Source organism: Rhodococcus sp. NPDC127527 (assembly GCF_042672245.1).
Lineage (GTDB): Bacteria > Actinomycetota > Actinomycetes > Mycobacteriales > Mycobacteriaceae > Rhodococcus_G.
Map to the genome: position 1 here is coordinate 1 of NZ_JBHXVP010000011.1, position 115089 is coordinate 115089.

104 protein-coding genes and 1 riboswitch (1 of these 105 only partly in view) are annotated in these 115089 nt (G+C 70.2%); of the genes, 52 read left to right on the plus strand and 52 right to left on the minus strand.

The window, feature by feature from the left end; all coding sequences use genetic code 11:
* A partial coding sequence (locus tag ACFVH2_RS18085) for a DUF222 domain-containing protein (protein ID WP_378475715.1) occupies positions 1–1305 on the plus strand: 1305 nt, incomplete at its 5' end.
* 112 nt (positions 1306–1417) lie between these two features.
* Here the strand turns inward: ACFVH2_RS18085 and ACFVH2_RS18090 are convergent.
* The 3 genes from ACFVH2_RS18090 to ACFVH2_RS18100 are packed head-to-tail and all read right to left on the minus strand — an operon-like array spanning position 1418 to position 8467.
* Complete coding sequence (locus tag ACFVH2_RS18090; protein WP_378425415.1) at positions 1418–5593, minus strand: TIGR02680 family protein; 4176 nt, start codon at positions 5591–5593, stop codon at positions 1418–1420.
* A 19-nt stretch (positions 5594–5612) separates the two neighbouring features.
* Positions 5613–6959 carry a DUF2398 family protein gene (locus tag ACFVH2_RS18095; protein WP_378425413.1) on the minus strand — a complete coding sequence of 449 codons (1347 nt, stop codon included), beginning with the start codon at positions 6957–6959 and terminating at the stop codon, positions 5613–5615.
* On the minus strand, positions 6956–8467 hold the full coding sequence (locus ACFVH2_RS18100; RefSeq protein WP_378425411.1) for a TIGR02677 family protein: 1512 nt from the start codon (positions 8465–8467) through the stop codon (positions 6956–6958). Before ACFVH2_RS18100 ends, ACFVH2_RS18095 begins: the two co-directional genes overlap by 4 nt.
* 156 nt (positions 8468–8623) lie before the next feature.
* On the opposite strand from ACFVH2_RS18100, the gene ACFVH2_RS18105 reads away from it, so the two are divergent.
* On the plus strand, positions 8624–10459 hold the full coding sequence (locus tag ACFVH2_RS18105) for an acyl-CoA dehydrogenase (RefSeq protein ID WP_378425409.1): 1836 nt from the start codon (positions 8624–8626) through the stop codon (positions 10457–10459).
* A gap of 32 nt (positions 10460–10491) precedes the next feature.
* Here ACFVH2_RS18105 and ACFVH2_RS18110 read toward each other — a convergent pair whose 3' ends face one another.
* The 8 genes from ACFVH2_RS18110 to nirB form a co-directional block, all read right to left on the minus strand.
* On the minus strand, positions 10492–11199 hold the full coding sequence (locus tag ACFVH2_RS18110; RefSeq protein WP_378425407.1) for an MspA family porin: 708 nt from the start codon (positions 11197–11199) through the stop codon (positions 10492–10494).
* A gap of 100 nt (positions 11200–11299) precedes the next feature.
* Positions 11300–12007, minus strand: coding sequence for an MspA family porin (locus tag ACFVH2_RS18115; protein WP_378425405.1), 708 nt, complete (start codon positions 12005–12007; stop codon positions 11300–11302).
* Positions 12008–12138: 131 nt separating this feature from the next.
* On the minus strand, positions 12139–12873 hold the full coding sequence (gene narI / locus ACFVH2_RS18120) for a respiratory nitrate reductase subunit gamma (protein WP_378425403.1): 735 nt from the start codon (positions 12871–12873) through the stop codon (positions 12139–12141).
* Positions 12870–13583 (minus strand): nitrate reductase molybdenum cofactor assembly chaperone, encoded by a 714-nt coding sequence (narJ, locus tag ACFVH2_RS18125; protein WP_378425490.1) that lies wholly within the window; start codon positions 13581–13583, stop codon positions 12870–12872. Before narJ ends, narI begins: the two co-directional genes overlap by 4 nt.
* Positions 13583–15217, minus strand: coding sequence for a nitrate reductase subunit beta (gene narH, locus ACFVH2_RS18130; protein WP_378425488.1), 1635 nt, complete (start codon positions 15215–15217; stop codon positions 13583–13585). Before narH ends, narJ begins: the two co-directional genes overlap by 1 nt.
* An 8-nt stretch (positions 15218–15225) precedes the next feature.
* The gene (locus tag ACFVH2_RS18135; RefSeq protein ID WP_378425401.1) at positions 15226–18909 is read right to left on the minus strand and encodes a nitrate reductase subunit alpha; all 3684 of its coding nucleotides are present in this window, start codon (positions 18907–18909) and stop codon (positions 15226–15228) included.
* Between the two features lie 49 nt (positions 18910–18958).
* Positions 18959–19279 carry a Rieske (2Fe-2S) protein gene (locus tag ACFVH2_RS18140; RefSeq protein ID WP_378425398.1) on the minus strand — a complete coding sequence of 107 codons (321 nt, stop codon included), beginning with the start codon at positions 19277–19279 and terminating at the stop codon, positions 18959–18961.
* The gene (gene nirB / locus ACFVH2_RS18145) at positions 19276–21774 is read right to left on the minus strand and encodes a nitrite reductase large subunit NirB (protein WP_378425397.1); all 2499 of its coding nucleotides are present in this window, start codon (positions 21772–21774) and stop codon (positions 19276–19278) included. The genes ACFVH2_RS18140 and nirB overlap by 4 nt, the downstream gene beginning before the upstream one ends.
* Before the next feature lie 207 nt (positions 21775–21981).
* On the opposite strand from nirB, the gene ACFVH2_RS18150 reads away from it, so the two are divergent.
* From ACFVH2_RS18150 to ACFVH2_RS18205, 12 genes are all read left to right on the plus strand, one after another.
* Complete coding sequence (locus ACFVH2_RS18150; RefSeq protein WP_378425395.1) at positions 21982–22986, plus strand: 3-oxoacyl-ACP synthase III family protein; 1005 nt, start codon at positions 21982–21984, stop codon at positions 22984–22986.
* A 143-nt stretch (positions 22987–23129) separates the two neighbouring features.
* The gene (locus tag ACFVH2_RS18155) at positions 23130–23720 is read left to right on the plus strand and encodes an SDR family oxidoreductase (protein ID WP_378425393.1); all 591 of its coding nucleotides are present in this window, start codon (positions 23130–23132) and stop codon (positions 23718–23720) included.
* Positions 23717–24790: a phosphotransferase family protein gene (locus ACFVH2_RS18160; RefSeq protein ID WP_378425391.1), complete on the plus strand. Its 1074-nt coding sequence runs from the start codon at positions 23717–23719 to the stop codon at positions 24788–24790. Before ACFVH2_RS18155 ends, ACFVH2_RS18160 begins: the two co-directional genes overlap by 4 nt.
* A 7-nt stretch (positions 24791–24797) precedes the next feature.
* Complete coding sequence (locus ACFVH2_RS18165) at positions 24798–25961, plus strand: CaiB/BaiF CoA transferase family protein (RefSeq protein ID WP_378425389.1); 1164 nt, start codon at positions 24798–24800, stop codon at positions 25959–25961.
* 75 nt (positions 25962–26036) lie between these two features.
* On the plus strand, positions 26037–27695 hold the full coding sequence (locus ACFVH2_RS18170) for an FAD-dependent oxidoreductase (protein ID WP_378425387.1): 1659 nt from the start codon (positions 26037–26039) through the stop codon (positions 27693–27695).
* Positions 27692–29122 carry an ATP-binding protein gene (locus tag ACFVH2_RS18175; RefSeq protein WP_378425385.1) on the plus strand — a complete coding sequence of 477 codons (1431 nt, stop codon included), beginning with the start codon at positions 27692–27694 and terminating at the stop codon, positions 29120–29122. Before ACFVH2_RS18170 ends, ACFVH2_RS18175 begins: the two co-directional genes overlap by 4 nt.
* Positions 29115–29462 carry a UBP-type zinc finger domain-containing protein gene (locus ACFVH2_RS18180; RefSeq protein WP_378425383.1) on the plus strand — a complete coding sequence of 116 codons (348 nt, stop codon included), beginning with the start codon at positions 29115–29117 and terminating at the stop codon, positions 29460–29462. The genes ACFVH2_RS18175 and ACFVH2_RS18180 overlap by 8 nt, the downstream gene beginning before the upstream one ends.
* A 57-nt stretch (positions 29463–29519) precedes the next feature.
* Positions 29520–29771, plus strand: coding sequence for a hypothetical protein (locus ACFVH2_RS18185; RefSeq protein WP_378425381.1), 252 nt, complete (start codon positions 29520–29522; stop codon positions 29769–29771).
* A 216-nt stretch (positions 29772–29987) separates the two neighbouring features.
* Entirely contained in the window at positions 29988–30317 is a 330-nt protein-coding gene (locus ACFVH2_RS18190) for an ArsR/SmtB family transcription factor (protein WP_378425379.1), read from the plus strand.
* 2 nt (positions 30318–30319) lie between these two features.
* Complete coding sequence (locus tag ACFVH2_RS18195) at positions 30320–30775, plus strand: SRPBCC domain-containing protein (RefSeq protein WP_378425377.1); 456 nt, start codon at positions 30320–30322, stop codon at positions 30773–30775.
* Positions 30776–30777: 2 nt separating this feature from the next.
* Positions 30778–31134 (plus strand): VOC family protein, encoded by a 357-nt coding sequence (locus tag ACFVH2_RS18200; RefSeq protein ID WP_378425375.1) that lies wholly within the window; start codon positions 30778–30780, stop codon positions 31132–31134.
* 189 nt (positions 31135–31323) lie between these two features.
* The gene (locus ACFVH2_RS18205; RefSeq protein ID WP_378425373.1) at positions 31324–32253 is read left to right on the plus strand and encodes a S1C family serine protease; all 930 of its coding nucleotides are present in this window, start codon (positions 31324–31326) and stop codon (positions 32251–32253) included.
* 36 nt (positions 32254–32289) lie between these two features.
* On the opposite strand, the gene ACFVH2_RS18210 is transcribed toward ACFVH2_RS18205, so the two are convergent.
* From ACFVH2_RS18210 to ACFVH2_RS18220, 3 genes are all read right to left on the minus strand, one after another.
* Positions 32290–33267 carry an NAD(P)H-quinone oxidoreductase gene (locus ACFVH2_RS18210; protein WP_378425371.1) on the minus strand — a complete coding sequence of 326 codons (978 nt, stop codon included), beginning with the start codon at positions 33265–33267 and terminating at the stop codon, positions 32290–32292.
* A gap of 70 nt (positions 33268–33337) precedes the next feature.
* The gene (locus ACFVH2_RS18215; RefSeq protein ID WP_378425369.1) at positions 33338–33640 is read right to left on the minus strand and encodes a three-helix bundle dimerization domain-containing protein; all 303 of its coding nucleotides are present in this window, start codon (positions 33638–33640) and stop codon (positions 33338–33340) included.
* 30 nt (positions 33641–33670) lie between these two features.
* Entirely contained in the window at positions 33671–34648 is a 978-nt protein-coding gene (locus ACFVH2_RS18220; protein WP_378475716.1) for a zinc-binding alcohol dehydrogenase family protein, read from the minus strand.
* Positions 34649–34732: 84 nt separating this feature from the next.
* Between ACFVH2_RS18220 and ACFVH2_RS18225 the strand changes: the two genes are divergently transcribed.
* Entirely contained in the window at positions 34733–35308 is a 576-nt protein-coding gene (locus ACFVH2_RS18225) for a TetR/AcrR family transcriptional regulator (protein WP_378425365.1), read from the plus strand.
* Between the two features lie 24 nt (positions 35309–35332).
* Here ACFVH2_RS18225 and ACFVH2_RS18230 read toward each other — a convergent pair whose 3' ends face one another.
* Entirely contained in the window at positions 35333–36346 is a 1014-nt protein-coding gene (locus ACFVH2_RS18230; protein WP_378425363.1) for an alcohol dehydrogenase catalytic domain-containing protein, read from the minus strand.
* 341 nt (positions 36347–36687) lie between these two features.
* Between ACFVH2_RS18230 and ACFVH2_RS18235 the strand changes: the two genes are divergently transcribed.
* Positions 36688–37971 carry a sensor histidine kinase gene (locus tag ACFVH2_RS18235; RefSeq protein ID WP_378425361.1) on the plus strand — a complete coding sequence of 428 codons (1284 nt, stop codon included), beginning with the start codon at positions 36688–36690 and terminating at the stop codon, positions 37969–37971.
* 19 nt (positions 37972–37990) lie between these two features.
* On the opposite strand, the gene ACFVH2_RS18240 is transcribed toward ACFVH2_RS18235, so the two are convergent.
* Together ACFVH2_RS18240 and ACFVH2_RS18245 are read right to left on the minus strand one after the other, a co-directional pair.
* A complete protein-coding gene (locus ACFVH2_RS18240; RefSeq protein ID WP_378425359.1) occupies positions 37991–39136 on the minus strand; it encodes an MFS transporter in 1146 nt (381 codons plus the stop codon).
* Positions 39133–40029: a PAC2 family protein gene (locus tag ACFVH2_RS18245; protein ID WP_378425357.1), complete on the minus strand. Its 897-nt coding sequence runs from the start codon at positions 40027–40029 to the stop codon at positions 39133–39135. Before ACFVH2_RS18245 ends, ACFVH2_RS18240 begins: the two co-directional genes overlap by 4 nt.
* Positions 40030–40080: 51 nt before the next feature.
* Here ACFVH2_RS18245 and metH point away from each other — a divergent pair, with 51 nt between their 5' ends.
* Genes metH through hisG form a run of 8 tightly spaced genes read left to right on the plus strand, consistent with a single transcriptional unit; the run spans position 40081 to position 50480 of the window.
* On the plus strand, positions 40081–43650 hold the full coding sequence (gene metH, locus ACFVH2_RS18250; RefSeq protein ID WP_378425355.1) for a methionine synthase: 3570 nt from the start codon (positions 40081–40083) through the stop codon (positions 43648–43650).
* Positions 43643–44344: an HAD family hydrolase gene (locus tag ACFVH2_RS18255; RefSeq protein WP_378425353.1), complete on the plus strand. Its 702-nt coding sequence runs from the start codon at positions 43643–43645 to the stop codon at positions 44342–44344. Before metH ends, ACFVH2_RS18255 begins: the two co-directional genes overlap by 8 nt.
* A 26-nt stretch (positions 44345–44370) precedes the next feature.
* Positions 44371–45861, plus strand: a complete 1491-nt coding sequence (locus ACFVH2_RS18260) for an ABC transporter substrate-binding protein (RefSeq protein WP_378425351.1) — start codon at positions 44371–44373, stop codon at positions 45859–45861.
* 5 nt (positions 45862–45866) lie between these two features.
* Entirely contained in the window at positions 45867–46814 is a 948-nt protein-coding gene (locus tag ACFVH2_RS18265) for an ABC transporter permease (RefSeq protein ID WP_378425349.1), read from the plus strand.
* On the plus strand, positions 46811–47641 hold the full coding sequence (locus ACFVH2_RS18270) for an ABC transporter permease (RefSeq protein WP_378425347.1): 831 nt from the start codon (positions 46811–46813) through the stop codon (positions 47639–47641). Before ACFVH2_RS18265 ends, ACFVH2_RS18270 begins: the two co-directional genes overlap by 4 nt.
* 11 nt (positions 47642–47652) lie before the next feature.
* Complete coding sequence (locus ACFVH2_RS18275) at positions 47653–49266, plus strand: dipeptide ABC transporter ATP-binding protein (protein WP_378425486.1); 1614 nt, start codon at positions 47653–47655, stop codon at positions 49264–49266.
* A 45-nt stretch (positions 49267–49311) separates the two neighbouring features.
* Positions 49312–49575: a phosphoribosyl-ATP diphosphatase gene (locus ACFVH2_RS18280; RefSeq protein WP_378425345.1), complete on the plus strand. Its 264-nt coding sequence runs from the start codon at positions 49312–49314 to the stop codon at positions 49573–49575.
* 53 nt (positions 49576–49628) lie between these two features.
* Complete coding sequence (gene hisG, locus ACFVH2_RS18285; RefSeq protein ID WP_378425343.1) at positions 49629–50480, plus strand: ATP phosphoribosyltransferase; 852 nt, start codon at positions 49629–49631, stop codon at positions 50478–50480.
* Positions 50481–50558: 78 nt separating this feature from the next.
* Here hisG and ACFVH2_RS18290 read toward each other — a convergent pair whose 3' ends face one another.
* The 5 genes from ACFVH2_RS18290 to ACFVH2_RS18310 form a co-directional block, all read right to left on the minus strand.
* On the minus strand, positions 50559–51677 hold the full coding sequence (locus tag ACFVH2_RS18290) for an NADH:flavin oxidoreductase (protein WP_378425342.1): 1119 nt from the start codon (positions 51675–51677) through the stop codon (positions 50559–50561).
* Positions 51674–52186 (minus strand): nuclear transport factor 2 family protein, encoded by a 513-nt coding sequence (locus ACFVH2_RS18295; RefSeq protein WP_378425340.1) that lies wholly within the window; start codon positions 52184–52186, stop codon positions 51674–51676. The genes ACFVH2_RS18290 and ACFVH2_RS18295 overlap by 4 nt, the downstream gene beginning before the upstream one ends.
* A 67-nt stretch (positions 52187–52253) precedes the next feature.
* Positions 52254–52967: an IclR family transcriptional regulator gene (locus ACFVH2_RS18300; protein ID WP_378425338.1), complete on the minus strand. Its 714-nt coding sequence runs from the start codon at positions 52965–52967 to the stop codon at positions 52254–52256.
* 103 nt (positions 52968–53070) lie between these two features.
* Complete coding sequence (locus ACFVH2_RS18305) at positions 53071–53880, minus strand: thioesterase family protein (RefSeq protein ID WP_378425336.1); 810 nt, start codon at positions 53878–53880, stop codon at positions 53071–53073.
* Positions 53881–54693, minus strand: coding sequence for a RecB family exonuclease (locus ACFVH2_RS18310; RefSeq protein ID WP_378425484.1), 813 nt, complete (start codon positions 54691–54693; stop codon positions 53881–53883).
* Positions 54694–54864: 171 nt separating this feature from the next.
* On the opposite strand from ACFVH2_RS18310, the gene ACFVH2_RS18315 reads away from it, so the two are divergent.
* Positions 54865–55719 carry a tRNA (adenine-N1)-methyltransferase gene (locus tag ACFVH2_RS18315; protein WP_378425334.1) on the plus strand — a complete coding sequence of 285 codons (855 nt, stop codon included), beginning with the start codon at positions 54865–54867 and terminating at the stop codon, positions 55717–55719.
* A gap of 68 nt (positions 55720–55787) precedes the next feature.
* On the opposite strand, the gene ACFVH2_RS18320 is transcribed toward ACFVH2_RS18315, so the two are convergent.
* The gene (locus ACFVH2_RS18320; RefSeq protein WP_378425332.1) at positions 55788–56258 is read right to left on the minus strand and encodes a nuclear transport factor 2 family protein; all 471 of its coding nucleotides are present in this window, start codon (positions 56256–56258) and stop codon (positions 55788–55790) included.
* Between the two features lie 174 nt (positions 56259–56432).
* Between ACFVH2_RS18320 and arc the strand changes: the two genes are divergently transcribed.
* The gene (gene arc, locus ACFVH2_RS18325) at positions 56433–58208 is read left to right on the plus strand and encodes a proteasome ATPase (protein ID WP_378425330.1); all 1776 of its coding nucleotides are present in this window, start codon (positions 56433–56435) and stop codon (positions 58206–58208) included.
* 91 nt (positions 58209–58299) lie between these two features.
* Here the strand turns inward: arc and ACFVH2_RS18330 are convergent, their stop codons facing one another.
* Both ACFVH2_RS18330 and ACFVH2_RS18335 read right to left on the minus strand, forming a co-directional pair.
* A complete protein-coding gene (locus ACFVH2_RS18330) occupies positions 58300–58995 on the minus strand; it encodes a TetR/AcrR family transcriptional regulator (RefSeq protein ID WP_378425328.1) in 696 nt (231 codons plus the stop codon).
* Positions 58996–59035: 40 nt separating this feature from the next.
* Complete coding sequence (locus ACFVH2_RS18335; protein ID WP_378425326.1) at positions 59036–59560, minus strand: NUDIX domain-containing protein; 525 nt, start codon at positions 59558–59560, stop codon at positions 59036–59038.
* A 35-nt stretch (positions 59561–59595) separates the two neighbouring features.
* Between ACFVH2_RS18335 and ACFVH2_RS18340 the strand changes: the two genes are divergently transcribed.
* From ACFVH2_RS18340 to prcA, 6 genes are all read left to right on the plus strand, one after another.
* On the plus strand, positions 59596–59982 hold the full coding sequence (locus ACFVH2_RS18340; protein ID WP_378425324.1) for a nitroreductase family deazaflavin-dependent oxidoreductase: 387 nt from the start codon (positions 59596–59598) through the stop codon (positions 59980–59982).
* A 106-nt stretch (positions 59983–60088) separates the two neighbouring features.
* Positions 60089–61357 carry a hypothetical protein gene (locus ACFVH2_RS18345; protein ID WP_378425322.1) on the plus strand — a complete coding sequence of 423 codons (1269 nt, stop codon included), beginning with the start codon at positions 60089–60091 and terminating at the stop codon, positions 61355–61357.
* 194 nt (positions 61358–61551) lie between these two features.
* Entirely contained in the window at positions 61552–63051 is a 1500-nt protein-coding gene (gene dop / locus ACFVH2_RS18350; RefSeq protein WP_378425320.1) for a depupylase/deamidase Dop, read from the plus strand.
* Positions 63052–63178: 127 nt separating this feature from the next.
* On the plus strand, positions 63179–63373 hold the full coding sequence (locus ACFVH2_RS18355) for a ubiquitin-like protein Pup (protein WP_077041654.1): 195 nt from the start codon (positions 63179–63181) through the stop codon (positions 63371–63373).
* Positions 63370–64254 (plus strand): proteasome subunit beta, encoded by an 885-nt coding sequence (gene prcB / locus ACFVH2_RS18360; protein ID WP_378425317.1) that lies wholly within the window; start codon positions 63370–63372, stop codon positions 64252–64254. The genes ACFVH2_RS18355 and prcB overlap by 4 nt, the downstream gene beginning before the upstream one ends.
* Entirely contained in the window at positions 64251–65060 is an 810-nt protein-coding gene (prcA, locus tag ACFVH2_RS18365; RefSeq protein ID WP_378425315.1) for a proteasome subunit alpha, read from the plus strand. The genes prcB and prcA overlap by 4 nt, the downstream gene beginning before the upstream one ends.
* On the opposite strand, the gene ACFVH2_RS18370 is transcribed toward prcA, so the two are convergent.
* Positions 65057–66475 (minus strand): bifunctional phosphatase PAP2/diacylglycerol kinase family protein, encoded by a 1419-nt coding sequence (locus tag ACFVH2_RS18370; RefSeq protein ID WP_378425483.1) that lies wholly within the window; start codon positions 66473–66475, stop codon positions 65057–65059. The two genes, prcA and ACFVH2_RS18370, sit on opposite strands and share 4 nt — an antisense overlap.
* A gap of 117 nt (positions 66476–66592) precedes the next feature.
* On the opposite strand from ACFVH2_RS18370, the gene pafA reads away from it, so the two are divergent.
* The 7 genes from pafA (at position 66593) to ACFVH2_RS18405 (ending at position 75055) form a co-directional block, all read left to right on the plus strand.
* On the plus strand, positions 66593–67951 hold the full coding sequence (gene pafA, locus ACFVH2_RS18375; RefSeq protein WP_378425313.1) for a Pup--protein ligase: 1359 nt from the start codon (positions 66593–66595) through the stop codon (positions 67949–67951).
* A gap of 58 nt (positions 67952–68009) precedes the next feature.
* Complete coding sequence (locus ACFVH2_RS18380; RefSeq protein ID WP_378425311.1) at positions 68010–69005, plus strand: helix-turn-helix transcriptional regulator; 996 nt, start codon at positions 68010–68012, stop codon at positions 69003–69005.
* A complete protein-coding gene (locus tag ACFVH2_RS18385; protein WP_378425309.1) occupies positions 69002–70009 on the plus strand; it encodes a helix-turn-helix transcriptional regulator in 1008 nt (335 codons plus the stop codon). Before ACFVH2_RS18380 ends, ACFVH2_RS18385 begins: the two co-directional genes overlap by 4 nt.
* A 72-nt stretch (positions 70010–70081) precedes the next feature.
* On the plus strand, positions 70082–70348 hold the full coding sequence (gene tatA, locus ACFVH2_RS18390; RefSeq protein WP_378425307.1) for a Sec-independent protein translocase subunit TatA: 267 nt from the start codon (positions 70082–70084) through the stop codon (positions 70346–70348).
* 71 nt (positions 70349–70419) lie between these two features.
* The gene (gene tatC / locus ACFVH2_RS18395) at positions 70420–71343 is read left to right on the plus strand and encodes a twin-arginine translocase subunit TatC (protein ID WP_378425305.1); all 924 of its coding nucleotides are present in this window, start codon (positions 70420–70422) and stop codon (positions 71341–71343) included.
* Between the two features lie 96 nt (positions 71344–71439).
* Positions 71440–74157: a DEAD/DEAH box helicase gene (locus ACFVH2_RS18400; RefSeq protein ID WP_378425303.1), complete on the plus strand. Its 2718-nt coding sequence runs from the start codon at positions 71440–71442 to the stop codon at positions 74155–74157.
* Positions 74158–74269: 112 nt separating this feature from the next.
* Positions 74270–75055, plus strand: coding sequence for a DUF4333 domain-containing protein (locus ACFVH2_RS18405; RefSeq protein WP_378425301.1), 786 nt, complete (start codon positions 74270–74272; stop codon positions 75053–75055).
* Between the two features lie 9 nt (positions 75056–75064).
* Here the strand turns inward: ACFVH2_RS18405 and ACFVH2_RS18410 are convergent, their stop codons facing one another.
* The gene (locus tag ACFVH2_RS18410; RefSeq protein ID WP_378475717.1) at positions 75065–76027 is read right to left on the minus strand and encodes a 5'-3' exonuclease H3TH domain-containing protein; all 963 of its coding nucleotides are present in this window, start codon (positions 76025–76027) and stop codon (positions 75065–75067) included.
* A 37-nt stretch (positions 76028–76064) separates the two neighbouring features.
* Between ACFVH2_RS18410 and ACFVH2_RS18415 the strand changes: the two genes are divergently transcribed.
* Together ACFVH2_RS18415 and ACFVH2_RS18420 are read left to right on the plus strand one after the other, a co-directional pair.
* A complete protein-coding gene (locus ACFVH2_RS18415; protein ID WP_378426136.1) occupies positions 76065–77204 on the plus strand; it encodes a M24 family metallopeptidase in 1140 nt (379 codons plus the stop codon).
* 85 nt (positions 77205–77289) lie between these two features.
* Complete coding sequence (locus tag ACFVH2_RS18420) at positions 77290–78249, plus strand: R2-like ligand-binding oxidase (protein ID WP_378426134.1); 960 nt, start codon at positions 77290–77292, stop codon at positions 78247–78249.
* Between the two features lie 20 nt (positions 78250–78269).
* On the opposite strand, the gene ACFVH2_RS18425 is transcribed toward ACFVH2_RS18420, so the two are convergent.
* From ACFVH2_RS18425 to ACFVH2_RS18435, 3 genes are all read right to left on the minus strand, one after another.
* On the minus strand, positions 78270–79676 hold the full coding sequence (locus ACFVH2_RS18425; protein WP_378426132.1) for a selenium-binding protein SBP56-related protein: 1407 nt from the start codon (positions 79674–79676) through the stop codon (positions 78270–78272).
* A gap of 54 nt (positions 79677–79730) precedes the next feature.
* Positions 79731–80183: a hypothetical protein gene (locus ACFVH2_RS18430; protein ID WP_378426131.1), complete on the minus strand. Its 453-nt coding sequence runs from the start codon at positions 80181–80183 to the stop codon at positions 79731–79733.
* 93 nt (positions 80184–80276) lie between these two features.
* The gene (locus ACFVH2_RS18435) at positions 80277–80690 is read right to left on the minus strand and encodes a pyridoxamine 5'-phosphate oxidase family protein (protein ID WP_378426129.1); all 414 of its coding nucleotides are present in this window, start codon (positions 80688–80690) and stop codon (positions 80277–80279) included.
* 30 nt (positions 80691–80720) lie between these two features.
* Here ACFVH2_RS18435 and ACFVH2_RS18440 point away from each other — a divergent pair, with 30 nt between their 5' ends.
* The 4 genes from ACFVH2_RS18440 to ACFVH2_RS18455 are packed head-to-tail and all read left to right on the plus strand — an operon-like array spanning position 80721 to position 84179.
* Entirely contained in the window at positions 80721–81458 is a 738-nt protein-coding gene (locus ACFVH2_RS18440; RefSeq protein WP_378426127.1) for an SDR family NAD(P)-dependent oxidoreductase, read from the plus strand.
* Positions 81455–82669, plus strand: a complete 1215-nt coding sequence (gene cbiE, locus ACFVH2_RS18445) for a precorrin-6y C5,15-methyltransferase (decarboxylating) subunit CbiE (protein ID WP_378426125.1) — start codon at positions 81455–81457, stop codon at positions 82667–82669. The genes ACFVH2_RS18440 and cbiE overlap by 4 nt, the downstream gene beginning before the upstream one ends.
* The gene (gene cobM, locus ACFVH2_RS18450) at positions 82666–83415 is read left to right on the plus strand and encodes a precorrin-4 C(11)-methyltransferase (RefSeq protein WP_378426123.1); all 750 of its coding nucleotides are present in this window, start codon (positions 82666–82668) and stop codon (positions 83413–83415) included. Before cbiE ends, cobM begins: the two co-directional genes overlap by 4 nt.
* A complete protein-coding gene (locus ACFVH2_RS18455) occupies positions 83415–84179 on the plus strand; it encodes a cobalt-precorrin-6A reductase (protein WP_378426121.1) in 765 nt (254 codons plus the stop codon). Before cobM ends, ACFVH2_RS18455 begins: the two co-directional genes overlap by 1 nt.
* 13 nt (positions 84180–84192) lie before the next feature.
* Here the strand turns inward: ACFVH2_RS18455 and ACFVH2_RS18460 are convergent, their stop codons facing one another.
* Both ACFVH2_RS18460 and ACFVH2_RS18465 read right to left on the minus strand, forming a co-directional pair.
* Complete coding sequence (locus ACFVH2_RS18460) at positions 84193–85452, minus strand: RNA polymerase sigma factor (protein WP_378426119.1); 1260 nt, start codon at positions 85450–85452, stop codon at positions 84193–84195.
* 210 nt (positions 85453–85662) lie between these two features.
* On the minus strand, positions 85663–86019 hold the full coding sequence (locus ACFVH2_RS18465) for a YciI family protein (protein ID WP_378426117.1): 357 nt from the start codon (positions 86017–86019) through the stop codon (positions 85663–85665).
* Positions 86020–86214: 195 nt separating this feature from the next.
* Between ACFVH2_RS18465 and ACFVH2_RS18470 the strand changes: the two genes are divergently transcribed.
* Positions 86215–86514, plus strand: coding sequence for a hypothetical protein (locus tag ACFVH2_RS18470; protein ID WP_378426115.1), 300 nt, complete (start codon positions 86215–86217; stop codon positions 86512–86514).
* A gap of 35 nt (positions 86515–86549) precedes the next feature.
* On the opposite strand, the gene cobJ is transcribed toward ACFVH2_RS18470, so the two are convergent.
* The 3 genes from cobJ to cobG are packed head-to-tail and all read right to left on the minus strand — an operon-like array spanning position 86550 to position 89906.
* The gene (gene cobJ, locus ACFVH2_RS18475; protein ID WP_378426113.1) at positions 86550–88106 is read right to left on the minus strand and encodes a precorrin-3B C(17)-methyltransferase; all 1557 of its coding nucleotides are present in this window, start codon (positions 88104–88106) and stop codon (positions 86550–86552) included.
* Positions 88106–88732, minus strand: a complete 627-nt coding sequence (locus ACFVH2_RS18480) for a precorrin-8X methylmutase (RefSeq protein WP_378426111.1) — start codon at positions 88730–88732, stop codon at positions 88106–88108. The genes cobJ and ACFVH2_RS18480 overlap by 1 nt, the downstream gene beginning before the upstream one ends.
* Before the next feature lie 19 nt (positions 88733–88751).
* Positions 88752–89906, minus strand: a complete 1155-nt coding sequence (cobG, locus tag ACFVH2_RS18485; RefSeq protein WP_378426109.1) for a precorrin-3B synthase — start codon at positions 89904–89906, stop codon at positions 88752–88754.
* Between the two features lie 58 nt (positions 89907–89964).
* A riboswitch (cobalamin riboswitch) is annotated at positions 89965–90041 on the plus strand.
* A 57-nt stretch (positions 90042–90098) separates the two neighbouring features.
* Between cobG and cobN the strand changes: the two genes are divergently transcribed.
* Genes cobN through ACFVH2_RS18500 form a run of 3 tightly spaced genes read left to right on the plus strand, consistent with a single transcriptional unit; the run spans position 90099 to position 94720 of the window.
* Complete coding sequence (gene cobN, locus ACFVH2_RS18490) at positions 90099–93704, plus strand: cobaltochelatase subunit CobN (protein ID WP_378426107.1); 3606 nt, start codon at positions 90099–90101, stop codon at positions 93702–93704.
* Between the two features lie 29 nt (positions 93705–93733).
* Complete coding sequence (locus tag ACFVH2_RS18495; protein ID WP_378426105.1) at positions 93734–94111, plus strand: PPOX class F420-dependent oxidoreductase; 378 nt, start codon at positions 93734–93736, stop codon at positions 94109–94111.
* A gap of 54 nt (positions 94112–94165) precedes the next feature.
* Entirely contained in the window at positions 94166–94720 is a 555-nt protein-coding gene (locus ACFVH2_RS18500; protein WP_378426103.1) for a hypothetical protein, read from the plus strand.
* A 117-nt stretch (positions 94721–94837) separates the two neighbouring features.
* On the opposite strand, the gene ACFVH2_RS18505 is transcribed toward ACFVH2_RS18500, so the two are convergent.
* The 10 genes from ACFVH2_RS18505 to ACFVH2_RS18550 all read right to left on the minus strand — a co-directional run bounded on the left by ACFVH2_RS18505 (position 94838) and on the right by ACFVH2_RS18550 (position 104574).
* Entirely contained in the window at positions 94838–95623 is a 786-nt protein-coding gene (locus tag ACFVH2_RS18505; RefSeq protein WP_378426102.1) for a hypothetical protein, read from the minus strand.
* Positions 95624–95829: 206 nt separating this feature from the next.
* Positions 95830–96708, minus strand: a complete 879-nt coding sequence (locus ACFVH2_RS18510; RefSeq protein ID WP_378426100.1) for a hypothetical protein — start codon at positions 96706–96708, stop codon at positions 95830–95832.
* Between the two features lie 122 nt (positions 96709–96830).
* A complete protein-coding gene (locus ACFVH2_RS18515; RefSeq protein ID WP_378426098.1) occupies positions 96831–97217 on the minus strand; it encodes an RNA-binding S4 domain-containing protein in 387 nt (128 codons plus the stop codon).
* Positions 97218–97243: 26 nt separating this feature from the next.
* Entirely contained in the window at positions 97244–98680 is a 1437-nt protein-coding gene (locus ACFVH2_RS18520; RefSeq protein ID WP_378426096.1) for a lipase maturation factor family protein, read from the minus strand.
* Positions 98681–98767: 87 nt separating this feature from the next.
* On the minus strand, positions 98768–100102 hold the full coding sequence (locus ACFVH2_RS18525; RefSeq protein ID WP_378426095.1) for a sensor histidine kinase: 1335 nt from the start codon (positions 100100–100102) through the stop codon (positions 98768–98770).
* Positions 100099–100794, minus strand: coding sequence for a response regulator transcription factor (locus ACFVH2_RS18530; protein ID WP_378426093.1), 696 nt, complete (start codon positions 100792–100794; stop codon positions 100099–100101). The genes ACFVH2_RS18525 and ACFVH2_RS18530 overlap by 4 nt, the downstream gene beginning before the upstream one ends.
* 47 nt (positions 100795–100841) lie before the next feature.
* On the minus strand, positions 100842–101135 hold the full coding sequence (locus tag ACFVH2_RS18535; RefSeq protein ID WP_378426091.1) for a hypothetical protein: 294 nt from the start codon (positions 101133–101135) through the stop codon (positions 100842–100844).
* Positions 101136–101270: 135 nt separating this feature from the next.
* On the minus strand, positions 101271–101654 hold the full coding sequence (locus ACFVH2_RS18540; protein ID WP_378426142.1) for a YchJ family protein: 384 nt from the start codon (positions 101652–101654) through the stop codon (positions 101271–101273).
* Between the two features lie 11 nt (positions 101655–101665).
* On the minus strand, positions 101666–103030 hold the full coding sequence (locus tag ACFVH2_RS18545; protein WP_378426089.1) for a metallopeptidase TldD-related protein: 1365 nt from the start codon (positions 103028–103030) through the stop codon (positions 101666–101668).
* Positions 103027–104574: a TldD/PmbA family protein gene (locus tag ACFVH2_RS18550; RefSeq protein ID WP_378426087.1), complete on the minus strand. Its 1548-nt coding sequence runs from the start codon at positions 104572–104574 to the stop codon at positions 103027–103029. Before ACFVH2_RS18550 ends, ACFVH2_RS18545 begins: the two co-directional genes overlap by 4 nt.
* Positions 104575–104611: 37 nt before the next feature.
* On the opposite strand from ACFVH2_RS18550, the gene ACFVH2_RS18555 reads away from it, so the two are divergent.
* Positions 104612–105769 (plus strand): sensor histidine kinase, encoded by a 1158-nt coding sequence (locus ACFVH2_RS18555; RefSeq protein ID WP_378426085.1) that lies wholly within the window; start codon positions 104612–104614, stop codon positions 105767–105769.
* 25 nt (positions 105770–105794) lie between these two features.
* On the opposite strand, the gene ACFVH2_RS18560 is transcribed toward ACFVH2_RS18555, so the two are convergent.
* The 5 genes from ACFVH2_RS18560 to ACFVH2_RS18580 form a co-directional block, all read right to left on the minus strand.
* Positions 105795–106940, minus strand: a complete 1146-nt coding sequence (locus ACFVH2_RS18560; protein ID WP_378426083.1) for an integrase — start codon at positions 106938–106940, stop codon at positions 105795–105797.
* A 150-nt stretch (positions 106941–107090) separates the two neighbouring features.
* Positions 107091–107705: a DUF3887 domain-containing protein gene (locus tag ACFVH2_RS18565; RefSeq protein WP_378426081.1), complete on the minus strand. Its 615-nt coding sequence runs from the start codon at positions 107703–107705 to the stop codon at positions 107091–107093.
* Positions 107706–107850: 145 nt separating this feature from the next.
* Complete coding sequence (locus tag ACFVH2_RS18570) at positions 107851–108177, minus strand: hypothetical protein (protein WP_378426080.1); 327 nt, start codon at positions 108175–108177, stop codon at positions 107851–107853.
* 48 nt (positions 108178–108225) lie between these two features.
* The gene (locus tag ACFVH2_RS18575) at positions 108226–108408 is read right to left on the minus strand and encodes a hypothetical protein (protein ID WP_378426078.1); all 183 of its coding nucleotides are present in this window, start codon (positions 108406–108408) and stop codon (positions 108226–108228) included.
* Positions 108409–108790: 382 nt separating this feature from the next.
* Positions 108791–109189 (minus strand): hypothetical protein, encoded by a 399-nt coding sequence (locus ACFVH2_RS18580; RefSeq protein ID WP_378426076.1) that lies wholly within the window; start codon positions 109187–109189, stop codon positions 108791–108793.
* A 593-nt stretch (positions 109190–109782) separates the two neighbouring features.
* On the opposite strand from ACFVH2_RS18580, the gene ACFVH2_RS18585 reads away from it, so the two are divergent.
* Entirely contained in the window at positions 109783–110349 is a 567-nt protein-coding gene (locus ACFVH2_RS18585; protein WP_378426074.1) for a pentapeptide repeat-containing protein, read from the plus strand.
* A gap of 201 nt (positions 110350–110550) precedes the next feature.
* On the opposite strand, the gene ACFVH2_RS18590 is transcribed toward ACFVH2_RS18585, so the two are convergent.
* On the minus strand, positions 110551–113919 hold the full coding sequence (locus ACFVH2_RS18590; RefSeq protein WP_378426073.1) for a DUF4132 domain-containing protein: 3369 nt from the start codon (positions 113917–113919) through the stop codon (positions 110551–110553).
* Between the two features lie 161 nt (positions 113920–114080).
* Here ACFVH2_RS18590 and ACFVH2_RS18595 point away from each other — a divergent pair, with 161 nt between their 5' ends.
* On the plus strand, positions 114081–114572 hold the full coding sequence (locus ACFVH2_RS18595; RefSeq protein ID WP_378426071.1) for a hypothetical protein: 492 nt from the start codon (positions 114081–114083) through the stop codon (positions 114570–114572).
* Between the two features lie 54 nt (positions 114573–114626).
* Here ACFVH2_RS18595 and ACFVH2_RS18600 read toward each other — a convergent pair whose 3' ends face one another.
* Positions 114627–115089, minus strand: partial view of an SRPBCC family protein gene (locus ACFVH2_RS18600; RefSeq protein ID WP_378426069.1) — the 3' portion only. The gene runs 101 nt beyond the window's last position; only the last 463 of its 564 coding nucleotides appear in the window; its start codon lies beyond the right edge, outside the window; it ends in the stop codon at positions 114627–114629.

Here is a 115089-nt window from a genome sequence, read left to right on the forward strand (position 1 = left end):
AAGACCGGCACCTGGCACAACGCCGGCGGCGACGAACTACCACCCGACCTACCCGCCACCGCCGCCGCGCAACGCGACGGGGCCATCGGCGGCGATCACGTTCACGAGATCCGGGGCGTCCTCCGCAAGATCCCTCACGGCGTCGATCCCGCCGAAGCGGACGTGGCCGAACAGATTCTGGCGGAGTTGGCCCGGTCGTCGACGCCGAGGGCGGTCGCCGACGCCGGCCAGCAGCTGTTGGCGTACCTGAATCCCGACGGCAGTCTCACCGACGACCGGGACCGCGCCCGGCAACGCTGCTTCCGGATGGGGAGACAAGATTCGGACCTCATGACACCCGTCTCGGGCCTGATCGACCCCGAGACCCGGGCCCTGCTCGAACCACTGTTGGCGAAGTTGGCGCGGCCCGGGATGAACAATCCCGACGACCCCAGCTCGCCGAGCGGCGACGCCGACTCACCGAGCCTCGATCGCGATCAGCTGGCGAAGGCCGCGGCCCGCGACACCCGCAGCGCCGGACAGCGCAACCACGACGCCCTGAAGACCGGGCTGCGGCAGGTGCTCGGATCCGGCGTCCTGGGGAGCCATCGCGGGCTACCCGTGACCGCGATCGTCACCTTCGGGCTCGACCAACTCGAATCCGAGACCGGCGTCGCCACCACCGCGTCCGGCGGCATCGTCCCGATCCGCGACGCCCTCGCGATGTTCGAGGGCGCACACCCCGTCCTCGTTCTCTTCGATCACCACGGCCGACCGCTGCACCTGGGGCGCTCCAAACGCCTAGCGAGTGCGGATCAGCGACTCGCGTTGATCGCGGCCTCGCGGGGCTGCACCCGACCCGGATGTGACGCCCCCGCCACCATGGCCGCCGTCCATCACCTCACAGAGTGGACCAAGGGCGGTCGCACCGACATCACCGACCTCGACCTCGCCTGCGATCCCTGCCACGCCCTCGTCCACGACGGACCCGGAGGCTGGCAGACCCGCACCGCGCCGCACGACAGCGAGAACGCGGGCCGCACCGAATGGACCCCACCCGTGCACATCGAACCCGAACGACAACCCCGGATCAATCACCGCCACCACCTCGACGAGTTGCTCGCCGACGCTCTCCGACGCGCCAAAGCCCGCAAGGACACCGAACTCCGGCGTCACCGCGCCCGCTGGTCTCGCGGCACCGGAATCGGGAGCGGCGACCGGACCGCAGACGAGCACACCAGCAAGGGCAACCGCAGCAACTACCGAGCCGACCGCGATCGAGGCGACGGCACGGGCCCCGAGGGGAACAGCGACGACGTCCCGTGATCCGCCGCGCGGCAACGCCCGCAACCCCACGCGGCACCACCGGCAACCGTCGAACGACGCTGTCGCCAATCGGGTTCCGGCGGACCTCCGCCGCGTCGGTGGCGGTCCACGTTCACACCTCCGCGAAGTCCAGTCCACCCTCCGCCGGCTCGAACACCCGGCGTCGCAGCGGCGACCCGAGAGCCTTGGCGAGGTCGGACCCGTCGTGCTCCTGCAGCAGGATCCCGTTCTCCCACACCATCAGCGCCGCGCTCACGGACTGTTCGGCGGTCGAATGTGACAGGTCGTAGTGCGCGCACCCCGGCACGCCCGCGTAGGTGACCCACAGGTCGTAGCCGGTCATGAACAGGTCCAGGTCGAACTGCACGCTCAGCCCCAGCAGTTCGCTGCGGCCGTTGTCGTCGACGCCCGCGAACGCCTCGTCCAGGCCGAGCAGGCGCGGCGCGTGCGGGTCCGCCGAGGACAGCATCACGTGCGCGGCCGCGAACAGCGGAAGATGCAGCGAGACCGACTGTTCGCCGCCTGAAAGCGCGCCGTGCCGGGCGACGGTGAGCCGGTCCTCGCTGCCGTCGCCGCCGATCAGGGTGAACGAGAACACCCGCCAGCGGCGGTAGTCCAGTGCCGCGGACAGGATCTCCGGGTACGCCCGCTCGGGATGGGCCGCCCGCGCCGCCCTGATCTGCGCCGCGAAATGCGCCCGCATGGTGGACAACTCGTCGGACCCGAGGCCCGAGGCGTCGCGGTCGAGCAGCTTGGACACCGCACGCGTGCCCTCGTCGAGGTTGTCCGCCAGCACCCAGTGCACACCGATCGTGCTGCCCGAGGACATGCGTCGTTCGCGCATCTCGGCACCCATCTGCGCGATCAGGTCGCGCGCGTCCACCGTGCGCTCGTGGATCTGCTGGGCCAGCCCGGTCAGCAGCGCGTCCTCGAGGATCCGGCGCTCCGACTCGGTGAGCAGCAGCTCCTGGTCCCCGCGGGCGGCACCGACCCGGGCCGCGAACTCGCCGATCGAGGAGAACCCGGTGTCGTCCTGGACCCGGACCGTGGTCAGCCCGTCCGGCGCATCCCAGTGCAGCCGGTAGTCCTGGCCCGCCGCCGCGAGCTGCGCATCGAAGTCCTGCAGCGCCGACGTCAGCGCGGTCCGCGTCGACTTGCCGGCGCTCTCGCTGGTCTTGACGGCCTCGGTGGCCGCGGACAGGGCGCGGTGGAGCGCATCCACCTCGGCCGGGAGCACCGGGGTGCGGTCCTGCGACGCCTCGTCGCGGATCCGGTACACGAGCTGGTCCGGGCTCAGCCAGGCAGCCGTGCTCGCCGGCCACGAGTGCGCCTCGGCCACCCCGAGCAGTTCGAGCAGGTCCTTCTGGGCGTACGGCGCCAACCGGTCGGCGTCGGAGCGTGCCTCGGTCAACGCGCTGCGCAGGGCCTCGACCGCCGCGTTGCAGGCGCCCTCGGCCTTGCCGATCTGCTCGACGGCGGCGTCGTACGCCTTGCGTGCTGCACGTTGCTCGGCCGTGGCGGCCTCGATCTTCGCCCGAACCCGGTCGAGGTCCGCGTCGATCTGGTCGGCGCCCGCACCGAGGGCCTCCCGCAGGGTGTCGAGCCGCTGGAGCTGCTGCGCCAGCTTCTCCTGCGCAAGCGCGACCTCCTCCGCGAACTCCTCGGCGACGGCCCGCGCCTCGCTGTGGCGGTCGTCGGCCTCGCGGCGGTGCTCGAGCTCCTTGTCCTGATCCCGCAGGCACCGCAGTACCAGGTCGCCCTGCTTGTCGAAATGCCGGATCGCGGCGGCGAGCGAGTCGAGTTCCCTGGCCTGGTGCGGCGCGCGGTGGGTGACCGCGGTGGTGCGGAGCTTGCGCTCCTTGGCGCCGTGATCGGCGACGGCCTGGTCGAGCTCGCGCTGGGTGGCTGCGGCGGCCTCGGACCGGGTGCGCAACGCGCCCGCCGACTCGGCGACCGCCCGCAGCGCGGCGAGGACCGCGGTGGCGCGGGGCACGGCCTTCGCCGCCGCCGCGAGCGCGCTCAGCAGTTCGCCCGCGTCTCGCTGCGCGGCCTCGGCGGAGGCGGCGGTGGCGTGCGCCTCGGCGATGGCCTCGTCGAGTTCGGCGATCCGCTGCTCCCGCCGCCGGGCGCGGGCGGTGGCGCCGATGTACTCGGCATCGGGCTTGGTGTGACGGCCGTGCTGGACACCCTGCCAGAACCGGCCATCGACGGAGACGCCGACGCCGGGCCCGTCGGGGGTCGAATCCCGGTGCAGCGCAATCGAGGACAGCAGTGCGGACACTCGGCCCTCGGGGACACCGGCATCGGTCTCGGCGACCAGGACGTCGGCCAGCGTCGGACCGGACGGGCGGGCGCCGGCGGGCATCGCCGTGAGGAACTGCTCGGACTCCGACTCGGGGACAGCGCCCGCGCCGCCGAAGACCCAGCCGTCCAACAGGTTCGCCGCCTGCAGCGCGGACTCGACGCCGGCGGCCTCTGCCGCGGACACCCCGTCCGCGAACCGGACCAGGCGCCACAGCGGGGCCCCGTCGAGGCCCTCTCGCGAGCCGGTGCGGGCCGCGAAGGCAGGCGGGGCGTCGTCGCGTTCGGCGGCGATCGCGGCCCGCGCGGCGGTCAGCTCGACGGCGGCCGCGGCGGCCCGTTCGGCCTCGGTCGCGGCCTCGCGGCGGCGGGCGCGCACCCGGTCGGTCCCGTCCTCGGTGTGCTGCGCCAGCAGCGCGGCGAAGCCGGGATGCTCGTCGTCGCCGATCTCGGCCACCGACTCGTGCAGCGCGACGAACAGGTCGCTGCGCACCCCGATCGACGAGTACATCGCGGAATGCTTGGTCCACCAGGTGCGCACCGCGCTCGCGCAGTCCTTGCGGGCGAGCGCGGCCTCCGCCTCCGACTCCTTCAGTGCTGCGGTCGCGGCGTCGAGCAGTTCCCGGCCGCGGTCCGCGGCGCGCTCGGCGCGGACCCGTTCGGTGGCCGCCTTCTCGACCGTCGCCAACGCGGCCCGGACGATGCGCACGTCCCCGTCGCGTTCCTCGGCGTGCCCGCGCACCGCGGTGGTGATCTGGTCGCCTCGCGCGCCGTCCGGCAGCGGCGTCCACACGATCCCGGCATCCTCGGCCGCGGACTGCAGTTCGTCCTCGGCGCGGGCCAGCGCCTCCACCGACCGGGTCACCTCGGCGGCCGACTGCGCGGCCTCCTCGGCGCGCTGCGCCAGGCTCGCATGGGCCTTGCGCGACTTGTCGGCCAGCTGCTCGGTCGACTGCTCCTGCCCCGCGACCGCCCCGGCGAGGTCGTCGAGCTGCTGTTTGCCCTCGTAGGCACTCGATCGCTGGAGGGCGTCCTCCTCCGCCTTGGACAGTTCGACGGCGCGCTCGGCGCTCTCGTACCGTTCCTGCGCCGAACCGCGCTCGCTCTGCGCGCTCGCCTGCAGCTCGGACGCCTCGGTCAGGGCGGTGACGGCGCCGGTGACGGCCTCGAGCCGCCGCGCGACCTGCTCGACGTCGGTGCGCGCCTGCTGCCGGAGGTACTTGGTGTAGACGCCGACGAAGCTCTGCGCGGCCTGGTCTGCCGCGGCCAGGCCCTCGAGCGCCCGGCCGACCTCTTCCATGTCGCTGAACGACCGGGCCGCCTCGAGCACCAACTGCTCGTCGAGCGGACGCAGGCCGTCGGTGAGCGCCTGCGAGAGGCCCTTCGGGTCGAGGTTCTTCGCCAGCTGCGGCCGCCGCAGCGTGAGGATGAGGTTGATCAGCTGGTCGTACCGCTGGGCGCCGAGACCGAACAGCCGGGCGTCGATCGCGGCGCGGTAGTCCACGGCGCGGTCGGTGATCGCGTCGCCGCCGATCTGCTCGGCGAGCTGACGCTTGGTCAGCGGCTGGTCACCGGAACCGAGCAGTGAGAAGTCCACACCGACCCGGCCGTCCGCGACGAAGTGCCAGCGGGTGACCTTGTCGTTCTGCCGGGTCGCGCGCATCCCGATGCCCACGGTGACGGCCTCCGGGTCCTCCTGCGAGCCGCGCGCGAACTCCATCCAGATGTAGGAGTGTGCGCTGTCGTCGCCCCGGTAGAGCAGGTTGGACTTCATCGTCCGTTCCTCGCCCGCGAACGGATTGAGCCGGCGCGGCTCGATACGCCCGTCGAGGACGAACGGGAAGAGCACCTCGAGCGCCTTCGTCTTGCCCGAGCCGTTGGGGCCGCGCAGCACCAACCTCCCGTCGGCGAAGGAGAACTCCTGGTCGCGGTAGTCCCAGAGGTTGATGATCCCGGCCCGGGTGGGACGAAAGCGCGCGCTAGCCATGCGATCTGCCTCTACTTCTCTAGTCGTCGCTCGGGACGGGCTCGGTGAACAGTTCGGGTTGCGGGGTGCGGTCGCGGACGGTGACGACGACGTCCCGGTACCGGGCCAGTGCGGGCAGCACCAGCACCCCGCCGACAGTTCCGCGCACCAACCGCAGCTGGTCGAGCAGTGCGACCGCCCGGGTACGCAGACCGGCGTGATCGGCCTGCCACTGCGCGGCGAAGGTCTTGCCGAACCGGCGGACGAGATCGGCCACCGCATCGTCGAGCCAGCTGTCCTCGACGAGGGGGAACGTCGCGTCGGGGCCGGGATCCGGTCCGGACGTGGGAACGTCAGGCTGCTCGGCGAGATCGCCGAAGATGCCGGCCTCGGGCAGCGCCGCGTCGAGGTCCGCGACGAGCTCGGTGTCGCGGTAGCCGGGCAGGGGCAGCCGAATCAGGTCGGGGGCGTCGGGATCGAGCACCCGGTCGGCGATCTCGCCGGCCAGCAGCAGCGCCACCTGGGCGATCGTTCCGGTGCTCGGGAAGCGCACGTCCGACATCCGTCCCGACACGTCGATCATGGCGACTCCCTCGGCACGCCGCTCGGCGACGAGTCCGGTGAGCAGTTCGACGTCGGCGGTCGTGCGGGGGAGGGCGAGCTGCAGTCGTTCCGCATCGTCGAGTTCGTCGGCGTACACGACCGGACGCTCCACCAGGGCACGCCGGATACGGCGCCCGGTCTCGCGCAGGTCCGGCTCGCCGTCCCGGACGGCCATCAGGCCACGCACGGACGTCAGGTGCTGCAGCGCCCGCGGCGGCCGGAACAGCGCCACCACGACGGACCGGTCGATGTCGTACAGCGCCTCGCCCGCTTCGGGATTGGTCGCCCAGCTGCCGGCGTCGCCGTCGGCCAGGCTGATCGCGCCACGGGCCGCGAGCCAGCCGACCGCGTCGACGAAGGCGTCCCGGTCGGCTGCACGGTCGGTGGACAGGTCGACGCCACCGACCTGCCCGGCCTCGGCCGAGACGTGGTCGGCCAGCTCGGAGAGCGTGATCTGCTTGCCCGCCCGGCCGAGGGCCGCCAGGGCGAGCGCGAGGTAGGCGTAGCGGTGGCGGTCGAAGGGCCGGTCGGAGCCGGTGCGCGCGGGTGCGGTCGGGTCCAGCCGGTCGACGACGGTGAACAGACGCGCCGTCGTCTCGGTGACCTCGAGCCGATAGCCGAACAGCTCGAGCAGGTCCTCGCGCAGCTCGGTGGCCCAACGGCGCAGCAGCGGCAGCGCCGCCTGGTCCGGATACGACACGGTGACAAGGTGATTGGACAGGATCACCCGGGCGGCACGCTGGTAGGAGTCGAGCGCCAGCGGCGCGATCTCGCGGGCCCTCACCGCACACTCAGCTTGAGTCGGTCCAGATGCAGGCGACCACGGGCGGTCTGCACGGTGGTGGACGTCTCGTGCTGGGACAGGGTCAGCCGGACCCCGTTCTCGGCCCCGGTCGAACTGCGGACGCTGCCGCTGACCGTGACCCGTGCGGTGAGCGCCGCGTTGAGCAGGCTGAGCAGCACCTCCGTCTCCTCCTCGTCCAGGGTTCGGTCGTACGCACCGCCTGCGGCCAGCGAGGACGCGGCGGCGGCGCGGGCTCGCTGCGCGGCGAGCTGGCGCTCGCGCAGCCGTCGGATGCTGGCGTCGTTGCGCTGGACCCGCCCGGGTTGCCCGGGGGAGGCGGTGCGGCCGGTCTCGGCGAGGGTCCGGGAGATCTCCACCGGCGGCGCCTCCCACCACGACCTCGAGTCCGGGATCAGGTCCGCGTCCGGGTGCGTCGTGGACAGGTGCCGCGGCCGCCCCAGGTCGAAGACCGACTGGAACAGGGCATGGGCGGCGTCCTCGGTCGGGGCGGCGGCGAACCAGCCCGCCAGGTGCCGCAGCTGGCTCTCCCGGCTCACCCCGCCACGCCGCGTCTCGGTCACCCGACGCAACAGGGTCAGCACGGCGGCGATGGCGCTCATGGTGCCCTCGCGCAGCCGATCGGACTCGCTGACCTCCGACTCCACGGCGGTGAACCACTGGGTGAGGCCGGCCCAGCGCGCCGCCCAGTCCCGTTCCCGCTCGTCGACCGGGAGCAGCACCCGCTCGTCACTCGCCGCGGCCCGCGCGATCAACCGATCGACACCCGTCGCCTCGACACCCGCGATGGCCTCGGCCAGCTTCGGTGCGTAGCGGGCCAGGTCGGAGCTGAACTCGCGCATGTGCGTGAGCAGCGCGTCCTTGTGCGAGAGGAACGACTCGGGGGTGATCTCGGTGGTGCGCACCAGCTCGCCGAGCGTCAGATAGAACTGCGCGGCCCGCGACGCCATGTCGGAGAGCGTGTCGTCCAGCCGGCGCAGCTTGCGGTAGATGAGGTCGCCGTCCGCCGCCCGGTTCGCCGCAGCCAGTTCGGTCAGGTCGGCGAGCAGGTCGGGCAACGCCAACCGCGACAGCGAGGCCTCCTCGAGGCGTGCGCCGAGCACGTCCTCGACGGCGCGGAAAGCCTGGTAGCCGACCTGGCTGAACTGGTACACGAAGTGCCGGTTCCGGTACTCGGCGAGCGTCGCCACCCGGCTGCCGTCGTAGCTGCGCTCGAGCACACCCCACAGGTGCAGTTGTTCGAGCAACGGGGTGATCTCGTGCGGGGCGAGGCCGCCTGCCGGCTGGTCCGGCGCGAGTCGGCCGAGGGTCTCGGCGACCTCGCCTGCGCGCAGCAGCACCACGTAGCTGGCGCGCGCGTGGTCGAACGCCCGCAGCACCCACAGGTAGTCGGCGCGCTTCTCGGCGGTCGCGAACGCGAAGAGCCGGAGCCGGTCGTCGCGTGCGAACGCGTCGCGGGCAGCGTCGTGGTCGGGACCGGAATCACTCACCGTGACAGGGTAGGGGAGCGAAACCGGTCCCGGACCGAGCGGGCAGGTCGGCGTGTTCGGTGGGGCCGGTCGACGGCGTCGCTACCTACGGTTGCGTACGCATTCCCGGGTCGGGCAGGCTCCCAATCGGCATCGTCCACCAGCGGAGGTAGCGGCATGGGTCACTACAAGAGCAACGTGCGCGACATCGAGTTCAACATGTTCGAGGTGCTCGGAATCGGGGACCTCCTGGACAGTGGGGCATACGGCGACCTCGACACCGAGACCGTGCGCGAGATCCTCGCCGAGGTCGCGAGGCTGGCAGAGGGACCAGTGGCGGACTCGTTCGTGGATGCCGACCGCAATCCCGTCGAGTTCGATGCCGTGAACCACGCCGTCGTCGTCCCCGACGCGCTGCGCAGGACGGTGGAGGCGGTGAACGCGGCCGGATGGTCCCGGCTCGGACTGCCCGAGGGGATGGGCGGCGTCCCGGCTCCCGCGCCGCTGGTCTGGGCGATCGGCGAGATGCTGGTCGCCGCGAACGGATCCGCGAGCTTCTTCAACATGGGGCCGCTGATGGCCAGCGTGTTGTACACCGTGGGCACCGACCAGCAGCAGCGCTGGGCGAAGGCCGGATTCGAGCGCGGCTGGGCGGGCACGATGGTGTTGACCGAACCGGACGCGGGTTCCGATGTGGGCGCCGGCCGCACCCGTGCCGTGGCGCAGTCCGACGGCACCTGGCACATCGAGGGAGTCAAGAGGTTCATCTCGGGCGGCGACGTCGGCGACACCGCGGAGAACCTCTTCCACCTGGTGCTGGCCCGGCCCGAGGGCGCCGGTCCCGGTACCAAGGGACTGAGCCTGTTCTACGTGCCGAAGTACCTGTTCGATCCCGAGACCCTCGAGCTCGGCGCGCGGAACGGGGTCTACGTGACCGGCGTCGAGCACAAGATGGGCATCAAGTCGTCGCCGACGTGCGAGCTCACCTTCGGTGCCACCGACGTGCCCGCGGTCGGCTGGCTGGTCGGGGACGTCCACGACGGCATCGCCCAGATGTTCCAGGTGATCGAGAACGCCCGAATGATGGTGGGCACCAAGGCCACCGGAACCCTGTCCACGGGATATCTGAACGCGCTGTCGTACGCCAAGGAACGAGTGCAGGGCGCCGACCTGACCGCGATGGCCGACAAGGCCGCACCGCGCGTCACCATCACCCACCATCCTGACGTACGGCGCAGCCTGGTGCGGCAGAAGGCGTACGCGGAGGGGCTGCGGGCGGTCTACTTGTACACCGCCGCACACCAGAACCCGGACCTGGCTGCGTCGGTGTCCGGTGCCGATCCGGAGATGGCCGCCCGGGTCAACGACCTGCTGCTGCCGGTCGTCAAGGGTGTCGGTTCCGAGCGGGCCTACGAGTTGCTCGCCGAGTCCCTGCAGACCTTGGGCGGCTCGGGGTACCTGCAGGACTATCCGATCGAGCAGTACCTCCGGGACGCGAAGATCGACACGCTGTACGAGGGCACCACGGCAATTCAGGCGCAGGACTTCTTCTTTCGGAAGATCGCCCGTGATCGAGGGGTTGCGCTCGCGCACCTGGCGGGACAGATCCAGACTTTCGTCGATGCATCCGCCGGCAACGGGCGACTCAAGTCCGAGCGGGCCCTGCTCGGGTCCGCGCTCGCGGAGGTGCAGGCGATGGCCGCGACGCTCACCGGATACCTCGTCGCTGCCCAGCAACGACCCACCGAGTTGTACAAGGTGGGCCTGGGGTCGGTCCGCTTCCTCTACGCGGTGGGAGACCTGCTGATCGGCTGGCGACTGCTGGTCCAGGCGGAGATCGCGCAGGCGGCACTGGACGCAGGCGTGCCGGCCGAGGACGAGCCGTTCTATCGGGGCAAACTCATGGCCGCGTCCTTCTTCGCCAAGAACGTGCTGCCGCTGCTCACCTCGGTGCGAGTGGTCCTCGAATCCATCGACGTCGACCTGATGGACTTCGACGAAGCGGCGTTCTGACCGATCCGCCGACGTCCCGAAGCGGACTCGGCCTAGAGCGGTACGGGGGCGCCGTAGGTCATGACGATGTCGCCTGCCTCGGTTTCGGCCCGTGCGTACGGCCGGATGGTCACCTGGCCGATCGCGCCGGACACACTGCCGTGCACGCCCGCGACACGGATCCGGGTCCCCGGCCCGTCGAACGACTTGTCCTTGACGACGGGCACGTCGGTGATGCCGCCGGGTTGCAGGTCGAGGGTGAAGTTCTGCTGGGGGATGAAGTCGCCGAGCAGTTCGGCGCGGTTGTTGGCGTTGAGGACAAGTGTGGGAGGGGTGGCGCCGCCGAAGCCGACGAGGGCGTTGTCGCTGTGTTCGAGTTCGAAGCCCAGGCCTGGGGTGTTGAGCTGGATGGTCGCGCCGGTGAGGGCGATCGGGTACCCGAGTTGGTAGCCGAAGGTGAGTTTGGTGCCCTTGGCCTCGGCGGCGTGGGGCCCGGTGATCTGGACCTCGGCGTAGCCGTTGTGGAAGAACTCGCGGCTGAGCGGCGAGCTGTCGAGCGGCGGTACCGCATTGACGGCGGTGTCGCCCTGGGAGACCTCGACTCGGTCGCCGCTGGAGTCGACGAGACTGTTGGCGTTGTCCACGCCCGCCGCGGCCGTTCCGGTGCCGAACACCAGCCCCACCACCGAGACGCCTGCCACGGCGAGGGCGCGCTTCGAGTTGGCAATGCGAATACGACGCTGCCTGCGAATCTCCGTCATGAAGGTACTGATCCGTTCCGTCGGTTTCCACGAGCGTGGCGCGGGCGGACCGGAATCGTCCAGCGATGCGGGAGCGATTCCGGTCCGGATGGGACGCGATCTACAGCGGAACGGGTGCGCCGTAGGTCATCACGATGTCGCCTGCCTCGGTTTCGGCCCGTGCGTACGGCCGGATCGTCACCTGGCCGATCGCGCCGGACACACTGCCGTGCACGCCCGCGATACGAAGCCGCGCACCCGGCCCGTCGAAGGACTTGTCCTTGACGACGGGCACGTCGGTGATGCCACCGGGCTGCAGGTCGAAGGTGAAGTTCTGCTGGGGGATGATGTCGCCGAGGAGCTCTCCGCGGTTGTTGGCGTTGAGGGCCAAGGACGGGGCGACGCCGCCGCCGAAGCCGACGAGGGCGTTGTTGCTGTGCTCGAGCTCGAATCCGAGCCTCGGGGTGTTGAGCTGGATGGTCGCGCCAGTGAGGGCGATCGGGTAGCCGAGTTGGTAGCCGAAGGTCAGCTTGGTGCCCTTGGCGGCCGCCGCATTCGGGCCGGTGATCTGGACCTCGGCATAGCCGTTGTGGAAGAACTCGCGGCTGAGCGGCGAACTGTCCAGCGGAGGCACCGCATTGATCTGGGTGTCACCCTGGGACACCTCGACGCGATCGCCACTGAAGTCGACGAGGCTGTTGGCGTTGTCCACGCCAGCCGCGGCCGTTCCGGTGCCGAACACCAACCCCACCGCGACGACCCCCGCGACCGCGACCGCGCGCTTCGAGTTGATCGTGCGAAAACGACGTTGCCTGCGAATCTCCGTCATGAAAATCCTCATCCGTTCGGTCGATTTCCCGAGCGCGCTAACGCGCCAGGTCACGAATTCAACGATGGACCCCGATTCCATTGAGACGCTAGTTCATCGGCTGCGACTGCGCGCGGCTTTCTGCGTCGTGTTCAGGCCCTGTTACCGTTCGCGGTTTCCCAGGCCCGGCCGTACCGGTTTCCCCCAGGTCGGCGGGGGTCCTTGCTGCGGTACACGACGTACGGCCGGCCGAGATAGCCGACCGGGGCGCTGAATACGTGCACCAGGCGTGTGTAGGGCCAGATCGCCAACAACGCCATGACGGTCAGACCGTGCAATTGGAAGCTCCACGGCACCCCGACCATCAGTTCCGGCTGCGGACTCAGTGAGAAAAGGCTGCGAAACCACGGCGACACGGTGGACCGGTAATCGTACTTGCCGAGGATCAGGTTCTCGCCCATCGTGTTGAACATGCCGCTGGCGATCACCACGACGAACAGTGCGTACATGATCCGGTCGCTCGTGCTGCTCGCCTGGCGGACGGTGACCACGGTGATCCTGCGGTACAGCAGGATCACCAGGCCGACGACGGTCGCGATACCGGCGGGCACGCCGAGGCCGACCGCCATCAGGTGGTAGGAGTGGTCGGAGAGGCCGACTGCCTCGGTCCACGCGGCCGGGATCAGGACGCCGCCGACGTGCCCGGCGAGCACTGCCAGGATCCCGAAGTGGAACAGCGGGCTGCCCAGCCGCAGCAGTCGGCTCTCGTACATCTGCGAGGACCGCGTCGTCCAGCCGAATTGGTCCTTGCGGTAACGCCAGATGTGTCCCACCACGAAGGACGTGAGGGCGATGTACGGCAGGGTCAGCCACAGCAGCGTGGTCACCGTCGTTCTCCGATCTCGGGGTGATGATCGACGTGGGGATGCAGGGCGGGATCGAGCGCGTACGTGTCGAGGCCGACCGCCTCCTCCGGCGGGCCCTCTGCGGCGAGTTTCGCCACCTGCTGCCGGTCGTCGGTGTCGAGCCCTGGCAGAGTCGCGCACACCGCGTCGAGCACCCCGGCGAAGGGGGACTCGCTGTCGTGCAGGGACAACCGCAGCACCTCGACGACGGCGCGGTGCGTCACCAACAGCCGGTACCCGCGTGCGGCGTCGGTGGTGGCGGCGAACTCGAGCACCACCGGCAGGAAGTCCGGCAGCTCGTGCTCGCCGAGAGTGACGCCGGCGTTCCGGTAGGCGTTCTTGAAGCGCAGCAACGCCATTCCTCGGTTGCGGGTGTCGCCGTAGGCGTAGTAGGACAGGTGCAGGCTGCTGCGGCGCCGCAAGTCGAACGTCTCGACGTACAACGCGGACAGTTCGATCCGCGGTGACGCCTGCATGACGGCGATGCATCCGAGCAGGTGCTCGCCGGCCTGCCCCGGCAGCGCGGCGGCGGCGTCACCGAGATCGCCGAGCATGCCGAGCGTCTGCTCCGTCGGATAGTCCAACAGCAGGGCGGCGATCCGCCACACCAGCCGCTGGTCCCGTTCGGACAGTGCGTCGACGGTGGGACGCAGCCTGCCCGCGGCCCGGCGGCGCAAGCCGAGCGCGCCCATCATGCGTCCTCGCGGCCGGGGGCGTCGGCTCCCACCCCGGTGGGGACGAGTCCCTCGGTGCTCCGGCCGTCCCAGTCGAGCAGGTTGATCCGCCCCGTCTTGTTCTCGGGTGCCGCAGTCGGATTCGTGTCCTGCGCCTGGTCGGTCAGGTGGAACTTGTCCGCCATCACGTCGAAGGCCGTCATGCCGGGCCCGCCGTCCTCGTCGAGGCTGCAGCCGGTGGCGAGCGCGTCGAGACGGTGCGCGTCCGAGCCGGCGCCGGTCGGGATCACGTAACGGTCCTCGTACTTGGCCAGCGCGAGCAACCGGTACATCGCGGCCAGGTCCTCGGGCGACAGGCGAACCGCCTCGGCGACCTCCGGCCGCGTCGGCTCGCCCAGGTTCACCCGGCGCATGTGCGCGCGCATCGCCGCGAGCCGCTGCAGCGACGCCCGCACCGGACCGACCTCGCCCGCGGTGAACAGTGCCGCCAGGTACTCGACCGGGATCCGCAACGCGTCGATGGCGCCGAACAGATTGTCGGCCTCCTCGCCGTCGTGGCCGGTGTCCGAGAGTGCCTCGACCATCGGTGAGAGCGGCGGGATGTACCAGACCATCGGCATCGTGCGGTACTCCGGGTGCAGCGGCAGCGCCACCTGGTAGTCGACGATCAGCTTGTACACCGGGGAGTTCTGCGCGGCCTCGATGAACTCGGCGGAGATGCCCGCACGTTCGGCCTCGGCGACGACCCGCGGGTCGTGCGGGTTGAGGAACACCCCGAGCTGCGACGGGTAGAGATCCTTGTCGTCGGTGACCGATGCCGCCTCGAGAACGGCGTCGGCGTCGTAGAGCATCACGCCGATGTACCGCAGTCGGCCGACGCAGGTCTCCGAGCAGATGGTCGGGATGCCGACCTCGATCCGCGGGTAGCAGAACGTGCACTTCTCGGCCTTGCCGGTCTTGTGGTTGAAGTAGATCTTCTTGTACGGGCACCCGGTGACGCACTGCCGCCAGCCGCGGCACTTGTCCTGGTCGACGAGAACGATGCCGTCCTCGGTGCGCTTGTAGATCGCTCCCGAGGGGCAGGACGCCGCGCAGGCCGGGTTCAGGCAGTGTTCGCAGATGCGTGGCAGGTAGAACATGAAGGTCTGCTCGAACTCGAGCTTGACCTTGTCGGACACCTTGGCCAGCAACGGATCCTTGCCGACCTGCTCCGGTCCGCTGCCCAGGTCGTCGTCCCAGTTGGCGCCCCAGGTGACCTTGGTGTCCTCGCCGGTGAGCAGCGACTTCGGCTTCGCCACCGGGACGGTGTCGATCGCCGGCGAGGCCAGCAGGTTGTCGTAGTCGTAGGTCCACGGCTCGTAGTAGTCGGACACGGTCGGCAGCTCGGGGTTGGCGAAGATGTTGAGCAGCCGCCTGGCCCGAGAGCCGCTCTTCAGTGTCAGCCTGCCGCGCCGGTTGAGCGTCCAGCCGCCCTTCCACCTCTCCTGGTCCTGGTACTGCCGCGGATAGCCCTGTCCCGGGCGGGTTTCCACGTTGTTGAACCAGGCGTACTCGACGCCGTCGCGGTTGGTCCAGGCCTGCTTGCAGGTGACGCTGCAGGTGTGGCAGCCGATGCACTTGTCCAGGTTCATCACCATGGCCATCTGCGCCATAACTCTCATCAGTACGTCACTTCCTGGTCGCGGCGGCGGATCGTCGTGACCTCGTCGCGCTGATTGCCGGTCGGGCCGTGGTAGTTCATGGCGAAGGACTGCTGGGCGTAGCCGCCGATCAGGTGCGAGGGCTTGATCATCAGCCGGGTCAACGCGTTGTGGATGCCGCCGCGCTTGCCGGTCCGCTCGGTCCTGGGCACCCCCACCGCCCGGTCCTGGGCGTGGTACATGAACACCGTGCCCTCGGGCATCCGGTGACTGACGATCGCGCGGGCGACCACGATGCCGTTGCGGTTGGTCGCCTCGATCCAGTCGTTGTCGGCCACACCGATCTTGGCGGCGTCCACGTCGGACATCCAGATCGACTGACCGCCGCGCGACAGCGTGAGCATGTGCAGGTTGTCCTGGTACGCCGAGTGGATGGACCACTTGCTGTGCGGCGTCAGATATCGGACGGTGACGGCGCCGCCCACGCCGTTACCGTGAGCTTCCCCGACCGCGGGCTCGTCGAACAGCGCGGTCATGTCCAGCGGCGGACGATAGATCGGCAGTTGCTCGCCGAGTTCCGACATCCAGTCGTGGTCGAGGTAGAAGTGCTGCCGTCCGGTGAGGGTGTGCCAGGGCTTGAGCCGTTCGGTGTTGATGGTGAACGGCGAGTACCGCCTGCCGCCGGTCTCGGTACCCGACCACTCCGGTGAGGTGATCACCGGGACCGGCCGGGCCTGGGTGTCCGCGAACCGGATTCGGGTGCCCTCGTTCTCGGCGGCCAGGTCCACCAGTGGTGTGCCGGTCCGCTCCTGCAGGTGCTCGAAGCCCTGGGTGGCGAGGCGGCCGTTGGTAGTGCCGGAGAGCGCGAGGATCGCCTCGCACGCGTTTTTGTCCTTGGCCAGCGATGGCCTGCCTGCCGCCACGCCGCTCGCGACGGTGCCGTTGACCCCGCGCAGGTACTCGACCTCCTCGGTCGGGTGGATGGTCACGCCCTTGGTGGTGAGCCCGAGTTCCTCGACGAGAGGTCCGAGCGCGCCGAGCTTCTCCGCGATCGCCGAGTAGTCGCGCTCGACGACCACCAGCTTCGGCATAGTCTTGCCCGGGATCGGCTTGCACTCACCGCGTTTCCAGTCCAGCACCCGCCCACCGGGTTGGGCGGTGGCATCCGCGGTGTCGTGGGTGAGCGGCACCGCGACGATGTCGCGGCGGGTACCGAGGTGTTTCTCGGCGAGCCAGCTGAACCCGCGGGCGATGCGGTGGAACGCCTCGAAGTCGGTCTTGGTCTCCCACGGCGGGGAGATCGCGGGGGAGAATGCGTGCACGAACGGGTGCATGTCGGTGCTGGAGAGGTCGTGCTTCTCGTACCACGTGGCGGCGGGCAGCACGACGTCGGAGAACAGCGTGGTGCTCGTCATCCGGAAGTCCAGCGTGGTGAGCAGGTCGAGTTTGCCCGCCGGTGCCTCGTCCCGCCAGATCAGCTCCTCGGGCCGGATGCCCTCGGAGTCACGGGCATTGAGGTTCGAATCGGCGCCGAGCAGGTGCTTCAGGAAGTATTCGTTGCCCTTCGCGGACGAGCCGAGCAGGTTCGAGCGCCACACCGTCAGACAGCGCGGGAAGTTCTCCGGCGCGTCCGGGTCCTCGACCGCGAACTGGAGATGGCCGGTCTCGAGCCCCTCGACGACGTGCGTGGCGGCGTCCTTGCCCAGCCGGTCGGCCTCGTCCGCGAGGTCCAGCGGATTGCGGTTGAACGTCGGGTAACTCGGCATCCAGCCGAGGCGGGTGGCCAGCGCGACGTTGTCGGCGGCGGTGCGGCCGGAGAACTTTCCGTCCGCGAGTGGCGAGGCCATCACCTCCGCGGTGAACGGGTCGTAGCGCCACTGGTCGGTGGCCAGGTACCAGAAGATGGTGCCCTGCATCTGGCGGGCGGGCCGCGACCAGTCCGAGCCGAATGCCAGTGTCGCCCAGCCGGTCACCGGACGGCACTTCTCCTGGCCGACGTAGTGCGCCCAGCCGCCGCCGTTGACGCCCTGGCAGCCGGTGAGCAGGGTCAGGGTCAGGAACGACCGGTAGATCTGGTCCGAGTGGAACCAGTGGTTGGTGCCCGCGCCCATCAGGATCATCGACCGCCCGCCGGAACGGTCGGCGTTGTCGGCGAACTCGCGCGCGACGCGGGCCGCCGAGGCGGCCGGGACGCCGGTGATGGCCTCCTGCCAGGCCGGGGTGTACGGCTCCTCGGTGTCGTCGTAGCCGGTGGGCCAGGTGCCGGGCAGGCCGGGGCGTCCGACGCCGTACTGGGCGAGCATCAGGTCGAAGACGGTGGTGACCAGCCGGCCCGCCACGGTTCGCGCGGGCACGCCGCGCCGCAGCACGCCGGGAGTGGACGTGTCGTAACGAGGAAGGTCGACCGCGACGGAGTTCGTCGCCGGGCCGGTGTCGTACATGGTCATCAGCGGGTCGACGCCGCGCAGGTCGAGATTCCAGTGGCCCTTGCCGGATTCGGTGAAGCGATGTCCCAGGGAGCCGCCGGGCACCACCGTCTCGCCGGTGACCGCGTTCAGCAGGACCGTCTTGTGCTCGGCACCCTCGGCGGTGTCGCCGAGATCGGCCGCGGTGAGGAACTTTCCGGGCACGTACCCGCCGTCTCGCCGGTCCAGCGTGATCAGGTACGGGAGATCGGTGTACTTCTTGACGTAGTCGGTGAACCGGTCGGTGTTCTTCTCGACGAAGAACTCCTTGAGAATCACGTGACCCATCGCCATCGCGAGGGCGCCGTCGGTGCCGGGGCGCGCGGGCAGCCACTGGTCCGCGAACTTGGTGTTGTCGGCGTAGTCGGGCGAGACGACGACGACCTTCTGGCCGCGGTAGCGGGCCTCGGTCATGTAGTGCGCGTCCGGGGTTCGGGTGACCGGGACGTTCGAGCCCCACATGATCAGGTAGCCGGCGTCGAACCAGTCGGCCGACTCGGGCACGTCGGTCTGGTCACCGAACACCTGCGGCGAGGCCTCGGGCAGGTCGGCGTACCAGTCGTAGAAGGACAGCATCGCGCCGCCGATCAACGAGATGAACCGGGTGCCGACCGCGTGACTGACCATCGACATGGCGGGAATCGGGGAGAACCCGGCGACGCGGTCCGGGCCGTACTTCTTGATGGTGTGTACGTGCGCGGCCGCCACGATCTCGGCCGCCTCCCACCACTCGGCCCGGACGAATCCGCCCTTGCCGCGGGCGGACCTGTAGCGCTTGGACTTCTCGGGGTCGGATGCGATGTCCTCCCACGCGAGCACGGGATCCTTGAGGCGTTCCTTGGCGTCCCGGTACATCTCGAGCAGCACGCCGCGCACGTACGGGTAGCGGACCCGCGCGGGCGAGTAGGTGTACCAGGAGAACGAGGCGCCGCGGGGGCAGCCGCGCGGCTCGTACTCGGGTTTGTCCGGGCCGATCGAGGGGTAGTCGGTCTGCTGGGCCTCCCAGGTGATGATCCCGTCCTTGACGTAGATCTTCCAGGAGCAGGAACCGGTGCAGTTCACGCCGTGGGTGGAGCGCACCACCTTGTCGTACGACATCCGGTCCCGGTAGAAGTCGTCGGAGGTGCGGCCGCCGATCTGGTGCAGGGTGCGCAGATCGGCGGACGCCTCGCCGCGCTGGAAGTGCTTGCCGAACCGGAGCAGCGCGTCGGCGTCCAGCTTGCCGGTGGTCTGGGACATGAAGAGCCTCTCGAAGGGTGAGTGCGACAGTGCAAGTGGTGGTCGGCCGTCAGATCCGGACGACCACCGCCCCGTCGTGCACGTCGGCCGGATACACCCGGACCGGTGCCACGGCCTCGGTGGTGCATGCCCCGGTGTCGAACCGGAACGCGAACTGGTGCAGCGGGCAGGTCACCACCGCGCCGTCGATCTGACCGTCGGCGAGCGGTCCCGCCTTGTGCGGGCACACCGCGTCCATCGCGCGAACCGTGCCGTCCGCCAGCAGGAACACCGCGATCTGCCTGCCGGCGACGACGTAGGTGCGACCCTCGCCGGGCGTCAGGTCGGTGACGGGCCCGACCGTCACCTGCCGGTCCACCACCGCGGTCATCGGACCGGCACCTGGGGGAGCGGGAGCAGCGGCAGCGCGGGCGCGAACTGCGCCGGCGACTTCGGTGCACTCCGCTCGCGCCACGGGTCGCGGTATCCGGCCGCCGCGGTCGCCATCCGTTCGTCCAGTCCGGCCACGATGCCCTCCTCGTCTCGAACCAGCAACGCCTGCAGTCGTTCCAGGCCGATTCGCGGTACCCAGTCGTAGGTGCGCTCGAGCCACTTGGCGTCCTCGCGGTAGTACTGGACGAACCGGCCCGCCAGCTCGATCACGGCGGCAGCCGAGTCGACGGTGGCGAGCAGGTCGCCCTTGCGGATGTGGGCGCCGGCGGCGCCGCCGACGTAGACGTCCCAGCGGCCGTCGCCGACGGCGACGACACCGAGGTCCTTGCACAGCGCCTCCGAGCAGTTGCGGGGGCAGCCTGCGACCGCGAGCTTGAGCTTCGCCGGGGTCTCGAGGCCCTGGAACCGCTCCTCGAGCGCGATACCGAGGCTCGTCGAGTCGCCGAGCCCGTAGCGGCAGAAGTCGCTGCCGACACACGTTTTCACGGTCCGCATGCTCTTGCCGTAGGCGTACCCGGACGGCATGTCCAGATCGCCCCACACCTTCGGCAGGTCCTCCTTCCTGATGCCGAGCAGGTCGATGCGCTGGCCTCCGGTGACCTTGACCAGAGGCACCGCGTACTTGTCGGCGACGTCGGCGATGCGACGCAACTGGTCCGGTGTGGTGACGCCGCCCTTCATCTGCGGGACCACCGAGAACGTGCCGTCCCGTTGGATGTTGGCGTGCACGCGGTCGTTGATGAACAGCGCGCCGCGCTCGTCCACCCAGTCCGGACCCCAGATCACCCGCAGGAGGGAGGCCAGCGGCATCTTCGCGGTCGACTCCTCGCGGCCGCCCTCGGCGAGTTCGGCGAACACCTGGGACACCGCGCGCAGGTCCCGCTCGCGGATGGCGGCGATCAACTCCGCCTTGGTCATCGGGATGCACGGCACGTACCAGTCGGCTGCCGGATCGGCGGCGAGCGCCCCACCAGCCGCGCCCGCCACGATGTCCGCGACGAGTCCCTTGCACGAGCCACAACCCTTGCCGGCGCGGGTCTTCGCGCAGACCTCGGTCAGTGTCTGCGCCCCGGAGTGCACGCAGGCGACCAGGTCGGCCTTGGTGACGCCGTTGCAGTTGCACACCTGCGTCTCGTCGGGCAGATCCGCGGCGGACGCGGCCTCGCCGGCCCCGGCGAGATCGAACAGCAGCGACAGGCGGTCCTCCGGCAGGTCGACCTTCCCGTCGAACACCTGAGTCAGCAGGCCCGCCTTGCCGGTTTCGCCCATCAGCGTCGCGCCGACGAGTCTGCCGTCGCGGACCACCACGTTCTTGTAGACGCCGGTGCGTGAGTCGTAGAACTGGACGAACTCGTCGCCGTCGAGTTCGGGCCCCTTCACGCCCATCGCGGCCACGTCGAGGCCGGCGACCTTCAGTTTCGTGGTGGAGCTCGAGCCCTGGTACGCCGCTGCGGGATTCACGCCGGTGAGGTGCTCGGCGAGGACGACGGCCTGCTCCCACACCGGCGCGACGAGACCGTAGAGCTCGCCGCGGTGCTGGGCGCACTCGCCGACCGCGTACACCGAACCCTCGTCCTCGCAGCGCATCTGGTCGTCGACGACGATGCCTCTCTCGACGACCAGACCGCCGGCGCGGGCCAGCTCGGTGTTCGGCCTGATGCCCGCGGTGACGACCACCATGTCGGCGGGCAGGATGCTGCCGTCGGTGAACCCGACCCCGGTCACCGCGCCGAACGGGTCGCGCAGCACGGCGGTCGTCCGCATCGCGGTGTGCACGCCGACGCCGAGCGCCTCGATCTTCGCGCGCAGGACCTCGCCGCCGCGTTCGTCGAGCTGCTGGTTCATCAGGTGACCCGGGGAGTGCACGACGTCGACGGCCAGGCCCTGGGTGCGCAGCCCGTACGCGGCCTCCAGTCCGAGCAGCCCACCGCCGATGACGACCGCGGTGACCTTGTCCCGGGACTGCGCCAGCTGCAGCATCCCGTTGGTGTCGGCGATCGTGCGGAACCCGAACACCCCGCGCCCGAGACGTCCGTCCGGCTCGCGCAGGCCGTCCATGTTCGGAAAGAAGGTGTTGGAGCCGGTCGCGACGATCAGGACGTCGTACTCGACAACGCGGTCGCTCTCGCAGGTGACGGCCTTGGCGAACCGGTCCAGCCGCACCGCGCGGTCCCCGACGTACAGGGTGACGCCGTTCTCCCGGTACCAGCTCATCGGGTTGAGGATCATGTCCTCGTCGTCCGCGGCCGTCTCGCCGGAGAGGACATGGGAGAGCATGATGCGGTTGTAATTGCCGTACGGCTCGTCACCGATCATCGTGATGTCGAACTGGTCGCGGCCGCCCCGGGCGAGGATCTCCTCGACCGTGCGCGCGCCCGCCATGCCGTTGCCGATCACCAGCAGCCGCCTCTTCACCTCACCTGTGGTCGCCATGCGCCCAGGGTGCGGCGCCGCGGTGACGCGGTCGCTGCCGGCAGGTTACGCGGCAATCAGGAAGTGCTCACCTCCGTCGGGGTCGTGCTGTCAGGGTTTCGTCACACGTCATCTCGGTGGATGCGGCGAAACACCCGCGCCGGAAGGAACGATCCAGTAAACAGGCGGTCAACAGCCATCGATGAGCACTCAGCGAGGAGATCGGCGATGCGGTCGGGCACACACGGCACGGATCGGCCTGGCTACGGCGTGCTCGGAATGGGCATGTACGTCCCGCAGCAGGTGGTCACCAGCGCGGAGGTCGCCGCGGCCGCGGGTGTCACCGAGGAGTGGGTCGTGGCGAAGACCGGTGTCCGGCAACGTCGTCGTGCCGCGGTCGACGAGTCCACTGCGGATCTCGGCGCCGAGGCGGGCCGCCGCGCACTGAAACACGCGCGCGACCTCGCCTTGACCGCCGAGGCCGCCGACGATCCGGGAATGCTCCTGGTCGCGACGTCGACACCCGATCGGCAGGTGCCGGCGCCGGTGTCGGACGTGCACGCGCGGATCGGGTTGCCGCCGTTGCCCACGCTGAGTATCGACGGCGGCTGCGCCGGGTTCGCCCAGGCGATGGTGACCGCCGCGGCCTATCACGAGATCGGGGTGGCACGAACCGCACTCGTGGTCGGAGCGCACCGGATTCGGAACTTTCTGGTCCCGTCGGACGCTCGGACGGCGCCGCTGTTCGGTGACGGTGCCGGCGCGTACCTGATGGGTCCGGTGCCGCCGGGGTACGGGATGCTGGCGTACCGGATGATGTCCGACAGTTCCCACGTCGACGCGTTGCGGACCCCGTACCGGACACCGGATTTCACCGGTCCAGATCGACTGTTCATGGACGGCCACGGCCTCGTCGAGGTGTTCGTCCGCGAACTGCCCGAGCTGCTGAGCCAGTGTCTCGACGAGGCCGGCGCGACCGTGGACGAGATCGACCACCTGTTCGTCCACCAGGCCAACGTCCAGATGGTGCGCGCTCTCGGCGGGCTGCTCGGCCTGTCGGCCGAGAAGGTCCCGACATCGGGTGAGTGGGTGGCGAACACCGCGTCGGCATCGCTGGCGATCGGCACGGTGATGGCGGCGCGAGCGCGGCCGATCCGGCGCGGCGACCTCGTCGTGATGATCACCGCCGGCGCGGGTGCCAACGGCGTCGTGATCGTGACGAGGTGGTTCTGACATGACGGGAGGTGGTGACGTGGCGTCGGCGTCGTTGCCGGGCGGGCGGCGGTCCGCGGTGGTCACCGGGGGTTCGGGAGGGATCGGCTCGGTGATCTGTGCACGCCTGGCCGCCGACGGGTTCGACGTGGTGGTTGGCTACTGTGCCAACGAATCCGGTGCAGGCCGACCTGTCCGAGCCGGACGAGGTGCGACGCCTGATGGGGGCCGCGGAGGACCGCTACGGCCGGGTCGACGCCTATGTTCACAACGCAGCGACCGCGGTGTTCGGTTCGATGCGCAAGCTCGCGGCCGGTGAACACGACCGATACCTGCGCGCATTCGCGCTCAACACCCACTCCCTGCTGGTCGCCGCCGCCGAATGCGCGGAGCGGATGAACGACGGCGGCCGGATCGTCAACATCTCCTCCGTATCCGCGGTCCAGGGGCTGTTCGGGGGCGGCGCCTACGCCGCCAGCAAGGCCGCCGCCGAGGCCCTCACCCGCACCGCGGCGACAGAGCTCGGCGGTCGCGGAATCACCTGCAACACAGTCCAACTGGGACTGGTCAACACGCCCACTGCGCGGGAGGTGACGAACGAGGACGTCGCGAGTTTCTATGCCGTGCAGGCGCCGACCCGCCGGGTGGGAACCCCGGCCGACGTCGCCTCGCTCGTCAGTCACCTGCTGCACCCCGATTCCGGGTGGCTGACCGGCCAGACGATCGGCCTCAACGGAGGTTTCCGATACTCGTGACGGGAATCCACGACAACACCGAGACCAGGGCGGGCCGAGTGCTCGACGACACCGAGGCGGCGGAACTGACGCGCTGGCTGGCCGGACGGCTGCCCGGCGCCGGCGAGGTGGGGATCGTGCCGCTGGCGCAGGCCGCCGGGCACAGCCACGAGATCCACCTCGTGACCCGCGGTGACCGGCGCTGGGTGCTGCGGGTGGCCCCGGACCATCCCGAGGCCGCGGTCGGCGGCGCATTCGACCTGAGCCGGGAGGCGCGCATCCTCGCGGCGCTGTCCGGGACCGGGATCGCGCACCCCGCCGTCGTCCTTGCCCGCGACGACACCACACCTCTCCGCCGCGACCTGCTGGTCACCGAGTTCGTCGACGGCATCACCCTCGACCGGGCCCTGCCCCCGCAGTTCGCGAACGCCCGCGACGGCCGGGCGATCACCGAGTCGATCGTGGACACCCTCGCCCGCATCAACACTCTCGACTGGGCGGCCACCGGCCTGGCCGCGCTCACGCGGCCCGACGGCTACCTTGGCCGCCAGTTCGACAAGGCCCGCGTGATGCTCGAGCAGTTCCGCACCCGGGACACCCCGGCGCTCGACACCCTGCTCGGCCGGCTCGAGGCCCGGCAGCCGCGCGAGTACCGCCTCGGCCTGATCCACGGTGACTACAGCGCGATGAACCTCATGGTCGACCGCGCGGAGCCGGCGGTGTGTGCGGTCCTGGACTGGGAGACCGCCACCGTCGGGGACGCGATGGTCGACATCGGCTACCTGACCGCGCGGTGGGTGCGCCCGGACGAGAACCCGATGGTTGCCGCTTTCGCACTCGGGGGCACCGATCCGAGGGCCCACGACCTGGTTCCGGGTCGGCGACACCTGGTGGACCGGTTCGCCGAACGCACCGGGTGGTCGGTGGACCTGCTGCCGTTCTACCAGGGGCTGGCGATGGCGCGGCTGGCCGTCGTCCTGGAGGGCCGGGTGGCGACGAGCAAGCGGCGCCGGCGAGACGATGCGGCGACGATGTTCACGGCGCTGGCCGACGGGTGCGCCGACCACGGTCTGCGACTCGCCGATGGGTGAGTCGCCGGTGGCCGCACCGCTTCTGTACGGAATCCGGGTGGTCGAGTCGGCGAGCCTGTTGACCGGGGCGACCGTCGGCATGCTGCTGGCCGACCTCGGTGCCGATGTGGTGAAGGTCGAGCCCCCGCACGGAGACCTGATCCGGTGGGCGCTCGGTCAGATCGAACCGGGATACAGCCCGGCGCACCTGCAGTTGAACCGCAACAAGCGCGCGGTCACCGCGGACCTGCGCACCGCCGACGGGGTGCGCCGGTTCCGCCGACTGATCGAGGACGCCGACGTCCTCGTCGACGGCAACGCGCCCGGCGTCCTGGCCGGGTTGGGACTCACCGAAGCAGTTCTGGCGGAATTGAATCCGGTTCTGGTGCACTGCTCGGTCAGCGGCTACGGAGCCAGTGGCCCCTACGCGCGAATCCCGACCCACGGGCTGATGATGAGCGCGCTCGTCGGTGGCAACCCGACGGCAGTGACGTCCGACGGGCACCTCGTACCCACCGAGACCGAAGGCGCCTCGATCAGCGGCCGCGGCGGGGACGCGGCCGCGGCGGCGGGAACGGCTGCGGCGCTGCAGATCTGCGCCGCGCTGGTCCGGCGGATGCGCGCCGGCGCCGGCTGCCGGATCGACGTGTCCGGTGCGGACGCACTGTTCGCGCAGTCGATGATCCCGGTCGTCTACCACGCGAACCGGGACCGGATCCGGGACGACAGCACGCTTCCGCTGCTCAGCGACGGTCAGGCCGGGCCCCGGTACGGGCTGTACGCGACCGCGGATCGGCGAGCGGTCGCGTTCACCGCGCTGGAACCGAAGTTCTGGAAGCGCTTCTGTCGCGTGGTCGAGCGCCCCGACCTGGCCGACGCGGGGTTCGACTCGGCGGACCTCACGGCGTCGCTCGTGACGGTCTTCGCCGGGCGGACACAGCGGGAGTGGATCGACGTCGCGCGCGACTGCGGACTGGCGATCGGTCCGGTGCACAGCACGATCGGCGACATCGCCGCCGACCCGCACCTGGCCGAACGCGCAGTGCTGGTGGAGTCGGAGCACCCCGTCGCCGGCCCCTTCACCCATGTCGGACTGCCGGGCCTGATCGACGGCGAACCGCTGACCGTTCGGCTGCCGGCACCCGCATTGGGGGAGCACGATCACGAGTTTGCCGACGGCTGGCCTGGGTGACGGCGAACAGCACAGAACCGGCCGATCGAGGCATACTCGAACGGGAGGCTCAGCGGCGCTCCGGATGGGAGAGGGATGGCACTGCCCGCGATTCTCAGCGTCGACGACGATCCGACCGTCTCCCGTGCGATCGTCAGGGATCTGCGCCGACGGTACGGCGAGAAGTACCGGATCATCCGGGCACAGTCCGGCGACGAGGCCCTGTCCGCGCTCAAGGAGATGAAGTTGCGCGGTGACCCGGTCGCGGTGCTGCTCGCGGACTACCGGATGCCGGGGATGAGCGGCATCGAGTTCCTCGAGCTGGGCATGGACCTGTATCCCGCCGCGAAGCGGGTGCTGCTCACCGCCTATGCCGACACCGACGCCGCGATCGACGCGATCAACGTCGTGGACCTCGACCACTACCTTCTCAAGCCGTGGGATCCGCCCGAGGAGAAGCTCTACCCAGTGCTCGACGCGCTGCTCGACGCCTGGCTGACCTCCGACCGGAGGCCGGTGACCGAGACCAAGGTGGTCGGGCACCGGTGGTCGGCACGGTCCGCGGAGGTGCGCGAGTTCCTGGCCCGCAACCAGCTCCCGTACCGGTGGTACATGTCCGACGAACCGGAGGGGCAGCGGTTACTCGAGGCTGCGGGCGCCGACGGCATGCGGCTGCCGGTGGTGATCACGTGTGACGGCACGCCGCTCGTGGAGCCGACCGATGCGCAACTTGCGGACCACGTCGGACTGGCCACCACGCCGTCGTCGGACTTCTACGACCTCGTCGTGATCGGCGGTGGGCCGGCAGGGCTGGGCGCGGCGGTCTACGGGGCGTCGGAGGGCCTGCGCACCGTGCTGATCGAGCGCACCGCCACCGGCGGCCAGGCCGGGCAGAGTTCCCGAATCGAGAACTACCTGGGCTTTCCGGACGGCCTTTCCGGGGCGCAGCTCGCCGACCGGGCGCGTCGGCAGGCGGCCAAGTTCGGTGCCGAGGTGATCACCACGCGCGATGTCGTCGCCCTGGAGGTGAACGGGTCGGCGCGCACCGTCCGGTTCGCGGACGGGGCGTCGCTGAACGCGCACACCGTGATCCTGGCCACCGGGGTGTCCTATCGGCAGTTGTCGGCACCCGGGTTGGACGAGTTCACCGGGCGCGGTGTGTATTACGGCTCCGCGGTGACGGAGGCCGCGCGCTGCGCAGACCAGGACGTGTACATCGTCGGCGGGGCCAACTCCGCGGGGCAAGCGGCGGTCTACCTCGCCCGGGGCGCGCGCTCGGTGACCGTCGTGGTGCGCGCCCGTTCGCTGGACGACTCCATGTCGCACTACCTGATCCGGCAGATCCAGCAGGATGCGAGGATCTCGGTTCGGGCATGCTCGGAGGTGGTCGGAGTCGAGGGCGACGACCATCTGGAGCGGATCACCTTGCGCGACAACACCACAGGCCGTACCGAGACCGTCGATGCGCAGTGGCTCTTCCTGTTCATCGGGGCCGCGCCGCGCACCGACTGGCTCGACGGTGTCGTGGTGCGCGACGACCACGGCTACGTGGTCTCCGGGCCTGACCTGGTGGTCGACGGCAAACGGCCCCGGGGCTGGGAACTCGACCGCCTGCCGCAGCACCTCGAAACCAGCGTGCCCGGGGTCTTCGCGGCCGGGGACGTGCGCTCCGACTCGGCGAAGCGGGTGGCGTCGGCGGTAGGAGAGGGAGCCATGGCAGTGATGCTCGTGCACCGATACCTGGCCAAGTCGTGAACGCGCGGCCGGTGTGCACCGAAGAGGAACTGCGGTCGCTGTTCCTCTTCGAGAAGCTCGACGACGATCAGCTCGCGCAGCTGTGCCGCGCGGGCCGGGTCGAGGTGATCGAGCCGGGCCCGGTGTACCGCGAGGGCGACCCCGCGACCTGCTTCTACGTGCTCGTCGAGGGTTCGGTGGTGCTCACGAAGCTGTCGGGTGGTCACGAGGTGGAGATCGTGCGCACCTCGCATCGCGGCGCGTACGCGGGCGCCTGGACCGCGTACATGGGCGACCGTGTCCCGCAGGTGTACACGGGCTCGATGACCGTGCCTGAGCGCTCCACGTTCTTCGTCCTGGACGCGGGTGACTTCGCCCGCTTGATGGCGGAGTGGTTCCCCATGGCGCTGCACCTGCTCGAGGGGCTGTTCTTCGGTAACCAGAGCTCCCGCGAGATACTCGACCAGCGGGAACGGCTGCTCGCGCTCGGTTCGCTGTCCGCCGGGCTGACGCACGAGCTGAACAATCCGGCCGCGGCGGCGGTCCGGGCGGCCTCGACGCTGCGGGACCGGGTGGCCGGGATGCGCCACAAGCTGGGGATGATCGCCTCGGGTGCCTACGACCCCGCGACCCTCCGGGCGCTGATCGGGATCCAGGAGGAGGCCGTGGAGCTGATCGCGAAGGCTCCCACGCTGAGCCCGTTGGAGGCGGCGGACCGGGAGGATGCTCTCGGCGAGTGGCTGGAGGGCCACGGCATCGCGGAAGGGTGGAACCTCGCGCCGAACTTCGTGCAGGCCGGCCTCGACGTCGCCTGGCTCGAGGGGGTCGCGGCCGCGACCTCGCCGGATGTCCTCACCGGTGCCGTCGCATGGCTCAACTACACCATCGAGACCGAGTTGCTGATGAACGAGATCTCGGACTCCACCGCCCGAATCAGCGCGCTCGTCGGCGCCGCCAAGCAGTACTCACAGCTGGACCGTGCCCCGTTCCAGGACTCTGACGTGCACGAACTGCTCGACAGCACCCTGGTGATGCTGGCAGGCAAGATCGGCGGCATCGACGTCGTCAGGGACTACGACCGCGCACTGCCGCGCGTCCCGGTGTATGCAGCCGAACTCAACCAGGTCTGGACCAACCTGATCGACAACGCGGTGGGCGCCATGGACGGCCGCGGCACCCTCACCGTCCGTACCCGCCGGGACGGCGACTGTCTGGCCGTGTCGATCGCAGACACCGGGCCGGGCATTCCCGACGAGATCCGCAGTCGCATCTTCGAGCCGTTCTTCACCACCAAGGCGGTCGGGGAGGGTACGGGGCTCGGACTCGACATCTCGTGGCGCATCGTCGACAAGCACCACGGAGACATCCGCGTGCAGTCTCGGCCGGGGCACACCGAGTTCGTGGTCCGCATCCCGCTCACCGCGCCGGAAGGAGACAACGATGCCTGAGATCGCCGGAATCGATCTGGAGGTACCGCCGAGCGGCCCGGGCTGCGCGGAGTGCGACCAGGCCGGGGGCTGGTGGGTGCACCTGCGCCGTTGTGCGCAGTGCGGTCACATCGGGTGCTGCGACACCTCGCCCGCGCAGCACGCGAGCGCGCACGCGGCGGCGACCGGTCACCCGTTCATCCAGAGCTTCGAGCCGGGCGAGGACTGGTTCTTCGACTACCGGACCGAGCAGATGTACGAGGGCCCCGACCTGGCTCCACCGCGCCACCATCCGGTCGACCAGCCGGTGCCGGGCCCCGCGGGCCGGGTGCCGGCGGACTGGGAGGACCACGTCCATTAGCGTCGCCCGACCCACCCCTGATCACGGGCACCCGCCGCGTCGCCGGGTGTGGTGCACGTGGATCCCATTCAGTACTCGTTGTTCGGGGCGGAGCGACGTCGGCCGTTCTTCGATCTGATCGGTCAGATCGGGGCAGTCGGCCCGCGTCGGGTGGTCGATCTCGGTTGTGGTCTCGTCAGCAACGCCCTGCTGCAATGGGTGCCGACGCATCGCGAGCTGCTGGTGGAATGGGCGGGCGAACTCGAGCTCGGCGGCTGGATCGCCTTCCAGGTGCCCGCGAACTTCGGATCCAGTCCGCCAGGCGGTTGAGGTCCGACGGCAGGTTTCCGCGTCGATACAACGAGTCAGCCGAGTTGAGGCAATTCGGGTCGAAACCCGTTGGGACAGCATGAAGCACCCCTTCGCCTGGCATTTTTGCGGCCGGGGCTTGCGAGAATCCGCAGGTCAGGCGTGAGCTGCCGATCCGTCCCACATTGGTTAACCAGTTGCTTGACTTATTCGCGATCGATCGCAATAGTTAAGTGCATGCTTAACCAGTCTGGTTCAGAAGGCATAGGCCGCGTGTTCCAGGCGCTCGCCGATCCGACTCGGCGGGCGATCGTGGAGCGCCTGGTGTGCGGCCCGGCGGCGGTGAAGGCGCTGGCCGAGCCGCTGACGATGTCGTTGCCCGCGGTGATGCAGCACCTGCAGGTGTTGGAGGCGGCGGGCGTGATCGTCACCGAGAAGGTCGGCCGAGTGCGTAGCTGCCGGATCGAACCCAAGTCGCTGCGCGAAGCGGAGCAGTGGCTCGGCCGTCAGCGTACGGAGTGGGAACGGCAGCTTGATCAACTCGACGACTATCTGAAGGGAAATTGATCATGGAGGTAACGCACTCGACGTTTACACTCGAGCGTCGCTTTCCGGCCTCGGTCGAGCGGGTGTTCGAGGCTTGGGCGTCTCCGGAGGCGCGAAGACGCTGGATGGCCCATGGGGCCGAGCACTCTCAGAACTTTGTGGTCGGCGGCCTCGAGACGGTCAAGGGGTTCGATGGAGAAGGCCGCGCTCTCACCTATGAGGCGCGCTACGCCGAAATCGTGCTCAATGAGCGAATTCTCACCATGTCGACCTTGCACACCGAGGACCGACTGTCGACGGTCTCGGTCACCAGTGTCGAGTTCCGGGCAGAGGATGCCAACACCTGGGTGGTCCTGACCGAGCACGGTATGTACGTACCCGGCCAGGAGCAGCACGAGTGGCGAGAACGGGGAACCGCGCAGCAGTTGGACACACTGGCCGCGGAGTTCGCCGCAGTCGCTGATGCACAGGAGAACTGATCATGGCGCAGGTTGATTTTGTGCTGGCCGTCGTCGCGGTGAGCGATATCGAAGCCGGCCGGGCGTGGTACACCACGTTGTTCGGCCGCGAACCCGACAACAACCCGATGCCGAACCTGGTCGAATGGCAGGTCACCGATGGCGGCTGGGTGCAGGTGACCGAGGACCCCGTGCGCGCCGGCAATGGGATGCTCAACTTGGCCGTGTCTGACATCGAGGAAGGTGTTCGCGAACTTCGCGAAATGGGTCTCGGGACTGGCCGAATCATGGACGCAAACAAGGGCGTACGACTATGTCCGATCGCCGATCCTGACGACAACATGATCCAGCTGGTCGGAAACTTCCGGGTGAAGTACTGACTGAAGGGGTTGCTGCGCGCGCTGGCTCGCGGCCCGCGATGCCGCGGCCACGTCATCGGGAACGAACCCCGGCCACGGCAGCATGCACAGCGCAACGGCAAGCCCGAGCCCGCGTCCGCGGTCGTCGGTTGGTTTCGGCTCTGCGCGAACGGCGGTATCGGCCACGTCGGCGGATGGGTTGATCGGTGCATGAGCAAGGATGCGGAGCCACTGGACGCGTTCTCCGAAGCCGTGATTCGGGTCGCCGAGCGGGTCCTCCCGAGCGTCGTCAGTCTGCAGGTCCGGACCCGGCGGGGGACAGGGGGCGGCAGCGGGTCGGTGCTCACCCCCGACGGCTTCATCCTGACCAGTGCCCACGTCGTCGACCGGGCGAGGCAGGCTGACGTGACGTTCTCCGATGGCGGCGAGGTGGTCGCGGACGTCACCGGCCGGGACACCCTGTCGGACCTGGCGGTTCTACGTGCGAGGGGTGACGTGCCACCGGCGGTGGCGCGAGGCGATGCGGCCCAGCTGCGGGTCGGTCAGCTGGTCGTTGCCGTGGGGAGTCCGCTCGGCCTCGCCGGCAGCGTGACCGCCGGTGTCGTCTCCGCGCTGGGTCGGTCGCTGCCGACGCGGTCCGGTCGGGTCATCGACGAGGTCATCCAGACCGATGCGGCCCTGAACCCCGGCAACAGCGGCGGCGCTCTCGCCGACAGCGAAGGTCGCCTGGTCGGTGTGAACACGGCCGTCGCCGGTGTCGGAGTCGGTCTCGCGGTGCCGATCAACGCGACAACCGAACGGATCATCGCCTCGCTGATGCGTACCGGACGTGTGCGCCGTGGCTGGCTCGGGATCGCCGGGACGCAGGTTCCCCTGCGGCCGGAGCTCGCCGCCAAGCTGGGGCGTAAGCGCGGTGTCCAGGTCGCGCAGGTCGTGCCCGGAAGTGCCGCCGCGACGGCGGGGCTTCGCACCGGCGACATCCTCGTGGCGATCGACGGAGACCCCGTCGCGACCGCCACCGACATCCAGGCACTCATGGTCGAGGGCACCATAGGCCGGCGCATCGAGGTCACCGTGTGGCGCAACGGCGCCCTCGTCGACGCCGTCGCCGTCCCGCGGGAACTCGCCGACGAGACGTAGTCGTCGCAGTGCGGTGCGTGACGGCAGCGGTGCCGTTCAGGGGACGGTGAGGACGACGGTGCCGAAGGTCCGTCCCCCGTACAGCAGTTCGTGTGCTTCGGCGGCCAGCGGCATGGGCAGCACGGTGTCGACGACGGGGGCGATCACCCCGCGTGCGATCACCGGCCACATGTGTCTGCGGACGGCCGCGACGACGGCGGCCTTCTGATCGGGCGGGCGGGAGCGAAGGGAGGTCACCGCGATGCTGGCCCGCTTGCTGAACAGCAGGCCGAGGTCGACCTCGACGGGCCCGAGTGTTCCGCCGATGACGACGAGATGTCCATCGGGTCCGAGACACTCGATGTTCTCGCGCAGGTACGGCCGGCCGACCACGTCGAGGATCGCGTCGACGCCGCGGCCGCCGGTGGCGGCGAGCGCCCGCGCCACGAAGTCGTCGGTGCGGTAGTCGACGGCCACGTCGGCTCCGAGCCGCAGCACCCGGTCGAGCTTGGTCCGGCTCCCGACGGTGGTGATCACATGGGCTCCGGAGGCCTTCGCCCATTGGACGGCCATGGTGCCGATGCCGCTGCCGCCGCCGTGCACGAGGACCCACTGTCCTGCGCGCAGGTGGGCCTTCAACGTCAGGTTGGCGTATGCGGTGCACGCCGCGTCGGGCAGCGCCGCTGCCTCCGGGAAACCCAGGCCGTCCGGGATCGGCAGCAACTGTCGTGCGGGCGCGACGGCCAGTTCCGCGTACCCACCGCCGCCGAGCAGCGCGCAGACCTGCTCGCCCTCCGACCAGCCGATCACCCGTTCGCCGACCCGCTGGATCGTGCCCGCGCATTCGAGGCCGGGAACACGGGGTCCGCCACCCGGGCTCGGATAGTGGCCTTCGCGTTCGAGGAGGTCGGCGTGGGTGATCCCGGCGGCTCGGACGGCGACCACGACGTCGGTCGGTGAGGGCTCGGGACGGCTCATCTCCCGCCACGTCAGCACCCCGGGAGGCCCCGGTGCGTCGAACGCGATTCCTCGCATGTGTCCACTGTCGACCACTTCGACTCGGAGGTCGAGGGGTGGCGAGCCGCGCCTGACGGTCTTCCTTCGGTCAGCGCTTTCGATGGCGACCGGTAGCCCCCGGAGGGCTGGGTTCAGCCGGGCCGGGATTGCCACTGCCTGCGGGTGCGGCGTCGGCGCCGACAGCGACGTCCCGTGGACCGGTGCGGTTGAGCTCGGCTTCCGCATTGCGCTCGACCAGCAGCGGGACGAAGTCGCGGACACGCCTGCCGGCGAAGTGTGTGTGCGACGCAGCGACGATTGCGCGAACCGTTGCAGCCGGGACGTTCGGATGTTTGCGGGTCAGGCGTTCGACCACGAACTCGATGTGACGCTCTTCGTCATCCGCGGGCATAAGAAAGTGTGGATCGAAGCCGACTGCCCGTCAACCCTTTTCAGGCGTCAGGACGAACATCCCTTTCGCGTGCCGCAGCTCGATCCGTTCGTGTGCGTGTCCCGCATCGTCGAATCCGAGCACCGTGTCGATGATCGGGGCGATGCTGCCGTTGGCCGCGAGTTCGAGGACAGTCGACTGAGTGATGGCAACCCGGGCGAGCCAGGCGGGGCCGCTGCAACCGGTCAGCGAGAGCCCTCGAGCGAGCAGGTCCGAGGACGTGACCGCGGCGGGCGTGCCGCTGAGCATTCCGTAGTAGAGCATTCGCCCCACCAGTGGTGTCATCGCGTCGAGGACGGCGAGCGAGCTGCTGCCGCCGACCGACTCGAACGCGACGTCGATGGTGTCGCCTCGCAACGCTTCCGGTAGGCGGTCGGCCCAGTCCGGTTCGGTGTGATCGATGGTGATGTCTGCCCCGAAACTGCGGGCGCGTTCGCGGTTCTCGGGGCTGCCGGCGGTCGCGATGATCGTGCCCGCGCCCCGCGAGCGCGCGAGTTGGGTCAGGTAGCCGCCGACGCCAGTGCCTGCGGCTTCGATCAGGATCGTGTCGTCACCGGACAGGCGCGCGGTCTCGAGCAGTGCCAGTGCGACGGATCCGCCCATCACGACCGTGGCGGCATCGACGCAGGACAGCCCGTCCGGGATCGGAACGGCGGATTCCGCAGGCGCGCACACCAACTCGGCATGTGCCCCGATCCCCATGCCCGCGACCACCACGCGGGTGCCGACGAGCGCGGGGTCGACGCCGGCGCCGACCTCGGTGACGACGCCCGCGGCCTGCGTGCCGAATACCGCCGGTAGCCCCGTCGGGACGGGAAAGACGCCGGATCTGATCTGGGTCTCGACGAAGAGTACCGGGGTGGCCTCGGTACGAACGAGCACCTCCCCGGCCGCCGGCGACGGCTCGGGAACCTCCCGGGTGACGAGGGTTTCCGGGCCGCCGGTGGCCGTCAACATGACTGCTCTCATATGATTTCCCCTAATCTGACCGCCGGTCCGGTTCTGGTGCGTTCGACGATATGGACCGCCGGTCAAGTTGTCAATGGAGGTGTGGTGTCGTCCGAGGTTCGGAGATCAGAGCGAGCGGATGCCGCGCGGAATCGGCGCGCGATCCTCGACGCCGCGGCGCGGTTGCTGGCCGAGCGCGGCCCCAGCGATGTGTCGATGGAGCAGATCGCGGCGGCCGCCGGCGTCGGCAAGGGAACTCTGTTCCATCGGTTCGGCAGTCGCGCGGGCCTGATGCGCGCGCTGGTTCTCGAGCGAGCCGAGGACCTCCGCCGCGCCGTGGTCGACGGCGCCCCGCCCCTCGGCCCGGGTGCGCCGGCCGGTGAGCGGCTGCTGGCCTACTTCGACGCCATGACCGACCTCGTGGTCGTCAACATCGGGCTGGTGGTGGCCTACGACACTGCCACCGAGGATCCGCACACCGACGAGATTCACGCCTTCTGGTACCGACACATTGCGGACCTGCTTTCGGAAGCCCGACCGGACGTCGATGCCGACATGTTCGCCCGACTTCTGCTCGGCACCCTGGGCGGCGAGCTCGTGCTGCACCTCATCCAGTCGGGGCAGACCGCCCGGCTGAAGACCGGCATACACCAACTCGTCGAATCCGTGCTGCGCAGCTGACGCCACCGAACCGCCGCGACGGGGTCACATGGTGAGCACCATCCGGTAGCGGGCGCGTCCCTCCTCGGTGGCGGCGTACGCCGCCACCGCGTCGGCCAGGGGGCGTTCCTCGATCCGGGCGCGAACTCCCGAAACGACCGCGAACCGCATCGTCTCCTCCACGTCGCGGGCGGTGCCGGCGGGGTGACCGGTCACGCTGAGCCCGCGCAGGATCAACTGCAGGGGACTGATCGGCAGCGGGTCGGGGGTTGCGCCGATGACGACGAGTTCGCCCTGCGGCAGCAGTCCACCGACCGTGGCGGCCATCGCGTTCGAGTTCGCGGCGGTCGCGAGGACCACCGACACGCCTCCGAGCTCGCGCAGGGCTTCGCCGACGTCGCCATCGGACGAGTCGACGTAGTGCTGGGCGCCGAGCTCGAGGGCGTCGTCGCGCTTGCCCTCGCCGCGGGCGACGGCGATCGTGTCGAAGCCCATCGCCCGCGCGAACTGCACACCGAGGTGCCCGAGCCCACCGACTCCCAGGACCGCTACCCGGTCACCGGGACGCGCCCGGGTCTTGCGGAGCGCGTCGAAGGTGGTGACGCCGGCGCAACCCAATGGTGCGGCCTCCACGAAGGACAGTTCGCGAGGTATTCGGGCGAGTGCGTTGGCCGGGACGGTCACGGATTCGGCGTATCCGCCGGGATAGTGCCAGCTCGGCACCTGCAGCTTCTCGCAGTGGATGAAGTGGCCTCGCCGGCAGGGGACGCACTCGTTGCAGTGACCGCCGAACCAGCCCACGGCGACCCGGTCGCCGACAGTGAAGTTGTCGACGCCGGTGCCGAGTTCGGCTATGGTTCCGGCGATCTCGTGACCGGGTGTGAGCGGCCAGGACATCCCCGGGAATCCGCCGTTGACGAATCCGTGATCGGTGCCGCAGATCCCGCACGCGGCAACCTCGATCCGGACGTGATCGGGCTCGGGTGCGGTGGTTTCGACGTCGACGAGGGTCAATATCTCCCCGGCCGACCGGACGTGCACTGCTCGGTGTGTCGACATCTGCATCCTCGCTGTCCGTGTCGCACGGTGATGGGATCCAGCGTTGCTGTGGGCGCACTCGGCCCGGGTCGGTCGCGGGCGTCACCCGGCGACATCAGGGCGACCGGGCCCACGATCCAGTCAAGACCCTCGATTGAGCTCCTGGCAAGAGCCACTCACGGGCGGTGAAGCGGTACGGGCGCCGCGGCCGATCCGCGGGTGGCTTGCCTGATCGGCGAATAGAGTCTGGAGTGTGGACCGAGCATCGACCTCGCCCCGGACCGGTCGCCCGGCACGGCAGGGTCCACGCCGGTAGGCCTCGACTGCGGCCGGTCGCGGCGCGCTCAGCGAGAGGTGGCCGCATGTCGGAGGTGCTGGTACCGGCGAACGGACGCGACGGTACCGATTTCGAACGAATACTCCTCGAACACGCCTATCGCGGGGTGCACCTGCAGCTCGCCTTGCGCGGGGCACTCGTGCTGTTCATCGGACTGACCCTCCTCGTCGTGCCGCCGGCCAACGGCTTCGGCGTGTGCGCGGCGATCCTGACGGGCTACGCGATCTGGGCGAGTGCGGTGGCACTGTGGGCGCGCCGCGGTGGCCGGGGGCCGGTGAACGCGATCTGGCTCGCACTGTTCGTCGACCTCGCCGTGCTCGCCGGCCTCGCGCTGTTGACCGGCGTTCAAGCGCAACAGAGTTGGACCGCGAACATTCTGACCAACGGGTTGTTCGTGATACCCCTGCTGGCGTGCACACAGCTGCGCCCGCTGGTCTGCGTCGGAGTCGTCGTCCCGACGGTCGGGGCGTTCCTCGCCGCCAGCTGGGCCACCATGTCCTCCAACGAGGAACCGTGGTCCTCCGTCCTGCTCAGCACGATGGCGCTCGCCTGTCTGGGTGCAGGCGCAGTAGTCCTCAGTCGCATCCAACGCTCCAGGGTGCTGACCATCGGCAGGCTCGTCAGGGACCGCACCGCGCTCCTCGCCGAGTTGGTGAGCCTCGAGCAACGCGAACGGCGTGCGATGTCCGAGCAGCTTCACGACGGTGCGCTGCAGTACATTCTGGCGGCCAAGATGGACCTCGACGATCTGACCGGCGCCGATCCCGGAGCCCTCGAACGCATCACGCACGCACTCGGCGAGACCTCGACCCTGTTGCGGGCCACCGTGTCGGAACTGCATCCGACGGTGCTCGATCACATCGGTCTCGCCCGCGCGCTCGGCGACCTCGCCCGATCCGCGCAGGCCCGCGGGGGCTTCACGGTGGACCTCGAGACATCTCGCTGGGGCGACGACCTCCGCACTCAGGTCGACGACGTGTTGTTCAGTGCCGCACGCGAACTGCTCAGCAACGTCGTCAAACACGCGCACGCCCACAGCGTGCGGATCGAGCTCGCGAACACCGGCGGACGCGCGGTGCTCGCGGTGACCGACGACGGTGACGGAATCTCCGCCGAAGCGATCGACCGCAGCCGCGGCCGCGGCCACATCGGGCTGACCTCGCACGAGTTGCGTGTCGTCGCCGCAGGCGGCAGCTTCGCCGTCCGCCCCGGACCCCGAGCAGGAACGGTGGCCCGCATGGAGATTCCCTTCGAGGTCGCCGAACCGGTGCCGGGGCCGTCCGCGGCGGCGCGACGCAGCTCGGGGTGAGGCGTCGTTGCGTGCGACCTCAGTCGGCGCGTCGGTGCGTGCGGGGCATGAGCACCGGCGCGGCGATCGCGAGCATCGCGGTCGGCAGCACGAACGCCGCGACCGGGCTGGCCGCGTACAGCGGGGTCAGTGCCAGCGGGGCCAGGGCCGACCCGGTGAATCGCAGCGCCTGCACCACAGACACCGCGCCGCCCCGGTTCGCGCCCTCCGAGGTCAGGATCGCCGAGTTGACGCCGACGAGCACGAACTGCCCGGCCACGCCCGCGAGCGCCCAACTCACCGCGACCGCCCCGACCGACCCGAGCAGCCCGGTCGCGGCCACCAGCACCGCGCCGCCGATCGCCCCGGTGATGACGGCCGCGCGGGCCCCGAATCGGTCGATCGCGACACCGACCGGTCGGGCCGCCAGCATCCCGGCGAGGCCGAACACGGTCAGCAGCAGGCCGCGGTGCGCCGAGTCGAGACCGAGGGTGTCCTCGGCGCGGAACGCGACCAGGAAGTTCAGCCCGCCGAGGGCACCCCAGCCCAGCAACGCGACCAGGCCCACCCGCAGCACCGTCGGCCGGAGGGCGTCCCGGAGGCGCGGGGGAGCGTCGGGGGTCGTGGGCTCGTCGGCCGGCGGCAGGCCGATCGCGCCGAGCCCGACGGCCACCACCGCGATCACCGCGAACGCGATCCGCCAGTTCACCTCCGCGGCCAGCCCGCCGACCAGCGGTGCGGTGGTCTGCCCGGCCGCCTGCAGCGCCCCGAAGACGCCGAGCGCCCGGCCCAGCCGGGCCTGTGGGGTGACCGCAGCGAGTGCCGCGAGCAGCAGGGGCGTGGTGAACGAGTTCGCGCAGCCCTGCAGCACTCGGCTGACCTGGAACACCGCGAACGTCGGCGCGACGACAGCCAACAGGGCCGCGGCCGCGTACACCCCGTAGGCGACGCGCACGGTCCGCAACCCGCCCCAGCGGGCGCCGTACGTCCCCGAGACGAGCATCAGCGCGGCGAACGGCAGCAGGTAGGCGGTCAGCGAGGATGCCGCCTGCGAGGTGCTCACCCCCAGTGAAGCGCCCAGCTCGGGGAACATCGACGCGACCACCCCGCCACCGAACGGGCCGAGGAAACCGCCCGCGTACAGCGCACCGCGTTGCAGTCGTGCGCGCAGGTCGTGCGAGCTCACAGACCGCCGAAGCTGCCCGGCCCGCGCCGCCGCAGGTAGCGCTCGAACTCGGCCGCGATGGCGTCGCCGTCGATCTTCGAGATCACCTCGGAGATGTCGACCTCCGCGTCGCCGCGCTCCTCGAGCGACCGGACGTACTCGGCGATCTCCTCGTCCTCGACGGTCATCTCCGTCACCGACTGCTCCCAGTCCTCTGCCTGCGACGGCAGTTCGCCGAGCGGGACCTCCACGTCGAGAACGTCCTCGACCCGCTGCAGCAGCGCGACGGTGGCCTTCGGATTCGGCGGCTGCGAGACGTAGTGCGGGACCGCGGCCCAGAAGGAGATGGCCGGAACCCCCGCCTTGACGCACTCGTCCTGCAGCACACCGGTGATGCCGGTCGGCCCCTCGTAGCGGGTCTGCTCGAGGTTGAACCGTTCCGCGGACTCGGTGCTGTAGGCGGTACCGGTCACCGGCACCGGCCGGGTGTGCGGGGTGTCGGCGAGCAGCGCGCCGAGGATGACCACGGTGGTCACCCCGAGGTCCTCGATGATCTCGAGCAGGTCGTCGCAGAAACTGCGCCAGCGCATGTTCGGCTCGATCCCGCGCAGCAGCAGTACGTCGCGCTCGCTGCCGGGCGGCGAGCACACCGAGATCCGGGTCGCGGGCCACTGGATCTCCCGGGTGACCCCGTCGACCTGCCGGACCTGCGGGCGGTTGACCTGATAGTCGTAGTAGTCCTCGGAATCCAGCTCGGCGAGCGGGCGTGCGTCCCAGGTCAACTCCAGGTGTTCGACGGCGCCGCTGGCGGCGTCGCCGGCGTCGTTCCACCCCTCGAACGCGGCAACCAGGATGGGGTTGCGCAGCGTGGGGACGTCGCCGTCGGGCGGGAGCAGGGGTTCGGTTGGACTCACCTGCCTAGCCTACGACCAGGGTGCTTCGCGTCGCCCACTACTCTGGACGGCATGTCTGCCCCATTCCACTCCGCCCTGCTGGATGCGCTCTCACAGCGCGTTGTGATCGGCGACGGTGCCATGGGAACCATGTTGCAGGCCGCGGATCTCACTCTCGACGACTTCCTCGGCCTCGAAGGCTGCAACGAGATCCTCAACGAAACCCGCCCCGACGTGCTGCGCGAGATCCACGCCGCGTACTTCGAGGCCGGCGCCGACGCCGTCGAGACCAACACCTTCGGCTGCAACCTGCCGAACCTCGCCGACTACGACATCGCCCACCGGATCCGTGACCTGTCCGAGCGTGGAACCCGCATCGCCCGCGACGTCGCCGACGAGATGGGACCCGGCCGCGACGGCATGGCCCGCTTCGTCCTCGGGTCGATGGGCCCCGGCACGAAGCTGCCGACCCTCGGCCACGCACCGTTCGCGGTACTGCGCGACGCGTACACCGAGTCGGCGCTCGGCATGATCGACGGCGGCGCCGACGCGATCCTCGTCGAGACCTGCCAGGACCTGCTCCAGGTCAAGGCGGCGATCATCGGCAGCCAGCACGCGATGGACCAGCTCGGCCGTCGGATCCCGATCATCACCCACGTCACCGTGGAGACCACCGGCACCATGCTGCTCGGCAGCGAGATCGGCGCCGCGCTCACCGCGCTCGAACCGCTCGGCATCGACATGATCGGCCTCAACTGCGCCACCGGTCCGGACGAGATGAGCGAGCACCTGCGCCACCTGTCCAAGCACTCGCGGCTGCCGGTGTCCGTGATGCCGAACGCGGGACTTCCGGTGCTCGGCGTCAACGGTGCCGAGTACCCGCTCACCGCCGAGGAGCTCGCGGTCGCGCTCAGCGGCTTCGTCACCGAGTACGGACTGTCGATGGTCGGTGGCTGTTGCGGCACCACCCCCGAGCACATCACCCGCGTCGCCGAAGCGGTCCGGTTGGTCGAGCAGGGCCTGCGCACTCCCGCGCCCGAGCCGGGCACCTCGTCGCTGTACTCGGCGGTCCCCTTCGAGCAGGACGCCAGCATCCTGATGATCGGCGAGCGCACCAACTCCAACGGCTCGAAGGCCTTCCGCGAGGCCATGATTGCCGAGGACTACCAGAAGTGCATCGACATCGCGAAGGACCAGACCCGCGACGGTGCACACATGCTCGACCTCAACGTCGACTACGTCGGTCGTGACGGCGCGGCCGACATGGCCGCGCTCGCAAGCCGATTCGCGACCGCCTCGACACTGCCGGTGATGCTGGACTCCACCGAGCCCGACGTGCTGCGCGCCGGTCTCGAGCACCTCGGCGGCCGCTGCGCGGTGAACTCGGTCAACTACGAGGACGGCGACGGACCCGACTCCCGGTTCCAGCGAATCATGCGACTGGTGAAGGAGCACGGCGCCGCCGTGGTCGCGCTGACCATCGACGAGGAGGGTCAGGCCCGCACCGCCGAGCACAAGGTGCGGATCGCCGAGCGGTTGCTCGAGGACATCACCACCAACTGGGGCCTGGACGAGTCCGACGTCATCATCGACGCGCTGACCTTCCCCATCTCCACCGGTCAGGAGGAAGTGCGCCGCGACGGCATCGAGACCATCGAGGCGATCCGGGAACTCAAGCGCCTGCACCCGCGCGTGCACTTCACCCTCGGCATCTCGAACATCTCCTTCGGCCTCAACGCGGCCGCGCGACAGGTGCTCAACTCGGTGTTCCTGCACGAGTGCACCGAGGCCGGTCTCGACACGGCGATCGTGCACGCGTCGAAGATCCTGCCGATGGCCCGCATCCCCGAGGAGCAGCGGCAGGTCGCACTCGACCTGGTCTACGACCGCCGCCGCGAGGGCTACGACCCGCTGCAGAAGCTGATGGAACTGTTCGAGGGCGTCTCGGCGGCCTCCGCGCGCGAGACCCGCGCCCAGGAACTCGCCGGCCTGCCGCTGTTCGACCGGCTCGAGCGTCGGATCGTCGACGGCGAACGCGATGGCCTCGAGGCGGACCTGGACGAGGCGATGACGCAGCGGCCGCCGCTGGAGATCATCAACGAGACGCTGCTGGCGGGCATGAAGACGGTCGGCGAGCTCTTCGGCTCCGGCCAGATGCAGCTGCCGTTCGTGTTGCAGTCCGCCGAGGTGATGAAGGCGGCGGTGGCCTACCTGGAGCCGCACATGGAGGCCACCGACGAGGACGGCAAGGGCCGCATCGTCATCGCGACGGTCAAGGGCGACGTCCACGACATCGGCAAGAACCTCGTCGACATCATCCTCAGCAACAACGGCTACGAGGTGGTCAACCTCGGCATCAAGCAGCCGATCGCGACCATCCTCGACGCGGCCGTCGACAAGAAGGCCGACGTGATCGGCATGTCCGGTCTGCTGGTGAAGTCGACCGTCGTGATGAAGGAGAACCTGCTCGAGCTCAACGCCAAGGGCGTGGCCGAGCAGTTCCCCGTCCTCCTCGGCGGCGCCGCGCTGACCCGCTCGTACGTGGAGAACGATCTCGCCGACGTGTACGACGGCGAGGTCAGCTACGCGCGCGACGCGTTCGAGGGCCTGCACCTGATGGACTCGATCATGGCGGTCAAGCGCGGCGGCGGCCCCGATCCGGACAGCCCGGAGGCGCTGGCCGCGAAGGAGAAGGCGGCCGAGCGCAAGGCGCGCCACGAACGCTCCAAGCGAATCGCGGAGGCGCGCAAGGCCGCCGAGGTGCCGGTCGTGGTGCCGGAACGCTCCGACGTGGCCACCGACATCGCGGTCCCGACACCGCCGTTCTGGGGCACCCGCATCGTCAAGGGCATCGCCCTCGCCGACTACTCGGGTCTGCTCGACGAGCGCGCGCTGTTCCTGGGCCAGTGGGGACTGCGCGGTCAGCGGGCCGGCGACGGGCCGACCTACGAGGAGCTGGTCGAGACCGAGGGCAAGCCGCGGCTGCGGCACTGGCTGGACCGGCTCGCCTCCGAGGGGATCCTCGCGCACGCGGCGGTGGTGTACGGCTACTTCCCGGCCGTCTCCGAGGGCGACGACGTCGTGGTCCTCACCGAACCCACACCGGATGCGCCGGAACGGATGCGGTTCAGCTACCCGCGCCAGCAGCGCGACCGGTTCCTGTGCATCGCCGACTTCGTGCGCTCGCGCGAGGAGGCCCGGCGAACCGGGCAGGTGGACGTGCTGCCGTTCCAGCTGGTGACCATGGGGCAGCCCATCGCCGACTTCGCCAACGAGCTGTTCGCGGCCAACAACTACCGCGACTACCTCGAGGTGCACGGCATCGGCGTGCAGCTGACCGAGGCGCTCGCCGAGTACTGGCACCGGCGCGTGCGCGAGGAGCTGACCCTGCCGGGCGGGCACCCGCTCGCGGAGCAGGATCCCGCGGACGTGGAGGAGTACTTCAAGCTCGGATACCGCGGTGCGCGTTACTCGTTCGGCTACGGCGCCTGCCCGGAACTCGAGGACCGCGTCAAGATGGTGACCCTGCTCGAGCCCGAGCGGATCGGGGTCAAGCTGTCGGAGGAACTGCAGCTGCACCCGGAGCAGTCGACCGACGCCTTCGTGCTGCACCACCCCGAGGCCAAGTACTTCAATGTCTGACGGCGTGACCGGCGGTGGGGCCGGATTGCGGGCCGTCCTGTGGGACATGGACGGCACACTGCTCGAGTCGGAGAACCTGTGGGACGTCGGTGTCCGCGAGCTGTCCGAGCACCTCGGCGGGCCGATGGCCGAGGACACCCGGACGGCCACCATCGGCGCGGCGACGCCCGACGCCCTGGCGATCATCTTCGCGGCGCTGCGGCTCGAGCCGACTCCGGAGGCGGTGGCGCAGGCCAAGTCCTGGCTGTACGCGCGCATGGCGGAGATGTTCGCGGCGGGACTGCCGTGGTGCCCCGGTGCGCGGGAGGCGCTGACGCTGGTCCGGTCCCTCGGGCTCGGTTCGGTGCTGGTGACCAACACCGAACGGGTACTGTGCGAGCCCGCACTCGACACCCTCGGGCGTGAACACTTCGACCACTCGGTGTGCGGCGACGAGGTCGCCGCGGGCAAGCCGGATCCGGCGCCCTACCTGCGGGCGGCCGAGTTGCTCGGTGTCGATCCGGAACACTGTCTCGCGGTGGAGGATTCGCCGACCGGTGCCGCGGCGGCCGAGGCGGCCGGCTGTGCGGTTCTGGTCGTGCCGTCGCTGGTCCCGGTGCCGGCCGGGCCGCGTCGCACGTTCCGGGACGGCCTGTCCGGTCTCGGTGCCGGGGATCTCCACGCGGCGTGGCAGTCGGTGTACGCGCTCTCCTGACCGGGGCGCATGGCAGGATCGCAGCCATGATGGCGAGGGTCGTCGCACTTGCCGCGGTCACCGCGCTGACCGCGGCCGGGTGCGCGGCCGGGGCGGGTCTGTCCGGGCCGGGCGGTCCGGACACCCTGACCGTGGCGCTCACCGCCAAACCGGACAACCTCGACTTCACCCGCACCGCCGGCGCGGCCATCCCGCAGGCGTTGCTGGACAACGTCTACGAGGGTCTGGTGCGACTCGACGACGCCGGCGCGATCGTCCCGCTGCTCGCCTCCTCGTGGACCGTCAGCACCGACCGCACCGTCTACGACTTCACCCTGCGTGAGAACGCGACGTTCAGCAACGGCGCGCACTTCACTTCGGACGACGTGAAGTTCAGCATCGAGCGGGTCAAGTCCGACTGGACCGCGAACTCGCCGGCCGCGATGGCCGTGGTGGACCGGGTGGAGACCCCGGCGTCGAACCTGGCACGGGTGGTGCTGCGCCGGCCGAGCAACGAGTGGCTGTTCGCGATGACCGGACCGGTCGGGGCCGTGTTCACCCCGAGCGGCGTCGGCCAGCTCGCGACCACGGCGATCGGCACCGGACCGTTCACCGTGGCGCGGTGGAACCCCGGATCGGAGCTGGCGCTGGCGGCGAACCCGCGGTACTGGGGACCGCCACCGGCCATGAAGAACGTTCGGCTGCGGTACTTCTCGGATGCGACCGCGCAGGCGAACGCGTTGCGGAGCGGTGGGGTCGACGTGATCTACGGACTCGGTGCGCCGCAGTTGCTCGGGCAGTTCGCGACGGACCCCCGGTTCCGTGTCACCCAGGGCACCACCAACGGCGAGGTCACCCTGTCGATGAACGGTGCGGTCGCGCCGTTCGACGACGTCCGGGTCCGGCGCGCCGTGATGTACGCGGTGGACCGGAAGGCGGTGCGGGACACCGCCTATGCCGGCTACGGAGAACTCATCGGGTCGATGGTTCCCCCGACCGACCCCTGGTTCGAGGACCTCACCGGTGTCTACCCCTTCGACCCGGAGCGGGCGCGGGCGCTGCTCGCCGAGGCCGGAAACCCGCATCCGGTGGTCCGTTTCGACGTCCCCAACCTCCCGTACGCGACCGCGGCCGCGCAGGTGGTCAGCTCGCAACTGCAGCAGGTCGGATTCGCGGTGCGCACCAATCCCGTCGAGTTCCCGGCGGTCTGGCTCGACTCGGTGTTCACCCGGCACGACTACCAGATGTCGGTGATCCAGCACTCCGAACCGCACGACATCGCGACCTTCGGGAACCCGAAGTTCTACTGGGGCTACGACAACCCGACGGTGACCCGGTTGCTCACCGAGGCCGACGCCGCCGACGAGGCCGGATACGTAGCCGCGATGCGCGAGGTGGCGAGGACCGTCACCGACGACGCCGCCGCGGACTGGTTGTTCCTGTTCCCGCTGCTGGTGGTGGCGGACGCGGATCTGACCGGGCTGCCGCGTAACTCGACCTCGCTGGCGATGGACCTGTCCCGGGTGCGGCGGGGGTAGCGGCGATGGCGTTGGCGCTCGCACGTCGCCTCGGGATCTTCGTGCTCACCGCGCTCGCGGCGTCGGTGCTGGTGTTCGCGCTCCTGTCGGTGCTGCCCGGCGACCCGGCACGGATCGCGCTCGGGGTGCAGGCCTCGGCCGAGGAGGTCGCTCGCGAGCGCACCGCGATGGGCCTCGACGCGCCGCTGTACCAGCGCTACGCAAGCTGGGTGTGGGGAATGCTGCACGGCGACATGGGAACCTCGTACCTCACCCGACAGTCGGTGGGACCGGAGATCTTCGACCGGCTGCAGGTGACGGCCTGGGTGGTCGGGGCGGGCATGATCGTCGCCCTGGCCATGGCGTTGCCGCTCGGCGTGGCCGCCGCGGTCCGGGCCCGCAGGCCGGACGGTCTGGTGATCGGTGGAATCAGCCAGGTGGGCATCGCGATTCCCGCGTTCCTGGCCGGGGTGCTGCTCTCGACCGTGTTCGCGGTCGAGTTGGGCTGGCTGCCGTCGAGTGGCTGGCAAGCGCCGATCGAGGGTGTCGGTGGCTTCCTGTCCTACCTGGCGTTGCCCGCGCTCGCGTTGGGTCTGGTGCAGGGGTCGGTGCTGACGCGGTACGTGCGCTCGGCGGTGCTCGACGAACTGGGCGAGGACTACCTGCGCACCGCGCGGGCCAAGGGACTGACCGGGACTCAGGCGCTGCTGCGGCACGGCCTGCGCAACGCCGCCATCCCGGTGGTGACGGTCGTGGGGGTGCAGTTGACCACGTTGCTGATCGGTGCGGTGGTGATCGAGCGAGTCTTCGTGATCCCGGGGCTCGGCAGCCTGCTGCTCGACAAGGTCGGTCAACGGGACATGGCCGAGGTGCAGTCGATCGTGCTGGTGCTCGTGCTGGCGGTGCTGGTGCTGAACCTGGTGGTGGATCTGGTGTCCACGGCGATCGATCCCCGCTTGCGGAGCGCGGCATGAGACCGCGCGCGGTGAGGCGTCTGCCCGGGACGTTGGTGCTCGGCGGGCTGCTGGTCGGGGTGGTGGTCGTCGCTGCGCTGGTCTCCCTGTTGTGGACGCCCTACGACCCGACGGTCGTCGACTCGGCGTCGCGGCTGCTGGCGCCGAGCGCGGAGCACTGGCTCGGCACCGACGACTTCGGCCGCGACATCCTCAGTTCGCTGCTCGTGGGCGCGCGCACCACGCTGTTGGTCGGTGTGGTCGCGGTGGCCGTCGCCGCCGTGATCGGCATCCCGGTCGGGGTGAGCGCCGGCATGCGACCCGGCGCCGCCGACGAGGTGCTGATGCGGGGCAACGACGTGCTGCTCGCGTTCCCGGCCCTGTTGCTGGCCATCGTGTTCGCCGCGGTGTGGGGTGGCTCCACACTCACCGCGATGACCGCGCTCGGCATCGGCGCCGCACCGGGATTCGCCCGGGTCGCCCGTGCGGGCACCCGTCAGGTGATGTCCCAGGACTACGTGCTCGCCGCCCGCGCCTGCGGGCAGGCTCCGTCGCGGATCGCGATTCGCCATGTGCTGCCCAATATTTCGAGTGAGCTCATCGTGCAGGCCTCGGTCACCTTCGCGATCGCGGTGCTCGCCGAGGCGGCGCTGTCCTACCTGGGGTTCGGCACCCCGCCGCCGACGCCCTCCTGGGGCCGGATGCTGCAGGAGTCGCAGCCGTACCTCTATCTGCAGCCGATGGTGATGCTGTGGCCCGGGCTGGCGATCGCGCTGACGGTGCTCGGTTTCAACCTGCTCGGCGACGGGCTCCGCGACCGCCTCGACCCGAGGGCGGTGCGGTCGTGAGGGGGCGGTCTCTGCTCGAGGTCGCCGACCTGCGAGTGCACGCCGGAGGACGCACCCTGCTGGACGGGATCAGCTTCGGTCTCGACGCGGGTGAGCGGCTCGGCCTGATCGGCGAGTCCGGGTCGGGGAAGTCGCTGACGGCGCTGAGCCTGATGGGGTTGCTGCCCGAGCCGCTGCGCGCGAGCGGCACGATGGCCCTCGAGGGCGTCCCGGGGAATCTCGTGGACCTGGGGGAGCGGGAGTGGTCGCGGCTGCGCGGCGACGACCTGGCGATGGTGTTCCAGGAGCCGATGACCGCGTTGAACCCGCTGATGAAGGTCGGCAACCAGGTCGCCGAGGTGATCGCCCTGCACGACAGGGGCGTCGGGCGCAGGGAACGGCGGACCGCGGTCCTGGACCTCCTGGCCTCGGTGAACCTGCCGGACCCGCCCAGGATCGCCCGGTCGTACCCACACGAGCTGTCCGGCGGTCAACGGCAGCGGGTCCTGATCGCGATCGCGATGGCGAACCGGCCGCGGGTGCTGATCTGCGACGAGCCGTCGACCGCACTGGACGTCACGACGGCGGCACAGATCCTCGACCTGATCGACACGACGGTCCGCGAGCACGACACCGCGCTGCTGATGATCACCCACGACCTGGCGGTGGTCTCGCAACTGTGCGAGCGGGTGCTCGTGATGCGCTCCGGGGCGATCGTCGAATCCGGGCCGATCGGGGAGGTGTTCGGGGATCCACGCGATCCGTACACCCGATCGCTGCTCGATGCCTCGCGGCTCGATCCCGGCACGTCCGCCCCGGGTGAACACCAGACCTCCGGAGCCCCGGTGTTCAACGAGCACAGCGACCCCCTCGTCTCGGTGCGCGGACTCGGCCGAACGTATCGGGGGTCACGCTCGTCGTTGCTGCGCCCGGCGGAACCGGTGCACGCGCTGGCGGAGGCGTCCTTCGACATCGGAACCGGCCAGCGTTTCGGGGTGGTCGGCGAGTCGGGATCCGGGAAGTCGACCCTGATCCGGCTGCTCTGCGCCCTCGACACCCCGAGCGAGGGGTCGATACGCGTCGGCGGGCAGGAGATCGTCGGCGCCCGCGAACGGGACCTGCGACAGTTCCGGCGGGACGTGTCGATCGTGTTCCAGGATCCGATGGGGTCGCTCGATCCACGGATGACGGTCGGCGACATAGTGGCCGAGCCGCTCTCGCAGCCGTCGGACACGTCGGAGCGGGTGGCGCGGATGCTCCTCGCCGTCGGTCTCGAGCCGGACATGGCAGGGCGGTACCCGCACCAGTTCTCCGGCGGTCAGCGCCAGCGCATCTCGATCGCGCGTGCCCTGATCACCTCGCCGAAGATCCTGGTCGCCGACGAACCGGTCAGCGCGCTGGACGTCTCGGTGCGCGCGCAGGTGCTCGACCTGCTCGCTGGACTTGTCGCCGACTACCAGTTGACGCTGCTGCTCGTCTCCCACGATCTCGCCGTCGTCCGGCACGTCTGCGAGGTGGTCGCGGTGATGCACCGCGGCCGGATCGTCGAGTGCGGACCCACCGAGGAGGTGTACGAGCGCCCCCGCGACCCCTACACCGCGCAGCTGATCGACAGTGCGCCGAAACTCGCCGTGCCCGACGCCTGAGTGCGGGCGTCGCGGCGTCTCGGCGCTGTGAAACAATTGGCACCCGTGAAGACCTTCGATTCGCTGTTCGCCGAGCTGACCGACCGTGCCGCCACTCGCCCCGAGGGCTCCGGCACCGTGGCCGCATTGGATGCAGGCGTCCACGCCCAGGGCAAGAAGGTGATCGAGGAAGCCGGCGAGGTGTGGATCGCCGCCGAGTACCAGAGCGACGAGCAGCTGTCCGAGGAGATCTCCCAGCTGCTGTACTGGGTGCAGGTCCTGATGGTCGGGCGCGGGCTGAAGCTCGAGGACGTCTACCGACATCTGTGAGCCCCGCTCGCACTCCCGGTAGACCCCATTCGACCTTCCCGAAAGGAAGCAGCATGCTGCGCGTCGCAGTACCCAACAAGGGCTCCCTCTCCGAGTCCGCCGCCGAGATCCTCAGCGAGGCCGGCTACCGCCGCCGCACCGACTCGCGCGACCTGACCGTCCTCGACCCCTCGAACCAGGTGGAGTTCTTCTTCCTGCGTCCCAAGGACATCGCGATCTACGTCGGTTCCGGCGAGCTCGACCTCGGCATCACCGGTCGCGACCTCGCGCTCGACTCGGCCGCACCGGTCACCGAGCGCCTCTCGCTCGGCTTCGGCCGCTCCAGCTTCCGGTATGCCGCCCCCGCCGGGAAGCAGTGGACACCGGAGGATCTCGCCGGGCTGCGCATCGCCACCTCGTACCCGAATCTCGTGCGAAACGACCTGGCGCGCAGGGGCATCGAGGCCACCGTCATCCGACTCGACGGCGCGGTGGAGATCTCCATCCAGCTCGGTGTCGCCGACGCCATCGCGGACGTGGTCGGCTCGGGTCGCACCCTGCGTCAGCACAACCTGGTCGCGTTCGGTGATTCGCTGTGCGACTCGGAGGGCGTGCTCATCGAGCGCGACGGCTCCGACGGCGACGACAAGGCCCGTAACCAGCTGATCGCTCGGGTGCAGGGCGTCGTCCGCGCACAGCAGTACGTGATGCTCGACTACGACTGCCCGCGCTCGCGGCTCGACGAGGCGTTGACGATCACGCCCGGTCTCGAGTCCCCGACGATCGCGCCGCTGGCCGACGAGGGCTGGGTCGCGATCCGCTCGATGGTCCCGCGCAAGGTGAGCAACGACGTGATGGACCAGCTCGCAGAGATCGGCGCCAAGGCGATCCTGGCCACCGACATCCGGACCTGCCGGGCGTTCTAGACGACAGCGCAACGGCCCCGACCACGGTATGTGGTCGGGGCCGTTCGTTTGTGTTCGAGGCGCTACGACGAGGTCAGCTCAATGCAGCCGGCCCTCGTGCCGCTCACGGTCGAACGTCGGCACGGGCCCTCCGCCGAGCAGCGTGCGTGCCAACGCGGGGTCGGCAAGGTGCAGTCGTCCGATCGCGACGAGGTCGAACTCCTGGGCGTCGAGCCGGCGAAGCAGCCCGTCGAGATCGGCGGGTTCGGGCGTTCCGGCGTCGCGCAGCGACTTGCTCAGGCCCACGCTGCCGACCGCCATGCTCGTGGCCCCGGTCAGCTTCTTCGCCCAGCCGGCCAACGTCAGGTCGCTGCCCTCGAACGCGGGCAGGTCGAAACGCCGGATGCTGGCGTCGAGGACGTCCGCTCCTGCCTCGACGAGGGCGCCGAGGATCGCCGCCAGCTCGTCGGGGGTGTCCGCGACGCGGGCGGTGTAGTCCTGCTGCTTGTGTTGCGAGAACCGGTAGAAGATGGGCAGGTCCGGGCCGATCTCGCGTCGGATCGCCCGGACCACCTCGACAGGGAAGCGGGTCCGTCGCTGGAGGCTGCCGCCCCAGTGATCGGTGCGCTGGTTGGTGGACTCCCACAGGAACGCGTCGAGCAGATAGCCGTGGCCCGCGTGGATCGCGATCCCGTCGAAGCCGACGTCGACGGCATTGCGCGCCGAGCGCACGTACCCGGCGATGACGTCCTCGATGTCGCGTTCGGTCATCGCCCGGGTGGGAACCATCGCCCGCTCGATGTAGCTGTCCGGATAGACGGTGCGCCCCGCCCGTCCCCAGAGCCCGGACGGGCGCATCGGCGTCAGTGCCGGATCCACCGCACCCATCGCGCCCCACAGCGGGCCTACGTGCCACAGTTGCGGGACGATCCGCCCGCCCGCCTCGTGCACCCCGTCGACCACCTGGCGCCACCCCTCGAGAGCCGCTTCGCCGTGCAGCCGCGGCACGTTCGGACTGTCGACCGCGGTGGGATGGTCGATCGCCACGCCCTCGGTGATCACCAGACCGGTGCCGCCGTCGGCGCGGCGCCGGTAGTAGGCGGCGACGTCCGGGCCGGGCACTCCTGCCGGAGAATGCTCACGCGTCATGGGGGACATGACGATTCGGTTGGGCAACGCCAGGGAGCGGACCTGGAGCGGGGCGAAGAGGGGATTCACAGCGCCTGCAGGTAGTCGAAGAACCCCGCGGTGACGTCCTCGCGCAAGCGGGTGAGCTTGCGGTAGCTGATCAGCCAGCGGCCGTTCACCTTTCGGTACTCCTCGTGGTAGTGCCCGTAGCCGTGCAGATGCTCCTCGTGGTCGCCGTTGGTCCACCACAGCTTGTCCTCCATCGCCCAGATCCCGCGGGCGGTGGTGTCGGAGGTCAGCTCGATCTCCGGGGCGTGGCCGTGGTGCACGGTCGTCACCACGGTCTCGCCGCCGAGCATGGTGCTGATCGCGCGGGTCAGATTGTCCCTGCCCACGACGCGGTTCGAGCTGCCCTCGGCCTTCGGTTGCTTCTCGTCCGGCAGGCCGCCCCACGTCTCGGAGACCACGTCGTCGGTGTGCAGGGTCGGGTAGACCTCCCACTGCTTGGTGTCCATGCACCGGAGCCGGGCTGCGAAGGTGCGCTTGATCTCCTCGATCGCCATGAGCTGTTCGGGCATCGTCAGTGTGAGCTCGGTCATGGCCCCACGCTGTCAGCGGTCCGGTGGCGGGGCAATTTTCCGTTCCGATGAGCGGACTGATGCCAGGTCAGGCGGTCTGCCGTGGTGCCGAGGCCAGGTCGAGGTACTGCCCGATCGCGGCGGCCGCCATCCGGACGGGCGCGGCGTGTCGGTTGTCGAACTTCAGCCGATTCGCCGGCCCGCTGACCGACAGGCCGAGCTCAGCGCCGTCGAGGGATCCGACCCGCACCCCGATGCATTCGAACCCGGCGGCGCAGGTTCCGTACGCGACACCCGACCGGTGTGTGGGGCGGTCTCCGGCGGCGGCCGTGGCGGACTCGGGAACCCCGGCGAGCAGCGCCTTGCCGATCGCCGACGACTGCGCGGGAATCCGGTCTCCGACTCGGGTGTGCAGGTCGGGCGCCGCCCCGCCGCCGACCTTGTCGAGGTAGAGCACGTGCTTGCCGTCGAGCACGCCCAGGTGTACGACATGGCCGGTGACGAAATGCAACTCCCGCAACAGCGGTGGCACCACCCGGTCGAACCGGTTCTGGTACAGCGACAGCGCGCCGATCTCCGCGAGCGTGTCGCCGAGTCCGTACTCGACTCCGTGGCGCCGGAGCCAGCCCATTCGGACCAGATGTTCGAGCATTCGATAGGTGCTCGTCCGCGGTATTCCGGTGTGGCGGGAGACGTCGGTGAGGCTGAGTCGAGGCGCGCTTCGGAAGCTGTCGAGCACCAGGGACAGGCGATCGAGCGTGGACGCGGGCAGACCCCGCTCCGATGCTGCTCCGTTCTGCAATGCCGTCCTCCTCACGTGTCGCACTCACGGCGCGGTGAGTGCCCGCGGTGCGGTGAGGTCAGCACAATCGTGATCGCCTGGCGATACCAGTGGTCCGTCCCGGTCAGCGGGCCCGGATCTGCACGGTCTGATTGATCCGGCCGACCGGACCCGACTCGTCGTGCAGCACGCCCGCGCACATGCCGACGCCGTCGGGGCCGTACGAGGTCTCGGCGGAGATGCCGACCCACTCGCCCTGCGGCACCCGGAACAGGTGCACCGTCAGGTCGGTGTTGAGGTAGGTCCAGGCCTCGGGGTGCAGCTTCGCGCCGACACCGTTCGCCACGTCCGCGACCGTGAACAGTCGCTGGATCGGGGACAGCGACTCACCCTCGACCAGAACGGGATTGGGGCGCGCCCACACCTGACCGGGACCCTCGCAACCGATCTCGGCAAGCCACATCCAGTCCAGGGTGGCCACGAATCCGGTGCCCCAGAAGCGGCCGTCCATCGCGATCTCGTGGGCCTGGGACAGGGGCGCCAGCGCTGGGTCGCCCGCGTGCGCCACGGCGCTGGTGTCGGCGATCTGCATGCGCCAGCCGGTGCCGCGGGCGACGGCGCGGTCGGTGCCGTCCGGGCCGGTCGCCCACAGCTCCGCGACGACGAGTTCGACCCGCTTGCCGGGCCGCTCGACCCAGGACCGCACCTCGATCTCGGCGAGCGGGACCGGACCGAGGATCTCGATCACGACGCGAGTGAGCCGGGCGTCGTCGCGGGGCGCGCACCGCTCGAGGGCACGGACCAGCAGCGCCGACGGGGGAGCGCCGTGCTGCATGGTGTCGGCCCAGGTGCTGACGGTCAACGCCGTCGTCGCGAACCGCTCGGTGCCGTCCTCGCGGGACGCTAGCGGGATGTAGTAGGCCTGGTCGCTCACTTAGCTGATCTCCTCGAAACTGTCTTCCTCGGCCGGAACCTCCGGCCAGCCCGGGTAAGGCGGCGGCGTGCCACCGAACTCGGGGCAGCGCACCTTATGGTCGCACCAGTTGCACAGGCGCCCCGGCTTCGGTCGGAAGTCGCCGGTCTGACCGGCGGCGAGGATCGCCTTCCAGATCGCGGACAGGGTCCGCTCGAACCGGCGGAGTTCCGCCTCGTCCGGTGCGTAGGTGAGGATCTCGCCGTCGGTGAGGTAGATCAGGCGCAGCTGTGCCGGCACGATCCCACGGGTGCGCAGCAGCACCAGTGCGTAGAACTTCATCTGGAACAGGGCCTTGGACTCGGTCATCTCCCGCGGCGCCCGGCCGGTCTTGTAGTCGACGACGCGGACCTCGCCGGTGGGCGCGACGTCGATACGGTCGACGAATCCGCGCAGCAGCACCCCGTCGTCGAGTTCGGTCTCCACCCTCATCTCGCAGGACTCCGGCTCGAAGCGGGTCGGGTCCTCGAGCTTGTAGTAGCCCTCGATCAGGGACCGTGCCTCGGCGAGGAAGGACTCGCGCTCGTCGGCCGGTACCGCGTCGTCGGCCGCGGGCGACTCCGCGAGCACCCGCTGCCACGCCGGCTCGACCAGGGCGACGGCCCGGTCCGGCACCCGATCCGGCGCGGGCAGGCCGTAGAGCGACTCGAGGGCGGCGTGCACCACCGTGCCCTTGATCTGCGCCTTCGACGGAGTCTCCGGGATGCGGTCGACCGCACGGAAGCGGTACAGCAACGGGCACTGCTTGAAGTCCCCGGCCCGCGAGGGCGACAGCGCGGGCCGTGAGCGGGGCCGGTCGACGCCGCTCGTCTCGACTGCGGGGGCTTCGGCGGGGGGCGACGCGGGAGTGATGCTCACACCTGGCAGGGTATGCGCAGGGTCCGACAGCTTCGTCGGGGCCGGCGCGAAGGTCGCCGGGGCACTCGATGAATGGGAGTCGATCAGATGGCAGGGCGCGAGCAGCGACCGAGTGGACCGTTCCGAGTGGGTGATCGGGTCCAGTTGACCGATGCCAAAGCGCGCAAGTACACCGTCGTGCTCGAGCCCGGCAAGGAGTTCCACACCCACCGGGGCGGCATCCTGCACGACGACCTGATCGGCACCCCGGAGGGCAGCGTCGTCACCTCCACCAACGGCACGCCCTACCTCGCCCTGCGCCCGCTGCTCGTCGACTACGTGCTGTCCATGCCGCGGGGAGCGCAGGTGATCTACCCGAAGGACGCCGCGCAGATCGTGCACGAGGGTGACGTGTTCCCCGGCGCGCGGGTCCTGGAGGCGGGCGCGGGTTCGGGCGCGTTGACCTGTTCGTTGCTGCGGGCGGTCGGGCCGGAGGGCACCGTCATCTCGTACGAGGTGCGCGAGGACCACGCCGAGCACGCCGTGCGCAACGTGGAGAACTTCTTCGGTGAGCGGCCGGCGAACTGGGACCTGACGATCGCCGACCTCGCGGAATTCGATCCGGACACGGCGGGCGGTCAGGTCGACCGGGTGGTACTGGACATGCTCGCGCCCTGGGACGTGCTGCCCGCGGTGTCGAAGGCGTTGGTGCCCGGCGGCGTGCTGATCGTCTACGTCGCGACCGTCACCCAGCTGTCGAGGGTTGTCGAGGCGATGCGCGAGCAGGAGTGCTGGACCGAGCCGCGGTCCTGGGAGTCGATCGTGCGCGGCTGGCACGTGGTGGGTCTGGCCGTCCGCCCGGAGCACCGCATGCAGGGCCACACCGCGTTCCTGGTCAGCGCTCGCAAGCTGGCCGAGGGCACGGTCACGCCCAAGCCGCAGCGTCGGTCCGGCAAGGGCTAGGCGCTACGCGCCGGTGAGTACTTCCGGCCCACAGTGGGGCCGGAAGTACTCACCGGCGCCGCAGGCGCCTACTGGACGCAGGTGAGCTTGCCCATCGAGAAGATGGTGCACACGGCGTCCTGCGAGACGACCCACTTGCCGTTCACCTGGTCGAAGGTGACCTCGGTTGGCGCGCCGCCGTGCGGCCCGGTGATCGTCGTCGTCGCGGTGACGGTGTCGGCGTCGACCGGGGTCACCTTGGTGACCTGAGTGGTCAGCGGGTAGCCGCGGAGCACACCGTTGAACTGCTCGAGCACGGCGGTCTGCTTGGCGCCGTCCTGGATCAGCACGACCTTGTCGGGCACCGCGACGGCGGGGTCGAAGAAGGTCGCGAGGGTTGCGCCGAGTTCCTCGGCCGACGGTGCGGCAGCTGCGGTGGCGGCGGCGGTGGTCGTGGTCGCGGTTGCCGCGGAGTCGCTGGAGTCGTCGGAGCTGCACGCAGCGGAACCGAGCGCGACGACGACTGCGCCTGCGGCGACGAGGATCTTGCGGTTGATCACTGAGGGACCTTTCTCGGACGGCAGCGTCGCTGCCACTTAGATAGGTGAGGCTAACATGGGTAACTAGGGGGACTGCCTCGGCGAACGTCTCACACTCTGCGACGCCGAGGTGTCGGACCGCCTTTTTTCGCGAGCGGCTGTAGCGTTGACAGGACGAACTGGGAGGAGTCGCACATGAGCGCAACAGAGAATCCGGACTCGCTGGCTGCCAGGGCGGAACTCGAGGCCTTGCGGTTGGAGGCAGCCGGACTTCGCCGTCAACTCGCCCAGTCGCCCGAGCAGGTACGCGAGCTCGAGGCCCGGGTGGATTCCCTGTCGATCCGCAACTCGAAGCTGATGGACACGCTCAAGGAGGCGCGGCAGCAGCTGATCGCCCTGCGCGAGGAGGTCGACCGCCTCGGTCAGCCGCCGAGCGGCTACGGCGTGCTGATCACCACGCACGAGGATCAGACCGTGGACGTGTTCACCTCCGGTCGCAAGATGCGGCTGACCTGCTCGCCGAACATCGACACCGAGTCGCTGCGGCCGGGGCAGACGGTCCGGCTCAACGAGGCCCTGACCATCGTCGAGGCGGGATCGTTCGAGCGGATCGGCGAGATCTGCGCCCTGCGTGAGGTTCTCGACGACGGCGAACGGGCGCTCGTGGTCGGGCACGCCGACGAGGAGCGGGTGGTGTGGCTGGCGCATCCGCTGGTCGTGGCCGCCTCCGACACGACGGTGCACCCGGACGACGAGGACATCGACTCGCCGACCCGCAAGCTGCGGCCCGGGGACTCGTTGCTGGTGGACACCAAGGCCGGGTACGCCTTCGAGCGAATCCCCAAGGCGGAGGTGGAGGACCTGGTTCTCGAGGAGGTCCCGGACGTCGACTACAGCGACATCGGCGGTCTGGGCCGGCAGATCGAGCAGATCCGCGACGCCGTGGAGTTGCCGTTCCTGCACAAGGATCTCTTCCACGAGTACGCGCTGCGGCCGCCGAAGGGCGTGCTGCTCTACGGGCCGCCCGGCTGCGGCAAGACGCTCATCGCCAAGGCCGTGGCCAATTCGCTGGCGAAGAAGATCGCCGAGGCCCGTGGTCAGGATGCCAAGGACGCGAAGTCCTACTTCCTGAACATCAAGGGTCCCGAGCTGCTCAACAAGTTCGTCGGCGAGACCGAGCGGCACATCCGGATGATCTTCCAGCGGGCACGCGAGAAGGCGTCCGAGGGCACCCCGGTGATCGTGTTCTTCGACGAGATGGACTCGATCTTCCGTACCCGCGGTTCGGGAGTCTCCTCGGACGTGGAGACCACCGTGGTCCCGCAGTTGCTCAGCGAGATCGACGGCGTCGAGGGCCTGGAGAACGTCATCGTGATCGGCGCCTCGAACCGCGAGGACATGATCGACCCGGCCATCCTGCGTCCCGGTCGGCTCGACGTGAAGATCAAGATCGAACGCCCGGATGCCGAGTCCGCGCAGGACATCTTCTCGAAGTACCTGACCGAGCACCTGCCCGTGCACGCCGAGGATCTGGCGGAGTTCCACGGCGACCGGACCGCGTGCATCAAGGCGATGATCGAGCGCGTGGTGGACCGGATGTACGCGGAGAGCGACGACAACCGCTTCCTCGAGGTCACGTATGCCAACGGAGACAAGGAGGTCCTGTTCTTCAAGGACTTCAATTCGGGCGCGATGATCCAGAACATCGTCGACCGTTCCAAGAAGTACGCGATCAAGGCCGTGCTCGACACCGGTGCGCCGGGACTGCGCGTGCAGCACCTGTTCGATTCGATCGTCGACGAGTTCTCCGAGAACGAGGACCTGCCGAACACCACGAATCCGGACGACTGGGCACGGATCTCGGGCAAGAAGGGCGAGCGGATCGTCTACATCCGCACGCTGGTCACCGGCAAGAACGCCAGCGCCAGCCGCGCCATCGACACCGAGTCCAACACGGGTCAGTACCTGTAGTCACGGTCGCGACGGTGGGGTGCAACGGGAATCCCGTTGCACCCCATCGTCGCTGTGTGCCCGTGCCGGTCGTGGGGGAGCGGGCTCCCGGTCAGGTCCCGGCTCGGGCCGAGCGGGCGCGATCGAGCGCACGGACCGCAGTTGCTCTGTCCACCCCGTTGCCGGCGGCCAGCGCGATCAGCAGCGAGTGGGCGACGGTGTCGTCCGAGCTGTCCAGGTGACCGGCGATCCGCAGCATGGCGTTGCCGTGCAACGCACTCCAGAGTTCGGCGGCGAGGGCGAGTCGTTGCGTGTCGTGGACGCCGGGATCCCCGTCCGGGTCGATTTCCGTGCGGGTGAGCGCCGTGAGAAACGTCGTGAAGGCGGCGCGGCCCTGCCGCGAATCGGTGGGCGTGCCGACGGAGACGACGTCGGTGCGCCTGCCGGGACTCCAGTCGGGCGACGAGTGCTGGAACATCACCGTGTAGAGCCGCGGCTGTTCGCGCGCGAACGACAGATACGCGAGCGCGATGCCGAACAGGTCGGCGAGCGCGTCGCCGGACCGGGGTGCCGCGGTCATCGTTCGGCCGAGGCGCACGAACCCGTCGTCGACGACCGCGCCCGCCACTCCGCCGAGGCTGCCGTAGTGCGTGTACACGGCCATCGTGGACGTGTACGCTGCGGCGGCGAGACGCCGGACGGTCAGTCCGGCGGCGCCGTCGTCGGCGACGATCGAGATGGCGGCCGTCAGGATGGCATCGCGCACGGTGTCGCCGGACGCCGGGAATCTTTCTTCACTCTGTGCCATAACATTGCTATCTTAACGTCATAACAATGTTGTTCGCAGTTCACCACACCTTCCCGGTCAGCAGCGCCCGGGTGTCGGGCACGAACGGCCAGCCCGGGTCCGCGAGGTGCGCGCGCAGCTGTTCGTCCGTCCACCACCAGCCGTCGACGATCTCGCTGGGCTGGTGCACGATCGGCCCGCCCCAGCGTCCCTCGAACGCGAACAGGTGGCAGCGCAACGGCTTTCCGTTCCAGCTCCCGTCCCAGGCGGTGCGGGCGAGCGGGGTGAGCGCGATGCCGTGGACGCCGAGCTCCTCCGCGAGTTCGCGTGCCGCCGTGTCCCGGGGCGTCTCGCCGGGGTCCACGACCCCGCCGGCGAGGCAGTCGTGCATGCCGCCGAACACCGCCTTGGCGGGGGAGCGGCGGTGCACGTAGAGGCTGTTGCCGTCGCGCGACCGCAGCAGCACCCCCGCGCTGGCGTGCCAGAGCCCCTCCGCGTACACCCGGGACCGCGGGGCGGTCCCGACCGGGAGCCCGTCCGCGTCGTAGACCGAGACGATCTCGTCCATGCCCGGCGTCTGATCCATCTGCTCATCGTTCCACGCGGGGTTAGGCTGCCGTTGTGCCCCTGCCGCGCAAGCTCGCACGGATGAACAAGGTCGGACTCAACCACGTCACCCGACTGTTCGCGGGCTGGGTGCCTGGGTGGGCCATCGTGCTCCATCGCGGCCGCAAGTCCGGCCGGCTCTACCGCACGCCGGTCAACGTCTTCCGGCACGGTGGGGGATATCGGTTCGCCCTGACCTACGGATCCGACAGCGACTGGGTGCGCAATGTGTCGGCCGCGGGCCACTTCGACATCGCAACCCGGGGGCGTCTGGTCACCCTGACGGCTCTGGAGCTGGGCACCGATCCGGGCGCGCGCTGGGCCCCGCCGGTGGTGCGGTGGGTGCTGCGCCGGATCGGCGCCGGCGACTACCTCCAGTGCCGGGTCGAGCACCGCCCGTGAGATCTCGCCGGGTGAATCGGGCGGGGTGAATCTGGCCGGGCGGCCTCCCACAGCGCGTTAGGGTGGAGACTCACGAATTCTCAGCCGCTCCGAAAGGTGCAGGACGATGAGATCATTCGGTCGTGAAATGGGATTGGCGGGCCTGGCGCTGACTTTCGCCGCCGCTGCCGTCGTCGCCGCACCCCCGCCGCGGGCGCAGGCTTTCGCCGAGGACGTCTGCTACACCGAGGACGGCGGCCCCGCCTACAACTGCGGTCCGCTGCCGCCGCCGTGTCCCCTCGACGACGCGGACGCGGCGATCTGCGGGCTCCAGGCGTTCGCGACGTACGGATTCACGCTGCGCCGTCCGCTCGGCGGACGCAGCCTGGTGCACACGGACTCGACCTACATCATGGCCCGCAGCGTTGGCTTCTCGGAGCGGGATGCGTACTGGATCGCGGCATACGACGAGGCGACCGACCTCGGCACGTTCGCGCCACGCGATCCCCGCGGCAGGCCGGTGCCCGACGCGACCGCACTGACGACCAAGGACATCAGCGGTCTCGTACGCACCCACTTCAGCACCGGGGGATTCCTCTTCCACTTCTTGCCGACGATGCCCGGTCCGGCGGATCCGGTGAGCGACGGACTGCACCCCGACGTCGACGACACCCGCCACGAGGTCATGCTCACGCACGTGCGGCGTTGGGCGATGGCCGGTCCGGGTAGCGATGCTCCGCTGTGCACAGGAGGATTCACCAACCCGTCCGCGAACGGCGACTACGCCACCGGCACAACGTGTTACGGAGACACTCGACCGGCGCAGATCGACGGCCAGTACAGCGTGGTGAGTCCCGTGGCGGTCCCGTTCACCAACGAGACCGGGCCCCAGGTCATCTCGGGCACCGTCCGGTCGCAGGACTTCGACTCCTGGATCGGCGACAACTCCTGGAACGCGCGGATGGGCATCTACCTCCACGCGCTGGGCGACCGGATCTCGCACTACCTCTGCACCGACGCGGGCACGATCGCTCCGCCGACTCCGGATCAGCCGGCGTTCCGGATCGACCTGAACAAACCTCCCTGCGATCAGGGCCCGCACGCGATACGTCACGAGTACGAGACGGGCGTCGACTTCGCCGCGCTCGCACCGGAGGACCGGACCACCGAAGCGATGCTGTCGACGGAGTACGACGAGCTGGTCGCGTTCGCACGCGCTCGCGGGACACTCGACGCCCGCGCGACGGCGCCGGGGGCCAAGACCGCCCTCGTGCCGGACGGGCTGATCCCGGCGCTCCAGGTCCGGGATGCGGGCGAGCGGTTGACCGCGGTCACCGCAGTCGGTTGTCGCGCCGGCGTGAGGCCGTTCCCCGGCAACCCCACGTGTCCCGCCTGACGGTGCATGTCAGCGAAACCCGTCCCCGAGCGTCATCGCCAGCAATAATGTCATAACGCAGCTTATCGGCACTTGGACCGGGCCGCGCCGCCGTGCGAACCCGGCGGATCTAGGGACCGCCCCGAGGGGAGGGGCGCGCCGACTGCGGCTGTCGGTCGAATTGTGCGCTGTGCCGAGGATCTAGGCTTCTGGTCATGCAGCGCATCATCGGTATCGAGGTCGAGTACGGGATTTCCTCCCCGACGGAGCCGGCGGCGAACCCCATCCTCACCTCCACCCAGGCCGTGCTCGCGTACGCGGCCGCGGCGGGGGTGCCGCGGGCCAAACGTACGCGGTGGGACTACGAGGTGGAGTCGCCGCTGCGCGACGCGCGAGGATTCGACCTGGGCCGCTTCAACGGTCCGGCCCCGGTGATCGACGCCGACGAGGTCGGTGCGGCGAACATGATCCTCACCAATGGTGCTCGGCTGTACGTCGATCACGCGCACCCCGAGTTCTCGGCGCCGGAGGTGACCGACCCGCTCGACGCCGTGATCTGGGACAAGGCGGGCGAACGCGTAATGGAGGCGGCGGCCCGGCACGCGTCGAGTGTTCCCGGCGCCCCGCGACTTCAGCTGTACAAGAACAACGTCGACGGTAAGGGGGCCTCGTACGGCACCCACGAGAACTACCTGTGCTCGCGGGAAACCCCGTTCTCGGCGATCATCGCCGGCCTGACGCCGTTCTTCGCCTCCCGCCAGGTGATCTGCGGGTCGGGCCGGGTGGGGATCGGGCAGTCCGGCGACGAGGCCGGGTTCCAGCTGTCCCAGCGTGCCGACTACATCGAGGTCGAGGTCGGTCTCGAGACCACCCTCAAGCGCGGCATCATCAACACTCGCGACGAACCGCACGCCGACGCCGACAAGTACCGCCGGCTGCACGTGATCATCGGCGACGCGAACCTGGCCGAGATGTCGACCTACCTCAAGGTGGGCACCACGGCCCTCGTACTGGACCTGATCGAGGCCGGCGTCGACCTGTCCGACCTGCAACTGGCCCGGCCCGTCACCGCCGTCCACCTGATCAGTCACGACCCGACGCTGCGGCAGACGGTCGCCCTCGCCGACGGTCGCGAACTGACCGGCCTTGCACTGCAACGGATCTACCTCGAGCGGGTCGCGGCCTTCGCCGACCGGAATGGCAACGACGACCCGCGGGTGGCGGACCTGCTCGACAAGTGGGCGATGGTCCTCGACCTGCTCGAGCGGGATCCCATGGAGTGTGCCCACCTGCTCGACTGGCCGGCCAAACTGCGCATCCTCGACGGCTTCCGCAGCCGGGAGGGCCTGTCCTGGTCGGCGCCCAAGCTGCACATGCTGGACCTGCAGTACTCCGACGTCCGCCTCGACAAGGGCCTCTACAACCGGATGGTCGCGCGGGGTTCGATCGAGCGACTGGTCACCGAGCAGCAGGTCCTCGACGCGGTGCACAACCCGCCGACCGACACCAGGGCCTACTTCCGCGGCGAGTGCCTGCGTCGGTTCGGTTCCGACATCGCCGCCGCGAGCTGGGACTCGGTGATCTTCGATCTCGGTCGGGACTCGCTGGTGCGCATTCCCACGCTGGAACCGCTTCGCGGCAGCAAGGCGCACGTCGGGGCCCTGCTCGAGGCCGCGGAATCCGCGGCGGACCTGGTCGACTCGCTCACCTCCTGACCCGCCGGGGCACGACACGGCCACGAAAACCCGCAGTGTCGGTCCCGCTCGGTAGGGTGAAGGTCCCAGCACGAGCGCACACTGGTGCGCAGGTAGTTGTGCACGACATACGAGGAGGTCGGCGGCTATGGCGCAGGAGCAGACCAAACGCAGCGGCGGTGGCGACGACGACGATGCCCCGATCGGCGACGGCGCGGCGGGCCAGGAACGGCGCGAGAAGCTGGCCGAGGACACCGACGACCTGCTCGACGAGATCGACGACGTGCTCGAAGAGAATGCCGAGGACTTCGTGCGGGCGTACGTCCAAAAGGGCGGCCAGTGACGGCGGACCATCCGGCGTCGCGTTCCGCGGTGGGGGGCGAGCGGCTGCACTTCGGTTCGCAGCTGTCCTCGTTCTCCGAGCACCTGCGCGTTCACGCGCCGGATCTGCTGCCGGAGAACCGAATCGGCCGCGGCGCCGCCTCCGGTGGAAGGGGTGAGCAGATGGATCGGTCCGACATCGCCCCGCACGGCACGACGATCGTCGCGCTCACCTTCGCCGGCGGCGTGCTGATCGCGGGTGACCGTCGCGCCACCATGGGCAACCTGATCGCGAGCCGGGACGTGGAGAAGGTCTACGTCACCGACGACTACTCGGCGGCCGGTATCGCCGGCACCGCCGGGGTGGCGATCGAACTGGTGCGGCTGTTCGCCGTCGAACTCGAGCACTACGAGAAGATCGAGGGCGTTCCGCTGACCTTCGACGGCAAGGCCAACCGATTGTCCTCGATGGTTCGCGGCAACCTCGGCGCGGCGATGCAGGGGCTGGCGGTGGTCCCGCTCCTGGTCGGCTACGACCTCGATGCGACGGATCCCGACCGGGCGGGTCGGATCGTGTCCTACGACGTGGTCGGCGGCCGGTACGAGGAGCGCGCGGGCTACCACGCGGTCGGATCCGGCTCGCTGTTCGCCAAGTCCTCGCTGAAGAAGATCTACGACCCGAACGGCGACGAGGCCACCGCCCTGCGTGCGGCGGTCGAGGCACTCTACGACGCCGCGGACGACGACTCCGCGACCGGCGGTCCGGACCTGAGCCGCGGTCTGTACCCGACCGCGGTCGTGGTCACCGCCGACGGCGCCGTCGAGGTGCCCGAGGAACGTGCCGCCGAACTCGCTCGCGCCGTCATCGCCGAGCGCACACAGGAAGCAGGGGGTACGCCGTGACGCTGCCGTACTACGCCTCGGCCGAGCAGATCATGCGGGATCGCTCGGAGTTGGCGCGCAAGGGAATTGCGCGAGGCCGCAGCGTGGTCGTGCTGACCTACGCGGACGGTGTGCTGTTCGTCGCCGAGAACCCTTCGTCGTCGCTGCACAAGGTGAGCGAACTGTACGACCGCCTCGGGTTCGCCGCGGTGGGCAAGTACAACGAGTTCGAGAACCTCCGCCGCGCCGGCATCATGCACGCCGACATGCGCGGCTACTCCTACGACAGGCGGGACGTCACCGGCCGGTCGATCGCCAACGCGTACGCCCAGACCCTCGGCACCATCTTCACCGAGCAGCCGAAGCCGTACGAGGTGGAACTGTGCGTGGCCGAGGTCGGCAGGCCGGAACAGTCGCGGCACGCTCAGCTCTACCGCATCACCTACGACGGATCGATCGTCGACGAGCAGCAGTTCGTGGTGATGGGTGGTGCGACCGAACCGATCGCCACCGTGCTCAAGGAGTCGTACCAGCCGGAGCTCCCGCTGGCCGGCGCAGTCGAGGTCGCCGTCAATGCGCTGCAGGTCGGCACCGCGGTCCCGGGCAACGGCGAGTCCGAGCGCCGGGTCATCGGGGTGCAGGCGCTCGAGGTCGCGGTCCTCGACCAGTCGCGGCCGCGGCGTGCTTTCCGTCGGATCACCGGCGGCGCACTCGAGTCGCTCCTGCCGAAGCCGGCGGCCCCCGCGAAGTCGGACGGCGATACAGAATCCGGACCGGCCGCCGAGGGCGACTTCGCGGCCAACGGCGAACCCGGCCAGGCCGACTAGACCTTGCGGTAGAGCACCACCCGACGGGGCTCGCACCGGAATTCGAATCGGCGACCGTCGGCGATCACCTCGCCGTCGGTCGCCAGTGCGAGCGATTCGCCGGTGACCTCGACGGTGAACGACTGCAGGTTCTCGTGCACGTAGACGCGCGAGGTACCCAGGGTGCCGGTCAGCGCCGTGGCGATCAGCCTCAGTCTGGACCAGCGGCGATCGGCGCGCAGGTACCGCACATCGAGGGTGCCGCGGTGAATCTCCGGCCTGGACATCGGCACCTGGTCGGTGGGGGAGTACCGCCCGTTGCCGACGAACAGCATCCACACCGACCGATCGACACCGTCGATGGTCACCGGAAGCGGCTGCGCGGACGCGAGGACCCGGACCATGGCGCACGCTGCCGCCGGCCACTTGCCGAGCCGGGACTCCCACCGCTCACGCAGCCGGACCGCGTCCGGGTAGCCACCGAGGGCGGCAGTGTTGACGAACGCCGACTCCCTACCGCAGTCGACCCGGACCGCGCCGAGGTCGACGAGTTCCGCGCTGCCCTCCGCGATCGCCAGCGCGGTCGAGGACACGTCGCCGACTCCGGCGTCCCGGGCGAAGTGGTTGAGGGTGCCACCGGGGAAGACCGCGAGCGGAAGGTCGTGCCGCACAGCCGCGCTCGCGAGAAGCACGACCGTCCCGTCGCCTCCGCACACGCCGAGCGCCTTGGGGGTTCCGGTGGACACCACCCGGTCGATCTGGTCACCGAAGTCCCCATCGGGGTCGAGCTCGACGATCCTCGCCCGCGGAAGGCACGCCTCGACCTCGGCGCGGGTGTCGTCGTCCCCGGTACCGGAACCGGTGTTGACGAACACGATCATGCCGTCGCCCTCGGCCAGCGCCTGAGCGGGGTGATCGGGGCCCAGCGTCGCCGGCTCCGGGTCACGGACCGCCCACCAGGTGCGGGTCGCCCATGCCAGTGCGCCGCCCACCGCGGCACCCACGAGGACGTCGGAGGGCCAGTGCACGCCGGTGTGCACCCGCGAATAGGCGACCGCCGCGGCCAGCGGGGCCACCGCGGCGCCCACCGCGGGATACTCGAGCGCCACGCCGGTGGCGAACGCGGCCGCCGAGGCCGAGTGTCCGGACGGGAAGGACGACGACCGGGGCGCGGGCAGCCCGCGTCGGTACGCGAATTCGGCGGTGCCCGCGGGCGGTCGGCGTCGGGGAAACAGTGGCTTGAGGACCGCATTCGACAGCGCGCTGGCGCCGGCGACCGAGAGCAGGCCGCGGACCGCGGCCCGGCGGGCACGGGCGCCGGTCAGGCTCATGGCCGCCGCGACCCCCATCCAGAGCACGCTGTGGTTCGCGGCGGTGCTCAGCGCGCGCAGGCCGCCGTCCACCCTCGACGGCCGCAGATTCACGCTCCGGCGCATGACATTCCGGTCGGTTTGTTCGAGGAAACATCTCACTTCGGCCACGTTCCTACGGTAGGGCGAGAAGCCATGCCGCGAACAGGGTGGCAAACCGGTTCGGCGTTGTACTGTCGAGGTGTGCAGCGACGAATCATGGGTATTGAGACCGAGTTCGGTGTTACCTGCACCTTTCACGGTCACAGGAGGCTGAGCCCCGACGAGGTGGCCCGCTACCTGTTCCGGCGTGTGGTGTCCTGGGGCCGCAGCTCCAACGTCTTCCTCCGCAACGGCGCTCGGCTGTATCTCGACGTCGGTTCGCACCCGGAGTATGCGACGGCGGAGTGCGACGGCCTGGTCCAGCTCGTCACCCACGACCGGGCCGGCGAGCGCGTGCTCGAGGACCTGCTGATCGACGCCGAGGAGAGGCTTGCCGAGGAGGGCATCGGCGGCGACATCTACCTGTTCAAGAACAACACCGACTCGGCGGGCAACTCCTACGGTTGCCACGAGAACTTCCTCGTGGTGCGGGCGGGCGAGTTCTCCCGGATCTCGGACGTGCTGTTGCCGTTCCTGGTCACCCGCCAGCTGATCTGCGGCGCCGGCAAGGTGCTGCAGACGCCGAAGGCCGCCACGTTCTGCCTGTCGCAACGCGCCGAACACATCTGGGAGGGCGTCTCCTCGGCGACCACCCGGTCCAGGCCGATCATCAACACCCGCGACGAGCCGCACGCGGACGCGGAGAAGTACCGCCGGCTGCACGTGATCGTCGGCGACTCCAACATGTCCGAGACCACGACGATGCTCAAGGTCGGCACCGCGGCGCTCGTGCTCGAGATGATCGAGGCGGGCGTCTCGTTCCGCGACTTCGCCCTCGACAACCCGATCCGCGCCATCCGCGAGGTCAGCCACGACCTGACCGGGAAACGGCAGGTCCGGCTCGCCGGCGGTCGGCAGGCCAGTGCGCTCGACATTCAGCGCGAGTACTACTCCCGGGCGGTCGAGCACCTCCGCAACCGCGAACACGACCCTCAGGTCGACCAGGTGGTGGACCTGTGGGGCCGCACCCTCGACGCGGTCGAGGCCCAGGACTTCGCGAAGGTTGACACCGAGATCGACTGGGTGATCAAGCACAAGCTGTTCCAGCGCTACCAGAACAAGCACAACCTCGAGCTCGCCGACCCGAAGATTGCCCAACTCGACCTCGCCTACCACGACATCAAGCGGGGACGCGGCGTGTTCGACCTGCTGCAGCGCAAGGGTCTCGCGAAGCGGGTCACCGAGGACGAGCAGATCGACGCCGCCGTCAACACCCCGCCGCAGACCACTCGGGCCAAGCTGCGCGGCGAGTTCATCTCCGCCGCGCAGGACGCCGGCCGGGACTTCACGGTGGACTGGGTGCATCTCAAGCTCAACGACCAGGCGCAGCGCACGGTGCTGTGCAAGGACCCGTTCCGGTCGGTCGACGAGCGGGTTGAGCGCCTGATCGCGTCGATGTGACCGGCGCTCCTCGAGGTACCGGGCGGCGGTGCACGTGCGGCCACTAGGCTGCTGATCCGTGGCGATCAGCAAAGTCGAGCGGTTGATGAATCTCGTCATCTGCCTGCTCTCGACCCGGCAGTTCCTGACGGCGGAGAAGATCCGGCGCAGCGTCGCGGGCTACGACGAGTCGGGCAGCGACGAGGCCTTCAGCCGGATGTTCGAGCGGGACAAGAACGAGCTGCGCGACCTCGGTGTACCGCTCGAGACCGGACAGGCCTCGCGGTACGGCACCGTCGAGGGCTACCGCATCAACCGCGACGCCTACGAACTCCCCGAGATCGACCTCACGAGCGAGGAGGCAGCCGCGGTCGCGATCGCGGTCCAGCTGCTGGAGTCGCCGGAACTGACCTCGGCCGCGCAGGGGGCGGTGCTCAAACTGCGCGCCGCGGGCGTGGCCGTCGACCAGGATTCGGCGTCGGCCCTGTTCACGGCGCTGCCGGCCCGCATCCGCGGGTCCGAGCCCGCGCTCGAGAAGCTGTTGGCGGCCATCGACGCGGGGCGCGCCGTGCGCTTCGAGCACCGGTCCGCCCGCAACGAGCCGTTCACGACGCGAACGGTGGAGCCGTGGGGGGTGGTCACCCACGACGGGCGCTGGTATCTCGTCGGGCACGACGTGGACCGCCAGGCTTCCCGGACCTTCCGGCTGTCCCGGATCGGCGACGACGTCACCGCCTTGGGCCCCGTCAACGCGGTGCACAAGCCGGCGGGTACCGACCTGCGCGAGATCGTCAACCGCACGGTCGGTACCGCGGGCGTGACCGGCACCGCGACTGTCGTCGTGCGGGACGGACGGGCCCAGGAACTGCGCCGCCTCGGCCGACCCGTCGGCACCCACGCAGTCGGCGACCGTGAAGGGATCGTGCTCGAGGTCCCGGTCCGGTCCTGGGACTGGATCGCCCGGCTGATCGCCGGTTACGGGGAGGATGCGTTGGTGCTCGAGCCTGCCGAACTGCGGGAGGACGTGATGGGTCGGCTGCGCGCGGCGGCGGGTGTCACGGAGGCGGAACGATGAGCCAGCGACTCACGCATCGACTGCCCCGACTGCTGAACATGGTCCCGTACTTCATTGCGAACCCGGGGATCACCAAGGCCGAGGCCGCCGCCGAACTCGGCGTCACCGTCGCCCAGCTCACGACCGACCTGAACCAGCTCTGGGTGTGCGGGCTGCCCGGTTACGGCCCCGGCGACCTGATCGACCTGTCCTTCGCGGAGGAGACCGTCGACGTCACGTTCTCGGCGGGTATCGACCGGCCGCTGCGCCTGACCTCGACCGAGGCCACCGCGCTGCTCATCTCGTTGCGCTCGCTCGTCGAGATGCCGGGTACTGCGGACCCGACCGCCGTCCAGGGCGCGATCGCCAAGATCGAGTCGGCCGCCGGGGTGGCCGCGGCGGGCGGCATCGCGCAGGCGGGCCGGCGTCCGGAAACGGAGAGCCCGATCGCCGCGACGGTCCGCTCCGCGGTGCGGCGTGGACGGGCGCTCGCGCTCACCTACTTCTCGGCCTCGCGCGACGTGGTCACCGAGCGGGTGGTCGACCCGGTGCGCATCGTCCTCGTGGACAACAACAGTTATCTGCAGGCGTGGTGCCGCGAGGCGGCCGCGGTCCGGCTGTTCCGGTTCGACCGCATCGACGCGGCCACCGAACTGCCGGAACCGGCCCAGGCGCCGGCGGACGCCCGCGACGACGCGCACGCGATGGACCTGTTCCACGACGACGACACCCTGCCGCAGGCGCGGCTGGCGATCGCCCCGGATCATGCCTGGGTGATGGACTACTACCCGATGACCGGCGAAGTGGTCCACGAGGACGGATCGATCGAGGCGTCGATGCGGTTCGGCTCGCTGGACTGGATGGCGCGACTGATGGCCGGCTTCGGGCCGGGGGTGCGGGTGCTGGCACCGGCCGAACTGTCCGACGCGGTGCGCTCGCGGGCCGCGGCCGCGCTCGCCGCCTACCAGCAATCGGCCGAAGACGCGGTCGGGTTGGTCGACGGCGACCGGAAATCGGACAACTGAGTCCCAGCAATCACCGGGGACTGTGGGGCCCCGGTCCGGTAGCATCGAGCCATCTGATCTATGGAGGTTGAAATGGGCAGTCTGAGCCCCGCGCACTGGGCCATTGTGGCGCTGGTGGTCGTCATCCTGTTCGGTTCCAAGAAGCTGCCCGACGCAGCTCGCGGGCTCGGGCGTTCGCTGCGGATCTTCAAGAGCGAGGTCAAGGAGATGCAGAACGACGGCGGTGCCCCCGCCACGGCTGCACCGGTCGAGCAGCCCGTCGCCCAGCTCCCCCCGGCCGCGCCGGCAACCGACACTCCGACCACTGCCGCCCAGCACCCCGAGCCCCGGACGTCCTAGTCCGGACACCGAGTGACCCCGGGGTGCGCAGTGTGCCCCGGGACGATGGCTGACCAGAACTAGGGCTCACAGTGCGTATCCCTTTCGACCCCCGGCGCAGCAGGCGCAGGGTCAATCCCGACGGCACGATGTCGTTGGTCGATCACCTCTACGAGCTGCGGACGCGGCTGTTGCTGTCGATGCTGGCGATCGTCGTGACGACCGCCTTCGGTTTCTTCTGGTACTCGCATCAGATCTTCGGCGTCGAGAGCCTGGGCGAGCTGTTGCGCGGTCCCTACTGCTCCTTGCCAGACACGAGCCGCGCCGACCTCACCCACGACGGCACCTGCCGCCTGCTGGCCACGTCGCCCTTCGAGCAGTTCATGCTGCGGTTCAAGGTCGCGCTGACGGCCGGCATCGTGCTGGCCTGCCCGGTGTGGCTGTACCAGCTGTGGGCGTTCGTCACGCCCGGCCTGTACTCGAAGGAACGCCGCTACGCGATCGGCTTCGTGGTGGCGGGCGCAGCGCTGTTCGCCACCGGCGCGGTGCTGGCCTACGTGGTGGTCGCGAAGGCGCTGCACTTCCTGCTCACCATCGGCGACAACGTCCAGATCACCGCCCTCAGCGGCGCCGAGTACTTCGGCTTCATCATCAATCTGCTGATCATCTTCGGCGTCAGCTTCGAGATTCCGCTGCTGATCGTCGCACTGAACTTCGTGGGCATCCTCAGCTACGAGAAGCTCAAGGCCTGGCGGCGCGGCCTCATCATGGCGCTGTTCGTGTTCGCGGCGGTCGCCACGCCGGGTCAGGACCCGTTCTCGATGCTCGCGCTCGCCCTCGCGCTGACCGTTCTGTTCGAGTTCGCCGTCCAGATCGCACGCCTCAACGACAAGCGCAAGGCCAAGCTCTCGACACAGGGCTGGGGTGCTCTCGACGACGACGAGGCCTCACCGCTGGGCGAGACCTCCGGCATCGACACCCCGACCCGGGTGGACGACTACTCCGACACCCTCTGACGCCGCATCCCCCCGGGTGGGGGAACCACCGCTCGGTCTGACCGGGTGCCGGTTCCCCTCACCCGGCACGGCGCCGATGTTGGCTAACCTGACGGGGTGGAACTCGAGGTCTTCGCCGCGCAGCTGAGCTTTCCCCTTGACGGCTTCCAGGCCGAGTCCTGTCGCGCGCTGGAGGCCGGTCACGGGGTGCTGGTGTGCGCGCCGACCGGCGCGGGCAAGACGGTGATCGGCGAGTTCGCGGTCCACCTCGCGCTGGTGTCCGGCCGCAAGTGCTTCTACACCACGCCGATCAAGGCGCTGAGCAACCAGAAGTACGCGGACCTGGTGGACCGGTACGGCAAGGCGTCCGTCGGCCTGCTCACCGGCGACCTGAGCATCAACCCCGAGGCGCCGGTCGTCGTGATGACCACCGAGGTCCTGCGCAACATGCTCTACGCCGACTCGCCGACCCTGCGCGGCCTGTCGCACGTGGTGATGGACGAGGTGCACTACCTGGCCGACCGGTTCCGCGGCGCGGTCTGGGAGGAGGTCATCCTGCACCTGCCGCAGGACGTGCGGCTGGTGAGCCTGTCCGCGACCGTCAGCAACGCCGAGGAGTTCGGCGCGTGGATGGAGACGGTGCGCGGCGACACCGAGATCGTCGTCGACGAGGTGCGCCCGGTCCCGCTCTGGCAGCACATCATGGTCGGCAGGCGGCTGTTCGACCTGTTCGACAACTCGGCGCAGTCGGCGGACCCGACGGCGCGACTGGTGGTCGACCAGGAGCTGGTGCGACACCTCAAGCAGCGTCAGGCCCTCGACCGGATGGAGTCCTGGGAGCCGCGTGGACGCGGACGCGGCGGCTACCAGAGCAACAACCACCGCCCGCTGCCGCGTCCCGAGGTGATCGCCCGCCTGGACGAGGAGGGCCTGCTGCCGGCGATCACGTTCATCTTCAGCCGCGCCGGCTGCGACGCGGCGGTCGTCCAGTGCCTGCGCTCGCGGCTGCGGCTGACCACCGACGAACAGGCGGCCGAGATCGCGGAGATCATCGACCGCCACACCGGCGACCTGCCGAAGCACGACCTCGCCGTGCTCGGGTACTGGGAGTGGCGCGAGGGCCTCGAACGCGGCATCGCCGGGCATCACGCCGGCATGCTGCCCGCCTTCCGCCACACCGTGGAGGAACTGTTCGTCAAGGGGCTGGTGCGCGCGGTCTTCGCGACGGAGACCCTCGCGCTCGGCATCAACATGCCCGCCCGCACCGTGGTCCTCGAACGGCTCGTCAAGTACAACGGGGAGACCCACGCCGAGCTGACCCCGGGGGAGTACACCCAGCTCACCGGCAGGGCCGGACGCCGCGGCATCGACGTGGAGGGGCATGCGGTGGTGTTGTGGCAGCCGGGCGTCGAGGCGACCGAGGTGGCCGGCCTCGCCTCCACCCGCACCTTCCCGCTGCGGAGTTCGTTCAAGCCGTCGTACAACATGTCGATCAACCTGATCGACCGGATGGGCGCGGCGGAGTCACGCGCACTGCTCGAGCGCTCGTTCGCGCAGTTCCAGGCCGACCGGTCGGTGGTCGGCATGGTCCGGGCGATCGAGCGGGACGAGGAGGCGCTGGCGAAGCTCCGGGACCAGCTCGGCGGCGTCGACGGCGAGTTCTTCGAGTACGCGCAGCTGCGCGAGCGGGTCAAGGCCCGGGAGCGTCAGCTCGAGCGACAGGGGCGCACCGACAAGCGGCAGGCCGCGGTGACGTCGCTGACCTCGCTGCGGCGCGGCGACGTGATCGCCATCCCGGTCGGCAGGCGGTCGGGACTGGCGGTCGTGCTCGAGACGGACGCCGACCCGAAGGACCCGCGTCCGCTGGTGCTGACCGAGGACAAGTGGGCGGGCCGGATCTCCGCCGCCGACTTCCCGACGCCGGCGAAGGCGTTGGGCAGCATGCGACTCCCGCGCCACGTCGATCACCGGACCGGCCGCAGTCGCCGCGACCTGGCGTCGGCGTTGCGCAGCACCGGCATCGTGCCGCCCGGCCGGTACAGCAAGCGCAAGTCGCCCGCCGCAAGCGACCGCGAACTGGCGACGCTGCGCCGCGCGCTGCGCTCGCACCCGTGCCACACCGATCCCGACCGGGACCGGCTCAGCAACATCGGCGAGCGCTACAACAAGCTCGCCCGTGAGACCGAGACCCTGCGCCAGAAGGTCGCCGCCACAACGAATTCGCTGGCCCGCACGTTCGACCGTATTCTGCGACTGCTCGCCGAGCGGGGCTACGTCGAAGCGGACGGGTTGGGCGGCACCGCCGCGGAGGGACACGGGGTCACCGAGCACGGTCGCCGTCTGAGCCGGATCTACTCCGAGAGCGACCTGCTCGTGGCCGAATGCCTGCGGCACGGGACGTGGAAGGGGCTCGCGCCCGCCGAGTTGGCGGCGGTGGTGTCGGCGCTGGTGTACGAGTCCCGGCAGGACGCGGACACCGGCGACCGGGGTCCGACCGCACCGATCCGGCACGCGGTGGGTCTGACGGTCCAGTTGTGGTCCGGACTCCGCGTCGACGAGGTCCGCCACAAGCTCCCGCTGACGCGGGAGCCCGATCTCGGATTCGTCACCGCGGTGTACATGTGGGCCCGCGGCGAACCGCTGGTCGACGCGTTGATGGCCGCGGGCGATCGCGGGCAGGCGCTGTCGGCAGGCGATTTCGTGCGCTGGTGCCGGCAGGTGATCGACCTGCTCGACCAGGTGCACCTGACCGCACCGGACGCCGAGGTGCGGGCCGCGGCGTCGAAGGCCGTCGGCGCGATTCGCCGGGGTGTCGTGGCGGTCGACGCGGCCTGAGCGAGGGCTGAGGTAACTTGATTCGCCAGCTGTCGGATCACCTGTCGCGACATCGCGGCGGGTGCGGCGGGGGACCAGTCGTGAACGGCGACAGTACGTGAGTGGAGGCAGGATGAGCGGCCCGGACAGCGGACCCACCGACCCCGACAAGCAGGTCGCGGGTCACCAGGAGGCAGGGGCACAAGCGCCCACTCCGGCGCCGAAGGCACCCGAGGGGCAGGGCGCACCACTCGAGCCCGCGCCGACGCAGCAGTGGCCCCAGCCCGGACCTCCCGGCCAGATCCCGCAGGGTCAGCACCCACAGCCCGGCCAGCAACAGTGGGGTCAGCAGGCGTGGAGCGCCCAGCCAGCCCCGCCCCAGTACCAACAGCCCGGCTATCCGCAGCCGCAGGCCCCGTACCCGGGCCAGTACCCGCAGCAGCCCTACCAGGCGCCCTACCCCGCGCAGCCGCAGCCCGGTCAGTACCCGCAGGCGCAATACCCCGCGGGGCAGTACCCGCCAGTGGGGCAGTACCCACAGGGCCAGTACCCGACCGGGGCCTACCCCCAGCCGCAGTACTCCGGTGCGCCCGGTGGCGCGACGTCGAAACTGCCGCTGTGGATCGGGCTCGGGGTCGGCGCGGCGGTCGTGGTCGCGGGGGTGCTCGCCGCGGTCTTGCTGCTGAACCGCGGCACCACCCTGGACCAGACGGCCGCACAGAAGGGCGTCGCCCAGGTGCTCACCGGTTCCTACGGCATCACCAACATCACCGACGTGTCCTGCCCCGCCGGCCAGAAGGTCGAGAAGGGCGCGAGTTTCACCTGCACGCTGAAGGTCAAGGGTGAGCCGCAGAAGGTCACGGTGACCTTCACCGACGACTCCGGCACCTACGAGGTGGGCCGGCCCACCGGTTCCTGACGCCGACTCCTACTCGCGGTGGCCGCCCCTCGGGGCGGCCATGGCCTTCTCCAGGCGTCCCACGGAGTTCTCGATCGCCAACTCGGTCGCGAGCGCCGCGAGCGCCTCCTGGTCGACGGGGGCCGCGGGCAGCACGTCGTCGCGCGAGAGCCGTACGTCGGCGTCCGTCGCCACCCGCACCACCGGCAGCGCGGCGTCGAGGTAGTCCGCAGCGGCAGTGAGCTTTGCGCGAATTCCCTTGGCCAGACCCGACCCCGGGTCGTCGACCGCGCCGCGGAGTGCGGCCACCGACCCGTACTCGAGCAGCAGCGAGGAGGCGGTCTTCTCGCCGACGCCCTTGACTCCGGGCAGCCCGTCCGAGGGGTCGCCGCGCAGCAGCGCCAGCTCGGCGTATCCGATCCCGGGGCGGCTCGCGGGGACCCCGTACTTCTCGGCGACCTCCGCCGGTCCGAACAGTTCGGCCTTCGCCAGGCCCCGCCCGACGTAGAGCACGCGCACCGGGACGGGGTCGTCGGCGACCACCTGCAGCAGGTCGCGGTCGCCGCTGACCACCACGACCGTGTCCTCGCGTTCGCCTGCGGCCAGGGTGCCGAGCACGTCGTCGGCCTCGAACCCGTCCGCGCCTGCGGTGGCGATGCCCGCGGCCGCCAGTACGTCCAGGATCATCGGGACCTGCGGCGTCAGCGTGTCGGGCACCTCCTCGACGTCCGGCCCCGTGTCCAGTTCGGCGGCGACCCGGTGCGCCTTGTACGAGGGCACCAGGTCCACCCGGAACTGGGGACGCCAGTCCAGGTCGAGGCACACCGCGAGCCGGCTCGGCTGGTGCCGCGTGATCAGCGCCGCGACCATGTCGGTGAACCCGCGCACGGCGTTGACCGGACGGCCGTCCCGCGACGTGAACGATTCGGGGAGCGCGTAATACGCGCGGAACCACAGGCTCGCGCCGTCGAGGAGAAGCAGAGGTCCGGTCATGCCGCCCATCCTGCCAAACCTCGTTAGCCTGAGTGCCATGAGTACACAGAGCCCCTCGACCGGACGTTTCCCGACCGCCGTCTACGGCGAGCGCCTCCGGCGCGCCGCGGAACTCACCGCGAATGCAGGTCTGGACGCGTTGCTCATCACCCCCGGCCCCGACCTGAAGTATCTGATCGGCTCGGGCGCCGACTCGTTCGAGCGGCTGACCTGCCTGGTCGTTCCCGCCGACGGCACTCCCGCGTCGGTGGTCGTGCCACGGCTCGAACTCGCAGCGCTCGGCGACTCGGCGACCGCGGAACTCGGTCTGCCGGTGCGGGACTGGGTGGACGGGGTCGACCCGTACGCACTGGTGGGCTCCCTGTTGCCGCAACCGGGCAAGACCGCAGTCGCCGAGGCGATGCCCGCGCTGCACGTGATCCCGCTGACCGCGGCGCTGGGGTCACCGCCGATCCTGGCCACCGGTGTGCTGCGCGAACTGCGAATGATCAAGGACGAGGCCGAGATCGAGGCGTTGCGTCGCGCCGGAGCGGCGATCGACCGGGTGCACGCGCGGATGGGCGAGTGGCTGCGGCCCGGGCGCACCGAGGCCGAGGTGGCCACCGACATCGGCGCCGCGATCGTGGAGGAGGGCCACACGGGGGCCGAGTTCATCATCGTCGGGTCCGGCCCGCACGGCGCCGACCCGCACCACGAGGTCTCCGACCGCACCATCGAGCCCGGGGACGTGGTGGTCGTCGACATCGGCGGACCGGTTGCGCCGGGCTACAACTCCGACAGCACCCGCACCTACAGCATGGGGGAGCCCGCACCCGAGGTGGCGGCGAAGTTCGCGGTGCTCGAGCGCGCGCAGCGGGCCGCGGTCGACGCCGTGCGTCCGGGCGTGAGCGCCGAATCCGTCGACGCGGCCGCCCGCGATGTTCTCGCGGCGGAGGGACTGGCCGAGGTCTTCGTCCACCGCACCGGCCACGGGATCGGCCTGTCCGTGCACGAGGAGCCGTACATCGTGGCGGGCAACCGGATCGAGCTCGCCCAGGGGATGGCGTTCAGCATCGAGCCGGGCATCTACTTCCGCGGTGACTGGGGCGCCCGGATCGAGGACATTGTCGTGGTCACGGCGGACGGGTGCGAGTCGATGAACACCCGCCCGCACGGACTCACCGTGCTGGGTCCTTGACACTGCACACGGCTGTGTAAACGATGGGGGTGTGACGCCGACCACACCGGCGGCGCTTCCACCATCACAGACCAGGACGTGCGCCATGACCGCAACTCCCGTGACCAGGCAGGGCTTCGGATCGCTTCGGGCGGGTGGACTGAACTGGGATGCCTTTCCGCTGCGGTTGTTCAGCAAGGGGAACGCGCACTTCTGGGATCCGCGGTCCCTCGACTTCGGCAAGGACGCCGAGGACTGGGCCGGGCTGACCAGCGAGCAGCAGCGCAGCTCCGCGATGTTGTGCGCCCAGTTCATCGCGGGGGAGGAGGCCGTCACCGAGGACATCCAGCCCTTCATGAAGGCGATGGCCGCCGAGGGTCGGCTCGGCGACGAGTTGTACCTGACCCAGTTCTGCTTCGAGGAGGCCAAACACACGCAGGTGTTCCGGTTGTGGATGGACGCGGTCGGGCTGACCGACGACCTGCATCGGTTCGTCGCCGACAACCCGGCGTACCGGCAGCTGTTCTACGAGGAGCTGCCGGAATCCCTCGCGGTCCTGGAAACCGATCCGAGCCCGGCGAACCAGGTGCGTGCCTCCGTCACCTACAACCACGTCATCGAGGGCAGCCTCGCGCTCACCGGGTACTACGCGTGGCAGAAGGTGTGCACCGAGTGGAACATCCTGCCCGGCATGCAGGAGCTGATCCGGCTGATCGGCAACGACGAGCGCAGGCACATGGCGTGGGGCACTTTCACCTGCCGCAGGCACGTCGCTGCGGACGAGAGCAACTGGGACGTCGTGCAGCAGCGGATGGCCGAACTGATGCCGCTGGCGATCGGCCTGATCAACTGGAACAACGACCAGTTCGAGGTGCAACCGTTCGGCCTCGACCCCGAGGAGTTCGTCGCGTACGCGGCGGATCGGGCGCAGCGCCGGCTCGGCGCGATCGAGTCGGCGCGCGGTCGTCCGATCGAGGAGATCGACCTCGACTACACCCCCGAGGTGCTCGAGGAGAAGTTCGGCGAGGAGGACGCCGCGTCCTTCGCCGAGATCGTGCAGAGGTGACCCCGGCCTTCGTCGACTGACTACCGGTAGCAGTACGAGTCGGAGGACGCGTCGCCGCCCTGGAGACGAACCTGGTGGGCCCGCAGACCCCGAAAGTCATCGCCATGCGGGAAGAAGGCCTGATCGACGGTCATTCCGCCGCGGGGTCCGGCGTGCAGGACGGCCATCCAGGCGCCGACGCCGTCCGGATAGAACTGGTCGTCCCACGCTCCGTAGAGGGAGTTGGTGAGGTAGACCCGCCGCCCGTCACGGCTGATCTCGACCATCTGGGGGCCGCCGGACAACGGCTGGTTCGGTGCAGCCGGGTGGGCGTTGCGGCCGACGATCCCGCCGAGCCGGACGGACCCGGTCTCTCGCGGGTTGGCGGGGTCGTGCACGTCGAACTGCTTGAGCTCCCCGGTGCCCCAGCACGAGACGTAGAGGAACTGGTCGTCGACCGAGAGGTCGATGTCGCTGACCAACGGTGGCACCGCACCGAACGGCTTCAGCGCCGGCGGCAGTAGGTCGGGATCTGCCGGCTCGGCCGGGATGGTGATCACCCGGTCCACCGCCCAGCCACCACCGTCTCGGTGCCAGCGCCATACGGAGGCCGACAGGTCCTCGGTCGAGATGACCACACCGACGTATCCCCAGGCGGCCTCCGGGTCGTGCGACGGGCGTAGCTCGAGCGGCATCTGGTACTGCTCGCCGAGGTCCACTCGCTGTTGATGCTCACCGGTGGCGAGGTCCCAGAAATGGATCGCGTGGCCGTACTTGTTCGCCAGCAGTAGCTCCGGCACCAGCCCGTCCTCGATCATCGACGGTGTGCCCCACTCGCTGGAGATCAGCGTGTTCTGATTGAGGTGCCACCAGGCGTCATAGGCGAGATATTGCGGCCCCCTGTCGGTTTCCCAGCTCCTGAGCACGTCGAAGGTGGCGTGATCGAGCAAGGCGATGCCGCCCGGCCCGTCCGCTCCGTCTGCGCCGCCGAGGCACGTCATGAACACCCCGTCCGGGCCGCAATGGGAGGTGTGCGGTCGGGAGTAGCCGGCCCCGGCGGCGAGTTCGGCGCCGTCCGTGATCTTGCACAGGGTGGGTTGCCGCGGGTCGGGCTGGGTGTCGAACACGTACACGCGCGAGGAGCGCAGCCCCGGCACGATCAGGTACCGCCGCGCCAACCCCTGCAGGTGGTGGCCCTCGTGTTTGAGCGCGCTGCTACAGGCGTTCCAGCCGAAGTGGTGCAACTCGTCGCCTGTGTGCGGAACGTCGGTCCAGCCCACCACGGTGCCGTACGCAGCCGAAGCGGGATCCACATCGATCACGGTCAGGGCGTCGGGTTTCTCCGCCGCGCGGTCGAACGCGACCACATATGCCAGTCGTTCCGGCGGGGCGGCAGCAGCCTCGGCCGCGCTGCGATAGAACGTCGGGTCAATCGTTGGCTGACTCATCTCCGGCCTCCTCGGCTACATCGTCGGACGAATCCGCGGTAGCGCTCCGGGCTGTCACACGATGAAGTTGCCGAAGGTCGGGTTCGCCTGGCACAGCGGCATGCTGCCGAGGTTGATCGACCCGAACACCGACGCCATCACGTTGCCGTGGCCGGTGTACACCGTCTTCGACAGGTACGGATAGGTGCCCTCCAGGTTCGCGATCCCGGTCTGTCCGGTGTCGAAGTTGACCCACGCGACGGTGACCTGCCCGGCGGCCGGAATCGGCGGCGCGGCGGGGAAGGTCTGGAACCTGATCTCGCCGGGATTGATCCCGGGCTCGGGTCCGGACTGTCCGGTCGCCCCGGTCAGCGACATCAGGCTGCCCTGATTGGGGCAGCCGATGGTCAGCGCAGGCGGCCCGAACGGGTGCGGTGGCATTGCCTGCCCCGGGGCCGCCACCACCAGGGCGGCAGCGGCAGGCACGGCGAGCGTCAGAATCCGAAGGGTGGTGCGTCGAGCGCCCATGGCTGCTCCTCGGTTGAATTCCCCCGCGACCCACCTCACGGTATCGCCGAGGCCGGGGCCCAGTCGAGGGGCACAGACCGAATTGCCCGCGTCTCAGCGGCCGAGCAGGGTCGCCAGCCCGAGCGCCCGACGCACGCTGACCTCGATGACCACTCGGGTGGGATTCTCCCGCGGCTGCCGGTACCGGCGGGCGTAGCGGGCCACCGCCTCGGCCACCTCGTCGGGATCGTCGCTGACCCGGGCCGGCCCCTCGAGCGTCAACCACCTCGGCCCGTCGATCTGGGTGAGCGCCGCGTATCCGCCGCGCGCCGCATTGAGCGCCTTCTGCGAGCCGCCGTTGGTGATCACCCGCGCCAACTGGCGGTCCGCATCCCAGGTGAACCCCACCGCCACCACGTGCGGCGTGCCGTCACGGCGCAGGGTGGTCAGCGACGCCAGGTGACGGTCGGCGAGGAAGGCGAGCGCGTCCGTCGGCAACTCGGCGGGATTGAAGGGGGTGCGGGCCATGGCCCGACGCTAGTCGAGGACACTTGAGGCATGAGTGTCGGATCGGTAGTCGTGCTCGGTGGCCGTAGCGAGATAGGACTCGAGGTCGCGACCAGACTCGCGCCCGGAAAACCGGTGATCCTCGCCGCCCGGCGCAGCGACGACCTCGCCGACGAGCGGGCCGCGGTGCTCGCCGCCGGCGCCACCTCGGTGCAGACCGTCGAGTTCGACGCGGACCACCTCGCCGACCACGGCCGGGTCCTGTCCACGATCGTCGAACTGGGACCGATCGACGTGGTGGTGCTCGCGTTCGGCATCCTCGGCGACCAGGCCCGCGCCGAGACCGACGCCCAGCATGCGGTCAACGTCGTCCACACCGACTACGTCGCGCAGGTCAGCGTGCTCACCCACCTCGCGCAGCTGCTGCGCGCCCAGGGCACCGGCCGCATCGTGGTGTTCTCCTCCATCGCCGGGGTCCGGGTGCGGCGCGCGAACTACGTGTACGGCTCGGCGAAGGCAGGCCTGGACGGATTCGCGAGCGGCCTCGGCGACGCCCTGCACGGCAGTGGGGTCTCGCTGCTGCTGGTGCGGCCCGGCTTCGTGACCGGCCGGATGACCGAGGGCATGAGCCCGGCGCCGATGTCCTCGACACCCGGACAGGTCGCCGCCGCTGTGGTCGCGGCGCTGGGCAAGGGGCGCGAGCGGGTCTGGGTGCCCGGCCTGCTGTGGCCGGCATCCGTCGTGATGCGCATGCTCCCGCAACGGATCTGGCGGCGGATGCCCCGATGAGCGGACCGATCGTCGTGGTCGGCATCGGTGCGGACGGCTGGGACGGGTTGTCGCCGAACGCGCGCCGCGCCGTCATCGGGGCGGACGTGCTGATGGGATCGCCGCGCCAACTCGACCTGGTACCCACCGGTGATGCCCGCCGGGTGTCGTGGCCGTCGCCGCTCGCGCCGGCGCTACCCGGACTGCTCCGAGAGCACGCCGGCCACCGCATCTGCGTGCTGGCCAGCGGCGACCCGATGTTCCACGGCATCGGAGTGACCCTGATCCGGCTGCTCGGAGCCGCGCGGGTGCGCGTGCTCGCGCAGCCGTCGTCGGCGTCGTTGGCGTGTGCCCGGCTCGGCTGGGCGCTGCACGAGACGCCCGTCGTGTCCTTGGTGAGCGCGCCGGCGACGACGCTGATCCCGGAGCTGTCGCACGGTCGCCGGATGCTGGTGCTCAGCCGCGACGAACGCACACCCGCCCAGGTCGCGGAACTGCTGCGCGACTCGGGATTCGGCGACACCGAGATCACCGTCCTCGAGCAGCTCGGCGGCCCCGCCGAGGCGGGCTTCCGCGGTCGCGCCGCCGGGTGGACGCGCGCCCCGGGCGACCCGCTCAACCTGCTCGCCCTGTACTGCAGGCGCAGTCGGGACGCCGTGCGCCACACCAGGATTCCCGGACTACCCGACGACGCGTACGCCTCCGACGGTCAGCTGACCAAGCGGGAGGTGCGGGCCCTGACTCTCGCCGCACTGGCACCGGAGCCGGGTGAACTGCTCTGGGACGTCGGCGGCGGCTCGGGCAGCGTCGCGATCGAGTGGATGCGCACCGACCCGACCTGTCGCGCCGTGAGTTTCGAACGCGACCCGCAGCGTCGTGACCGGATCGCCGAGAACGCGCAGCGGCTCGGGGTCCCGGCACTCGACGTGCGGGGCGCGGCACCCGGCTCGCTCGCCGACGCCCCGAGGCCCGCCGCCGTATTCCTCGGCGGCGGTGTCACCGCCGCCGGCGTGTTCGACGCCTGCTGGGCCGCGCTCGACGTCGGGGGGCGGATGGTGGTCAACGCGGTGACCGCGGAGTCGGAGTCGCTGCTGCTGCAATGGCACGGCCGGCACGGCGGCGAGCTGCGCAAGTTCCAGATCTATCGCGGCGCCGCGCTCGGCGGCTTCACCGCCTGGCGCCCGCACCTGCCGGTCGCGCAGTGGATCGTGACAAAGGAGAACGACAGGTGACCGTCCGTTTCATCGGCGCCGGACCCGGCGCCGCCGACCTCATCACCGTGCGCGGCGCCCGGATCCTGGGCGAGAGCCCGGTGTGCCTGTACGCGGGCAGCCTGGTGCCCGCCGAGCTGCTGGACCTGTGCCCGGAGGGCGCGCAGGTCGTCGACACCGCGCGACTGAGCCTCGACGAGATCACGGCGCTGCTGGTGTCCGCGGACGGGGAGGGCAAGGACGTCGCACGGCTGCACTCGGGCGATCCGTCGATCTACAGCGCGGTCGCCGAGCAGGTGCGCCGGCTCGACGAGGCGGGCGTCGGATACGAGATCGTGCCGGGCGTACCGGCGTTCGCGGCCGCGGCCGCCACGCTCGGCCGCGAACTCACCGTCCCCGGGGTGTCGCAGTCCATCGTCCTGACCCGGGTCTCGACGCTGTCGACGGCGATGCCCGAGGGCGAGGACCTGGCCACGCTCGGGGCGAGCGGCGCCACGCTGGTGATCCACCTGGCGGCGCACCGGATCGACCAGGTCGCCCTGGAATTGCGCGGACCGTACGGGGGTGACTGCCCGGCCGCGGTGGTCGCGTTCGCCAGCCGGCCGGACGAGATCGTGCTGCGCGGCACCGTGGATTCGATTGCGGCGCAGGTGCACGAGGCCGGGGTGACCAAGACGGCGGTCATCGTCGTCGGCCGGGTGCTCAGCGCCGCGGGATTCCCGGACAGCTACCTGTACTCGTCGACCCGGCGTCGTACCACCCACTGATGGCCCGGCTGCTGGTTCTCGGCGGTACCTCGGAGGCCCGGGCGCTGGCCGCCCGGCTGACCCCCGAGGCCGGCGTCGATGTCGTCTCGTCGCTCGCGGGGCGGGTGCGTGCGCCTCGACTGCCCGAGGGCGAGGTCCGGATCGGCGGGTTCGGCGGCGCGGACGGGCTGCGGGACTGGCTGCGGGACAACCGGATCGACGTCGTGGTCGACGCCACGCATCCGTTCGCCGCGCGCATCACCGGCAACGCCGTGGCGGCGTCGCGGGCGCGGGGTGTGCCGCTCGCGGTGCTGCGCCGCGCCGCCTGGACGCCGGGGCCGGGGGACCGGTGGACGGAGGTCGACTCCCTCGACGACGCCGCCGCCACGCTGCCGGAACTGGGCTCGCGGGTGTTCCTGACCATCGGCCGGCAGGGGGTGGACCGATTCGCCGGGGTGGATGCGTGGTTCCTCGTCCGGGCCATCGACGCGCCGGACGGCGCGGTCCCGGCCCGGACGACGCTGCTGCTCGACCGCGGCCCGTTCGACGTCGATGCCGAAGTATCGCTGATGCGTGACCATTCCGTCGACGTGCTGGTGACGAAGAACAGCGGTGGCCCGCTGACGGAGGCGAAGTTGACCGCCGCCCGAGAACTCGGCATCCCGGTGCTGATGGTGCGCCGGCCGTCGATCCCCGACGGCGTCACTACGTTCGACTCGGTGCCGGGTGCCGCGCGCTGGGTTCTCGACCAGGCGGAACGGGGCACGCGGCACACGCGCCCCTGATGTCGCCGCGCGGTCAGGCCACCGGGCCGGGCGGCCGCGCCCGCCGGAGCAACAACTCGCGTTCGCGGACATTGCGGGTCAGCGCCGCGGCCCGCTCGAACTCGGTGCGGGCATCGCCGTCGCGCCCGAGCCGCGACAACAGATCGCCGCGGACACTGGGTAGCAGGTGGTAGTCGCGCAGGGCTGGGTCGTCGGCGAGGCCGTCGACGAGTACGAGGGCGGCCGCCGGACCCTGTGCCATCGACACGGCGACCGCGCGGTTCAACGCGACCACCGGCGACGGGGTCGACTCCAGCAACCGGTCGTAGAGGGCGGTGATGGTCGCCCAGTCGGTGTCCTCGTAACGGGCCGCGCGGGCGTGGCAGGCCGCGATCGCGGCCTGCACCGAGTACGGTCCCATCCGGCCACTCCCGAGGAGTCCGGCGCGCTGCAACGACTCCATGCCGAGCCGGACGAGCATCCGGTTCCACCGGCCACGGTCTTGGTCGGCGAGCAGCACGGCCGTGCCGTCGGCGTCGACGCGGGCGCCGGTTCGCGACGCCTGCAGGTAGAGCAGCGCGAGCAGTCCGTGCACCTCGGGTTCGTCGGGCATCAGCGCCGCGAGCACCCTTGCGAGGCGCAGCGCGTCCTCGCACAGGCCGGGTCGGAGCAGGTCGTCGCCTGCGGTCGCGGAGTAGCCCTCGTTGAAGATCAGGTAGACCACCTCGAGCACCGACGACAGCCGTGCGGCCCGGTCGGTGCCGACGGGCACCTCGAACGGCACCTGCCGGGCCGCGAGGGTTCGTTTGGCGCGCACGATGCGCTGCGCGACCGTCGATTCGGGAGCGAGCACGGCACGGGAGATCTCGGTGGTCGTGAGCCCGCCGAGCAGTCGCAGGGTCAGCGCGATCCGGGCCGGCGTGGACAGCACCGGGTGGCAGGCGACGAAGATCAGCCTCAGCAGGTCGTCGTCGATGTCGTCGGTGTCGGCCGGCGGCGCGGGTGCCGACGCCGGCTCGAGGCCGCGGCCGATCTCGACGAGTTTGCGGGCGTACGTCTGCTCCCGGCGGACCACGTCGACGGCGCGGTTGCGGACGGTGGCGATCAGCCACGCCCCGGGTCGGTCGGGAATCCCGGTGCGCGGCCACTGTTCGAGCGCGGCAACGAGGGCGTCTTGCGCCAGTTCCTCGGCGCGGCCGACGTCGCGGACGATCCGGGCGGCGGCGGCAATGACGCGCGGCGATTCGATCCGGAACACCGTCTCGATCGTCTCGGCCACCGTGTACGACTTCACAGGACCGATGACAGCAGTCCGCGGTGGCCCGGTCAAGGTTGCTCGACCGTCAGCCCGCGGACGAGGCGCAGCAGCAGCACCCGCTGCTGCTGCGTGGGCAGCGCGTCGATCATCGCGTGGCCCGTCCTCGTCTGCTCGGTCGTCACCGGCACATCGTGTCGAACACTACGTCCCGATCGGAAGGGACCGTCGTCCCGACCGTCCGGGACTTCACTCCTCGGCGATCTGGCGCAGTTCGAGGGTGACGGTCCAGTAGTCCTCGTGGACCTGCAGGAACCGGCGCGACCACTCGAGCGCTTCGGCCTTGTCCTTGCACTGCATGATCGCGTAGCCACCGATGACCTCCTTGGTCTCGGTGAACGGCCCGTCGGTGTAGCTGAGCTCGCCGCCGGACCAGGTGATCTTCGTGCCCTCCGAGCTGGGTGTCAGGCCCTGGGTCTCGAGCATCACGCCGGCCTTGGTCACCTCCTCGAGCAGGGCTCCCATGCGTTCCATCAGTTCCGGGCTCGGTCCGTCGGCGGGGGCGGTGCGCTCGTCGACGTGGATGAGGGACAGGTAGCGGGGCATGACGACTCCTCGTGGTCGGGTTGGTGTCGGGCGGGTTCGTTCCCGCCTCTACCCGTACGTCGATCGACGCCCACTGGATTCGACACCGGCGCCAGATCTTTTCCGAGATCTTTCGACCGGGTCTCGGTTGTGACGGCCGTCACCGCTGGGCTAGCTTCGAAACGAGGGGTGGACCGAGTTGGTGAGGAGACTCAGGTGACGGAATCCGAGCACCACCCGCACGCCGATCACGACCACGTCCACGGACCCGGTTGCGGCCACGTCGCGGTGCCGCACGGCGACCACGTCGACTACGTGCACGAGGGTCACCTGCACCGGGTGCACGGCGATCACGTCGACGAGTGCGAGGCCCCGGAACACACCGTGCACGGCACGCACGAACACCACCACGGCGAAGGGTGCGGGCACGTGGCCGTGCCGCACGGCGACCACGTCGACTACATCCACGACGGGCACCGACACGCCGAGCACGGCGATCACTACGACGAGCACTGACGGCGGTCCGGGCGCGGCCCGGACCGCCGGGAGACTCAGCCCGGGTAGCGCCGCGGGGTGAACACCTTCCGCTCGCCGCCGCTCTCGACCACCGTGGTGAGCGAGGAGCCGACGATCAGCAGGGTGCGCATGTCGATCTCGGACGGTTCGAGTTCACCGAGCGGCACGATCCGCACGCTCTCCTCGGGCCCGGCCACGTCCCGGCCGACGATCACCGGGGTCTGCGGGGAGCGGTGCTCGAGCAGCAGTTCCTTCATGGCGCCGACCTGCCAGGTCCGGCTCTTGGATGCCGGGTTGTACACGGCGATGGCCATGTCGGCGGCCGCGACCGCGGAGATCCGTTTGGCCACGACGTCCCAGGGCTTGAGCCGGTCGGAGAGCGAGATCATCGCGTAGTCGTGCCCGAGCGGTGCGCCGACCCGGCTGGCGACCGCGTTGGCCGCGGTCATGCCGGGCAGCACCCGCACCGGCACCCGGGACCACTGGGGTTCGGCGGCCATCTCGATCACCGCGGCGGCCATCGCGAACACGCCCGGGTCGCCGGAGGACACCACGACCACCCGGGCCCCGCGCTTGGCCAGGTCCAGTGCCATCGCGGCCCGCTCCGACTCGACCTTGTTGTCGCTGGCGTGCCGGTGCTGGCCGGCGCGCTCGGGCACCCGGTCGACGTAGGTGGTGTAGCCGACGATGTCCGTGGCGCGGGCGAGTTCCTCCCGCACCTCGGCGGTCGTCCAGGCGTCGTCGCCGGGCCCGAGCCCCACCACGGAGACATACCCCGTCGCGTCGCTCGCCCCGACCACTTCACCTGCCGAAACCTGCTGCGCCGCGGCATTGTTCGAGGGACTGGGCACCAGCGCGATGGAGAAGTACGGCACCTCGCTCTCGTCCACCTCGGCGAGCGGGACCACGCGCTGCTTCTCCGTGCTGGCCCGCTCGACGTAGCTGGCCTCGGCGAGCCGGCCGGCGTCCGAGAGCGCCTGGCGCACCGCCGGGAAGGTGCGGCCGAGCTTGAGGATCGCGGCCGCGTCGGTCTCGCGCAGCCGGCGGGTCAGCTCCGCGGCCGGCAGGGTGCCGGGCAGCACGGTGAGGACCTCGTCGCGTTCGACCAACGGCACGCCGAGCGCCGCGGAGGCCGCGCTGATCGAGGTGACCCCGGGGATCACCTCGGCGTCGAAGCGCTCGCACAGCCGCTTGTGCATGTGCATGTAGGAGCTGTAGAACAGCGGGTCGCCGGCGGCGAGGAGCGCGACCGTCCGGCCGGCCGCCAGGTGCGCGGCCAGGCGCTCGGCGGCGACGGCGTAGAACTCGTCGATGGCGCCCTGGTAGCCACCCGGGTGGTCGACGGTCTCGGTGGTGACCGGGTAGACGAGGTGCTCCTCGAGCTGGTCCTCGCGCATGTACGGCGCCGCGACCGCCCGGGAGATGCTGCGGCCGTGCCGGGCGCTGTGGAAGGCGACGACGTCGGCCTCGGCGATGATCCGCGCGGCCTTGACGGTCACCAGTTCCGGATCCCCGGGACCGAGCCCGATGCCCCAGAGCTTGCCCCGGGCTGAGTCCGTCGTCGTGCCCGGCGCGGTCCCTGCGTCCACCATCACTCGACCTCGCTGGCAATGGCGTTGAGCGCGGCGGCGGTGATGGCGCTGCCGCCGCGCCTGCCCCGCACCACCAGGTAGTCGATGTCGCCGGCCCGGGCGATCAGGTCCTCCTTGGACTCGGCCGCACCGATGAAACCGACCGGGCAGCCGACGATGGCCGCCGGCTTCGGTGCGCCCTGGTCGATCATGTCCAGCAGGTGGAACAGTGCCGTCGGCGCATTGCCGATCGCTACCACCGCGCCCTCCAGCTTCGGGCCCCACAGCTCGAGCGCGGCGGCGGACCGGGTGTTCTCGAGCTTCTCCGCGATGACCGGCACGCGGGGGTCGCCGAGCAGGCAGACGACGTCGTTGTTCGCGGGCAGGCGCCGCCGCGTGACACCCGACGCGACCATCGTCGCGTCGCAGAAGATCGGCGCACCCGAGCGCAGCGCCGACCTTGCCGCCGCCACCACCGCGGGGCTGAACGCCACGTCGTCGACCAGGTCGACCTGGCCGCACGCATGGATCATCCGCACGACCGTCTGCGACACGTCCGCCGGGAACCGGGACAGGTCGGCCTCCGCACGGATCGTGGCAAAGGACTGACGGTAGATCTCGGCTCCGTCGCGGATGTAGTCGGTCATGGCCACCACGATAGTGGGGTCAGCCGCGGCCCTGTTCCACCCGGTAACCCTCGCCCGTGGCCACCACATCGGTGACCTCGCCGCGCGGGCGCCCGCACCGCCGTTCGCAACCGGACCAGTGCGCGCGCCCCTGCGCGGGCAGGTCGCCGGAGTCGACGGCGGCACCCGCGTCTGCGCGCACGTCGGCCAGCGACTTGGCGCATCCGGGGCGCCCGGTGCATGCGCTGACCTGCAGCCACGGCGAGTTCGCGTCGAAGATCAGTCCCATCGGGGCGAGCACCCGGACGACCTGCTCGGCCGTCCATTCGTCCAGGTCGCACAGCAGCAGGGATTTCCACGGCGTCACCACGATCGGCTTTTCGACCGCGGCGAGGAACTGAGCCGTCCGCGTCGGCAGGGTGCCGAACCGGACCCCGGCGGCGAGGGTCACGGCGCCGTCGACATGGTCGAGCCAGCCGATCGGGCCCGCGTCGGGCACCGACAGGGGGACGGGATCCTCGTTCGGGCGCAGCCCGAGCCGGTCGAGGATCCGTTCGGGGCCGCCGTCGATCTCGTGCAGTCGCCACTGCCGGTCGCGGATATCGAGCAGGGCGCGCGCGGCGGCCAGCAGCACCCCGACGCCGTCGGCCGCGTCGATCCGGACGCCGCTGTCCCGCCCGGCCAGCACCAGCGCCACCCGCTCCGCGGTGACCGCAAGCAGGCCCAGGTCCGCGGACAGGCCCGAGACGTCGCCGCGACCGTCGTCGAGGCTGAAGAGCACCCGCCCCGGCAGGTCGGCCAGGGCGGGATCCGCGCACAGCCCGCGATCGAGCGCTCGCACCCAGTCCCGGACGTCGAGTAGTCCACCGATCCGGCCCGACAGCGGGGTGGCGACGATGTTGCGGACCCGCTCGTGCGTCGACGAGGGCAGCAGCCCGGCCGCGGCGAGCCGGCCGGCGAGCGCCTGCGGGTCGGTCACCGCGCGGAACTGGACGTTGCCACGGGAGGTCAGCTCGAGCTCGCTGTTGCCGAGGTCGTCGGCGGCCTCCGCGAGAGACTGCAGTTGGCCCGGTTCGAGGAACCCGCCGGGCAGGCGCACGCGGGACAGCGCGCCGTCGGCGGCCTGGTGCACGGCCAGGGCGCCGGGGCAGGCGTCGGGGCGGGAACGGTCGGGAGTGTTCGGTTCGGCGGACATCGTCTCCAGGCTACGTCCCGGCACCGGTAGCATCAGCGGCGCTTGCGGCAGCTCGAGAGGAAACCGGTGAGAATCCGGTGCGGTCGCGCCACTGTCACCCGGTCGTCCGCTGCTGCGGCCGCCGGGGAGCCAGACCCTCCGCCGCTGCCGTCCCGAACCGTATGGGGCGCGAAACCCCGAGGAGGCCTCACCGTGATCCTGTTGCTGTCGACGTCCGACACCGACCTGCTCAGCGCTCGTGCCAGCGGCGCGGAGTACCGATGGGCGAACCCGTCCCGGCTGCTGGTGGACGACCTGCCCGGCCTGCTCGACGGGATCGAGCTGGTGGTGGTGCGCATCCTCGGCGGCCGCCGCGCCTGGGAGGACGGGCTCGATGCCGTGCTCGCCGCCGGCCTGCCGACCGTGGTGCTCGGCGGAGAGCTCGCCCCCGACGCCGAGCTGATGGAGCTCTCCACGGTGCCGGGTGGCGTGTCCGCGGAGGCGCATGCGTACCTGGCCGAGGGCGGCCCGCTGAATCTGCTTCAGCTGCACCACTTCCTCACCGACACCGTGCTGCTCACCGGATACGGATTCGAACCGCCGGTGCACACCCCCACCTGGGGTCACCTGGAGCGTGGCGCGGCCGCGGAGATCGACGGCCCCACCATCGCGGTGCTCTACTACCGCGCCCAGCACCTGGCGGGCAACACCGAGTACGTCGAGGCCCTGTGCCGCGCGATCGAGGCCGCGGGTGCCAACGCACTGCCCATCTTCTGCGCCTCGCTGCGCACGGCTGAGCCGGAGCTGCTCGAGACCCTCGGCACGGTCGACGCGATGGTCGTGACAGTCCTCGCTGCCGGCGGCACCAAGCCCGCGGGCGCATCGGCGGGCGAGGACGACGAGGCCTGGGACGTCACCGAACTGGCCGCTCTCGACGTGCCCATCCTGCAGGGCCTGTGCCTGACCAGCAGCCGCGAGGCCTGGGAGTCCAACGACGACGGACTCTCGCCGATGGACGTCGCGACGCAGGTCGCGGTGCCCGAGTTCGACGGGCGGCTGATCACGGTTCCGTTCTCGTTCAAGGAGATCGACGCGGACGGGCTCACCGCGTATGTGCCCGACCCCGAGCGGGCGGCCCGGGTCGCGGGCATCGCGGTCCGGCACGCCCGGCTGCGGCACATCCCGCTCGCGGAGAAGCGGATCGCGCTGATGCTCTCGGCCTATCCCACCAAGCACGCCCGCATCGGCAATGCGGTCGGCCTCGACACCCCGGCGAGTGCCATCGCGCTGCTCACCGAGATGCGCGCCGCCGGATACGACCTCGGACCGCTCGACGGCGAGGACGCACTGCCCGGTCTGGCCGCAGGCGACGGTGACGCGCTGATCCACGCGCTCATCGCGGCGGGCGGCCAGGACCCGGACTGGCTGACCGCGGAACAATTGGAGGGCAACCCGATCCGCATCTCTGCGGCGCGGTACCGCCAGTGGTTCGCCACGCTGCCGCAGGACCTGCGCGAGGGCGTCGAGGAGCACTGGGGCACCGCGCCCGGCGAGCTGTACGTTGACCGGTCCTCGGACCCCGACGGCGAGATCGTCATCGCCGCGATGCAGGTCGGCAACGTGGTCCTGATGGTCCAGCCGCCCCGCGGGTTCGGCGAGAATCCCGTTGCCATCTACCACGATCCGGACCTGCCGCCGAGCCACCACTACCTCGCCGCCTACCGCTGGCTGGCCGCCCGCCAGGACGAGGGTGGCTTCGGCGCGGATGCCGTGGTGCACCTGGGCAAGCACGGGAACCTGGAGTGGCTGCCGGGCAAGACGCTCGGCATGTCCGCCTCCTGCGGCACCGACGCGGCGCTCGGCGAGCTGCCGCTGATCTACCCGTTCCTGGTGAACGATCCGGGCGAGGGCACCCAGGCCAAGCGCCGCGCCCACGCCACCCTGGTCGACCACCTGATCCCGCCGATGGCCCGCGCCGAGAGCTACGGCGACATCTCGCGACTCGAGCAGCTGCTCGACGAGCACTCCAACATCTCGGCGCTCGACCCGGCGAAGCTGCCCGCGATCCGCCAGCAGATCTGGACGCTGATGCGCGCGGCGAAGATGGACCACGACCTGGGCCTCGCGGAGCGTCCCGACGAAGACGTGTTCGACGACATGCTGCTGCACGTCGACGGCTGGCTGTGCGAGATCAAGGACGTGCAGATCCGCGACGGGCTGCACATTCTCGGCCGGGCCCCCGAGGGTGACGCGGAGGTCGAGCTGGTGCTCGCGATCCTGCGGGCCCGGCAGATGTGGGGCGGCGAACGCACCGTCCCCGGCCTGCGCGAGGCGCTGGGGCTCAGCGAGGACGGCGACGAGGCCCGCACCCGGGTCGACGCGATCGAGGAGATCGCGCACCGGCTGGTCGCGGAACTGCAGGCCGCGGACTGGGACCCGGCCGCCGCGGCGACGTTGGGTGCCGAGCACGGCGCGCAGGTGGTCGCCGTGCTGGAGTTCGCGGCGGCGGAGGTGGTGCCGCGGCTGCGGCAGACCGCCGGCGAGATCGATCAGGTGTTGCGTGCCCTCGACGGTCGGTTCATCGCCGCCGGTCCGAGCGGGTCGCCGTTGCGCGGCCTGGTCAACGTGTTGCCGACCGGCCGGAACTTCTACTCGGTGGATCCGAAGGCGGTGCCGTCGCGACTGGCCTGGGAGACCGGTCAGGCGATGGCGGAATCGCTGCTGGCCCGCTACCTGGCCGATCACGGCGAGTACCCGCGCTCCGTCGGGCTGTCCGTCTGGGGCACCTCGGCGATGCGCACCTCCGGCGACGACATCGCCGAGGTCTTCGCACTGCTCGGCGTCCGGCCGGTGTGGGACGAGGCGTCGCGCCGCGTGACGACGCTCGAGGTGATCTCACTCGAGGAACTCGGACGGCCCCGCGTGGACGTGACGGTCCGGATCAGCGGCTTCTTCCGCGATGCCTTCCCACACGTGCTGGCGTTGCTCGACGACGCGGTGCGGATGGTCGCGGCCCTCGACGAACCCGCCGACGCCAATTTCGTTCGCGCGCATGCGCAGGCCGACCTCGCCGAGCACGGCGACGAGCGCCGCTCCACCACCCGCATCTTCGGGTCCAAACCGGGCACCTACGGCGCCGGGCTGCTGCAGCTGATCGACTCGAAGAGCTGGCGCAACGACGCGGACCTGGCGGAGGTCTACACCACCTGGGGCGGCTACGCGTACGGTCGCGGACTCGACGGCGCGCCCGCCTCGGACGACATGCGCACCGCCTACCGCCGAATCGCGGTGGCCGCCAAGAACACCGACACCCGCGAGCACGACATCGCCGACTCCGACGACTACTTCCAGTACCACGGCGGCATGGTCGCCACGGTCCGCGCGCTGACGGGGAAGTCCCCGGAGGCGTACATCGGGGACAGCACCCGACCCGACGCCGTCCGCACCCGCACGCTCTCCGAGGAGACCGCCCGGGTGTTCCGTGCGCGGGTGGTCAATCCGCGCTGGCTCGACGCGATGCGCAGGCACGGCTACAAGGGCGCGTTCGAGATGGCCGCGACCGTCGACTACCTGTTCGGCTACGACGCGACCACCAACGTCGTCGCGGACTGGATGTACGAGAAGCTCGCCGAGGCCTACGTGCTCGACGAGCAGAACCGCAAGTTCATGACCGAGTCGAATCCCTGGGCGCTGCACGGGATCGCGGAGCGGCTGCTCGAGGCCGCCGAGCGCGACATGTGGGAGCAACCGGAGCAGGCCACGCTCGACGGGCTGCGTCAGGTCTACCTCGAGACCGAGGGCGAGCTCGAGGGGGAGTAGTCGGGCCCATTGGCCCTAGGCTGATGCACATGAGCCCCACGCTGAGCGAGATCGGTGCCGCCAAGTACGTCCTGCTGACCACCTTCCGCAAGGACGGCTCGGCGGTCCCGACCCCGCTGTGGGCGGCGCTCGACGGGGACCGCCTGCTGCTGTGGACGGTCACCGACTCCTGGAAGGTCAAGCGGATCCGTCGCAACCCGCGGGTGACGGTCGCGGCCTGCGACGTGCGCGGCAAGCAGAAGGGCGACGCGATCGAGGCGACCGCGGTGGTGCTCGACGACACCGGGACGGAGCACGCCCGCGAGGTCATCAGCCGCAAGTACGGGATCCTCGGCTGGATCACGATCAAGGGCAGCCTGCTGCGCCGCGGCAAGACCGGCACCGTCGGCCTGTCGGTCACGTCCTGATCGGAACGAACGGTGCCGGCACCCGATCGAGGCCAGAAGACCTGGAGGGTCCGCATGGCCCGCAGGCGACGGCTTTCTCGTGGACCCGAGGGCTCGGCGCGCGCGAACCGGTGGATCGAGACGGCCGCGGTCGCCAGCACCTCCGCCTTCGCCTGCGGCGCCCTGCTCACCCAAACCGTGATCGTGCCGGCCTGGCGGCACATGGACCCGGCCACCTTCCTGTCGAGCTTCCAGGTCCAAGGACCGGTCACCGGCGCAACGCTGTTCCCGTTCGAGCTCGCCTCCGCCACGCTGCTGGGCATCAGCGCGTACTCGGCCACCGTGCATCACCGGTCCGGCCGGCTCGTCTGGGTTCTGGCGACGGCGGGCATGATCGGAACCTTCGTACTCCTGCCGCTCTACTTCGTGCGCGCCGACCTCGCCATGCTCGACCCCACCTTCCCGCCTCGAGCGGTGTCCGCTGAGCTGACCTCGTGGAATCGCTGGAACTGGGTGCGCACGGGCCTGGGACTCACGTCGGCGGTTCTGGCCTGCGTCGCGCTCGCGGCCGGCCGCGACGTGCACGCGGTCACTGCCGACGAGGCCGGGGAGGGGACCACGTCGACCTGACTCGACCCGAAAGTCGCTGCAGATCAGATTGTTTCGGGCATCTCGGGGGCGAACCGACGAGGCCCGCACCGACGCGATGTCGGTGCGGGCCCCACGTGTTCGGTACTGCTACCCGGCTCAGCTGGAACCGAGCGACGGCAGCCCGCCGAGGTCGGAGCTGCCGAGGTCGCCGAGTCCCGGGATCGGGATGATCGGTACCAGCGAGGTGAACTGGATCAGCACCTCGGCCGCGTCCTCGCGCGCCGCGAGATGGTCCGTGCCACCGGACGGAATCAGGAACGATCCGCCCCCGCCGCCGCCCGACGGTGCCCCGCCCCCGCCGCCGAAGTACCCCGCGCCGCCGCCTGCACCCGTGCCGGTGGCTGCACCGCCGGTTCCGAGCGCGCCGGAACCGCCGTCCGGCGACCCCGTGCCGCCGGCACCGCCTGCGGTCGTGGTGCCGGCCTTGCCGCCGGTGGTGCCCGGCGCGGAGGTACCCGCGTCGCCACCTGCGCCGAGGCTGCCGCCGCCGCCGCCGGGAGCGACGAGCAGGCGCGACTGCATGCCCTTGTCCCGGTTCGTCTTGATCGACTCGGTGCCGATTCCGGAGAAGCCGCCCCCGCGGGTGGTCCCGGTGCCGCCGCCCTCGCCGACGTTGACGTACAGCTTCGAGCCAGGCTTCACGGGAACGTCCGCGGTGACCAGTCCGGCGAGGCCACCGGGGGCGAAACCGGACTGACCGTTCTCGCCGATGGCCGTCACCTTGATCGAGGTCACTCCGGCCGGGACGTCGAGCGCGAACTCGCCCTTGATGTTGAACTTGCAGTTGACGAGCATCCCCGACTGGGCACATCCCGCGACCTGACTGTCAGCGGAGGCAACGCCGGCACCGCCGGCGAGCCCGGCCGCTACGGCTGCCGTCATGCCTACCGTCGCGGCCAATCCAACGGTGCGTCGGATCCGGGTCGAGCCCGCCGGCCTCGTACGTCCTTGCATCAAACAACCTCGCAGAGTCTCAACCGATCCGGGGCGGACGCCGCCGGCCGCTGGAAGCATGCCATGATCCACGCGCCGACGTGAGTGCATTGAGCTACCGGTATCGACGCGCGCTCGCATCGCCGGGACGCGGGTCAGCCGAAGCTGCCCGTTCCGTCCGAGCTTCCCGCGCTGCCGCTGCCGCCGGAACTTCCCGCGCTGCCGCTGCCACCGGAACTTCCGGCGCTGCCGCCACCGTCCGAACTGCCCGACTGTGCCACGCCCGAGGCCATGTCGATCTGCACGCTCGCGACGGCACCTCGCTTGGCGAGTTCAGTGGTACCGCCGGCGGGCACCAGGAAGGACCCGCCACCACCGCCCGCGTTGCCGCCGCCGCCGCCGAAGTAGCCGCCGCCACCACCGCTGCCGAGCGGGCCGCCGGTTCCGCCTGCGCCCAGGACCCCGTCCGTGCCACCCACGCCGGCGGCGCCGCCCGACACCGAGGACCCCGCCTGGCCGCCACCGGGACCCGGCGCGGGCGTTCCCGCGTCTCCACCCGCACCGACGATGGTGCCGGCGCCGCCGCCCGGGGCGACGACGAGCCGCGAGAGCAGCGCAGCACCGCGGTCGGCCTTGATCGACTTGGTTGCGACGGAGGAGAATCCGCCGCCCGCTGCGAGACCGCCACCCCTGCCGATGTCGACCGCGAGGTAGAGCTTCTGACCGGGTGTCACGGGGAGCTCGGTCACCACCGACCCGCCGCGACCGCCCTGCACGCCACCTCCGGTTCCGCCCACCGCGGTCACCGTCACCGACCGCACCCCGCTCGGGACGACCAGCTCGTACTCCTGCTCGCTGCCGATGCTGTCGTACCTGCACGTCGAATGTCCGACCGTGGTGGAGCATCCGATAACCAGACCGTCCGCAGCGGCGATGCCGGTACCCATCCCGAACGCCGCCACGGCTGTCATCCCGAACGCGGCCGCGATGCCCATCGACCGACGAACCCGCACCGCACCTAACCGACTGACCATCAACCCAACCTCACAAACTCGCTCCGAATCCACGGCGGGCGCCGCCGGATCCGGGGAAGCATGGCACGACGGGCGTGACCGGACACCGGGAATGGTGAAGCGATTTTCGCGAGATCTGTCGGCTAGTCTTCGTTGAATCCCCGAAGTCGATTCAGTTCGCGCCGTTCACGTTTCGTGGGCCGACCCGAACCGCGGTCGCGTTGCGGAAGAGCGAGGAGCACCTCGCGGGGTGGTGGCGGGGGAGTCCGGTCGATCAGGCACAGGGCGGCCTCGGGCGCCCCGACCCGCTTCCTGATCAGGCGGGCCACCACGACGATCCGCTCCGTTCCGCCGACCCGCACGCGCACCTCGTCGTCCACGTGCAGTATTTGCGCGGGCTTTGCCGGCGACCCGTTGACGCGCACGTGACCGGCTCGGCACGCAGTAGCCGCCGCGGATCGGGTCTTGAAGAGGCGGACCGACCACACCCAACTGTCCAGGCGGACGCCCGAGGATTCTGCCGTCGACACGTGCCCCAGCGTACTGGCCGACTGTGTCAGCGACGCGCGGTGCGGCCCAGGGTGACCGGCCTGAGGAACTCGGAGACCAGTTCCCGCTCCCACCAGGCCCCGGTTGCCCGCCTGCTGCGCCAGTCCGTGAAGTGGTACTCGTACATGCGGGCTCGCACGAAGGTCGGCGGATCGTCGTCGAACGGGTTGTGCCGCAGTAGTTTCAGTGTGACACGGTCGTTCTCCAGCAGTTTGCTCACGAATGCGAGGAACCAGGTGTCCGCGTAGCTCGGCGAGATGGCCGCGAACCACATGAGCCAGTCCAGGCGCAGGTGGTAGGGGGCGAACTGTCGCGGACGGCGTCGCGGATCACCCGGCTTTCCCTTGAATTCGTACTCCTGCCACCGCGATTGCGGACCGGGAACGGCGTCCGTCGTGCCCTCGAGCACCACCTCCATCCGCACCCGGGTGATGCTGCCGAACGCGCCGTACGTGTTGACCAGGTGCCACCGGTTGAACGACGCGTTCATCAGCTGCCGGCGCCCGAGCAGGTTTCGCACCGGCCAGTAGCTGAGCACCACGACCGACACGGTGAGCGCCGCGACCGCGACCGCGAAGGCCGGCGGTCCGGGCGAGGTGGCGGATGGTGTCAACGGCAGGACTCGTTCGAGGAAGGCCTCCGGCAGCACCGACAGCGCCAGCACGATGGCCACCCAGTTCAGCCACGAGAAGTTTCCGCTCGCGACCAGCCAGAGTTGGGTGACGATCATCAAACCCGCGGCCGCCCCCGCGATCGGCTGCGGGGCGAACAAGAGAAACGGCACGACCAGCTGGGTCACGTGGTTGCCCGCAGCCTCGACCCGGTGCAGGGGTTTGGGGAGGTGGTGGAAGTACCAGCTCAACGGACCCGGCATGGGTTGCGTCTCGTGGTGGTAGTAGAGGCAGGTCAGGTTTCGCCAGCAGCGGTCACCGCGCATCTTGATCAGTCCGGCGCCGAACTCGAGCCGGAACAGCAGCCACCGCAACGCGATCATCACCGCGAGCGGCGCCTCGGTCCCGGAGTTGCCGAGGAAGACGGCGAGGAACCCGGTCTCGAGCAGCAGCGACTCCCAGCCGAAGGCGTACCAGGTCTGCCCGACGTTGACGATCGACAGGTACAGCAGCCACATCGCGAACCACACGAGCATGCACAGTCCGAGTGGTAACCGGGCCGTCAGTCCCGCGGCGGTGAGGACGGCCAACCCGGCGCCGGTCCACGCCACGACGGCGAAGAATCGGTCGGAGTAGTGCAGGTGGAAGACGCTGGGCGACCGCCGGAAGCGCGTGCCCCGGAGGTATCGGGGGATCGGGAGCAGTCCGTTCGTCCCGAGCAAGGCACGGAACTGACTCGCCGCACAGACGAATGCGACCGTGTACAGCACCGCCAGGCCCTCTGTGAAGAGCCAGCGGCCGAGCCAGCTACCACCCGTGGCAAACCAGTCCATCGCCGTCACCTCGATGACGGGTGCCCCGCGCGGGCACCTGCTTCGGACGCTACACGCGACCGCGGCGGACGGAGGCCCGCGTGCCCCTCAGGACGGCGGGCGCGGGAGCCGGAACACCAGCCGGATGCCGCCGAGCGGGCTGTCCTCGAACCAGGCCGCGCCCCCGTGCAACTCGGCCTGCTGACGAATCAGTGCCAGCCCCAGGCCCGATCCGTCCGGCGCCGCACCCGTGCCGCGCCGGAATCGTTCGAACACGGCCTCGCGCTCAGCCACCGGGATGCCCGCGCCGTCGTCCGTCACGGTGACGATCACCGCGTCCGCGCCGGCGAGTGCCGCGATCTCGATCACCTGGGCGCCGCCGTGCCGGATCGCATTGGAGATGGCGTTGTCCACCGCCAGCCGGAGGCCGGCGGGGAGCCCGGGGATCGTGAGGACCGGCGGAACGTCCAGTCGGATGTCCACCCCGCGGTGTGTTCGGATGGCGTCCTGGGCCGCCCGGTCCAGTAGCTCGGCCAGGTCGACCTGCTCGAAGTCGGCCTCGGACGACAGCTCGCCCGCGGCCAGCCGTTCGAGCGCACGCAGGGTGGCCTCCGCCCGCCGTTCGGTGCGCAGTGCGTCGTCGAGGATCTCCTGCCGCGTGGCCGCGGGCAGATCCAGCGTCGTCGCGACCTCGAGATTCGTGCGCATCGCCGTCAGCGGTGTGCGCAGCTCGTGGGCGGAGGCGGCGGCGAAGTCGCGTGCGGTCGCCAGCGCCGACGCGGTGCGGGCACGCTCGGCGGCGTTGGCGTCGAGCAGTGACCGGAGCGCCGCGGCGAGCTCCTCGGCCTCCTTCGCCCCCGACACCCGGGGCGGCGGCGCTGCCGGGTCGACGCCCAACCGACGGGTCTGTTCGGCCAGCCGGCGCAGCGGCCGTATCGCGAAACCCGCGAACAGCCAGCCCAGGGCGGCCGCCACCACCACCGCGCCGGCGCCGATGATCATCGTCCACCCGTGCAGGCCGTCGATGGTGGCCCGGACCGGGGCGGTCGGTGCGCCGATCGCGATCGTGGCGCCGAGCCCGCTGAGCACCTCGGCCGTCCGCACCCGGTACTGGACCCCGTCGACCGTCGCGTCGTGCCAGCCGACCGGGAAGGCGGGCAGTTCCGTGTCGGTGGAGGTGAGCGTCAGTCCGCCGGCGTGCAGCGTGCCCGCGTATCCCGGCGGCAACGGGGGCAGCGGCCCCTGCAGCACCCGCAGGCTGGTCAGGTTTGCCGCGGCCACCTGGGTGACCGAGTCGAGTTTGCTGTCGAGCTGGGCCGTGACCTGCCGGTCGATGCCGACCCAGGCGACCCCGCCGAGCAGCAGCACGACAAGTGCGGTGCCGAGCGCCGCGGCGGCGGTCACCCGCAGTCGCAGCGACACCGCTCGTCGTCGCACGGTCATCGTTCCCGCAGCACGAATCCGATGCCGCGCACGGTGTGCAGTACGCGGGGCGTGCCGTCGAACTCCAGCTTGCGACGCAGGTAGCTGACGAACACGTCCACCACGTTGGTCTCGGTGTCGAACTCGTATCCCCAGACCGAGCGCAGCAAGCTCTCCCGGCTGAGCACGATCCCGCGGTTCTCGGCCAGCGTCGCGAGCAGATCGAACTCACGTTTGGTCAGGTGCACCTCGGTGCCTGCGACGTGGACCCTGCGGCCGAGCAGGTCGACGGAGACGGCGCCGACCGTCACCGTTCCCTCGGTCGGCGCGGCCGCAGATTCCGGGCGGCGGCGCAGCAGTGCGCGAATCCGTGCCACCAGTTCGCCGAACTCGAACGGCTTGACCATGTAGTCGTCGGCCCCGGCCTCGAGCCCGGCGATCCGGTCGTCGACCGCGCTGCGCGCGCTGAGCACGCACACCGGCACGTCGTTGTGCACCGCCCGCAGCGCCTTCACCACGCCCACCCCGTCGAGGATCGGCAGGTTGAGGTCCAGCACGACCAGGTCCGGGTCGTGCTCGTCCACCGCGTGCAGGGCGGCCGCCCCGTCCCCGGCCGTGACCACCACGAAGTCCGAAAGTTCCAGACCGCGCCGGAGCGCGGTCTGGACATCGGCATCGTCCTCGACGATCAGTACCTTCTGAACCGCCACCACTCCTTCATCTTGCAGGGTCCGGTCGGCTGGCGCCGTACATTGCGCGCTCAGGCCGCGGCGGGTCGAGCGGTCAACAGGCTCTCCACCGAGTCGGCCCACCGGAGGTAGTCGTCGGTCCACTGCAGGGCCGGTTCCGTGGCGAAGATGAGCACGTCGACCTCGTCGTCCGGGGTGTCGCCGGGCAGGACGGACGCCATCCACCCGCGCGCCGGCTCGGTGACCAGCACCTCCCGGCAGTTCTCGTCGGCCGCGAGAATGGCGGCCAGCCCGCGCGTCCGCAGCTCCGCGGTGGTCGCGGTGACGCACCGCATTTCCCGGTTCTTCCTCCGAATACCCGACATGACGCCTCCTGGTTTCTCGGCACTTCTTGCGCTCCAAGGGAATTCGATTCCCTGAAAAGCTCGTACCAAAAGACTAGGGGCGAGAGTTTGTGGTTCAGTTGCGGGAAGGTAAGGACTCTGTGAGAGTTCACCCGCTCACGCGAGCGCGTCCACGTACAGCCACTGCCCGTCCTCGCGCACGAACCGACTGTTCTCGTGCAGGGACTCCCGGATCCCGGACTCGCGGTAGTACGCCACGAACTCGACGGTGCCCGCGGCGTCGAACATGCCGCCGCCGGTGGTCGCGACCACGTCGAGCCGCAGCCACCGCTGGTCCGGATCGAGGTCCAGCCGGTCCGGCCGGGTGCTGGGATGCCAGGTGCGCAGCAGGTAGTCGGCGTCCCCGACCGCGAAGGCCGAGTATCGCGAACGCATCAACCGTTCCGCGGTCGGCGCCGTGACCTCCCCCGAATGGAAGCGCCCACAGCACGCCCCGTAGGTCTCACCGCTGCCACAGGGGCACCTCGCCGACGGGTCCATATCGGGTGCCGTCACCGGGCCGCACTCACCGACGACATGTGGAAGTCGGGGATCCGCAAGGGCGGCATCGCCGTCCGGGTGAACCAGTCCTTCCACTCACGCGGCAGGGTCTGCTCCGTCGCGCCCGCCTCGGTGACCCGGCGAAGCAGGTCCAGCGGGCTCTCGTTGAACCGGAAGTTGTTCACCGCACCCGTGACCCGACCGTCCTCGACCAGATAGACCCCGTCCCGGGTCAGCCCGGTGAGCAGCAGCGTCGCCGGATCCACCTCGCGGATGTACCACAGCGTCGTCAGCAGCAGACCGCGCTCGGTGCGCGCCACCATGTCCTCGATCGACGCGTCGCCGCCGCCGGTGAGCAGCAGGTTGTCGCCGGGCACCGCGACCGGCGCGCCGAACTCCCGGGCCGCGTGCCGCGGGTAGGCCAGCGCGTTGACGGTTCCGCCACGCACCCAGTCCACCCGGTCCGCCGCCATCCCGTTGTCGAACACCGAGAGCGTCTCGCTGGACGCGGCGGTCGCCACGAACGGCGCGTACTCCAGCCCCGGTGCGGCCGGATCGGAGAACAGCGTGAGCGGAATGTCGGTCAGGCGTTCCCCGACGCGGGTGCCGCCTGCTCGCGACAGTGCGGTGTGGCCCTCCTGCGCGCCGCGACCTTCCATCGTCCACATCAGGTAGATCATCAGGTCCGCCACCGCCGACGGCGGCAGCAGCGTCTCGTACCGCCCGGCAGGCAGGTCGACCGTGCGCCCCGCCCAGTCGAGTCGGGCGCCCAACTGCGCCAACAGGGTCGGAACCGACACGTCGCCGAAGTCGCGGGTGCTCGCACCCACCCAGGCGCTGGCATCCCCGCGTTTGCCGTTGATCTCCACCGACCCGGTCGGCTGGGTGAACCGTCGACGGACCCCCGTGGAGGTGCCCAGCCAGGTGCTGTGGAGTTGATGCTGGGCGAAGCCGTACAGCTGGTCTGTGCCGTCGAATCCGACGGCGAGATCGCTTGCCAGCGAACCGAACACGTCGACATCGGTCGTGGCGGGGGGCCGGTCCCAGCCGTCGCCGGGAGCGCCGGTCCCGGCGATCAGGTCCGTCGCGTCCTCGGCAGGCCGAGCGGACCGCGCCGCCTCCTCGCTGGCCCGGACGACCGCCGCGATGTCGTCCGGGTCGACACTGCTCGAGCTCACGGTGCCGACCCGCGCACCCGAGTCGTCACGCACGATCGAGATCACCGTCCACGACCGGGAGGTGGACACACCGTTGGTGGTCATGGAGTTTCCCGCCCACCGCAGCGACGCCTCGCCCGCGTCGGTGACGATCACCATCGACTCGTCGACCGTGCGCAGCGTCAGCGCGCGCTCGACCAGTTCCTGCGCCGCGATCACAGCCCGCCCTCCGTCCGTGTGTTCAGCACGTTCACCCCGCGAAAGAGCGCGGACGGGCAGCCGTGGCTGACCGCCGCGACCTGACCGGGTTGTGCCTTACCGCAATTGAACGCGCCGCCGAGCCGCCAGGTCGAGGGACCACCGACCGCCTCCATCGAGCCCCAGAAGTCGGTGGTGGTCGCCTGGTAGGCGACGTCGCGCAGCTGACCGGCCAGCCTGCCGTCGCGGATCCGGTAGAACCGCTGGCCGGTGAACTGGAAGTTGTAGCGCTGCATGTCGATCGACCAGCTCTTGTCGCCGACCACGTAGATGCCGTCCCGCACCCGCGCGATCAGCTCGTCCGTCGTGACGTCGGAGACCGGGTCCGGCTGCAGCGACACGTTCGCCATCCGCTGGATGGGCACGTGGTGCGGGGAGTCCGCGTACGAGCACCCGTTCGACCGTTCGAGGCCGAGCCGTGGCGCGAAGACCCGGTCGAGCTGGTAGCCGACCAAGGTGCCGTCGCGCACCAGGTCCCAGCGTTGCGCGGCGACACCGTCGTCGTCGTAGCCGGTGCTGGCGAGCCCGTGCTCCTCGGTGCGGTCCGCGGTGACGTGCATGACCGGCGTGCCGTAGCGCAGCGTGCCGAGCTTGTCGGGCGTGGCGAAGGACGTGCCCGCGTAGGCCGCCTCGTAGCCGATGGCGCGGTCGTATTCGGTGGCGTGCCCGATGGATTCGTGAATCGTGAGCCACAGGTTGGTCGGGTCGATCACCAGGTCCGTCGGACCCGCGGTCACCGAGGGCGCCTTCGACTTCTCCGCCAGCCACTCGGGGATCCGGGCCAGCTCACCGTCCCAGTCCCAGGTGCCGTCGGCGGGGACGGTCCCCGTCGCCGCGCTCGACCCGTCGAGGTACTCCCAGCCGCGGCCCACCGGCGGGGCCAGGGTGCGCATGGTCTCGAACCCGCCGGCGGCGGCGTCGACCGCGATGGCCTCGAGCTCCGGATGCAACCGCACCCGCTGCTGGGTGATCCGCGAGCCGGCCAGGTCCGCGTAGAACGTCTGCTCCTTGACCTGCAGCACGCTCGCGGTGACGTGGTCGACACCGTCCGCGGCGGACAACCGACCGGAGTAGTCGGCGAGCAGTTCCACCTTCTGCGTCGTCGGCACCGCGAACGGGTCGAGGTCGTAGTCGGAGACCCACGTCACGTCGCGGTAGACCGGTTCGTCCGCCAGCTCGACCCGCTCGCGGTTGAGCGCGCGCAGTGCCCGCGCCACCTCGATCGCCTGCCGGGCGGTCCGCGCTGCCGACTCGGCGCTCAGCTCCGCGTTCGATGCGAATCCCCAGGTGCCGTCGACCACCACCCGCACGGCCAGGCCGAGCTCGTCGCCGTCCACCGCGGCCTGCACGATGCCGTCACGCAGCCGCAGCGACTGGGTTCGCAGCCGATGCACGCGCAGGTCCGCGTGCTGGGCCCCCGCGCCGCGAGCGGCGGACAGTGCCGCATCGGCCAGTGCCGGCAGCGGCAGGGCCAGGAATTCCGGATCGACGTCGCGAGTACCCACCCGGCCAACCTAGCGGAGTGTCTCTAGGCTGGCGGTCATGCGGAGGTTCAGCCTGTGGCTGCGTGGCAAGCCTTTCGTCGCGGACTCGATGCTGGCCGCGCTGATCTTCGTGCTCGAGTGCGTGTCCGCCCCGAACAGCCAGGCGCCGTGGCTGTTCGTGCTGCTCGGTCTGCTGCTGAGCCTGCCGATCGCGTTCCGCCGACGCCTCACCGTCCTCGCCGCGGTCACCGCTCTCGCCGCCTCCCTGCTCGCGACCACGGTCGGCTCGTTGGTCGGCGACGACCGGGTGACCCATCCGGGACAGCTCGGCCTGATCGTGATGCTCTACACGCTGGTGGCGTACGTCGGGCGGCGCCCGGCCGCGATCTACCTGGTCGGTCTGGCCTTCGACGCGGCGCTCTCGATCTGGTTGTTGCACCAGGAGGTGCTCACGACGACGGCGTTCATCACGCTGGTCTACGCGCTGGCCTGGATCACCGCGGAGTTCCTCGGCGCGCGCCGCCTGTACGACGAGGAGGTCGCCGCGCGTCTGGCGGTCGCCGAGTACGACCGCGACCGGCGCGCGGAGGAGGCGGTGGCGAGCGAACGCACCCGCATCGCACGCGAACTGCACGACGTGGTCGCACACGCGGTGAGTGTGATGATCGTGCAGGCGGACGGCGCCTCGTACTCGTTGCCCGGCAGCCCGGAGACCGCACAGACCGCGCTGCGCAACATCTCGTCCACCGGTCGGCAGGCCCTCTCCGAGCTCCGCCGCACGGTGGCCCTGCTGCGCACCGAGCAGACCCCGGCGGAGATGCCGCAGCACGGCACCGCCGGTCTCGCGAAGGTCGTCGACATGATGCGCGACGCCGGGCTCGGGGTGGAACTCGAGATGACCGGCGAACTCGACGACATCAGGCCCGCAGTCAGTCTCGGCATCCACCGGGTGGTGCAGGAATCGCTGACCAACGTGCTGCGACACGCCGGACCCACGCCGCGGGCATGGGTCTCGGTGCGCCGGCGCACCGAGGACGTGCTGGTGGAGGTCACCGACAACGGCGGCGGGTCGAGCACCTTCACCCAGGGATCGGGGAACGGGCTCGTCGGCATGCGCGAACGGGTCGCCGTGCTGCAGGGCAACCTCGAGACCGGCCGGCGGCCGGACGGAAGTTGGCGGGTGCGGGCGCAGTTGCCGCTCGTCCTGGAGGACTGAGATCGGCGGGGCGGAGGCCTGCTTGTCAGAGACCCAGCGCGGTGACGGCGTTGCCGTGCAGGCCCGCGTGCTGCCGTGAGTAGATCGCGATCATCCGCTGGTCGGTGTGCCCGCTCTGGGTCATGATCTGTTCGGCGCTCGCGTCGTTGCGGACCGCCTGGGTGACGAATCCGGCGCGGAGACTGTGCCCGCCGAGCAGGGCCACGAACTCCTCGGCGTACCCCGCACCGACCGCACGACGTTGAATCATCGACGCGATCGCCTGTCCGGACAGGGGTTTCGCGCCCAGCGCTCCGGTGCGGTGCACGGGCCGGAACAACGGCCGGACCGTCGCCTCGGGGCGCCCGCGGACGCCGCGGCAGCAGTGGTCGAGAGGGTCGGTGTCGGGCTCCGCGAGCAGGGCGCCGACGGCGGGTTTGCCGTCACGGTCCCACGCGTCCAGCACCTCTCGCCACCGCCAGTACGCGCACACCGGGCAGGTGACCTCGGCTTGGCCGTAGGGGAGTGTCACCGTGCGCCCGGCCGCGGCCTGGTCGGTCTTCGACCTGCGGATCGTCACGTACAGTCCGTCCGCCCGGTGCGGGACGACGTCGCCGACCGCGAGCGCCGACAGTTCCGACCGCCGCATCGCGCCGGTCAGTCCGATCAGCAGCAGCGCGGTGTCCCGTCGCTCGGCCGCGCGGTCGGCCCAGGAACCGCGCGTCGACCGCGCGCGCATGGACTCGACGATGGTGCGCACGTCGGCGGTGAGCAGCGGTTCGCGCCGGACCGGCGGTGTGGCCCGGGTGCGGGCGATGCCGCGCAGGATCTCGCGCACGGCGGGGGACTGTCCGGGCTTGGGATGTCCGGCGAGCGAATGGATCTTGTTGATCGAGGCGACCCAGCGCGTCATCGTCGACGACGCGTAGGCGGGCCGACCGTCCTGGCGCACCTCCGCGGACTTCTCGGTCAGGAACCAGCCGACCAGGTCGGGGGAGGCGGGGAGCGGTGCCCGCCCGACCCGGTCGCACCAGCGGGTGAAGCACGTCCAGTCACCCAGCTGCGCGGCGCGGGTGTTGGGGGAGACGGACTCCACGCGCAGCCGGTGCATGGCCGCGGCCGCGTCGGCCGGGACCGCGAGGGCACCGTGCGCGGCGTCGTCGCCGACGAGGGTTTCGAGTTCGGCCGCCACACAACAGAAGATACGTCAGCGATCGGGGCCGTCCTCGGACCTGGACGTCTCAGGTTCCGCCTGACGGCCGCGCGGAAGGGGCGGGGCCGCGAGTCCCCAATCCACCTCGAGGCGACGGGAGAACCGCAACTGTCCGACCGATCGTCACCCTCAGCGTTGGCCCGCGAACTCCGGGTTGAGGAAGAACAGCCCCGCGACCTTGCCATCCGGCCGAAAGGACACCCTGCCGACCAACTCTCCTGCCTCGAACTCGAGGAGGATGTCGACTACGGTCAGGTCCGCCTGACGTCGACTGGTGGGCTCGCCCGCTCCCGCGTACTCACCGACCTGACCTGTCACCTGGGTCCAGTTGTCGCCCAACGTCTCGGGTGTCAGCTTCACGGTCATGTTCTCGTCGAAGTCCGTGCATGCCTCCTCGAAGCGGGCGGCGGCGATGTGGCCGAAGATGTCGAGTGCGCGTGCCTCCGCGTCGGGAAGGGGAGTCTTGTCCAGGGGCCTTCCCGTCCTCGGGTCGACTGGGTGACCGAACCTCTGAAACGCTCCCTGGCGGGAGATACCCATGACGTCGCCGATCTCCTGCCAGGTAGACCCGTTGAGTCGTGCCTCGTCGACGACGACCGCCAACAACTGCTCGGCACGGGTGAGGGCGTCGGCAGCGCCCCGGATCATCGGCACCGAGCCCGGATCCGTCCGCTGGAGCTCCTCGAGACCTTGGGTGAGCGACCGCAGCAACGATGCGGAACGCGCCTGCTCGGATCCGCTCATGTGTAAAGGCTATGTTTACACAACTACGTGCGTCAACTTCTATTTCCACGCGCGCACAGCCGACGGTGCTCGATTCCCGATCAGTATCGAGGAGTGGCCAGTCACGCGAGCGTCGCTGCGCTGCAGGTGAATCAATCGAGATTGTCTACCGGGGCGATTCGTCCACCACGGCGGTCACGTCGACGGGGACAGTGACGTAGGGGATACCGGTGGCGGTGGCCCGTCTGCAGCCGTCGAGTTCGATGTCGATTCGTGCGCCGCCGGAACCGTCCGCCCGGTCCAGCGGGATCCGGGCGGTTCGCGTGGCGGTCAGCGCGCACGGCGGCGCGACCGGCGCCTCCACGACCTGGCGCACCAGATCGATGCTCTGTCCGGTCGTCAGGCGTGAGCGTGACTGCTGTGTCGAGCTGTCGGCCGACTCGACGTACCGGCACACCTGCAACCGGCCGACGTCGTCGATCGGGAACGCCAACGCGTAGCCCTCGGCGAGTCGAGAGCGCCGGGCGGCGACGCTGTCGCCTCACCGGATATCAGCGTCGGTGGTCGTGATGAAATCAGACCCGTACTTCTCGCTGCAGACGTTGTCCGGGAACCGCTCGGAGTCGACTCGGAACGCCTTCCACGCCGTGTCGACATTGCCCTCGAGCCGGACACTGTCGATCGTGAACGCGCCGGCGGCGTTCTGGCCGCGCTCGCAACGCACGACAGCGACGGGCCGGAAGCCACTGGGCGGAACCCGGCCCCCGCAGCAGCCGGGCCCGCCGCGATGGAATGGGGGTTGAGCGCCACGAGCTTGCTGTCGATGTCCGGGGCGAGACAGTCAGCCCGTTCCGCGACAGCAGCCGTCGGCGGGCGGTAGGACACCGAGTCGCCGAGGACGGATGTCAATGTGCCCGTGCACGCAATGAGGACGGCGCCGGAAACTGCCAGGATCGCCAGACCAGGGGCGAGTCCGGCTGCCTTGGCCCGCCGGCTCGTCGGCCGTTCAGTATGGTCGCCATGGGAATCGCCAATCACCAGGTCGCCGTATCGGGAGGATCGTCCGCTGTGGCTTCCCCGCTTGGAGCGACAGCAGGTTTCGTGCACTACCCGGAGACGTAGAAGGTTCCGATGCTGGCAGTTCCGGGGTAGTTGTAGGACCCGGTGACGACGAGTTGGCCTGCACCGGTGCGTATTGCACTCCGATCGGGATCCTGGTCCGTGATCGTTCCCGATGCTCCGGTCGACAGGTTCGTCCAAGTGTATGTGTAGCCGTAGCCGACCGGGGCGGGGAAGATGGCACCGTGGCCGTGGTGCACCGTGGGGTTGTACAGCGCGGCTCCGCCGCCCGGCGGGCCGATGGCAAGTCCGGGAATCTGCAGAACCGTGACCGATTCGAACTCGGCCGGCTCGGCTGCCGACGCGACGGCCGCCCCGCCGGCAGTCACGCTCGCGACGATCACACCTGCCACGATCACGCGCGTGGTCACCTTCCTCGAGAGCATCGGCGCCCCTCCTGTCGTCTCGATCCGGTATGTCCGGATCCCACGAGGATTCGTTACAGCCGCACCCGAATCGGAGCGTGCGCAGTGGCGGCCTGCACGACTTCGGACCGACGGGCACACAGACTCCTCGGTTGTGGGAGGGTTTCGGGGCGCCTGCGGCGGGGAATCGATGATGGGGGGGCGAGTGTCGGGACGTGACCATCAAAGCTTCTGAGCCTGAACCGTTCTCGTCGCGACGGAGAAAATGCAGGTTGAACCCGCGCAGTGCCGCCGCGTGCGACGAGCATTCTGCCGACATCCCGGCTCTGCTGCCGATTGCCCTGGACAGGGTTCCGCCGCTACCGGCATATCACGATTCTTCGATTTCGCGGCATCGGAGATCGCTGCTGTGGTTGAGTCCGAACGCGGCACGGCAGTGCCGGATTCACTTGCTCGATCCGAGGATTCATTGAGTTTTCGCGAGAAGGGTGATCTGGATGGCGTTTTCGGTATGTGATCATGAACGGAATGACTCTGGCGCACCGGTGGTGTCGCGGCGGAGGAGCGTGGCGTTCCGTCGATGTGGCGCTGCAGTTCTGGGTGCCGGGCTGGCTGTGGCTGGATTGGTGGCGGTGGCGCCGGTCGCGGCCGCCGATATCGTGATCAACGGGTGCACCATCACCGATCCCAACCCGCCCGCCACCTCCTGCCCCGGGGCGAACCTGGTCAGTGTGAACCTGAGCGGCGCGGACCTGAGCGGCGCGTTCCTGATCGGCACGAACCTGACCAACACGGCCCTCGCCCATGCGAATCTGAGCGGCGCATACCTGGTCGGCGCGAGCCTGACCAACGCCAGCCTGAACGGCGCGAACCTGAGCAACGCGCTGCTCATGGGGGCGAACCTGACCAACGCGGACCTCACCGGCGCGGACCTGACCGGCGCAAATCTCAACGGCGCCTACCTGATCGGCGCGAACCTGGCGGGCGCGATCGGCGCGGACCTGACCGGCGCCATCCTGGGCGCACCCGGGCCTGCCGGGCCCACCGGACCCGCGGGGCCTGCCGGACCGAGTGGACCTGTCGGTCAGAACGGTCAGAACGGCCAGAATGGCGAGAACGGTCAGAACGGCCAGAACGGTGCCCCCGGCGGGGGATCGTTGACGAGTCTGTTCGGCTCGTAGCACCGCACACGTGGGCGGGACACCACCAGCGGCGGCGGACCCGCCACCTCGGCTACTCCGGTGGTCGAGGTGGTTCGGTTCGCCGCTCCGCGTGTCGAATCGCCCGGGCGAGAGCCTTGTTCATGACCCGCCGGGCGGACGGTGGTCACCTCGAATACAGGAGTTTCCGACGGTGAAGGCCGCGCTGCTGACCCTGACGGGTCACGATGCGAACCCCGCCAGATCCGCCAGGAGTTCCGACACCGTCGCACCGTCGACGTCGCCGAGGGTGCCCCCGCGAAGGTCCACCGACACGAGCCTCTGGTCCGGATAGCCGTCGTAGGGGCTGCCGGTGCCCATGCCGGGCTCGAGTCCGAGCAGCACGGACACGGTGTCGCTCAGCCGGTACAGCAGCCCCTGTCCCCACGAGGCGGGGTTCTCCCACACCGGATCCCACCCGCGGTACGTCAGGCGCAGAGCCTGACTCGGCGTCGCGGTGACCCCCGTGAATCGGGCCAGCCCGCTCCCGTCGATGTCACCGGGCAGCGGGCGGTGGACGCGGCGTCCGAGTTGGGGAAACGGCTGCAGGATCTCGTAGTCGGCGAAGACGTCGGACCAGGTGCCCACGGTGTCGGGTATGTGTGCCGGGTGCACCAGTCCGATCGGGCCGTCCGGTAGCGCGACGGCGACGTCGTCGATGTCGGCGAGCGTGTTGTCCTCGGCCACCCGGAACACGGTCACGGCACGGGAGTTCTCGTCGAACGACGCCCACAGCAGCCGGCGCGCGAGGTGCACCAGCAGGGGATGACCGAGCACGAACTCGGTGAACTCGTCTCCGCCCCAGCGGCGTCCCGTGACCATGGACCGGTTGAACCGCCTGATCTGCTCGGCGGCGACGGTCTTCGTCTCCCGTTTGAGCGAGGCGAAGCGCGACTTCGCGTCCTCGACGAGGGCCGCGTCGTCGGCGGCCGATGCCCTCGGGAGCCCGGTCGCCCTCTTGCCCGCCCCGTCGAGGACGAAGGGCACCAGCGCCTCCGTGAAACCGACGGTGAACGTCCGCTGCCCGAAGTCGAACGTCATCGTGCCCTCGGGGGTGAGGTCGAGGTCGGGGACGGTGCGGTCCGCGAGTTGTTCGCGGTCGAGACCGAGTCGCTCGGCGACGTCCGCGACCCGCTCCGCGGCGCCGCTCTTCAACGACTTGAACTTCATCGTCCGCGAGATGCGATCGAGTTCGGTCAGCGCCCGCGCCGATCCGTGCGCGGCCAGCGCATCGAGCCCGAGTTGGGCTCGCGCCGCGCCGCTCTCGCCGGGCCACCGCCGAATGTGCGGCACCAGCCGGACGACGGTCGAATCGTCGCCGAGCCACCCCAGCGCGAGGATCACCCAGTTGTCCTTCGACGGGGCACCGGCTCCCCACCACCGTTCGAACAGTTCCCAGGCCGTCGCGGCCAGCGACGTGCGATCGCAGAAGGCGGTGACGGCGTCGAGTCCGGCGTACGGGGCGTCCGCGGTCCCGACCGCACACATCGTCAGGATCGCCGACACCGCGGCGGTGGGGAGTGCCGCAGATCGATCGGCGGTCAGTATCGGTGGCAGCGAGTCGATGTCGGCCCACGCAGGGGTCTTGGGGATCCGCTTGGGCAGCATCTCCAGCGGGTCGAGGTCGAGCAGCGTGCCGACCGCTTCCACGGCGTCGGCCCCGTACTGCTCGGCGCCGGCGAGCACCGCATCCCGGGCGCCCGCGCCCGCGTACGCGAGCGCGCGCAGTGCGGCGGCGGCGTGATCGCGCTGCGGCCCCACCGGACCCACCGCGTCTGGAACCAGCAACGTCACCGCGTCGTCCCGATGGCGAGAAAACCACGACAGTGCCGGCTTGCGGAGGTTCTTGCGGGAGGCGAACATCGTCGCGTGCAGGCGCGCGACATCGAGGTCCACGTACGGCATCAGGTACGGCGCCGCCGCGCCGGGGTGCGCGCGGGCGAACCGCAGCATCAGCGGGAGGGCATCGAGTTCGTAGCGGGCGACGACGCGGAGTGGATCCTTCAGCGACGTCCCCGCCCAGTCCGTGAGCAGCGGGCGGGCGACCTCGTCCGGGGCCAGGAGGAAGATCACCCATGCCTGCCACTCGTTCACCCCCGGCGCGGACGCATCGACGATGTACTGCCGATACTGCTCCCACGTGGTGTACGAGTAGTCGTGTCGGGTGTTTCGGATCTCCTCGAGTTCGCCTGGTAGCCAGTCCATCCGATGGATCGGGGGAGCGACGAGCCCGTCTATCGCCGTCGGCGCCACGGTCCGCCGCCTGTTCGTCCACGGCGGGTTCACCAACACCGCGGGAAGTCCGGTCGCCTCGGGGACCGTCGTCGTCAGCTCCTCGATGCGGCGCCGGGCCCGCTCGGGCAGGGTGTCCGACAGTTCGGTCGCGAGCTCCGGGTTCTCCCGGACATGGCGGTCGAACAGCCCCGAGTCGGTCCGAGCCAGAATCCGGAACGCGCGCCGCGGGTAGTGCCGCATCGCGTGCCGCACCGCGGGCAACGCATCCTTCAGGTGGGCCCGGTCGAGCAGAGCGGCGAAGGCGTCGTCGGTGGGTATCGCCGCCAGCGCCTGCAGGATGCGCAGTCGGATCGCGTCGTCCTGCACGTTCCGGTAGGGGAACTCGGTGTCGAATGCGGTGGTCAGTGCCGTCGTGATCTGCGGACCGACCCCGTCCACCACCGCGGCCAGGATCGCCTCGTCACCGAGCCACGCGTGGCGTCCGTTGTCGCCGACGACCCGCTCGAGTGCCGCGGTCGTGTTCACCGAGACGAGCAGGTGCGTGCGCCAGTGGTACGGGATCTGATCCAACCCCAGGATCACCTCGTACGACCAGTCGGGCTCGGTGGGGAAGAGGTACGTCGCGGCGATCCTCCGGGTCGTGTTCGTGCGCAGCCCCGAGGCGACCTCGGTGGCCGCGGCATAGTCGTCGTCGGACGCGGTGGACAGCAGGGCGCGCAACCGGTCGAGCATGCGGGCGAGGACGGTGGAGCTCACCTGCGCAGTCGGGTCGTCGACCTGCGCGAGGACCTCCCGCGTCACGTAATGGGGCAGGTCGACGTCCTTCCCCGACGTTTCGTCGAACTGCACCCACATGTAGTTCGTACCGTCGGGGAGGTCTTCCACCGGGACCCGGATGTCGAGCCTGCGCATGTCGGTGCTTTCCAGCAGTGCCGCGACTGCGAACGGCAGTCCGTGCCTCGTGACCCACCCGTCCACGACGACCCGACCGTCCTCCGGCTTCACGAAGCGCGTGAGGAGGACGGCGAGCGCGGCGGCCCCCACGGCAGTGACGTCGCCGGCCTGGTAGCGGCGGGCGGCGGCGGCGAGTTCGTCGGGCTCCGGGTCGTTCACCAGATCCCATGCGGCCCAGCGCAACACCTCGTCGTTGGTCTCGATCGCCTGCGAGAGCGTCGCGTCCGCGGCCGGGTCGACGGGAGCGACGTTCGCGGCGAAGCCTGCGTGGCGCGGGTACTTCATGGGAATCCACGAAGCCGGCGGGGCGAAACTGGACTCGGGATCGGGGACGTCGGACGGGGTGGTCGTTCGGTGGTTCACGCAGCTCCTCGAGTTCCCCGGCCCGGTCGGTGAATGCACTGGGAATGATAGCGGCACGAACGATCGCGAACCGGACATTCCGATCGTCGCGTCGCAGCGGCCCGGTGTCCACACAGGGGCAGATTCTGACCACGTCGACACATAGGTGTAGACCGCTACCCATGCCGATCCTCGATTTCGAAGGCGAAGACCGCCTCGCCTGGCGTTTCGCCGTGGTCGCCGACCAACCCGACTTCTTCGACAGTCCCGGAATGGAACTCGACCCGCCTCACGCATGGACGACGGCCGTCGCCGCAGTCGCCCGTGACCTGCGTTGTCTGCGCTATGGCCGTGACGTCAACCCAGACCGGCTCGTGTGGGAACTGTCCATCGGCGCCGAGTACGCAGTCACGATCGGCTGGAACCGAACGGGTGGCATCAGCGGGTTCCGCTCGTGCAGTGGTCTTCCGATGGATGCCTCCTTCGGCGACGCAGCGGTGTGGGTCGCGGACGCAGCCCAAACCGAATTGGCCGGTTACGACTTCGTACAGTGGCCGTCACGAGGCCGGCACCTGCTGCGGCCGGGTCAGATCGACCACGCACCCGTCTGGGTCGACCCTCACACCGGGAGTCCGATCGCACCAGTCGGTGAACTGTGCACGAGTAACTGGTGAATCCGGTGGACCGCACCGACTCTCGGACAACCGCGAGTGCCTGGGTCGCGACCGTCAATCGAGTGTGCGGGCGCGTCGCTGCGCCTCCTGGATGAGGTTGTCGGCAAGACCGCCGAGGAAACGCACGAGGAACCGTCGCCACAGCCGGCCCGTTCCCGGGATCCGCTCGGTGAACTCACCCGACCAGCGCACCGTGGTGGTGCCTTCGCCTTGCGGAAGGAACTCCACTCGGGATTCGTAGTCACGCACGGGCCATCGACTCAGTATCCGGTAGCCGTGCACGTGGGGTCGGTCGTCAACGGTGATTTCCTCCGGCGTCTGGAACCGTTCGGTGCCCACCAGACGCACTCGGCCCACGGCGTCGTCGCCCACACCGGGCGAGCCGTCGTCCCGCCAGGCCGCACAGGTGATCGGGGACCCGGCCCAGTCCGTCCACGATTCCGCGTCCCGCAGCAGATCGAACATCACCGCCGCCTCGGCCCGGCCGCTTCTTTCCAGTACGTACCCGAACTGTCGC

What these genes read in the sequence shown, in the direction of transcription:
- ACFVH2_RS18595 (WP_378426071.1), top strand. Translation starts at nt 114,081, where the DNA reads ATGCCGATCCTCGATTTCGAAGGCGAAGACCGCCTCGCCTGGCGTTTC.
- ACFVH2_RS18260 (WP_378425351.1), top strand. Translation starts at nt 44,371, where the DNA reads ATGATGGCGAGGGTCGTCGCACTTGCCGCGGTCACCGCGCTGACCGCG.
- ACFVH2_RS18110 (WP_378425407.1), bottom strand. Translation starts at nt 11,199, where the DNA reads ATGACGGAGATTCGCAGGCAGCGTCGTATTCGCATTGCCAACTCGAAG.
- ACFVH2_RS18215 (WP_378425369.1), bottom strand. Translation starts at nt 33,640, where the DNA reads ATGCCCGCGGATGACGAAGAGCGTCACATCGAGTTCGTGGTCGAACGC.
- ACFVH2_RS18230 (WP_378425363.1), bottom strand. Translation starts at nt 36,346, where the DNA reads ATGTCGACACACCGAGCAGTGCACGTCCGGTCGGCCGGGGAGATATTG.
- metH (WP_378425355.1), top strand. Translation starts at nt 40,081, where the DNA reads ATGTCTGCCCCATTCCACTCCGCCCTGCTGGATGCGCTCTCACAGCGC.
- ACFVH2_RS18170 (WP_378425387.1), top strand. Translation starts at nt 26,037, where the DNA reads ATGGCACTGCCCGCGATTCTCAGCGTCGACGACGATCCGACCGTCTCC.
- ACFVH2_RS18205 (WP_378425373.1), top strand. Translation starts at nt 31,324, where the DNA reads ATGAGCAAGGATGCGGAGCCACTGGACGCGTTCTCCGAAGCCGTGATT.
- arc (WP_378425330.1), top strand. Translation starts at nt 56,433, where the DNA reads ATGAGCGCAACAGAGAATCCGGACTCGCTGGCTGCCAGGGCGGAACTC.
- ACFVH2_RS18190 (WP_378425379.1), top strand. Translation starts at nt 29,988, where the DNA reads ATGCTTAACCAGTCTGGTTCAGAAGGCATAGGCCGCGTGTTCCAGGCG.
- ACFVH2_RS18580 (WP_378426076.1), bottom strand. Translation starts at nt 109,189, where the DNA reads ATGCTCTCGAGGAAGGTGACCACGCGCGTGATCGTGGCAGGTGTGATC.
- ACFVH2_RS18315 (WP_378425334.1), top strand. Translation starts at nt 54,865, where the DNA reads ATGGCAGGGCGCGAGCAGCGACCGAGTGGACCGTTCCGAGTGGGTGAT.
- ACFVH2_RS18200 (WP_378425375.1), top strand. Translation starts at nt 30,778, where the DNA reads ATGGCGCAGGTTGATTTTGTGCTGGCCGTCGTCGCGGTGAGCGATATC.
- ACFVH2_RS18440 (WP_378426127.1), top strand. Translation starts at nt 80,721, where the DNA reads ATGAGTGTCGGATCGGTAGTCGTGCTCGGTGGCCGTAGCGAGATAGGA.
- ACFVH2_RS18435 (WP_378426129.1), bottom strand. Translation starts at nt 80,690, where the DNA reads ATGGCCCGCACCCCCTTCAATCCCGCCGAGTTGCCGACGGACGCGCTC.
- cbiE (WP_378426125.1), top strand. Translation starts at nt 81,455, where the DNA reads ATGAGCGGACCGATCGTCGTGGTCGGCATCGGTGCGGACGGCTGGGAC.
- ACFVH2_RS18235 (WP_378425361.1), top strand. Translation starts at nt 36,688, where the DNA reads ATGTCGGAGGTGCTGGTACCGGCGAACGGACGCGACGGTACCGATTTC.
- ACFVH2_RS18555 (WP_378426085.1), top strand. Translation starts at nt 104,612, where the DNA reads ATGCGGAGGTTCAGCCTGTGGCTGCGTGGCAAGCCTTTCGTCGCGGAC.
- ACFVH2_RS18105 (WP_378425409.1), top strand. Translation starts at nt 8,624, where the DNA reads ATGGGTCACTACAAGAGCAACGTGCGCGACATCGAGTTCAACATGTTC.
- ACFVH2_RS18430 (WP_378426131.1), bottom strand. Translation starts at nt 80,183, where the DNA reads ATGGGCGCTCGACGCACCACCCTTCGGATTCTGACGCTCGCCGTGCCT.
- ACFVH2_RS18425 (WP_378426132.1), bottom strand. Translation starts at nt 79,676, where the DNA reads ATGAGTCAGCCAACGATTGACCCGACGTTCTATCGCAGCGCGGCCGAG.
- ACFVH2_RS18355 (WP_077041654.1), top strand. Translation starts at nt 63,179, where the DNA reads ATGGCGCAGGAGCAGACCAAACGCAGCGGCGGTGGCGACGACGACGAT.
- ACFVH2_RS18565 (WP_378426081.1), bottom strand. Translation starts at nt 107,705, where the DNA reads ATGAGCGGATCCGAGCAGGCGCGTTCCGCATCGTTGCTGCGGTCGCTC.
- ACFVH2_RS18210 (WP_378425371.1), bottom strand. Translation starts at nt 33,267, where the DNA reads ATGCGAGGAATCGCGTTCGACGCACCGGGGCCTCCCGGGGTGCTGACG.
- ACFVH2_RS18115 (WP_378425405.1), bottom strand. Translation starts at nt 12,007, where the DNA reads ATGACGGAGATTCGCAGGCAACGTCGTTTTCGCACGATCAACTCGAAG.
- ACFVH2_RS18480 (WP_378426111.1), bottom strand. Translation starts at nt 88,732, where the DNA reads ATGACCGACTACATCCGCGACGGAGCCGAGATCTACCGTCAGTCCTTT.
- ACFVH2_RS18500 (WP_378426103.1), top strand. Translation starts at nt 94,166, where the DNA reads ATGGCCCGCAGGCGACGGCTTTCTCGTGGACCCGAGGGCTCGGCGCGC.
- ACFVH2_RS18150 (WP_378425395.1), top strand. Translation starts at nt 21,982, where the DNA reads ATGCGGTCGGGCACACACGGCACGGATCGGCCTGGCTACGGCGTGCTC.
- ACFVH2_RS18180 (WP_378425383.1), top strand. Translation starts at nt 29,115, where the DNA reads ATGCCTGAGATCGCCGGAATCGATCTGGAGGTACCGCCGAGCGGCCCG.
- ACFVH2_RS18255 (WP_378425353.1), top strand. Translation starts at nt 43,643, where the DNA reads ATGTCTGACGGCGTGACCGGCGGTGGGGCCGGATTGCGGGCCGTCCTG.
- ACFVH2_RS18535 (WP_378426091.1), bottom strand. Translation starts at nt 101,135, where the DNA reads ATGTCGGGTATTCGGAGGAAGAACCGGGAAATGCGGTGCGTCACCGCG.
- ACFVH2_RS18335 (WP_378425326.1), bottom strand. Translation starts at nt 59,560, where the DNA reads ATGGATCAGACGCCGGGCATGGACGAGATCGTCTCGGTCTACGACGCG.
- ACFVH2_RS18330 (WP_378425328.1), bottom strand. Translation starts at nt 58,995, where the DNA reads ATGGCACAGAGTGAAGAAAGATTCCCGGCGTCCGGCGACACCGTGCGC.
- ACFVH2_RS18140 (WP_378425398.1), bottom strand. Translation starts at nt 19,279, where the DNA reads ATGACCGCGGTGGTGGACCGGCAGGTGACGGTCGGGCCCGTCACCGAC.
- ACFVH2_RS18270 (WP_378425347.1), top strand. Translation starts at nt 46,811, where the DNA reads ATGAGACCGCGCGCGGTGAGGCGTCTGCCCGGGACGTTGGTGCTCGGC.
- ACFVH2_RS18520 (WP_378426096.1), bottom strand. Translation starts at nt 98,680, where the DNA reads ATGGACTGGTTTGCCACGGGTGGTAGCTGGCTCGGCCGCTGGCTCTTC.
- ACFVH2_RS18465 (WP_378426117.1), bottom strand. Translation starts at nt 86,019, where the DNA reads ATGCCCCGCTACCTGTCCCTCATCCACGTCGACGAGCGCACCGCCCCC.
- cobG (WP_378426109.1), bottom strand. Translation starts at nt 89,906, where the DNA reads ATGTCCGCCGAACCGAACACTCCCGACCGTTCCCGCCCCGACGCCTGC.
- ACFVH2_RS18495 (WP_378426105.1), top strand. Translation starts at nt 93,734, where the DNA reads ATGAGCCCCACGCTGAGCGAGATCGGTGCCGCCAAGTACGTCCTGCTG.
- narH (WP_378425488.1), bottom strand. Translation starts at nt 15,217, where the DNA reads ATGGCGCAGATGGCCATGGTGATGAACCTGGACAAGTGCATCGGCTGC.
- dop (WP_378425320.1), top strand. Translation starts at nt 61,552, where the DNA reads ATGCAGCGCATCATCGGTATCGAGGTCGAGTACGGGATTTCCTCCCCG.
- ACFVH2_RS18370 (WP_378425483.1), bottom strand. Translation starts at nt 66,475, where the DNA reads ATGCGCCGGAGCGTGAATCTGCGGCCGTCGAGGGTGGACGGCGGCCTG.
- ACFVH2_RS18410 (WP_378475717.1), bottom strand. Translation starts at nt 76,027, where the DNA reads ATGACCGGACCTCTGCTTCTCCTCGACGGCGCGAGCCTGTGGTTCCGC.
- ACFVH2_RS18420 (WP_378426134.1), top strand. Translation starts at nt 77,290, where the DNA reads ATGACCGCAACTCCCGTGACCAGGCAGGGCTTCGGATCGCTTCGGGCG.
- ACFVH2_RS18510 (WP_378426100.1), bottom strand. Translation starts at nt 96,708, where the DNA reads ATGGTCAGTCGGTTAGGTGCGGTGCGGGTTCGTCGGTCGATGGGCATC.
- ACFVH2_RS18345 (WP_378425322.1), top strand. Translation starts at nt 60,089, where the DNA reads ATGAGATCATTCGGTCGTGAAATGGGATTGGCGGGCCTGGCGCTGACT.
- ACFVH2_RS18090 (WP_378425415.1), bottom strand. Translation starts at nt 5,593, where the DNA reads ATGGCTAGCGCGCGCTTTCGTCCCACCCGGGCCGGGATCATCAACCTC.
- tatA (WP_378425307.1), top strand. Translation starts at nt 70,082, where the DNA reads ATGGGCAGTCTGAGCCCCGCGCACTGGGCCATTGTGGCGCTGGTGGTC.
- narJ (WP_378425490.1), bottom strand. Translation starts at nt 13,583, where the DNA reads ATGGGCGCGCTCGGCTTGCGCCGCCGGGCCGCGGGCAGGCTGCGTCCC.
- hisG (WP_378425343.1), top strand. Translation starts at nt 49,629, where the DNA reads ATGCTGCGCGTCGCAGTACCCAACAAGGGCTCCCTCTCCGAGTCCGCC.
- ACFVH2_RS18135 (WP_378425401.1), bottom strand. Translation starts at nt 18,909, where the DNA reads ATGTCCCAGACCACCGGCAAGCTGGACGCCGACGCGCTGCTCCGGTTC.
- ACFVH2_RS18525 (WP_378426095.1), bottom strand. Translation starts at nt 100,102, where the DNA reads ATGACCGTGCGACGACGAGCGGTGTCGCTGCGACTGCGGGTGACCGCC.
- cobJ (WP_378426113.1), bottom strand. Translation starts at nt 88,106, where the DNA reads ATGGTGGACGCAGGGACCGCGCCGGGCACGACGACGGACTCAGCCCGG.
- ACFVH2_RS18505 (WP_378426102.1), bottom strand. Translation starts at nt 95,623, where the DNA reads ATGACGGCAGCCGTAGCGGCCGGGCTCGCCGGCGGTGCCGGCGTTGCC.
- ACFVH2_RS18295 (WP_378425340.1), bottom strand. Translation starts at nt 52,186, where the DNA reads ATGACCGAGCTCACACTGACGATGCCCGAACAGCTCATGGCGATCGAG.
- ACFVH2_RS18405 (WP_378425301.1), top strand. Translation starts at nt 74,270, where the DNA reads ATGAGCGGCCCGGACAGCGGACCCACCGACCCCGACAAGCAGGTCGCG.
- ACFVH2_RS18195 (WP_378425377.1), top strand. Translation starts at nt 30,320, where the DNA reads ATGGAGGTAACGCACTCGACGTTTACACTCGAGCGTCGCTTTCCGGCC.
- ACFVH2_RS18455 (WP_378426121.1), top strand. Translation starts at nt 83,415, where the DNA reads ATGGCCCGGCTGCTGGTTCTCGGCGGTACCTCGGAGGCCCGGGCGCTG.
- nirB (WP_378425397.1), bottom strand. Translation starts at nt 21,774, where the DNA reads ATGGCGACCACAGGTGAGGTGAAGAGGCGGCTGCTGGTGATCGGCAAC.
- ACFVH2_RS18265 (WP_378425349.1), top strand. Translation starts at nt 45,867, where the DNA reads ATGGCGTTGGCGCTCGCACGTCGCCTCGGGATCTTCGTGCTCACCGCG.
- ACFVH2_RS18540 (WP_378426142.1), bottom strand. Translation starts at nt 101,654, where the DNA reads ATGGACCCGTCGGCGAGGTGCCCCTGTGGCAGCGGTGAGACCTACGGG.
- ACFVH2_RS18385 (WP_378425309.1), top strand. Translation starts at nt 69,002, where the DNA reads ATGAGCCAGCGACTCACGCATCGACTGCCCCGACTGCTGAACATGGTC.
- ACFVH2_RS18220 (WP_378475716.1), bottom strand. Translation starts at nt 34,648, where the DNA reads ATGAGAGCAGTCATGTTGACGGCCACCGGCGGCCCGGAAACCCTCGTC.
- ACFVH2_RS18415 (WP_378426136.1), top strand. Translation starts at nt 76,065, where the DNA reads ATGAGTACACAGAGCCCCTCGACCGGACGTTTCCCGACCGCCGTCTAC.